96 protein-coding genes (2 of these 96 cut by a window edge) are annotated in these 115343 nt (G+C 47.3%); 48 read left to right on the plus strand and 48 right to left on the minus strand.

Going from position 1 to position 115343, the window contains the following annotated elements:
* Both tsf and rpsB read right to left on the minus strand, forming a co-directional pair.
* Positions 1-446, minus strand: the 5' portion of a protein-coding gene (tsf, locus tag Q1B11_RS03330; RefSeq protein WP_299727465.1) for a translation elongation factor Ts. 415 nt of this gene lie to the left of the window's left edge; the window shows 446 of its 861 coding nt (coding positions 1-446); its start codon is at positions 444-446; its stop codon lies off the left edge, out of view.
* A 214-nt stretch (positions 447-660) separates the two neighbouring features.
* The gene (gene rpsB, locus Q1B11_RS03335; protein WP_299727468.1) at positions 661-1479 is read right to left on the minus strand and encodes a 30S ribosomal protein S2; all 819 of its coding nucleotides are present in this window, start codon (positions 1477-1479) and stop codon (positions 661-663) included.
* Between the two features lie 445 nt (positions 1480-1924).
* Between rpsB and Q1B11_RS03340 the strand changes: the two genes are divergently transcribed.
* The 4 genes from Q1B11_RS03340 (at position 1925) to Q1B11_RS03355 (ending at position 7138) form a co-directional block, all read left to right on the plus strand.
* Complete coding sequence (locus Q1B11_RS03340) at positions 1925-3415, plus strand: carboxypeptidase M32 (protein WP_299727471.1); 1491 nt, start codon at positions 1925-1927, stop codon at positions 3413-3415.
* A 73-nt stretch (positions 3416-3488) separates the two neighbouring features.
* Positions 3489-4571: an AI-2E family transporter gene (locus Q1B11_RS03345; RefSeq protein WP_299727474.1), complete on the plus strand. Its 1083-nt coding sequence runs from the start codon at positions 3489-3491 to the stop codon at positions 4569-4571.
* A gap of 163 nt (positions 4572-4734) precedes the next feature.
* Positions 4735-5361, plus strand: a complete 627-nt coding sequence (locus Q1B11_RS03350) for an NUDIX hydrolase (protein ID WP_299727477.1) — start codon at positions 4735-4737, stop codon at positions 5359-5361.
* A gap of 268 nt (positions 5362-5629) precedes the next feature.
* The gene (locus Q1B11_RS03355) at positions 5630-7138 is read left to right on the plus strand and encodes a hypothetical protein (protein ID WP_299727480.1); all 1509 of its coding nucleotides are present in this window, start codon (positions 5630-5632) and stop codon (positions 7136-7138) included.
* Positions 7139-7172: 34 nt separating this feature from the next.
* On the opposite strand, the gene tldD is transcribed toward Q1B11_RS03355, so the two are convergent.
* Positions 7173-8612: a metalloprotease TldD gene (gene tldD / locus Q1B11_RS03360; protein WP_299727483.1), complete on the minus strand. Its 1440-nt coding sequence runs from the start codon at positions 8610-8612 to the stop codon at positions 7173-7175.
* Between the two features lie 786 nt (positions 8613-9398).
* On the opposite strand from tldD, the gene Q1B11_RS20420 reads away from it, so the two are divergent.
* The 4 genes from Q1B11_RS20420 (at position 9399) to Q1B11_RS03380 (ending at position 16154) form a co-directional block, all read left to right on the plus strand.
* Complete coding sequence (locus tag Q1B11_RS20420) at positions 9399-11042, plus strand: RING-HC finger protein (protein WP_366139432.1); 1644 nt, start codon at positions 9399-9401, stop codon at positions 11040-11042.
* 198 nt (positions 11043-11240) lie between these two features.
* A complete protein-coding gene (locus tag Q1B11_RS03370) occupies positions 11241-12383 on the plus strand; it encodes an efflux RND transporter periplasmic adaptor subunit (RefSeq protein WP_299727486.1) in 1143 nt (380 codons plus the stop codon).
* A 3-nt stretch (positions 12384-12386) separates the two neighbouring features.
* Entirely contained in the window at positions 12387-15437 is a 3051-nt protein-coding gene (locus Q1B11_RS03375; protein WP_299727489.1) for an efflux RND transporter permease subunit, read from the plus strand.
* A gap of 132 nt (positions 15438-15569) precedes the next feature.
* Positions 15570-16154, plus strand: a complete 585-nt coding sequence (locus tag Q1B11_RS03380; RefSeq protein WP_299727492.1) for a YceI family protein — start codon at positions 15570-15572, stop codon at positions 16152-16154.
* Between the two features lie 18 nt (positions 16155-16172).
* On the opposite strand, the gene Q1B11_RS03385 is transcribed toward Q1B11_RS03380, so the two are convergent.
* From Q1B11_RS03385 to Q1B11_RS03410, 6 genes are all read right to left on the minus strand, one after another.
* The gene (locus Q1B11_RS03385) at positions 16173-20150 is read right to left on the minus strand and encodes a YhdP family protein (RefSeq protein ID WP_299727495.1); all 3978 of its coding nucleotides are present in this window, start codon (positions 20148-20150) and stop codon (positions 16173-16175) included.
* Between the two features lie 91 nt (positions 20151-20241).
* The gene (rng, locus tag Q1B11_RS03390; protein ID WP_299727498.1) at positions 20242-21717 is read right to left on the minus strand and encodes a ribonuclease G; all 1476 of its coding nucleotides are present in this window, start codon (positions 21715-21717) and stop codon (positions 20242-20244) included.
* 216 nt (positions 21718-21933) lie between these two features.
* On the minus strand, positions 21934-22554 hold the full coding sequence (locus tag Q1B11_RS03395; protein ID WP_299727501.1) for a Maf family protein: 621 nt from the start codon (positions 22552-22554) through the stop codon (positions 21934-21936).
* Positions 22555-22754: 200 nt separating this feature from the next.
* Positions 22755-23240, minus strand: a complete 486-nt coding sequence (gene mreD / locus Q1B11_RS03400) for a rod shape-determining protein MreD (protein ID WP_299727504.1) — start codon at positions 23238-23240, stop codon at positions 22755-22757.
* Positions 23237-24136, minus strand: coding sequence for a rod shape-determining protein MreC (gene mreC, locus Q1B11_RS03405; protein ID WP_366139433.1), 900 nt, complete (start codon positions 24134-24136; stop codon positions 23237-23239). The genes mreD and mreC overlap by 4 nt, the downstream gene beginning before the upstream one ends.
* Positions 24137-24551: 415 nt before the next feature.
* Positions 24552-25589 (minus strand): rod shape-determining protein, encoded by a 1038-nt coding sequence (locus tag Q1B11_RS03410; protein ID WP_299727507.1) that lies wholly within the window; start codon positions 25587-25589, stop codon positions 24552-24554.
* 444 nt (positions 25590-26033) lie between these two features.
* Between Q1B11_RS03410 and gatC the strand changes: the two genes are divergently transcribed.
* From gatC to Q1B11_RS03435, 5 genes are all read left to right on the plus strand, one after another.
* Positions 26034-26321 carry an Asp-tRNA(Asn)/Glu-tRNA(Gln) amidotransferase subunit GatC gene (gatC, locus tag Q1B11_RS03415; RefSeq protein ID WP_067519876.1) on the plus strand — a complete coding sequence of 96 codons (288 nt, stop codon included), beginning with the start codon at positions 26034-26036 and terminating at the stop codon, positions 26319-26321.
* 50 nt (positions 26322-26371) lie between these two features.
* A complete protein-coding gene (gatA, locus tag Q1B11_RS03420) occupies positions 26372-27823 on the plus strand; it encodes an Asp-tRNA(Asn)/Glu-tRNA(Gln) amidotransferase subunit GatA (protein WP_299727516.1) in 1452 nt (483 codons plus the stop codon).
* 11 nt (positions 27824-27834) lie between these two features.
* Positions 27835-29283, plus strand: a complete 1449-nt coding sequence (gatB, locus tag Q1B11_RS03425; protein ID WP_299727519.1) for an Asp-tRNA(Asn)/Glu-tRNA(Gln) amidotransferase subunit GatB — start codon at positions 27835-27837, stop codon at positions 29281-29283.
* Between the two features lie 258 nt (positions 29284-29541).
* Positions 29542-32199: a parallel beta-helix domain-containing protein gene (locus tag Q1B11_RS03430; protein ID WP_299727522.1), complete on the plus strand. Its 2658-nt coding sequence runs from the start codon at positions 29542-29544 to the stop codon at positions 32197-32199.
* A 351-nt stretch (positions 32200-32550) separates the two neighbouring features.
* Entirely contained in the window at positions 32551-33078 is a 528-nt protein-coding gene (locus Q1B11_RS03435; RefSeq protein WP_299727525.1) for an acyloxyacyl hydrolase, read from the plus strand.
* A 245-nt stretch (positions 33079-33323) separates the two neighbouring features.
* Here Q1B11_RS03435 and nhaD read toward each other — a convergent pair whose 3' ends face one another.
* A complete protein-coding gene (gene nhaD, locus Q1B11_RS03440) occupies positions 33324-34709 on the minus strand; it encodes a sodium:proton antiporter NhaD (protein ID WP_299727528.1) in 1386 nt (461 codons plus the stop codon).
* A gap of 312 nt (positions 34710-35021) precedes the next feature.
* On the opposite strand from nhaD, the gene Q1B11_RS03445 reads away from it, so the two are divergent.
* On the plus strand, positions 35022-35519 hold the full coding sequence (locus tag Q1B11_RS03445) for a YbaK/EbsC family protein (protein WP_299727531.1): 498 nt from the start codon (positions 35022-35024) through the stop codon (positions 35517-35519).
* A 16-nt stretch (positions 35520-35535) separates the two neighbouring features.
* Here the strand turns inward: Q1B11_RS03445 and Q1B11_RS03450 are convergent, their stop codons facing one another.
* The gene (locus Q1B11_RS03450) at positions 35536-36513 is read right to left on the minus strand and encodes a pentapeptide repeat-containing protein (protein ID WP_299727534.1); all 978 of its coding nucleotides are present in this window, start codon (positions 36511-36513) and stop codon (positions 35536-35538) included.
* 133 nt (positions 36514-36646) lie between these two features.
* On the opposite strand from Q1B11_RS03450, the gene Q1B11_RS03455 reads away from it, so the two are divergent.
* The 4 genes from Q1B11_RS03455 to Q1B11_RS03470 all read left to right on the plus strand — a co-directional run bounded on the left by Q1B11_RS03455 (position 36647) and on the right by Q1B11_RS03470 (position 39442).
* Positions 36647-37072 carry a DUF1499 domain-containing protein gene (locus tag Q1B11_RS03455; protein ID WP_299727537.1) on the plus strand — a complete coding sequence of 142 codons (426 nt, stop codon included), beginning with the start codon at positions 36647-36649 and terminating at the stop codon, positions 37070-37072.
* A 129-nt stretch (positions 37073-37201) separates the two neighbouring features.
* The gene (locus Q1B11_RS03460) at positions 37202-37564 is read left to right on the plus strand and encodes an ArsC family reductase (RefSeq protein ID WP_299727540.1); all 363 of its coding nucleotides are present in this window, start codon (positions 37202-37204) and stop codon (positions 37562-37564) included.
* A 172-nt stretch (positions 37565-37736) separates the two neighbouring features.
* A complete protein-coding gene (dapD, locus tag Q1B11_RS03465; RefSeq protein WP_299727543.1) occupies positions 37737-38774 on the plus strand; it encodes a 2,3,4,5-tetrahydropyridine-2,6-dicarboxylate N-succinyltransferase in 1038 nt (345 codons plus the stop codon).
* Positions 38775-38863: 89 nt separating this feature from the next.
* On the plus strand, positions 38864-39442 hold the full coding sequence (locus tag Q1B11_RS03470; protein WP_299727546.1) for a lysophospholipid acyltransferase family protein: 579 nt from the start codon (positions 38864-38866) through the stop codon (positions 39440-39442).
* A 392-nt stretch (positions 39443-39834) separates the two neighbouring features.
* On the opposite strand, the gene Q1B11_RS03475 is transcribed toward Q1B11_RS03470, so the two are convergent.
* Complete coding sequence (locus tag Q1B11_RS03475; protein ID WP_299727550.1) at positions 39835-40437, minus strand: LysE family translocator; 603 nt, start codon at positions 40435-40437, stop codon at positions 39835-39837.
* Between the two features lie 61 nt (positions 40438-40498).
* On the opposite strand from Q1B11_RS03475, the gene Q1B11_RS03480 reads away from it, so the two are divergent.
* Genes Q1B11_RS03480 through Q1B11_RS03490 form a run of 3 tightly spaced genes read left to right on the plus strand, consistent with a single transcriptional unit; the run spans position 40499 to position 42409 of the window.
* Positions 40499-40987 carry an aminotransferase class I/II-fold pyridoxal phosphate-dependent enzyme gene (locus tag Q1B11_RS03480; RefSeq protein ID WP_299727553.1) on the plus strand — a complete coding sequence of 163 codons (489 nt, stop codon included), beginning with the start codon at positions 40499-40501 and terminating at the stop codon, positions 40985-40987.
* Between the two features lie 20 nt (positions 40988-41007).
* On the plus strand, positions 41008-41787 hold the full coding sequence (locus Q1B11_RS03485; RefSeq protein ID WP_299727556.1) for a hypothetical protein: 780 nt from the start codon (positions 41008-41010) through the stop codon (positions 41785-41787).
* Positions 41788-41827: 40 nt separating this feature from the next.
* Positions 41828-42409, plus strand: coding sequence for a DJ-1/PfpI family protein (locus Q1B11_RS03490; RefSeq protein WP_299727559.1), 582 nt, complete (start codon positions 41828-41830; stop codon positions 42407-42409).
* Between the two features lie 11 nt (positions 42410-42420).
* On the opposite strand, the gene Q1B11_RS03495 is transcribed toward Q1B11_RS03490, so the two are convergent.
* On the minus strand, positions 42421-43797 hold the full coding sequence (locus tag Q1B11_RS03495; protein WP_299727562.1) for a class II fumarate hydratase: 1377 nt from the start codon (positions 43795-43797) through the stop codon (positions 42421-42423).
* Positions 43798-43917: 120 nt separating this feature from the next.
* Between Q1B11_RS03495 and Q1B11_RS03500 the strand changes: the two genes are divergently transcribed.
* Positions 43918-45114 (plus strand): hypothetical protein, encoded by a 1197-nt coding sequence (locus tag Q1B11_RS03500; RefSeq protein ID WP_299727565.1) that lies wholly within the window; start codon positions 43918-43920, stop codon positions 45112-45114.
* On the plus strand, positions 45035-46708 hold the full coding sequence (locus tag Q1B11_RS03505) for an ankyrin repeat domain-containing protein (protein WP_299727568.1): 1674 nt from the start codon (positions 45035-45037) through the stop codon (positions 46706-46708). Before Q1B11_RS03500 ends, Q1B11_RS03505 begins: the two co-directional genes overlap by 80 nt.
* 744 nt (positions 46709-47452) lie before the next feature.
* Here Q1B11_RS03505 and Q1B11_RS03510 read toward each other — a convergent pair.
* Both Q1B11_RS03510 and Q1B11_RS03515 read right to left on the minus strand, forming a co-directional pair.
* On the minus strand, positions 47453-48751 hold the full coding sequence (locus tag Q1B11_RS03510) for an FAD-binding oxidoreductase (RefSeq protein ID WP_299727571.1): 1299 nt from the start codon (positions 48749-48751) through the stop codon (positions 47453-47455).
* Positions 48752-48757: 6 nt separating this feature from the next.
* Positions 48758-50254, minus strand: coding sequence for an aldehyde dehydrogenase (locus tag Q1B11_RS03515; RefSeq protein WP_299727574.1), 1497 nt, complete (start codon positions 50252-50254; stop codon positions 48758-48760).
* Between the two features lie 179 nt (positions 50255-50433).
* Here Q1B11_RS03515 and Q1B11_RS03520 point away from each other — a divergent pair, with 179 nt between their 5' ends.
* From Q1B11_RS03520 to Q1B11_RS03570, 11 genes are all read left to right on the plus strand, one after another.
* The gene (locus tag Q1B11_RS03520) at positions 50434-51756 is read left to right on the plus strand and encodes an aspartate aminotransferase family protein (protein WP_299727577.1); all 1323 of its coding nucleotides are present in this window, start codon (positions 50434-50436) and stop codon (positions 51754-51756) included.
* Positions 51757-52061: 305 nt separating this feature from the next.
* The gene (locus Q1B11_RS03525) at positions 52062-52844 is read left to right on the plus strand and encodes a gamma-glutamyl-gamma-aminobutyrate hydrolase family protein (RefSeq protein WP_299727581.1); all 783 of its coding nucleotides are present in this window, start codon (positions 52062-52064) and stop codon (positions 52842-52844) included.
* A 25-nt stretch (positions 52845-52869) separates the two neighbouring features.
* Positions 52870-54216, plus strand: coding sequence for a glutamine synthetase family protein (locus Q1B11_RS03530; RefSeq protein WP_299727584.1), 1347 nt, complete (start codon positions 52870-52872; stop codon positions 54214-54216).
* Between the two features lie 98 nt (positions 54217-54314).
* The gene (locus Q1B11_RS03535; RefSeq protein ID WP_299728086.1) at positions 54315-55691 is read left to right on the plus strand and encodes an aspartate aminotransferase family protein; all 1377 of its coding nucleotides are present in this window, start codon (positions 54315-54317) and stop codon (positions 55689-55691) included.
* A gap of 109 nt (positions 55692-55800) precedes the next feature.
* Positions 55801-56907: an extracellular solute-binding protein gene (locus Q1B11_RS03540; protein ID WP_299727587.1), complete on the plus strand. Its 1107-nt coding sequence runs from the start codon at positions 55801-55803 to the stop codon at positions 56905-56907.
* A gap of 159 nt (positions 56908-57066) precedes the next feature.
* The gene (gene potA, locus Q1B11_RS03545; RefSeq protein ID WP_299727590.1) at positions 57067-58179 is read left to right on the plus strand and encodes a polyamine ABC transporter ATP-binding protein; all 1113 of its coding nucleotides are present in this window, start codon (positions 57067-57069) and stop codon (positions 58177-58179) included.
* 12 nt (positions 58180-58191) lie between these two features.
* Entirely contained in the window at positions 58192-59106 is a 915-nt protein-coding gene (locus tag Q1B11_RS03550) for an ABC transporter permease subunit (protein WP_299727593.1), read from the plus strand.
* Complete coding sequence (locus Q1B11_RS03555) at positions 59103-60074, plus strand: ABC transporter permease subunit (protein WP_299727596.1); 972 nt, start codon at positions 59103-59105, stop codon at positions 60072-60074. Before Q1B11_RS03550 ends, Q1B11_RS03555 begins: the two co-directional genes overlap by 4 nt.
* A gap of 62 nt (positions 60075-60136) precedes the next feature.
* Entirely contained in the window at positions 60137-60688 is a 552-nt protein-coding gene (locus Q1B11_RS03560) for a cupin domain-containing protein (RefSeq protein WP_299727599.1), read from the plus strand.
* Between the two features lie 353 nt (positions 60689-61041).
* Complete coding sequence (locus tag Q1B11_RS03565; protein WP_299727602.1) at positions 61042-62184, plus strand: hypothetical protein; 1143 nt, start codon at positions 61042-61044, stop codon at positions 62182-62184.
* A 396-nt stretch (positions 62185-62580) separates the two neighbouring features.
* On the plus strand, positions 62581-65040 hold the full coding sequence (locus Q1B11_RS03570; RefSeq protein ID WP_299727605.1) for a heavy metal translocating P-type ATPase: 2460 nt from the start codon (positions 62581-62583) through the stop codon (positions 65038-65040).
* 179 nt (positions 65041-65219) lie between these two features.
* Here the strand turns inward: Q1B11_RS03570 and Q1B11_RS03575 are convergent, their stop codons facing one another.
* Positions 65220-66725, minus strand: a complete 1506-nt coding sequence (locus Q1B11_RS03575) for an ATP-binding protein (RefSeq protein ID WP_299727608.1) — start codon at positions 66723-66725, stop codon at positions 65220-65222.
* A gap of 3 nt (positions 66726-66728) precedes the next feature.
* Positions 66729-67490: a response regulator transcription factor gene (locus Q1B11_RS03580; protein ID WP_299727611.1), complete on the minus strand. Its 762-nt coding sequence runs from the start codon at positions 67488-67490 to the stop codon at positions 66729-66731.
* A gap of 211 nt (positions 67491-67701) precedes the next feature.
* Between Q1B11_RS03580 and mglB the strand changes: the two genes are divergently transcribed.
* The 3 genes from mglB (at position 67702) to mglC (ending at position 71565) form a co-directional block, all read left to right on the plus strand.
* Positions 67702-68676, plus strand: a complete 975-nt coding sequence (mglB, locus tag Q1B11_RS03585; protein WP_299727614.1) for a galactose/glucose ABC transporter substrate-binding protein MglB — start codon at positions 67702-67704, stop codon at positions 68674-68676.
* Between the two features lie 298 nt (positions 68677-68974).
* A complete protein-coding gene (gene mglA, locus Q1B11_RS03590; protein WP_299727617.1) occupies positions 68975-70486 on the plus strand; it encodes a galactose/methyl galactoside ABC transporter ATP-binding protein MglA in 1512 nt (503 codons plus the stop codon).
* Positions 70487-70536: 50 nt separating this feature from the next.
* Positions 70537-71565: a galactose/methyl galactoside ABC transporter permease MglC gene (gene mglC / locus Q1B11_RS03595; protein WP_299727620.1), complete on the plus strand. Its 1029-nt coding sequence runs from the start codon at positions 70537-70539 to the stop codon at positions 71563-71565.
* Between the two features lie 52 nt (positions 71566-71617).
* On the opposite strand, the gene Q1B11_RS03600 is transcribed toward mglC, so the two are convergent.
* Positions 71618-72775 carry a hypothetical protein gene (locus Q1B11_RS03600; RefSeq protein ID WP_299727623.1) on the minus strand — a complete coding sequence of 386 codons (1158 nt, stop codon included), beginning with the start codon at positions 72773-72775 and terminating at the stop codon, positions 71618-71620.
* 185 nt (positions 72776-72960) lie between these two features.
* Here Q1B11_RS03600 and cueR point away from each other — a divergent pair, with 185 nt between their 5' ends.
* Positions 72961-73347 carry a Cu(I)-responsive transcriptional regulator gene (cueR, locus tag Q1B11_RS03605; RefSeq protein ID WP_299727626.1) on the plus strand — a complete coding sequence of 129 codons (387 nt, stop codon included), beginning with the start codon at positions 72961-72963 and terminating at the stop codon, positions 73345-73347.
* A gap of 4 nt (positions 73348-73351) precedes the next feature.
* Here the strand turns inward: cueR and Q1B11_RS03610 are convergent, their stop codons facing one another.
* From Q1B11_RS03610 to Q1B11_RS03650, 9 genes are all read right to left on the minus strand, one after another.
* Positions 73352-74143 carry a sporulation protein gene (locus Q1B11_RS03610; protein WP_299727629.1) on the minus strand — a complete coding sequence of 264 codons (792 nt, stop codon included), beginning with the start codon at positions 74141-74143 and terminating at the stop codon, positions 73352-73354.
* A gap of 40 nt (positions 74144-74183) precedes the next feature.
* Entirely contained in the window at positions 74184-74777 is a 594-nt protein-coding gene (locus Q1B11_RS03615; protein ID WP_299727632.1) for a beta-phosphoglucomutase family hydrolase, read from the minus strand.
* A gap of 118 nt (positions 74778-74895) precedes the next feature.
* Positions 74896-75765: a class I SAM-dependent methyltransferase gene (locus tag Q1B11_RS03620; RefSeq protein ID WP_299727635.1), complete on the minus strand. Its 870-nt coding sequence runs from the start codon at positions 75763-75765 to the stop codon at positions 74896-74898.
* A gap of 243 nt (positions 75766-76008) precedes the next feature.
* Positions 76009-76455: a DUF411 domain-containing protein gene (locus Q1B11_RS03625; protein ID WP_299727638.1), complete on the minus strand. Its 447-nt coding sequence runs from the start codon at positions 76453-76455 to the stop codon at positions 76009-76011.
* A gap of 51 nt (positions 76456-76506) precedes the next feature.
* Positions 76507-77907, minus strand: coding sequence for an MFS transporter (locus Q1B11_RS03630; RefSeq protein ID WP_299727641.1), 1401 nt, complete (start codon positions 77905-77907; stop codon positions 76507-76509).
* A 204-nt stretch (positions 77908-78111) separates the two neighbouring features.
* Positions 78112-79527, minus strand: a complete 1416-nt coding sequence (locus tag Q1B11_RS03635; RefSeq protein WP_299727645.1) for an MFS transporter — start codon at positions 79525-79527, stop codon at positions 78112-78114.
* 44 nt (positions 79528-79571) lie between these two features.
* A complete protein-coding gene (locus tag Q1B11_RS03640; RefSeq protein ID WP_299727648.1) occupies positions 79572-80966 on the minus strand; it encodes a GH1 family beta-glucosidase in 1395 nt (464 codons plus the stop codon).
* 130 nt (positions 80967-81096) lie between these two features.
* On the minus strand, positions 81097-81735 hold the full coding sequence (locus Q1B11_RS03645) for a TetR/AcrR family transcriptional regulator (RefSeq protein ID WP_299727651.1): 639 nt from the start codon (positions 81733-81735) through the stop codon (positions 81097-81099).
* Positions 81736-81751: 16 nt separating this feature from the next.
* Positions 81752-84241, minus strand: a complete 2490-nt coding sequence (locus Q1B11_RS03650; RefSeq protein ID WP_299727654.1) for a glycoside hydrolase family 2 TIM barrel-domain containing protein — start codon at positions 84239-84241, stop codon at positions 81752-81754.
* Between the two features lie 245 nt (positions 84242-84486).
* On the opposite strand from Q1B11_RS03650, the gene Q1B11_RS03655 reads away from it, so the two are divergent.
* The gene (locus tag Q1B11_RS03655; RefSeq protein ID WP_299727657.1) at positions 84487-85548 is read left to right on the plus strand and encodes an AraC family transcriptional regulator; all 1062 of its coding nucleotides are present in this window, start codon (positions 84487-84489) and stop codon (positions 85546-85548) included.
* 163 nt (positions 85549-85711) lie between these two features.
* Here Q1B11_RS03655 and Q1B11_RS03660 read toward each other — a convergent pair whose 3' ends face one another.
* From Q1B11_RS03660 to Q1B11_RS03675, 4 genes are all read right to left on the minus strand, one after another.
* Positions 85712-86851 (minus strand): acyl-CoA dehydrogenase, encoded by a 1140-nt coding sequence (locus Q1B11_RS03660; protein WP_299727660.1) that lies wholly within the window; start codon positions 86849-86851, stop codon positions 85712-85714.
* Between the two features lies 1 nt (position 86852).
* Entirely contained in the window at positions 86853-88016 is a 1164-nt protein-coding gene (locus Q1B11_RS03665; protein WP_299727663.1) for an acyl-CoA dehydrogenase family protein, read from the minus strand.
* A gap of 111 nt (positions 88017-88127) precedes the next feature.
* Positions 88128-89036 (minus strand): SDR family NAD(P)-dependent oxidoreductase, encoded by a 909-nt coding sequence (locus Q1B11_RS03670; protein ID WP_299727667.1) that lies wholly within the window; start codon positions 89034-89036, stop codon positions 88128-88130.
* Between the two features lie 127 nt (positions 89037-89163).
* Positions 89164-90339, minus strand: a complete 1176-nt coding sequence (locus Q1B11_RS03675) for a steroid 3-ketoacyl-CoA thiolase (protein WP_299727670.1) — start codon at positions 90337-90339, stop codon at positions 89164-89166.
* A gap of 177 nt (positions 90340-90516) precedes the next feature.
* On the opposite strand from Q1B11_RS03675, the gene Q1B11_RS03680 reads away from it, so the two are divergent.
* Entirely contained in the window at positions 90517-90981 is a 465-nt protein-coding gene (locus tag Q1B11_RS03680) for a MaoC family dehydratase (RefSeq protein WP_299727673.1), read from the plus strand.
* Positions 90982-91052: 71 nt separating this feature from the next.
* Here the strand turns inward: Q1B11_RS03680 and Q1B11_RS03685 are convergent, their stop codons facing one another.
* The gene (locus Q1B11_RS03685) at positions 91053-91829 is read right to left on the minus strand and encodes a ferredoxin--NADP reductase (RefSeq protein WP_299727676.1); all 777 of its coding nucleotides are present in this window, start codon (positions 91827-91829) and stop codon (positions 91053-91055) included.
* Positions 91830-92048: 219 nt separating this feature from the next.
* Between Q1B11_RS03685 and Q1B11_RS03690 the strand changes: the two genes are divergently transcribed.
* Positions 92049-94151, plus strand: coding sequence for a hypothetical protein (locus Q1B11_RS03690; protein WP_299727679.1), 2103 nt, complete (start codon positions 92049-92051; stop codon positions 94149-94151).
* Here Q1B11_RS03690 and Q1B11_RS03695 read toward each other — a convergent pair.
* From Q1B11_RS03695 to thrS, 5 genes are all read right to left on the minus strand, one after another.
* The gene (locus Q1B11_RS03695) at positions 94133-94819 is read right to left on the minus strand and encodes a hypothetical protein (RefSeq protein ID WP_299727682.1); all 687 of its coding nucleotides are present in this window, start codon (positions 94817-94819) and stop codon (positions 94133-94135) included. The genes Q1B11_RS03690 and Q1B11_RS03695 overlap by 19 nt on opposite strands.
* A 204-nt stretch (positions 94820-95023) precedes the next feature.
* Positions 95024-95380, minus strand: coding sequence for a 50S ribosomal protein L20 (rplT, locus tag Q1B11_RS03700; protein WP_067520002.1), 357 nt, complete (start codon positions 95378-95380; stop codon positions 95024-95026).
* Positions 95381-95421: 41 nt separating this feature from the next.
* Positions 95422-95613, minus strand: coding sequence for a 50S ribosomal protein L35 (rpmI, locus tag Q1B11_RS03705; RefSeq protein WP_067520004.1), 192 nt, complete (start codon positions 95611-95613; stop codon positions 95422-95424).
* A gap of 151 nt (positions 95614-95764) precedes the next feature.
* Positions 95765-96355, minus strand: a complete 591-nt coding sequence (gene infC, locus Q1B11_RS03710; RefSeq protein ID WP_095210488.1) for a translation initiation factor IF-3 — start codon at positions 96353-96355, stop codon at positions 95765-95767.
* A gap of 57 nt (positions 96356-96412) precedes the next feature.
* Complete coding sequence (thrS, locus tag Q1B11_RS03715) at positions 96413-98335, minus strand: threonine--tRNA ligase (RefSeq protein WP_299727705.1); 1923 nt, start codon at positions 98333-98335, stop codon at positions 96413-96415.
* Positions 98336-98811: 476 nt separating this feature from the next.
* On the opposite strand from thrS, the gene Q1B11_RS03720 reads away from it, so the two are divergent.
* The gene (locus Q1B11_RS03720) at positions 98812-100161 is read left to right on the plus strand and encodes a hypothetical protein (RefSeq protein WP_299727708.1); all 1350 of its coding nucleotides are present in this window, start codon (positions 98812-98814) and stop codon (positions 100159-100161) included.
* An 81-nt stretch (positions 100162-100242) separates the two neighbouring features.
* Here the strand turns inward: Q1B11_RS03720 and Q1B11_RS03725 are convergent, their stop codons facing one another.
* A complete protein-coding gene (locus Q1B11_RS03725; protein ID WP_299727711.1) occupies positions 100243-101601 on the minus strand; it encodes a glutamine synthetase family protein in 1359 nt (452 codons plus the stop codon).
* Between the two features lie 306 nt (positions 101602-101907).
* Here Q1B11_RS03725 and ald point away from each other — a divergent pair, with 306 nt between their 5' ends.
* Positions 101908-103029, plus strand: coding sequence for an alanine dehydrogenase (gene ald, locus Q1B11_RS03730; RefSeq protein WP_299727714.1), 1122 nt, complete (start codon positions 101908-101910; stop codon positions 103027-103029).
* A 76-nt stretch (positions 103030-103105) separates the two neighbouring features.
* On the opposite strand, the gene Q1B11_RS03735 is transcribed toward ald, so the two are convergent.
* Complete coding sequence (locus Q1B11_RS03735) at positions 103106-103246, minus strand: hypothetical protein (protein WP_299727717.1); 141 nt, start codon at positions 103244-103246, stop codon at positions 103106-103108.
* Between the two features lie 273 nt (positions 103247-103519).
* Between Q1B11_RS03735 and Q1B11_RS03740 the strand changes: the two genes are divergently transcribed.
* Positions 103520-104092: an OmpA family protein gene (locus Q1B11_RS03740; RefSeq protein ID WP_299727720.1), complete on the plus strand. Its 573-nt coding sequence runs from the start codon at positions 103520-103522 to the stop codon at positions 104090-104092.
* A 59-nt stretch (positions 104093-104151) separates the two neighbouring features.
* Here Q1B11_RS03740 and Q1B11_RS03745 read toward each other — a convergent pair whose 3' ends face one another.
* On the minus strand, positions 104152-104640 hold the full coding sequence (locus Q1B11_RS03745) for a CBS domain-containing protein (RefSeq protein ID WP_299727723.1): 489 nt from the start codon (positions 104638-104640) through the stop codon (positions 104152-104154).
* 317 nt (positions 104641-104957) lie between these two features.
* Here Q1B11_RS03745 and Q1B11_RS03750 point away from each other — a divergent pair, with 317 nt between their 5' ends.
* On the plus strand, positions 104958-105533 hold the full coding sequence (locus Q1B11_RS03750) for an NAD(P)H-dependent oxidoreductase (RefSeq protein ID WP_299727726.1): 576 nt from the start codon (positions 104958-104960) through the stop codon (positions 105531-105533).
* Positions 105534-105557: 24 nt separating this feature from the next.
* Here the strand turns inward: Q1B11_RS03750 and apbC are convergent, their stop codons facing one another.
* A complete protein-coding gene (gene apbC, locus Q1B11_RS03755; protein ID WP_299727768.1) occupies positions 105558-106649 on the minus strand; it encodes an iron-sulfur cluster carrier protein ApbC in 1092 nt (363 codons plus the stop codon).
* Positions 106650-106884: 235 nt separating this feature from the next.
* Positions 106885-107202, minus strand: a complete 318-nt coding sequence (locus Q1B11_RS03760) for a hypothetical protein (RefSeq protein ID WP_299727771.1) — start codon at positions 107200-107202, stop codon at positions 106885-106887.
* Between the two features lie 218 nt (positions 107203-107420).
* Here Q1B11_RS03760 and Q1B11_RS03765 point away from each other — a divergent pair, with 218 nt between their 5' ends.
* Positions 107421-108191 carry a YadA-like family protein gene (locus Q1B11_RS03765; RefSeq protein ID WP_299727774.1) on the plus strand — a complete coding sequence of 257 codons (771 nt, stop codon included), beginning with the start codon at positions 107421-107423 and terminating at the stop codon, positions 108189-108191.
* A 21-nt stretch (positions 108192-108212) separates the two neighbouring features.
* On the opposite strand, the gene Q1B11_RS03770 is transcribed toward Q1B11_RS03765, so the two are convergent.
* Together Q1B11_RS03770 and Q1B11_RS03775 are read right to left on the minus strand one after the other, a co-directional pair.
* Positions 108213-108980, minus strand: coding sequence for a replication protein P (locus Q1B11_RS03770; protein WP_299727777.1), 768 nt, complete (start codon positions 108978-108980; stop codon positions 108213-108215).
* A complete protein-coding gene (locus Q1B11_RS03775) occupies positions 108889-109323 on the minus strand; it encodes a DnaT-like ssDNA-binding domain-containing protein (protein WP_299727780.1) in 435 nt (144 codons plus the stop codon). The genes Q1B11_RS03770 and Q1B11_RS03775 overlap by 92 nt, the downstream gene beginning before the upstream one ends.
* 551 nt (positions 109324-109874) lie before the next feature.
* Here Q1B11_RS03775 and metG point away from each other — a divergent pair.
* On the plus strand, positions 109875-111938 hold the full coding sequence (metG, locus tag Q1B11_RS03780) for a methionine--tRNA ligase (RefSeq protein WP_299727783.1): 2064 nt from the start codon (positions 109875-109877) through the stop codon (positions 111936-111938).
* Between the two features lie 73 nt (positions 111939-112011).
* Here the strand turns inward: metG and rsuA are convergent, their stop codons facing one another.
* The gene (gene rsuA, locus Q1B11_RS03785; RefSeq protein WP_299727786.1) at positions 112012-112713 is read right to left on the minus strand and encodes a 16S rRNA pseudouridine(516) synthase RsuA; all 702 of its coding nucleotides are present in this window, start codon (positions 112711-112713) and stop codon (positions 112012-112014) included.
* Positions 112714-112850: 137 nt separating this feature from the next.
* Between rsuA and Q1B11_RS03790 the strand changes: the two genes are divergently transcribed.
* The gene (locus Q1B11_RS03790; RefSeq protein ID WP_299727789.1) at positions 112851-114197 is read left to right on the plus strand and encodes a hypothetical protein; all 1347 of its coding nucleotides are present in this window, start codon (positions 112851-112853) and stop codon (positions 114195-114197) included.
* A gap of 9 nt (positions 114198-114206) precedes the next feature.
* Here Q1B11_RS03790 and Q1B11_RS03795 read toward each other — a convergent pair whose 3' ends face one another.
* The 3 genes from Q1B11_RS03795 to Q1B11_RS03805 form a co-directional block, all read right to left on the minus strand.
* The gene (locus tag Q1B11_RS03795; RefSeq protein ID WP_299727792.1) at positions 114207-114890 is read right to left on the minus strand and encodes a TIGR04211 family SH3 domain-containing protein; all 684 of its coding nucleotides are present in this window, start codon (positions 114888-114890) and stop codon (positions 114207-114209) included.
* A gap of 78 nt (positions 114891-114968) precedes the next feature.
* Positions 114969-115268, minus strand: a complete 300-nt coding sequence (locus Q1B11_RS03800; protein ID WP_299727795.1) for a YciI family protein — start codon at positions 115266-115268, stop codon at positions 114969-114971.
* Positions 115269-115343 carry the 3' portion of a septation protein A gene (locus tag Q1B11_RS03805; protein ID WP_299727798.1) on the minus strand. Its footprint extends 501 nt past the window's final position, so only the last 75 of its 576 coding nucleotides appear in the window; its start codon lies beyond the right edge, outside the window — the gene reads right to left on this strand; its stop codon occupies positions 115269-115271.

The raw sequence follows: 115343 nt of genomic DNA on the forward strand, positions 1-115343 counted from the left end.
TAAGAACCAATCACGCCACCTTCAACCAGAGCGATACGACGAACGCCGATGTTCTCACCGATTTTCTGAACCAATGCCTGACGAGCCGTTTCCAACTCACCTTCCATCAGAGCAGCAACGTCAGTTTCTTTACGATCGAACGCAGCATCAACAACAGACTGAACATAGTTCAGGAAGTTGTCGTCACGGGCAACGAAGTCCGTTTCGCTGTTCACTTCAACCAGAACACCGTAGCTGCCGTCTTCTGCAACTTTAACCGCAACAATACCTTCAGCCGCGATACGACCTGCTTTTTTAGCAGCCTTCGCCTGACCGGATTTACGCATGTCTTCGATAGCAACTTCGATGTCACCATTGGCTTCAACCAGTGCTTTTTTGCACTCCATCATGCCCAGACCAGTGCGCTCGCGCAGTTCTTTTACCATTGCCGCACTAACTGCTGCCATGATTGATTCCTCTCAAATTGAAATTTTATTTTCCGCCTCCCTGTTAATCACTGGAAGCGAACCAGAAAAGTTATTTTCACATCGGAAAAAAGGGGGCAAAGCCCCCTTTTACTCCAAACTGTTTCTGTATTTTTATCGACAATGCACTCAGGTTACTCCTGACACTTTATCGATCTGCAATCCAGAAACCGTCTGGAGCAGGATCTCAAGAACCTCAGGCTTCTTCAGAACCTTCAGCAGCCGGTGCTTCAGATGCTTCTGCCTTAGGAGCAGCTTCTTCAGCTTTTGGTGCTTCAGCTACCTTTGGCTGTTCGGCAACTTCAACGAATTCACTTTCAGTGCCGGTGTTCGCACGAGCACGGCCTTCCAGGATCACGTCAGCAGCCGCTCTCAGGTACAGCTGAATAGCACGGATCGCATCATCGTTACCTGGGATGATGTAATCAACGCCTTCTGGGCTGGAGTTGGTGTCAACGATACCGATGACAGGGATGCCCAGCTTGTTAGCTTCCTGAATAGCGATGCGCTCGTGCTCAACGTCGATAACGAACAGCGCGTCAGGCAGGCTGCCCATGTCCTTGATACCGCCCAGACCACGATCCAACTTTTCCAGATCGCGGGTGCGCATCAGAGCTTCTTTCTTGGTCAGCTTTTCAAAAGTGCCGTCGCCACTCTGGATTTCCAGGTCACGCAGACGCTTGATGGACTGACGAATAGTCTTGTAGTTGGTCAGCATGCCGCCGAGCCAGCGGTGATCAACGTAAGGCATACCACAACGGGACGCTTCTTCACGGATGATCTTGCCAGCTGCACGCTTGGTGCCAACAAACATTACCTTGTTCTTGCCTTCAGCCAGCTTGCCAATGAACTGCAGGGCGCCGTTGAAAGCAGGCAGGGTGTGCTCAAGGTTGATGATATGAATTTTGTTACGTGCGCCGAAGATGAACTTGTTCATCTTTGGGTTCCAGTAACGGGTCTGGTGACCGAAATGCACGCCGGCCTTGAGCATGTCACGCATAGTGACTTGAGTCATGGGAATCTCCTGATTCAGGGTTATGCCTCCATACACCCCATGTGTTCGACCCGTCTCTGACTAAAGATAGGGCACCCGGAACCATGTGTCGGCGTACGTGAGATCTATGTAACATTCATTAATTTAGAGCATAAATCGCCCAGATAATTGAGCTTATTTATCCCCCGCCGCTCTTCCTCCGGTTAACCGGTAAGAAAAACAAGCGACGCTTTATACCATATCCAGAAAATATCTGAAACTTTTTCATCCAACTCTATCGTACATAAGCGACATAATTTCACGATAATCCATAGAAGATACAAACACGACAAACCATTGGGTAAGATAGCGCCTAAAAGAAATAGCATTAAGCTCGCAGGTCGGTAATTCTGCAGGAATTGCCGACCTACAAATGCAAACCTGTTTCAATAAAAAAGCCAGCATTTCAAACATCAGGAGCGTCACCTTGTCCAAGGCATACAACAACCTCGTAGAACGTTTCCAGAAGATTTACCGCTTACAACACCTAGGCTCCATCGCCGGTTGGGATCAGGCAGCCAATATGCCACCTGGAGGCAACAACGCCCGTAGCGCTGCACTGGCGGAGCTGAATACGCTGCTTCATCAGTTACAAACGGATCAGGCCATGGGGCAATGGCTCCAGGAGGCAGACAAAGACGTCACGGATAAAGACACCCGACGCTCACTGGCAGAAATGACCCTGGAGTACCAAAAAGCCAATATCATTCCGGATGATCTGGTGCGGGCTCAAACCCTGACCTCCAACCAATGCGAGCATGCCTGGCGCACCCAGCGCGCCGATAATGATTGGACCGGCTTTGCCAAAAATCTTCAGGAAGTCGTCAACCTCTCCCGCCAGGAAGCCACCATCAGAGCAGAGCACACCGGCACCTCAGCTTATAACGCGCTACTTGAACTCTACGAACCAGGGGTTAACACCCAAGCGCTGGACACGTTATTTGGCGACCTGAAAACCTGGCTGCCCGGTTACATCCAGCAAGCAAAGGACAAACAGGCCAGCCGTAAGACAATTCAGCCCACAGGCACATTCTCACAAGAAAACCAAAAAGCCCTCGGTCTGGATGTGATGAAATTGCTGGGCTTTGATTTTGATCACGGACGCCTTGACGTCAGCACTCATCCATTTTGCGGTGGGGTTAACGAAGATGTGCGCATGACCACCCGTTACAGCGAAGATAACTTTGTCGAAGCATTAATGGGCACCATCCACGAAACCGGTCATGCCCGTTACAACCAGAATCTGCCAAAAGATAATCCGGAGTTGCCCATTTCTTTTTACCGTTCCATGGGCATTCACGAAGGGCAAAGCCTGTTCTTCGAAATGCAGTTAGGCCGAAGTTCTGAGTTTCTTTCCTTAATACAGCCATTGATCGTCAAACATCTCTGCAACGGCAAAGAAGCACCATTCGCCTCTCTTGATAACCTTGAAAAGATTTACACCGAAGTTCGCCCGGGCTTTATTCGCGTGGATGCCGATGAAATCACCTACCCCGCACACATCATTCTGCGCTACGAAATTGAGCGGGATCTCATCGAAGGCAATATAGAAGTGAATGACATTCCCGATCTCTGGCAGCAGAAAATGAAAGATTATCTCGGGCTGGATGTCGCTGGTGATCACAAAAATGGCTGCATGCAGGATATTCACTGGCCAATGGGCGCCTTTGGTTACTTCCCAAGCTACACATTAGGCGCTATGACCGCTGCCCAATTATTTGCCGCCCAGAAAAAAGCCATGCCGGATATTAATGATCAGATCCGCCAGGGTAACCTGACACCAATTTTTGATTGGTTGAAGGAGAATATCTGGTCTCAAGGCAGACGCTACTCAACAAACGACCTGATGACGCGAGCAACCGGTGAGCCTTTAAACGCCAATTACTTTCAAGAGCACCTAAAACAACGCTATCTGTAGTATTGTCAGTAGCCAGCCCGGCATATCTGTGGTGAAATCGCCTCCATTGCTAGCAGTCCCAGAGGTTCACCCGATGCCGGGCATCAAATCAACACAGGTTCGACAGGTGCTTCAGGGGCTGGCCGCCCTGATCATTATCATGACAGGCATCAAACTGGGCAGCACTCTGGTCATTCCACTGCTGCTCTCTGCCCTGCTGACGCTGCTGGCCAACCCCATTGTTAATTTTCTACATCGCTTTAAAGTGCCACGGGTCATTGGCATCATTTCCACACTCATCGCTTTTGTTATTTTTGCCCTGTATTTCCTGGGCAATATCGCCAGCACCGTACGGGATTTCTCCGCCGCCCTGCCTGGCTACCGTGAGCAGCTGACAGAACAATTTCTGGCTGCCCAGGCCTATCTTTCAGAACGAAATATTCCACTGGATCTCAGCGCCATTACCGATTCCTTCGACCCCTCCGCACTGATCGGACCGCTAACCAATATGATTGGCACCGTGGGCAGCACCATGAGCTTTGCTCTGCTAATTATTATTGCCACTATTTTTATGTTACTCGAAGCGCCCCTGCTGCCCGGCAAACTGCGACACGCGCTGTCATCACCGGACCATGAACTGCAAAGCATGCGACGCTTCCTGCACTCATTTAACCGATACGTTGCATTAAAAACCCTAATCAGCATGATCACCGGTCTTCTGGTTGGCTCGATGCTTTGGGTAAAAGGCGTGAATTTCTATGTTCTCTGGGGACTGGTTGCTTTTCTCTTTAATTTCATCCCCAGTGTTGGCTCAATTGTGGCCGCAATCCCGGGCGTTCTTCTGGCGCTGCTGCAGTTTGGCCCCGGTGATGCCATGCTGATTATGGCGGGCTATCTGGCCATCAACGTAACCATCGGCAACGTGATTGAACCCAATGTGATGGGGCACGGCCTTGGATTGTCGCCTCTGGTGGTTTTTTTATCCCTGATTTTCTGGGGCTGGTTACTAGGACCGGTAGGAATGATTCTTGCCGTGCCTTTGACCATGTTTGTAAAAATCATGATGGAATCCTCCGCACGCTGGCGAAATGTCGCTATCCTGTTAGGACCAGACGACAGCATCAGTAAAACAACCACTGAAGCCTCTAACGTTGTCCGTTGTCCGTTGTCCGAATAAAAGTGGAGCCACCCATGCTTTTCCGGATCACGGACTGCGGATAACGGATAACGGATAACGGATAACAGTCTCAACGATACTTCAAGGCCTCAGTATATCTGGATCTTATTTCGGGACAGACCCATAATCATTTTTCATAAACAAGAATACGGTGGAGTGTTATATGGCATCGAATAACCCCTGGACTGACTGGGCTGAACAAATCCGCGCCATCGCCCAGAACGGACTCACCTTCTCCAGGGACGACTTCGATATCGAACGCTACCACCAGCTACAAAGCATTGCCCACGAAATGACCGCTTTACTCACCGACGCACCTTTAGACAAAGTCAATCACTACTTCCTACCCGAAAAAGGATACTGCACGCCAAAAGTGGACCTCCGCGGTGGCGTGTTTCTGGAAGACAAGATCTTGCTGGTGCGAGAGCGTTCCGATGGTTGCTGGACACTCCCTGGCGGCTGGGCCGATGTCTGTGAACCACCTTCAACGGGCGTCGAAAGAGAAGTACTCGAAGAATCTGGTTACACTGCCAGAGCCATCAAATTGGTAGCATTAAGAGATACACAGCGTCACCCATACCACCCTCGCAGCCCCCATCATATTTATAAAATGATATTTCTCTGCGAATTAACCGGTGGATCGCCTAAAGAAAATATCGAGATCTCAGAAATCGGTTTTTTTGATGTGAATGATCTGCCCGAACTTTCTGAAGGCAGAACCCTTCCTCGAGATATCAAACTGTTACTTGAGCACAAAAACGCACTTGAGCTACCTACCGCGTTTGATTAATTCAACGTCTAACCTTTACTCAATATTGGTTACCCCTGCTGACAAGGATGTTATACCAATGGCGTTTTTTAATTGTGGAACGAGCAAGCTATTTTGGGCGACTGGGCAAGGCGAAGAGACGAGTCATAGCCTTTACGCCCTGTGGGTGGTAGCTATGGCGAGGAACTTCAACGCAGATCCAGTCGGTCAAAATAGCTGCGCAGCCCATAATTTAAAAACAGAATTGGTATTATTACTTCTCAACAGACCCTAAGCAGTTTCCAGAAAAATGAATTCAAATCAGCCCATACAGCTAGCCGCTTTTCAAGCCGCGGCAATGGAGTACAATCGCACCCAGGATCGGAATGAATCCATCATCCTGCACATTCCGCAATTGTTAAAAGCACTCTGGAAAGGATTTACCAAACAATATTCCGTCAGCATTATTGAAGCCAGAACATTTATTAATGACCCTCGCCATAAAAACTCATGGACTAAAGACTTTCTGAAACGCGCTCTAACCGATCGAAAAATCAGTTTACAGCCCCTTTCAAATAGAAATATTTTATCCGATTACCACGAAAAACCCGGAAACAACAACAGGCACGATAAACGCTCTACAGGGCTACCATTCACTGTCTTTAATGCAACGACAGATACTGGAAAACCCTTTACCGCACAAATTCTTAATGGATTACCCGGGTATGCATTAAGAAAGCTTGGATTCACGGATAATCAGCTGGCGCAGATGAAAAAGGTGACCAAAAACCAGCCCCTTTCTTTTCTTGCTGCTCGTCAATTATTTCCAATCACCCATGAGGATTATAAAAAACAGAACAACACCGATGCTTATATCCTTGGCCAATCCATGAGCAAAGTAAAAATGGCTTTAGTAAAGCTCCCCGGACAGACAGAACCCATACTGTGCGCCGCAAAAAAAGCACAACCAGGTAATGCGTTTGCGGACGAGGCGGCCGTTAAACGAGAAATAGCTCTGCAAAACCAATCTGGTTGCGCACCAAAAGCCCATGGTTATACCAGCACTGTCAATGCAGCAGGAAAAAAACAGTTCATTATTTTCATGGATATCGCCAGAGGCACTGGAGCAGGAAAGCTAGGGCATGAGAATGCCGCTAAAAAGTTGCTACTGGCCAACGACGTGTTAACTACTTTATGCCGTGTGCATCATAAAGGTGTTTACCTTCTCGACATCAAAAAAGATAATCTCATTTTCAGTGAAGATGACAAAACTCAGCCCATCGATTTTGGACATGCTTCCGCAAATCCATTAAATACAATGTTCCATTACAACAACCCCTATCTAGCCACTAATTTCGCACCTGAGTGCGCTACCAGCCAGCAAAACCTCTGGGAAACAAAACGAACTCATATCCATTCGCCAAAAGCTGACATGTTTGCCGTTGGTTCTTTCCTCACCAGTTTTCTGGGCGACAGACAATTATTTGCAAACGGCTATTGGGTACCTATGCCACCGGATGCCCCCAAAGATAATCTGCAAAAGGCCAGGAAAATCATTGGCCCAAAATACGAAGTAGTACCGATACGCAGCGGCAATGATTTACAAACACTGATCGATAACGATCTGAAGAAAATCACTCTGCACCCAGAAGTGAGAACCTTGATAGCAAAAATGCTAAAGGTTGATCCGTCTCAGCGAATTGATGCTGAAGATGCAGCAAGAGAGCTGAATCAAATTATTCAAAAAGACCAAACGCCACAATGGACAACAAGAGCCTCACTACCAACCCACCATAACCGCTTGCACAAAATGCCATAATCAGCCAAAAAGCTGATTATGGCGATAATGAAAATCAGGCCGTTCCACCTACGGTAATTTCATCAATCTTCAGGGTTGGCTGGCCAACCCCAACAGGCACAGACTGGCCATCCTTACCGCAAACGCCAACACCAGGATCAAGCTCCAGATCATTTCCAACCATGGAGACTTTATTCATCACATCAGGGCCATTACCTATTAACGTTGCGCCTTTCACCGGCACTGTCTTTTTGCCATTTTCAATCAACCAGGCTTCACTGGTCGAAAACACAAATTTGCCCGAGGTAATATCCACCTGACCACCACCCATGTTTTCCACATAAATGCCTTTTTCGACAGAGCTGATAATCTCTTCCGGACCATACTGCCCTGGTAGCATATACGTGTTGGTCATTCTCGGCATAGGCAGATGGGAATACGACTCTCGACGCCCATTACCCGTGGACTCAACGCCCATCAGTCGGGCATTCAGCTTATCTTGCATGTAACCTTTGAGAATACCGTTCTCAATCAGCACGGTATTTTCTGTCGGCACCCCTTCATCGTCCATATTCAACGAGCCACGGCGACCACCTAACGTACCATCATCCACAATCGTACAATGGGGAGATGCTACCCGCTCACCGATACGACCGGCGTAAGACGAAGAACCTTTACGGTTAAAATCACCTTCTAATCCGTGCCCTACTGCTTCATGGAGCAATACACCGGACCAGCCAGCGCTCAGCACCACCGGCATGGTGCCCGCCGGTGCGGCGACAGCCTCAAGATTGATCATGGCCTGACGCACGGCTTTTCTGGCAAACTCTAGACCAGCGTCGTTCAATAAAAATTGCAGATAATCACCACGACCACCACCGCCAGCCGAACCTCGTTCAATTCGCCCGTCTTTCTCTGCAATAACACTGACGTTTAAGCGTACCAATGGCCGAATGTCCGCCGCTAACGTGCCATCAGAAGCCGCCACCATCACCACCTCATGCACACCCGCCATGCTCACCGTAACCTGCTTTACGCACGGATCCGCCTTACGGGCTGCCTGATCAAGCTTCTTTAACAGGTCCACTTTATCCGCACTGGTTAAAGAATCCAGCGGGTTTGAAGCACCATATAATGCCAGTGGCTGGCTGCGCTGCCAGGCTTGAACCTGCTTTTGCTGACCAATACGGGCAATACTTCGGGCCGCACCCGCCGCCTGCTCCAGCGCAGGTAGAATAATTTCATTGGAATAGGCAAAACCGGTTTTCTCACCACTCATGGCGCGAACCCCAACGCCGCTGTCGACGTTAAAGCTACCTTCTTTGACGATGCCGTCTTCCAGCACCCAGCTTTCATGGCGCATGGATTGGAAATAGAGATCAGCCGCATCCACATTGTGGCCAAGTATGCTGTCCAGAATCCTGCTGAGCTCCTGATCGCCAATATTGGCAGGGGTCAGCAGTTGATCACGGGCGGTGGTAATAATATCGGACATAATGAACGGCTCACTCCGGGCTGTTTTTTTATTGCAGTATTTATTCGCAAATCCGAATCGCTGTGCACCATTCTATATCAACATACTGTTTGCGGGAATGATCAGTCACAACTCAAGCCAGATAGTTGGAAAAGGAAAACGGGGTTACAAATTCTAAGCTGGTACGTGCATTCCTTCTGGCATTGGAACTATGAGGGATATCTTATTGTCTGATTACTTCGAGATATATGAATTACACTAATAGCATTCAGGAGGTGCCTTGTAATGATGCCCAACCGACCTAGTGATCCACATCCAAATATATATCATTGTGACCCTAATTTTTATAATGCTAATGCTAGCAAGCCAGGTCACGGAAGTGACAAAGTGCAGCCCCCTCCTCCTTTTTTAGGGTCATCAACTTCTGACATTGACCCGCAAAAGCCAAAGCTGGGTGATCGAAGCGCAATGATCTTTACCCCCCACAATACACAGAGCCGCACCGAGAAAGTGGAGGCACGCACCATTGGCCCACAACACTTAAGTTTACCAGGTCAATCTAGCGGTCTGAGAAATAGCACAACACCCGGCAGTTCAGATTCTAAAAAGGTTTTTTGTGTTTCTACGTATCTTTTCGAAAGCGGCGCAAATTCAAGCCACGGCAAAGAACCAGACTCCCCACCCAAAACCGATAAAAGCACAACGACAGCCCCGTCAGCCAGTGAAGAGCATTCAACCCCAATCCAATGCCACCTGTGCTATCAAAACAATGGAGAAAACAGTCACTTTTTGCCAGAAAAACCCCCGATGTACAGATATGGTTCCACAGATAGCAATCTATATGTATGCAACAGTTGCTATGAAAATGATATCGAACCGGACGGACGCATCCTTACCGAACCCAGAGATCCACCCGGGCAAAGATCCTTCTATATCTTACCGGGAAATACCCGTACGGAATGCTATCGGTTAAGCACCTTTTTTCACTTCCCCGCCAACACACCGGTCAACCCCAGAGATCTGGCGAAGGCTGGCTTTTTATATACCGGCTATAAAGACCGGGTAAAATGCTTTGAATGCTCACTCTGCATAGATAGCTGGCTGGAGGGCGATTGGGTGCAGGGCAATGATGCAACTACGAAACGATGGCATAGGGAGACGTGCAGTATGATGCTTGGCGAAAACACAGAGAATGTGCCATTTGCTAATAGTCTATTCATGAGCGCCGACAGATCACGCCCCCAAACTGCCAGACCCTGGACTCAGCAACCAACTAGCAGACCTTTGCCTTTGCCTCCAACTCCAATTGCCAACCCCGGGTTCACGGCACCAGCAACCGCAAGCTCTACGTCTCAACGACAACCACAACCAAACGAAACACGCAATTTACCCATCCCTGACTCAGAACGCCCCACAGCCCCACCTCGCCACAACATTATCCAAAGTCCGCAACGCCCTAACGAAGAGCAACGGCGAAATCTGGCGACTCTCTTCCCGTGCCTATACCCCGCAAATGCTCATATGAGAGGTGAAGGCAGACGCCTCGAAACATTTGATCGGCGATGGACCGGTCGCGTGGCCGCAACTACCCAGCAAATTGCCGAGGCTGGTTTTTTCTATATCGGTGACAGAGATCGGGTCAAATGCTGGTACTGCAATGGCGGTTTGCAGAACTGGGAGCCACAAGACGAACCTTGGAAAGAGCATGCCAAATGGTTCCCTACCTGTGACTTCTTGCTGAGTCAGATGGGCACCGACTTCGTCCATAATATAGTAGCCCAATTCCCGCACTTACCAAGACAACGGATAAATAATCCACACGCTGGTATTTTAAATAATCGAAGAAGGACACCATCGCCTACAATCATTGATCCTGCAGAGGAAATGCAGAAAATAGAGGGCGCCAAAACGAAACTTAAGGTGACGCTGAGCGGCTCGAGATTCAAAAATGTGTTTCCGAATAATACGGCAAAAGATACGGCAATCGAATGCATGTACGACAGGTGCAGTGACACTGAAAGTTTCCTTAGGGTAGCTGACATATCCGAAAGCGAACTGTTTGTTAAAATATTTAACTTTGAAGGCGGTGATGCAGTTTGTTCCGTCTATGGCAATGATCAAAAATGCAACACGCATTCGAACGAAGCTAACCCCGAATTGCCAGAAGAGGCACCGTTAACAACCGGTGAACCAGTGCCTGGCTCCTCTGCCCCCCGTGAGAATTCATCACCTTCACAGATGTGCCCAGAGGTGACAGGCTCCGCTATGCAGTCAAGAATCCGAGAACTAGAGGATGAGAGAAAGTGTAAAATATGTCTGGACAAACCTGCTGATATTGTATTTACACCCTGCGGCCATCTATGTGCTTGCGAGAGCTGCACTGGAGCTTTAAGGAAATGCCCTATTTGCAGAATGAAAATAGAGAAAGCCATCAAAACCTACGTTTCATAACAAGCCAGCCAACCACTGATTAATCGGCTCAAAAACCCAGAAACGCGGATACACCGGTATCCGCTTTCGCTTTTCCCACTTATCTGCTGCTGATCACTCGTACTCACTGTCGTAAGTACACTTGCGAGTTTACTTTAAACCACCACAAATCAAAAATAGCCGCAAAATATCGACTTAAATCTCTTTGGAGTGTCAGCGTTGACCACACTGCCCCAGTTCAAACCCGGACGGTTTGCTATCCCTCTCGTATTATCATTATCAGCATTGCTGATCACTGGCTGCCAGCAAGAAGCCAGTGATGTGGTTGCTGCACCGGTAGTTCAGCCCGCTCTGACAGAAGTCATCACTCCGGGGGCCAATGATGACCTTACCTTCAGCGGTGTCATTCGCGCATCCGAGCGTGCGGAAATCTCGTTTCGCATTAACGGCCTGCTCACCAATATTCTGGTGGAAGAAGGTGATCACGTTAAGCAGGGCCAGACTTTGGCCGTTCTGGATTCACGCGATGCTCAGACCAACCTGAAGTCCGCAGAACTGGAATTGCAAAACACACAAGACGATTATCGTCGTGCAAAAGCCATCTTTGAAAAGAGTCGCGCTATTTCGAAAAGTGATCTTGATGCGATCACCACTCGCTACAATCTGTCCTCCAATCATGTGGATGAAGCAAAGCGTCAGTTGGAGTACACCACACTGAAAGCGCCGTTTACCGGTGTGATTGGCCGCAAACTGGTGGACAACCATACGCAAATTCAGGCTAATGCCCCGGTACTGATTCTTCACGATCTCAACGATCTTGAAGTGGTGATCAATATTCCAGATCAAGTGATGTTATCTGGCCTTAATCAGCGCTCAGCGCTTGCCGAAATTTCTGGTATTCCAGAACAGACATTCAGTTTGTCAGTACGCACTTACGCCACCGAAGCAGACCCAATTTCTCAAACCTATCCGATCGTGCTGGGGTTTGATGACCTGAAAGGTTTCCGTGTTCTTCCCGGCATGGCGGTAAAAGTCACTCCAACCATCACTGACAATACCACTGTTACAGGCTCTGCTATCTCCGTGCCACTCACTGCGATTGTGCCAGATAACCAAGGCAAGCAATTTGTCTGGATCGTTGGCAGCGACAACAAAGTAGTGAAGCGATATATCGAACTGGGCAACCTGAGTAAGAACCGCGTCTTCGTTAACAAGAATCTGTCGTCTGGTGAGCGCGTGGTGATCGCCGGTGTTTCCAGCCTGAGAGATGGCATGGAAGTGCGTCCGTACTCTGAACAGAGCTATGAACAGAGCTCTGATGAAAAAACCGAATCAGCTTCTCAGAAAAAAGCAGGAGCCTGATCCATGGATATCGCACGCTATACCATAGCCAAGCGAACCAGCATTTGGGTGATCATCGCCCTGACGCTGATCGGCGGCTACATCAGTTATTTAAAACTTGGGCGCTTTGAAGACCCGGAGTTTGTTATTCGCCAAGCGGTGATCAACACGCCCTACTCCGGAGCGACTGCTCAAGAAGTGGCTGACGAAGTCACCGATGTCATTGAAGGTGCTGCACAAACCCTTCAAGAGTTGAAAGAGGTGAAATCCGTGTCCAAACAGGGCATGTCGGAAGTCACCGTTGAAATTAAGCTGGAGTTTGCCAGCAGCTCCGCAGATCTTCAGCAGGTCTGGGACAAACTGCGCCGCAAGATTGGTGATGTTCAACGACAACTGCCGTCCGGTGCCGGGGCTTCCATCGTTAATGATGATTTTTCCGATGTGTACGCTCTGTTCTTTGCCGTCACCGGCGAAGGTTTTACCGATAAGCAGTTGCAGGATTATGTCGATACCCTGCGCCGTGAAGTGGTTCTCGTACCCGGCGTTGCGAAAACAACGACACTGGCAGAACAGCAAGAAGCGATTTTTGTTGAGATTTCCAGTGAGCGTATGGCCCGCTTTGGACTGTCCGTAGAAAAAGTGCTGCAGGCCATTCAAAAGCAGAATCTGGTCACCATTGCAGGCACTGTGGAAACCGACTCCATGCGGATTCCGGTCATTCCTTCATCCGCTATTGATTCATTTGATGATCTGAAAAACCTGCAAGTCGTTGTAGGTAACGACAACACCGTTCTGAAACTGGGTGATATTGCGGATGTCACACGAGGCTATCAGGATCCCGCCTCGATGCTGATGCGCTATAACGGCGAGCGTGCGGTTGGCTTTGGTATCTCCAATATCACTGGCGGCAACGTTGTGGATATGGGCGATGCGGTGAAAGCTCGACTGGCAGAATTAGAAGGACAACGCCCACTGGGTATGGAGCTGAACGTCATCTCCATGCAGTCCGATTCTGTTCGTGATTCCGTTGCCAATTTTATCGATAACTTGATTGCTGCGGTTGCCATTGTGTTTGTGGTGCTGCTGCTGTTTATGGGGCTGCGCTCGGGCATTATTATCGGTTTTGTATTGCTGCTAACGGTTGCTGGTACCCTTTGCATCATGCTGATCGAAGATATCGCCATGCAGCGTATCTCTCTCGGCGCTCTGATTATTGCCCTGGGCATGCTGGTAGATAATGCCATTGTGGTGACGGACGGTATTCTGGTTCGTCTGCAACAGAATCCGAACGAAGACCGCATGGCGCTCGCTTCCGAAATTGTTAAATCCACACAATGGCCACTGTTGGGCGGCACCGTGGTGGGCATCTGTGCATTCAGCGCCATTGGCCTGTCACCGTCGGATATGGGTGAGTATGCCGGCTCATTGTTCTGGGTCATTCTCTACTCCATGCTCCTGAGCTGGGTGTTTGCCGTCACCGTTACCCCCATGCTCTGCCATGATTTCCTGAAGGTAAAGACGACAACAGCAGGACAGCAACCCGGTCCTATGGTGTCCGCCTACAAAGCGCTGTTAATCTGGGTTCTGAACCATAAACTGATCAGCTCCGGTTTACTGTTGGCTACCATGGCTATCACGTTATGGGGTGTGCAATTTGTACCACCGGGATTCATGCCGGAGTCTCAACGGCCACAATTTGTTGTTGATGTCTATTTGCCACAGGGCAGCGATATCAAACGTACTGAGGCCATTGTTGCCAGCATAGAACAAGATGTGAAAGTCAAAGCAGGCATCAGCAATATCACCAGCTTTATAGGCGGCGGTGGTCTTCGTTTTATGCTCACCTATGCACCGGAAGCTCGTAACCCAAGTTATGGTCAACTGCTGGTTGATATTGATGACTACACCAAAATAGCGCCTCTGCTTGGCGAACTTCAGGCCGAACTGGATGCCAAATACACCGACGCGTCCATTAAAGTGTGGAAGTTTATGCTCGGCCGTGGTGGCGGTAAAAAGATTGAGGCTGGCTTCAAAGGTCCGGACAGCAATGTTCTGCGCCAACTGGCAGAGCAAGCTAAAGCCATTATGCTAAACGACAGCAACCTGATTGCTGTTCAGGATGACTGGCGACAGCAGATGCCGGTATTGCGTCCGGCGTATCTCGAAGACGAAGCCCAGCGATACGGCCTCACCACGCGAGAAATCAATCAGGCTATCTCGCAAACCCTTTCTGGCCGTAACGTGGGTGTTTACCGGGAAGGCGACGATCTGATTCCGATTGTGATCCGTGCACCAGAAGGTGAACGCAACCATCGTCGTGCCATCGAAAACACCGAAGTCTTCAGCCCAACGACTCAACAGTACATACCGGTCAGTCAGCTGATTGATACTGTTGATGTCGTTTATCAGGACGCTATTCTTCGTCGCATCAATCGTATGCCAACCATTCTGGTTCAAGCCGACCCGGCACCGGGCATTGCCACTGGTGATGCATTCAATAATGTACGCCGTAAAATTGAAGCCATTGAACTGCCTGCGGGCTATGAGCTGATCTGGTATGGAGAATACAAAGCCTCCAAAGACGCTAACGAAGGTCTGGCCATTTCGGCACCCTATGGTTTTGCAGCCATGATCCTTGCGGTGATCTTTATGTTCAACGCCATCCGTCAACCACTGGTTATCTGGCTAACCGCGCCATTGGCTCTGGTGGGTGTGACTGCCGGTTTGATCCTATTTCAGACGCCGTTCGAATTTATGGCCATTCTCGGTTTTCTGAGTTTGATTGGTATGATGGTGAAAAACGCCATTGTGCTGGTTGATCAGGCTGATGCTGAAATTAATGCAGGCAAAGCCGCGTATTTTGCGATTATTGATGCCGCCATCAGCCGTGCAAGACCAGTACTGCTGGGTGCTTTAACCACCATTATGGGCGTGGCACCATTGCTGATAGATCCATTCTTTAAGAGCATGGCAGTGACTATCATGTTTGGTTTGTTGTTTGCGACCATTCTGACGCTTGTGGTTATTCCATTGTTTTACGCCATTTCCTTCCACGTAAAAGCTGAAACTGTCTAAAAAATGGTTAAGGGAAGGTCTTCTGACTTTCCCTTAACCAGCATCGTCTATATTTCAACCATTGAAAAGCGACTGCCTAAAACGATAGGATGCCTTCGACGTTTACAAAAATACGATAATAATGGAAGTAATATGAAGTTTCGGCCCTTGCTTTACCTGCTCCCCCTTTTGTTTATCACCAGCGCCCATGCACAATGGCAATTGGAGAAGGAACAGTCGGAGTTTTATTTCACATTTATCAAAGCATCCTCAGTCGGCACCGTCGGGCGGTTTGAATCTTTTGATGCCCAGGTATCCAAAGAAGACGGCAAAGCAAGCCTGACCATTGACCTTGCCAGCTTGAATACGGATATTGAAAAACGGGATAACCGCCTGAGAGATGTTTTCTTTAACGTTACCGAGAACCCAACTGCAAATGTGGAGATTCACCTTGGCCAAAACATTTTCCAACGCCTCAGTGTTGGTCATTCAGAAAATGAAAGGGTGTCGGCAAAGGTAACCTTGAATGGCAAAACCAGACGTTTAAGAGAAAACGTCAGCGTTACCATGCTTGATCAAAACACGATATTGGTTACTAACACCAAACCAGTGCTGTTGAATGTGGAAGACTTTGGTCTTTTATCCGGCATTAAGGCCTTGATCGATCTTGCAGGCGTAAAAAGCATATCAACGTCTGTCCCCATCACCTTCAAATTACTGTTTAAGAAAAATCAGTAAAACACGGTATTCAGTAGGCTATTTGAGAGCCTGCTCCGTCTCCTGATTCTTTCTTGGTTTGTTGGTAAACAAACCATCCAGTGTCATATTCGGATCATCGAACGCGCCTTTGATCCGATACCTGATGCTGGCCAGCTGATCCACCTGCTTGCCCACCAGCTTATCAGCAAGATAAATGATGCCAGCTACCTGTGGTGCTGTGCCCATTAATACGCTGAGAATCGGAAGGTTCGACGACACCGGCAATGTTACAACCAGGCTGAGATCAAGCGTCTCTTGACGTGTATTAACCGTACCATCCAGCTTAAAGTTGGATGATGGACCTTCTAGCTCCATGGGTGAATTAAAGGTAATGACACCTCGATTAAACTTAAGATTGGCCTTTAATTTATCGAAACTGACACCTGACGAATACAGATCAGAGAAATCCAACTTCAAACGCCGAGCCAGGGTTTCTGTATTAAAGATGCCAAACAATTTCAACGCTTCTGAGGACGCATCCAGTTTCTTTAAACGCCCTTTTTTAAACACCACATCAATATCACCCTTAAGCGAAGCCACTCCAATGCCCGCGGGTGAACCTTCCCAGTTAAGGTTGCTGGTAATGCGACTTTCTTTCGCTTCAAGCCAGCCGGAAAAGCCCAGTGCTTTTTGCAGTTCCTGAATTTCCGAGCCTTTCAACGATGCCTGAACCCATGTTCGTTGCTCACCATTGGTTTCAATCCAGTCTGCCAGACCACTGAGTGTTAAACCCGATAACGTGCCCTGAAGATCATTCACTTTCAGGCCATCCTGAGCATGGCGCAGTTTGAAAGCCGCTTTGGCCGGTGCTCGATCACCAATCTGAAAATGTTGAATATTGACATCCACATTGGGCAGGGTTGCTGGATTTACATCAGCCAGTGGGTCAATCAATTCACGCTCATCGTCGTCTGTTTTTTCAGTCGCATTACTATCCGCTTCAGCCAGGTAGAAATGGTCCACATTCAGACGCCATGGTGTGGAATTCTGATTGGGAATCCAGACAAAACCTTTAGCCATTTGACTATCAAAACCAATCTGCATACCCACATGATGTTGATACGGTACCGATTGTTGTAATGAAACGGCAACATCGAAGAATTGGTTATCTCCGTACGTAAGGGAGCCAATGCGTACATTATCCACTTCTACCCGGGAGGCCAGTTGTTGCTCTCCGGGCTTGCCAGGCTGCCCGGAAAATTCCTCCTTCCAGGGAAGCAGATCAAGCTGTGGCAACAAACCGGTAATAACAAACCGGCCATCATCCGGCAGATCCTGTTTTAGCGTCCCTAATTGATCATTACCCAGAGTAATCAGCGCCGATTCCGGAATAAAACCTTTCCCAATCCCCATGGCAAGTTGTCCCATATTTTCCAGAGACACGTTCAAACTATCTCGTTCAGTACCCTGAGTCAGTGACAGGTTAAACCATGAAGCGACATCGGCAGGCTTACCAACCGGTGGGGGCAATTCAATTTCGATACCTTTGAGATTACTATCAATCGTCAGTGCAATGCCTTCACCATCATAATGAATATCCAGCCTACCGTGATAGTCTGCAGCACCTTCTAATAGACTCAACCAATCTTGATCCAGCCAGGTTTGCAGGCTGGTAACAGATATTCGGCTAGACCAATCTATGGTCGTCAACAGAGGCGTTTGCTCATCCCCTGTGGAGTTGATAGCGGACTTCTTGATAGTGGACTTGATGATTGCCTTGACTGGCTCATCAAACAGATTGCCTGACAACTGTTGTGAAAAGAAACCTGTCGTCGAGTTAAAGGATACGTCTCCCTGAATATCACTGATATGAATGCCCTGCTCAGGCAGGCCAAATTCAAAATCCGTGACCTGTGACTGGATATCAACAATCGAACTATCCAGGTTATTCAGAGGTAATGACAAACCTAGCTCAGCTTCCAAAGCGCCATTCAAGTGCCACTGTTCAGCAGCGCCCTGCATTAATTCATTGATGGGCGTTTTGGTCAGAAAGTGCTTCAGGGTATTACCATCGCCCTTAACCAAACCATTAATATCCAGCACCAACCCTTCGTTCAGGGGCAGCAGAGCGTGAATGTTTTTCAATTGACCGCCGGCAGATTCCGCTTGGTTGGCAATCACCTCCACTTGATCATCATTCACAAACACATCACCCTTAAGGCCAGTAATCACAGGCCATTCAGGTGCGTATTGAAGATCAGCATCCAGCAGATCGAAATACAAACCCCATCGATTGTCTAGAGGACCATCGACGCCCACTAACGCGCCGTTATAGATAAAGCCACCGGAGGCGATATCGCCTTTTTTAATGGCGGTATCGAGCCAATGTACCAAACCTGCGTCCATAGGAATCAGCGCCGGTAGATATTTACCGGTATGCCGCGCATCACCATTGGTCATGCCCACGGTTAGCGCCATATCAAGAGAGTCGCCGGCCTCAGCAGTTAACGGAATATCAAGACGAAGCTGGCCTTTCAAATCGCCTTCCGGACCGGTTAATGAAAGGTCGTTGGATTTCAGAACGTACACATCATCCACAACATCCCAATAGATTCGCCCATCCGCCGTCGTATAGTGCCAGGTTTCACGAAAGAGCTTAGGAAAGCCCAGCTGAAAATCTTCACTGCCCAAATCCAGGTAGCCTTTCAGCAAACTCATTCTCAACTGGCCGCTGACATTCCCACCGGAAGGTGCTCCCTGCCAGGCATCAACGGAAACATTGTTGAGTGTTGCGCTTAAATCAAAATCAAAGGGCTGTCGGGAGGGAAAGATACGGAGCGCCAAATCCTGCAAATCACCTTTAGGGTTTAAGGTGTCAATCAAGTTTGTCACTCCTGCTGGCATCGGAGCAACATCCACCACCAAACGTTTCAGCAGATCAAGGTTCAGATTTTCTGTGGCAACTGTGATCGTATAATCATTCAGACGACCACCCGTGAGATACCAATTATTGGTCCATTGATAATGATCGCCATTACTGAGGAAATTTTCTAAATGAACGTTGTTCAGCCAGATTTGCCAATGAGTGCTTAAGTAGGAGGACTGATGCCCCTGCATAAATAACTCGGTACTGGCCACCAGACGACTTTCGCTATTAAACCGATCCTGATAGACCAGCGAAGGCATCGATAATCCACCCCGCACCTGCCAGGCACCGCCATCAAAGCGCCATTGCAAATCAGCTGCCACCAAAGCACTGCGCAAGCCGTCCTCACAGCCGGACCAGAGTACGCAGAGTTGCTCAACATCCAGATCGGCGGCATTTATTTTGCCTTGCCAGCGGTAGAAGCCCGCTTCATCAGAAGCAACCGAAAGAAGCCCACTACCGTTTATCTCCAGAGCACCCTCTTCTACCTCAACTTTGGCCTGCAGATCTTTTTGCTCATCATCCGTGAGCACCCTCAGATAGCGACCAACAATACTTTGCTGCTCACCATCCGGGCTTTGCAGGTTCAGACGAACATTTTCAATATCCACCATGTGCTGCAAAGAAAGCCACCGCAGCAGCTTGCCATTGTTCGGCGTCGTCTTTTCGGTTCTCAAAGAAGATCCAGCGATGCTTTCAACACCGGACATAGACCAGCGGGCACCATCGCCTTTCACAAGATCAAGATAAGCCCCCTGAATCTCAAGGGCATTAAATACCAGAGAGCGATTCCACAAGGTTTCTCTGAGGTTTAGCTCCATATCAAAACGGTCGACTCGAAAACCCGCAAATTCGGCCTTTTCACCTTGCAGCTCCAAGCCACGAAACGAAAGCAACGGTTCTCCGCCATTCCATTGAGCAACAACAGATTCCAACTGAAGCTCTGCATTCAGATGTTCTTTAACCAATCGGGAAAGTTCTGGTTGAAGGTTTGGCAAACTACTGAATAAAAGCCTGCCAAGGGCGACAAAAATCACCAGCAGGGTGAGCCCGGTAAACAGGAGCCTCCAGCTCCACTTCATCAGCCACATCACAATCTTATTTAACAAAGTGGCCCTGCCCTGAGTTAAAACGAAAACTGCCTGAGAAACAGGCAGTAGAAAAGAAACGAGTAGGTGATTTTACCGCTAGAAACCCGGTTTATACCAGCACAACATCAAATTGCTCTTGCGTATAAATTGATTCCACCTGGAAACGAATGGGCTTCTTGATAAACTCCCCCAGGTCAGCCACGTTATTGGATTCTTCTTCCAACAAGCGATCAATGACAGTCTCAGAAGCCAGTACCATATAACCCTCACCGTCATAGGCGCGCTCAGCCCGGAGAATTTCCCGAAAAATTTCGTAACAGACGGTTTCTGCCGACTTTAATGTGCCACGTCCCTGGCAAGTAGGACAAGATTCGCAAAGCACATTCTCCAGGGATTCCCGGGTTCGTTTGCGAGTCATCTCCACCAGCCCCAGCTCACTGACACCGGTAAAGTTGGTTTTGGCGTGATCCTGCTCCATGGCTTTTTCAAAAGCCCGCTGCACCTGTCGCTGATGCTCCGTGTCTTCCATATCGATAAAATCGATAATAATAATACCGCCCAGATTACGCAGACGTAGCTGACGGGCAATCGCCACGGCCGCTTCAAGGTTGGTTTTATAAATGGTTTCTTCGAGATTTCTATGGCCAACAAAGGCGCCGGTATTCACATCAATGGTGGTCATGGCCTCGGTTTGATCCAAAATCAAATAACCACCGGATTTTAACTGGACTTTTCGACTTAACGCTTTGTTAATTTCATCTTCAACACCAAAGAGGTCGAAGATCGGTCGCTCACCGGAATAGTATTCCACCCGACCATCAATTTCCGGTACCAGTTTTTTTACAAACTTTGATACTTTTTCAAATGTCTCTTTTGAATCTACCCGAATCCGTTCGATATCCGGGTTCACCAGGTCACGCATGGTTCGCAAATGCAGAGGCAGGTCTTCATACACATTGGCCGGCGCTTTGCTTTGCTTAATATTTTCTTCAACCGATTCCCAGAGCCTGCGCAAAAACAGAATGTCCGCACCAATTTCATCGGCACCAATCCCTTCAGCGGCCGTTCTCAGAATAAAACCACCCGCGCAGGTTTCGCCTTCTGGTGTTTTCAGGCACGACTCCACCAACTCCCGAAGCCGCTCCCGCTCTTCAACATCTTCAATTCGTAAAGAGATGCCCACATGATTATTCTTGGGCATATGCACCAGATACCGGGCAGGAATAGAGATATGCGTGGTCAGCCTGGCACCTTTAGTGCCTAACGGATCTTTTGTGACCTGTACGACCAGAGACTGACCTTCATGAACCAGTTCATAAATCGGTCGCTCCTGAACGTCGTCGTTGTGCTTTTCCTGTCGTGGCGAGATTTCACTGGCGTGAATAAATGCCGCCCTTTCAAGACCAATATCAACAAAAGCCGCCTGCATGCCTGGCAGCACACGAACAACCTTGCCTTTGTATATGTTCCCCACAATCCCCCGACTGCGGGATCGTTCCACATAGATTTCCTGAAGTACCCCGTTCTCAACCAGAGCCACCCGAGATTCCATGGGGGTGATATTCATAAGAATTTCTTCACTCATCCCAGTCCCTCTATCCTTTTAATGCATTGACCAATATTTCCTTTCGTTCACATCGCGACAAGGACGCATTGGTCAATACACCGCCAGATGGCTGCATACCATTTCTGCTTTTAAATCATGGGCTGCGCAGCTATTTTAAGCTGCAACAGTATTAGATCATAACAGCATTTCCCTACCTGTTTTTTGTTCTTCAACAATTTATTATCAAACAATTACTTAACGATTACACCAAACGGGTACATCAAACTCTGATAACAGCCTTGCCGTTTCCATCAACGGAAGGCCAACCACCGCTGAAAAACTCCCTGCAATACTGGCCACCAACACGGCACCATAACCCTGAATAGCGTAAGCACCTGCTTTATCAAAAGGCTCGCCAGAGGCAATATAGTCATTAATCAGTTGATCGGTCAGGTCATTAAAGACAACTTCCGTAGTCACCACCTTAGAAACTGTCCTTTCTCCATCAGACAAGGCGATCGAGGTCATTACCTGATGCTTCTGACCCGACAACAGCTGCAACATTCGTCGAGCGTCGTTTTCATCCTCTGGTTTACCCAGAATCTGTCCGTCAAATACCACGGTTGTATCGGATGCCAGCAACGGGCGCTTTTCATTTTTCGACTGCAATAACTGCTGCCATCCCGCTATGGCTTTTTCTCTGGCCATACGCAACACATAATCGGAAGGGGCTTCTCCTTCGATCGGTGTCTCGTTAATGGAGCAAACTATCTTTTGAAAAGAAACACCGATTTGTTGGAGCAATTCAGCACGGCGGGGGGATTGGGAGGCCAGATAAATCATCACAAACCTATGGGTGTAAGTAGTTAGCCACATGAAATCATATTTTCTGACCGAATGGACAGCCACTCTCGGCAACTTGCTCCTGCGCTGCTCTACCTCCTGCATCCATGCAGTCGTACTGCGTTACAACTCCGGTCACATAGCTACGGCTATGCTCCCTAAGTTGTGCCTTGCATAGCAACTATCCACTCGGCCAAAATTATTCGATTCCAAATGGCTAACTACTTATAGAATTAAACAACCCGGAAATAACGTCTTAAAAAACGCAAACCGGACATCATCCATGGCCAGATCAACGCACTGGAAATTGAAGGCAATAAGTACCAGACCGATGGAATCGTACCGCCCAGAGCACTGCGCAACCATACTAACAATATCTGATAGAAAGCGATCAGGAGGAACACCATAAATGATTGCTGCCACATGGGAAACAGTCTAAGCCGTCGATGCATACTGAGCACCACAAATGCCAGAACCAATAACCCAAGAGAGCTGAGACCGAACATGCTGCCCTGAAAAACATCCAGCAACAGCCCGGTAATGAAAGCAAAGAACAAACCAAAGCGATCGGGCAATGCCAACACCCAGTAAATCACCACAATGGGCACCCAGGCCGGGCGTATTAGAGACAACCACTCAGGTAACGGCATAATACTGAAGATGGCCGCCGCTAACAGCGTCATCCACACCACCCAGTGGGCATTTGGCTGCTGTATCATGGTTCGTCTTCCTTACTGCCCGCGCCATCTGCCTCTGGCTCGATTTTCAGATCCGGATTCAAATCCGCCATTTCTTTTATTTCCCGGAACACCAGAAGCACCACCCGGCTACGATTCACTTCCGCCAGTGGCTGCACCTTAATAGACGCAAACGCCTCCCCCGGCGTGTGTTCCACTTCCGTCACCACGCCCACTGGATAACCTTCTGGAAAGATGCCCCCCAAACCAGAGCTGGTCATCAGATCACCTACAACAAAGTCTTCTGTCACCGGAATATGAAGCAACTCCATCCGATCCGTTCTGCCAGAGCCTGCAGCCACCGTCCGATACTTTGTACGATTATTCTGAACAGGGACTTTTGCCGCCTGATCCGTCAGCATCAATACCCGGCTGCTCAATGGGCTGACCTCGATCACCTGCCCCATAACACCGTGAGCATCGAGAATCGCCTGGCCTGGATACACCTGATCCATCTCGCCTTTATTGATAACCACACGATGCCGGAAAGGGTCCGGATCCACACCCACCACTTCAGCCACCAGAACCTGCTCATCCACCAGCTCCGATGAGTTCAGTAATTCACGCAGCCGGATATTCTGTGCCGTCAACGAGGCCAGTTTCTGGACTTTTTGTTCGAGGATAAGGTTTCTGGCTTTAAGGCGGGCGTTTTCCTGGAGCAAATCACTGCGAGACATGACTAATTCGGAGGCCGTACCCCAAACTCGCCCGGGTAGGTCAGCAAGAAACAAAACAGGCGTAGCAGCAACCGATAACCATTGCCGAACCTGTTGTAAAGCCCGATAGCTGTGATCAAAAAACAACAGCGCCAGCGATAAAATAATAAGAAAAACAAATCGGGTAACCAGCGACTGGCCTTGACTGAAAATCGATTTAATGACCTGCTCCTTACCAGGCTAGGAGGCTGACCGAGAATAGCGCCCGTAGCGAGGATGGTAGAAAATTGCGGATAAAAATTCTGTTTTGTGAAGTGAATAGTGGTGCTATTTGCTGAACAAAACAGAACTTTTAGACCAATTTACTACCACCGCAGTAGGGCAACCTATTATTGGTCAGCCTCCTGGGAGCCTTTCTGACTTAGCCGACCGTAGCGAGAAAAAATCCGGTTTGCGTCAGTTTTTATGCTGATTTGAGGCGAATAGCCCAGCTATTCAACGAGAAGCAGCATAGAAAATGACCAAATTCGGTTTTTTTCGCAGTAGGTCAGTGGTAAGTCCGAAAGGCTCCTTGCTGACACAAAAACAGCAATACCCCAATAAGAAGCATTGCTGTTTTTAACCATTGGCGCCTGCATCAATCAGTGGATAAAAGATCCATGCGATGCCTGTCCATCATTTCGATCGCCTTACCACCACCGCGAGCCACGCAAGTCAGCGGATCGTCTGCAACCAGAACAGGTAAGCCGGTTTCTTCACTGATCAATTTATCAAGATCACGGAGCAGCGCACCACCTCCAGTCAATACCAGACCGCGCTCAGCAATATCTGACGCCAGTTCCGGTGGAGACTGTTCAAGTGCACTTTTCACTGCCTGAACAATCGCAGTCAGGGATTCCTGAAGCGCTTCCATAATTTCAGTACTGTTCAAGGTAAAGCTTCTGGGAATACCTTCTGCCAGATTACGACCACGAACATCAATTTCCAGAACTTCATCACTTGGGTAGGCAATGGCGATTTCCTGTTTGATACGTTCAGCCGTGGCATCACCAATCAAGCTGCCATAATTGCGGCGCACATAAGTGACGATGGCATCGTCAAACTTATCACCGCCAATGCGAACGGATTCAGAATAAACGACACCACTCAAAGAAATAATGGCAATTTCAGTAGTACCGCCACCGATATCCACGACCATGGAGCCACTGGCTTCTTCAACCGGCAAGCCCGCACCAATCGCTGCAGCCATAGGTTCTTCGATCAGATATACTTCCCGCGCACCAGCGCCCAGCACAGATTCACGAATCGCTCGCTTCTCAACCTTGGTGGATTTACACGGTACACACACCAATACCCGAGGGCTTGGCTGAATAAAACTGTTTTCATGCACTTTATTGATAAAGTGCTGAAGCATACGTTCACAGACATCAAAGTCGGCAATCACGCCATCTTTCATAGGACGTATAGCGGTGATATTCCCAGGTGTTCTACCCAGCATCCGCTTTGCATCTGTGCCAACAGCGACGACACTTTTCTGGGTTCCCAGATTGCGAATAGCAACAACGGAGGGTTCGTTTAACACTATGCCCTTTTCACGGACATAGACCAGAGTATTGGCAGTTCCAAGGTCGATCGAAAGATCGCTGGAAAACAAGCCACGTAACCTTTTCAGCATGTTATGGATTACCTTGATGCAAGGCGTGGTGAATATAATTTATGAAACTCTAACAATGCTGCCAGCATTGGGCAAGCAGCAATTTATCAATGTGAGAGCATGTACCCACAACTTTGCCATTTATTTGCCACGTAGTTTGAACGCACATCACAATAACGGCTGCCTATTTCTGGTATTCACTTGCGCAACCGTCCCTTTTGTCAATGGATTCAAAATATCTGTCGAAGAGACATCAACAAAATCAGTCCTATTGTATAGCGACTGATACCATTTGTAGTAATTAATTCGTTGCTATTGCGTTCTAAGTAGTAGCCCGCAAAACAACATCAGGTATTTGCTTTTGCTATTGATGACTATAAAGCCCGTTCCCCCTTGAGAAATCCTTGCACAGCCCATACATTAACCATAATTTTTCAGGTTATTTATTCAGGAGATAGCCCACCAATGGCCATTGATGCCTCTGAAGTCCAAAAAGTTGCCCACTTGGCAAGACTTTCTATCAGCGATGATGCCGTGGATGCAACGACGACAACCATCAGCAGCATTCTGGAACTGGTTGACCAAATGCAAGCCGTGGATACCCAGAATGTCGAACCACTGGCCAACCCTCTGGATGCAACTCAACGACTGAGAGCAGATGTCGTCTCCGAAGACAATCAGCGGGAAAAACTCCAAAGCTGCGCACCGGCTGTTGAAGATGGACTGTTTCTGGTCCCACGGGTTATTGAATAATCCGGTCACCATCCACAGCTCCTGACAACGTATTCAAGCGACCGATTCCCATGTATCAAAAAACCATTGCAGAACAGAGCCAGGCCCTGGCTTCTGGTGAAATATCCAGTGTTGAACTCACCCAGAGCTACCTTGATCGCATTAAACAGCTGGACGGTGATATCAATAGTTTTATCACCGTCACAGAAGAGCTGGCACTGAGCCAGGCCAAAGCTGCCGACGAACGTCGTGCATCGGGCAATGCCGATGCCATGACCGGTATTCCAGTCGCCCACAAGGATTTGTTTTGCACCGATGGTGTGAAAACCTCCTGCGGCTCCAAAATGCTGGACAATTTTATTGCACCTTACGAGTCCACCGTCACCAGCAAATTCAAAGACGCGGGTGCCGTCATGCTGGGCAAAACCAATATGGATGAGTTCGCCATGGGCTCTTCCAACGAAAACAGTCATTACGGCCCGGTAAAAAACCCGTGGGATAAAGCCGCCATTCCCGGTGGATCTTCCGGAGGCTCTGCCGCTGCGGTGGCCGCTCGTCTGGCAGCCGGTGCAACGGGTACGGATACTGGCGGCTCTATTCGCCAGCCTGCTTCTCACTGTGGCATCACAGGCATTAAACCAACCTATGGTCGTGTATCCCGTTACGGCATGATTGCTTATGCCTCCAGCCTTGACCAGGCAGGCCCAATGACCCGCACTGCCGAAGATGCTGCCATCATGCTTAACACCATGGCGGGTTTTGACGAAAGAGACTCTACCTGTCTGAATCGTGAAGTACCTGACTACACCGCTACTTTGAATGATTCTCTGGAAGGCCTGACCATCGGTCTGCCAACCGAGTATTTTGCTTCAGGCCTGGACAGTGACGTTGAACAGCAAATTCGTAACGCCATTGCCGAATACGAAAAGCTTGGCGCCAAAGTAAAAGAAGTCAGCCTGCCCAATGCCAAACTGTGCATTCCTGCTTATTACGTGATTGCACCGGCGGAAGCCTCTTCCAACCTGTCCCGTTTTGATGGCGTGAGATTTGGCTACCGCTGTGAAGATCCAAAAGACTTAATGGATCTTTATATCCGCAGCCGCAGCGAAGGCTTCGGAGAAGAAGTCAAACGTCGTATTATTGTCGGCACTTATGCACTGTCTGCTGGTTTCTATGATGCCTACTATCGTAAAGCCCAACAGATTCGTCGCCTGATTCGTGATGACTTCTTAAATGCTTTCAAAGAGTGCGATGTCATTATGGGACCAAACGCACCAACATCTGCTTTCGATATTGGTTCCCTGAATAATGACCCGGTCGCAATGTACCTGTCGGATATCTACACACTGTCGGTTAACCTGGCAGGATTACCAGGCATGTCCATTCCAGCGGGCATGGCCAACAACCGCCCTGTGGGTCTGCAGGTGATCGGACAACATTTCGACGAAGCCCGACTGCTCAATATTGGTCATCGTTTCCAGCAGGCGACTGACTGGCACACACTCACTCCAGCACTGGTATAGGACGCACAGATATGCAATGGGAAACCGTTATCGGGCTGGAAATTCACGTCCAGCTGGCCACAAAAACCAAAATTTTTTCCGGTGCCTCCACCGCTTTTGGCGCTGAACCCAACACTCAGGCCTGTGCTGTGGACTTAGGCCTTCCGGGTATTCTTCCAGTAGTGAACGAAGAAGCCATCAATATGGCCATTAAATTTGGTTTGGGCATTGATGCTGAAATCAACAAAGTGAACGTATTCGAACGTAAAAACTATTTCTATCCGGATCTACCAAAAGGCTACCAGACCACTCAGCTGGAAAAACCAATTGTCGGTGCCGGCCATGTAGACATCACTCTGGCGGATGGTTCAACTAAAAGTATTCGCATCCACCATGCACACCTTGAAGAAGATGCAGGTAAAAGCTTGCACGAAGACTTTCATGGCATGAGTGGCATTGACCTGAACCGTGCTGGCACACCACTGATTGAAATTGTGACTGAGCCGGATATTCGCAGTTCAGAAGAAGCGGTCGCATTTGCCAAAAAGCTGCATTCTATCGTAACAACTCTGGGCATCTGTGATGGCGAAATGTCTCAGGGCTCCATGCGCTTCGATGTAAACGTCTCCGTTCGTCCAAAAGGTCAGGAAGAACTGGGTACCCGCACCGAAACCAAAAACCTGAACTCCTTCAAATTTATGGAGGCCGCTATCCATAAAGAAGTAGAGCGTCAGATCGACGTACTGGAAGATGGCGGTAAAATCACCCAGGAAACCCGCCTTTATAACGGTGACACCGGTGAAGCACGCTCCATGCGCAGTAAAGAGGAAGCCAACGATTACCGTTATTTCCCCTGCCCGGATCTTCTGCCAGTAGTGATTGACGACAGTCGTCTTGAGAAATTAAAAGCCGATATGCCGGAAATGCCGGACGCGAAAAAAGCACGCTTTATCGCTAACTTCGGTCTGAACGACTACGACGCTGAAATACTGTCCGGCGATCAAGCCACTGCCCACTACTTTGAAGCCTCCGTAGCGGTGAGTCAGGATGCCAAGCTCTCTGCCAACTGGGTAATGGGCGAACTGTCCAGATCCCTGAACCAGAGCAGCATCGGTATTTCTGCAAGCCCGGTAACCGCAGAAATGCTTGGTGGCCTGATCCAGCGCATCAAAGACAACACCATCTCTGGCAAAATCGCCAAAGAAGTCTTTGAAGCGCTCTGGAATGGTGAAGGCACATCAGCGGATGACGTCATCGAGAAAAAAGGTTTAAAACAAGTCACCGACACCGGTGCCATTGAAACCATGATCGATGAAGTGCTGGCAGCCAATGCCCAACAAGTTGACAATTATCGAGCCGCACCAGAAGACAAACGCGGCAAGATGATTGGCTTCTTCGTGGGCAAATGCATGCAAGCCTCCAAAGGAAAAGCAAACCCAGGCATGGTCAATCAGATTCTGAAACAGAAACTGGACGGCTAATGCAGTGTATTTACCCGCCAGATTATTTCTGGCGGGTAAATACGACAGTTATCAATTATTATCTCTAATTCACAAAACCAACAAGCACCATCAATTCACAACAAACATCAAACAATAAAATCTGAGTAACATTTCTATATCGCCAACCATTTAAAAAGATGATAGCGTAATCCTTATGGATAAACAGTACGTTTGTACTATGTTATAAACACTGTCCATTCAACAACTCCAAAACAAATAATAAAAATGGAGAAAAATATGAGGATTAAGCAGTCCTGGCTTTTACCAGCCCTGCTGGCTTCAGTGCTAGCACTAAATCTGGCTGGATGTCGGAGCGATGGCGATGATGACCCAGCAATTGTCGAAAATTCAAATACTACGAACCCGGCTCCCACGCCAGAACCAGAACCCACTCCACCAGACTTTCCTGACAATGCAATTTTTGTAACTACAGATGGAAATCTCGGCGAAAACATATCTGCAGCATTTATTAATGCCAACTCCGGCGACACTATTGTGTTACCAGAAGGCCGCTTTGCAATAGACAGAACTCTGTTATTTGATGGCAGTACCGCCAATGCCAAAAACGTCACCATTGCTGGTTACGGTATGGATAGAACGATACTGGACTTTGAAAACTCCGATGCCGGCGATGGTATCTATGTCCAGAACACCAACAACATTATCATCCAAGACCTTGGCGTTTACGAGGCCAGAAACAACGGCATAAAACTCAAAGATTCAAATGGCATCATCCTTCGTCGTGTTTCCACTGTCTGGGAGGGTGAATTGAACGAGGATAATGGAGCTTATGGACTCTATCCGGTGGAATGCCAGAATGTTCTGATAGAAGATTCCTACGTCCGGGGCTCTGCCGATGCGGGTATCTATGTCGGTCAGTCGGATTACATTGTCGTACGTCGCAATATCGCAAAAGAAAATGTAGCCGGTATTGAGATTGAAAACTCAAAGTATGCGGATGTCTATGACAACGAAGCCTCGGGCAACACCGGCGGGATTCTGGTTTTTGACCTCCCTATCGGTAACCAGCTCTATGGCAACAGTGTTCGTGTTTTTAATAATCGAGTGATTGGTAATAACACTGAAAACTTTGCAACCGATGGCAGCTTTGAAGGCGGTGTTCACATTGTTCCACCAGGTACAGGAGTTATTATTCTTTCCACGGGTGGCGTTGAGGTTTTCAATAACATCATTGAAGATCACAAAACCATGGCTGTGGCCGTTTCCAGTTATTTGATTGCCGAAGGCCCGGACCTGGTCGCTTTTGTGGCTAAACACGGTAGCACCATTGCTGATGGCTGGCGTTTTATTCCAAGAAATATATACATCCATAACAATGAAATTTCCAACACCGGTTACGATCCAGAGGGAGAATTGATTGCTGACATTATCGGTGCCTATATGGAGCTGATTGGTGTACCCAGCTTCCCTGCCATTCTTTATGATGGCATGGGAGAATTTTTTGCAAATCTCGACTATACCAGTGCTTACGGTGAGCCTCCTTTCGCAGAAGATGGAAGTGATAATATCTGCGCCAGTAATAACGGCGATATCACTTTGGGACAAATATTCCTTGGTGACCAAACAGGTTCAGATCCCGCATTTGCCTATGAATTGACTCAAGAAAACCTAATGAACTGCACCCAACCATCTCTACCGGTGCACTTCGTCACCTACGGCGATGATATCTTCGGTTGCGCTATTGATGATGAAGGTTTTCCAGCCTGTGAAAATCGAAACATCATCGGCGGCGTAGGCACTATCGGCACCGGTGATGGTGGCCTGGATGGCGATGGCAACCTTGCCTTCTGTGACCTTGACACCGCTGGAGTCAACTGGACCGCACTGGAGGGTGCTAACTGCCCTGCCCTTTCAGATTACAACCTGTTCTCTGACAATGCTGATCCAAGAGGTAACTCCACAGACAACAGCGGTGTTCCATATGATCTGAACACATCACTGTTTACCGATTACACAAACAAGTACCGCTATGTATTTATCCCGGATGGTGAAGTTATTGACTATCACGATCAGGAGTCATTTAACTTTCCAGTAGGCACTGTTCTCGTGAAAACGTTTGCCATGCCCGATAACACCAGCAATCCAATAAGTGACAATGAAGAACTACTGGAAACACGACTGCTGATCCGCCGCTCCTTTGGCTGGTCTGCCCTACCCTATATTTGGAACGATGCAAAAGACGACGCTGCCCTTGCAAAAACCGGCGACAAGATCAATCAGTCTGTAGTGCATAAGGGAGAAGTACTTGATTTCGACTATAAAGTTCCGAGTGTGAACGAGTGTAAGCAGTGTCACCAGTTCAGCGAAAACAACGTCACCCGGTTTGAGCCTATTGGTCCAAAAGCCCGCAACCTGAATAAAGACTTCATGTACAGCGGTGATATTTCTGAGAACCAGCTTACGATGTGGAGCAGCCTTGGAATTCTGGCCAACGTTCCTGATGATCTACTATCCATCCAAACCGTTCCAGCCTTTGATTTACTCGGCAACGGCGACCTGAGTGGCGAAACGGATCAAAACATCACGAATCTCGCCAAAGGTTATCTGGATATTAACTGCGCTCACTGTCATCGCAATGAAGGCAACGCATCAAATACCGGTTTAAGACTGGAATACTGGCGTCCATACGAAGGTAATGAAACCGCCCACGGCACCTGCAAGACGCCCGTTGCCTATGGTACCGATGCCGTATCATCATTCGATGTCGTCCCCGGCGATGCAGAAAACTCCATTATGCATTATCGCATGGCCAGCACCGAACCCGGCGATAGAATGCCAGAGATTGGCAGAAGCCTTGCCCATGGTGAAGGCGTCGAGTTGATCGCAGAATGGATTAACCGCCTCCCCCCAGCTAACTGTTCTAATCCGACCTGACAATCATTTTCTAGGAGCCTGTCGGACTTAGCCGACGGTAGCGAGAAAAAGTCCGGTTTGAGTCAGTTTTTATGCTCATTTGAGGCGAATAGCGAGCTATTCAACAAAAAGGAGCATAAAAAATGGCCAAATCCGGCTTTTTCGCAGTAGGTCAGTGGTAAGTCCGACAGGCTCCTAGAGCCCGTTATCGGGCTCTGTTTTCATTTAGCACAACTCACTAAAGAACCACACAACACCCACGATACCAACTAAGCACTCCTAACACAGGGCTTGGAAATGAACCGTGGGTATCTTCTTGTTGCACTTATTTTAATATCCAACATTTCGCAAGCCGACTGGCAACCCGATAGAGTGAGCATTGGCTACGGCGACTTTTTCAGCCCATTTGCCAACCGCACTGCCGATATCCAACAATATCGATTTGGCCTGATTTGGGAAGTTAGCAACGAACTCTGGTCATCAGAAAACACCCAATTACAAAGCTATGTTGAGCTGGCCCTTGGAAAGTGGAAGAGCTCATTAAGCCCCACTTTCAACAACCAGAGAATCGGTGCCGATAGCGTCAACCAGATAAGCGTAAGCCCGGTCTTTCGCCTGATCAGTCAACAGCCAGTATGGGGAAGCTCTTATCCATTTCTGGATATGGGCGTCGGCCTAAGCTATCAAAACGAAGAGGATATTGAACAAAGACATCTGACCGGCATAAACATGGGGGGAAACTGGCAGTTTGAAATTCGCGCTATGATTGGCATGGCTTTGGGTGAAAATAGAGATTTTGAAATCAGTTATGGTTGGATGCATTACTCAAATGCGTATATCCACGATGCCAATGAGGGCATGGATTTTCAAACCCTGCAATTGACCTATCGGTTCCAATAAGTACCCGGCCATATGGAATCGAATATTTCTGGCTTGTTGATCAGGTTCTCTGCAAGGCGCAACGGCGGGAGCATAGCGAGCTATGTGACCAGAGTTGCAACGCAGTCAGAGGGTCTGATCAATGAGTCAGAAAATATGATTTCATATGGTTGGGTACTTAAGCACTCCAATTACTCGCTCTTATTTGTACGCATAAGCCAGCTCAAACAAGAGCTGGCTTATCTTATTTACAACGAACTCAATCTTTATCCATTAATCAAAAAATGTACCCAAACACTGGCTGCATAACCCAGGCCAATAGCCCAGCTCCAACGCAAGTGAGAAACAAAGGTATAAAGCCCTTTTGATGTTCCCATCAACGCAACACCAGCAGCAGAACCTACAGACAGTAAGCTACCACCCACACCTGCAGTCAACGTAATCAACAACCACTGGAACGTATCCATTTCTGGATTCATACCCAGAATGGCAAACATCACAGGAATGTTATCCACCACCGCAGAAATCACACCGGCAATAATATTGGTCCAGGTTGCACCAAGGCCTGCATACATGGATTCCGAAGCCACATCCAGATAACCGATATAGCGCAGCCCGCCCACAGAGAAAATAACACCGAAGAAGAACAACAGGGTATCCCACTCGGCATGGGCAACTTCTTTGAACACATCCATTTTGGTTTCTTCCGGCCCATGTGGACGAGCCGTTAAACGACGACCACTGGTCAACCCCTGAATATGCATAAAGTAGGTGTAAAACATCAACAAGGCCAAACCGGTCATCATGCCCATAAACGGCGGTAGCCCAAGAACTTTTTCAAAGCTGACGGCCAGAAAAATCGTCACCAGGAATAAAAAGCAGATCATCAGGCCGCCACGACGAATTTGGCTTTGAACCTGTACCCCCATCGGGCGCCCTTTAGGAATAAAGAGACTCATGATCGCCGCTGGAATCACGTAATTAACCACGGCAGGGATAAAGAGCGTGAAGAATTTAAAGAACTCCACTTTGCCCGCCTGCCAAACCATCAGAGTAGTGATATCGCCAAAAGGACTGAACGCGCCCCCTGCATTGGCAGCCACCACCACGTTGATCATGCCAAGAGTGATAAACCGTGGATTGCCTTCCCCTACGGCCATAATAACAGCGCCCATTAATAGCGCCGTGGTCAAGTTATCCGCAATTGGCGAGATAAAGAAGGCCAAAATACCGGTAATCCAGAAAAGCCCAAAGTAATTAAAACCTTTGGTGATCAACCAGCATCGAAGCGTGGCAAAAATTTGCCGGTCTTCCATGGCGTTGATATACGTCATGGCCACCAGCAAGAAGAGGAACATCGCCGCATATTCTTCCAGATCGTGCATTACCGCACTTTTCAGCTCTTCATGACTGACACCTTTTGCCGAGGCCATAAAGGCGATCAAAGCCCATATCAAGCCCGCGGCCATAATCACCGGTTTGGACTTTCTGAGATGCAACTGCTCTTCTGCCATAACCAGACAGTAGGCAACCACAAAGATTACGATGCAAGCCCAGGCCAAAGGGCTGGATGTCATACCCAGAACCTGATCAGCAGCGGTGGCAGAAGAAGGCAGCAATGCTAAAGCAGCCAGAGAGAGGAGTCTTTTCATTATTGTATTCATCTTTAGTCACTGGCAAACGGCGTCCTTTGCCACCAGCGTGTGCATTGAAAGCTCTAATTAAAAGTCTAATTAAAAGTTCTGTAAAATTCGCGCGCAAGGATACAGGCACGGAAGAGGAAGTGCAAAAAGCAGTCTGGATTAAAAGCGGGCATTTTAAGAACACAATCGATTAAAAAATCGGCACATTGTCAAACGGTCGCCCAATTTCCTGTATACACTCTATACAAACCATTGTTCAGTTTAGCTCGTTCAATGTTTGTGCTCAGCGACAGCTGTCTTGTTATTTCCAGGTGATGCTTGATGTCTATTGCTCCAAGGCTTAAATCATTTCTGAACCGGAACGACATCGATTACGAAGTAGTTTCCCACCCCTACTCCGATGGCGCACTCAATACAGCCAATGTCGCCTGTGTACCCGCCAAGAATATGACGAAAGCCGTGGTTCTCAAAGATGAGCAAGGTTATGTCATGACCATTCTTCCTTCCGTTAACAAATTAATGCTGCGCTGGGTGAACTCCAAACTGAATCGTCACCTTCATCTGGTTAGTGAGCATGGATTGGAAGAGCTGTTCCCAGATTGTGAAAGTGGTGCGATACCGGCCATAGGGACGGCATACGGCATTAAAACCTGCTGGGATGACGAGCTCAACGCAGTGCAGGATTTGTACTTTCAGGGCGGGAATCATCGAGAGTTGGTGCATCTTCAACGGGAGCAATTCAAGCAGTTACTGCAAGGTGAGCCTCACGCGGCTATCAGTTGTCCACCGGAAGAAATGGAAGCGTACTCAAAAGAGTAACTAAGATTAACGACTTCTATCGTATGATTTTTTTTACAAACAATACGACAAACAGAGCCAGTGAAAAGCTGCCAGAGAACGCCTCAAAGGCAGCAACGACGCGAGATAGCCCCAATGGCGTTAAATCCCCATACCCGAGGGTGGTAAAGGTGACGATACTGAAATAAAGACAATCCAGCCAATAGATCAGATTTTCCCCCAGTGTCTGGTTTTGATCAAAACGAACCACTGCACCATTATCCAGAACCCCTGTGCACAGATAAGCGAATGAACACAACAGAATCAATGCCAGTGAACAGCCGATCACTTTCTGAGGCGATTCGCCATAGCCGCTAACGACATCCACCAACCATGAGAAGCACCGCTTCAATGAATATTTTGGCATCTGTCGTCTTTCATACACTTTTTCCCGGTAGTAAAAATCCCCAGCTACCGAAATCATGCCAAGGCGCTCACATTGTCTGCGAATATTTCGGGCGGACTCTTCCGCTTCTTCATAAATAGACACGGCTTTTTCAGGGCAGGCCACCGCTTGCGCTTCCTGATACAACTGGTCGCCCCAGTTAATATGATCCAGTGAACAGTCCCGAAGTTTAACGCCCAGAAGATTACAGCCTTCCAAATTGGCACGATGCAAATTCGCATGGGACAAGTCAGCTTTAAACAGACGGGAGCCGGAAAGATCCAACCGAAACAAATGGGCATTATGAAGCGACGCACGACTCAAGTCAGAATGAATCAATCGATAGGCCGTCGATCCATCATGGTTCACAAGATTCACGCCTTCAAGGTTAGCCTTAATCAGCAAAAAACCTTCCATAGGGCGGCCGGTGCGAGCACGTTTCTCTAATCTGACTTTCACGTCGGCCGTCGACTTATCCGCTTCCGGATCATGCCAGAAACAAAAACGACGACCGGGTTCTACCTCGTCACAGCATCGCCCTGTCTTACCAGAAAATACACATTGTTCATCGATTCCGAGCGATAGTTCCACGATCGAGCCTGAGTCTGCTGATTTTCTCCTGAATATATCGTCCACCCTTATCCAGACTGTACCTGCCGGTAAGGGGTGCAGACCTTGGCATAGTCAATTAGAATGCTTGTCTAAACAGATTGGAATAAGCACCATGAGTACAAAAATAAGACATCTTGTTCTGACCAGCCTGCTACTGACACCGTTGCTAAGTCAGGCATACACTGACGGCCTCCCCTGCCCAGAAAGCCCTAACTGCGTTAGTAGCCTGGTTGAGGGGCAACAATTTATTGCCCCCTTTATGTTCAAAGAAAGCGATAAAGCTAAAATCCACAACATGCTGGTTAATGCTCTGAAAAAGTCCTCCAACATCCACATAAGCGGCAGTAATGGCCACATTATCCACGCCGTGCATACCAGCCAACTGTTGAAGTTTGAAGACGATATTATTTTACTGATCAACGAGGATGGACGGGTTGATGTTAAATCGGCTTCCCGGGTTGGGTACTACGATTTCGGCGCCAACCGCCGTCAGATAGAGAGCCTGAGACAGCACCTGAAAGCAGAGCTGGTAGAATAACGAGGGCTTTCCCCCTCTTACGCAAACAACACTTTGTTTGTGTATAATTACCGCCCTGAATTCGCCACCTGCATCTCCTGCTATAACGGGCTGCGGAGCCATCAGTAGTAGAGACAGGCAAGCGATCCCATGGTAATCGGAGACAATGTGCTAAAAATCTACGGCATCTCTAATTGCGACACTATTAAAAAAGCCCGACGATGGCTGGATAGTAATGGACTAGAGTATGAGTTCCATGACTATCGAAAAGATGGCCTGGATCTGGTTTCTCTAGCGAACTGGGCTGAAGAGCTCGGCTGGGAACAGCTACTGAACCGCCGCGGCACCACATGGCGCAAACTGCCTGAAGAAATAAAAGCATCGATCAACAAAGAGCGCGCTCTTGAGCTAATGCTGGAACAGCCAGCGATGATCAAACGCCCTTTGCTGGATACCGGTGCAACCAAAATTCTCGGCTTCAGTGAGAAGCAATACCGTCACCTGTTATCATGAGAGGTTGTCGAAAAAGGTCATTAAAAGCAGATGCCGTAGGTCGGTAATCCGAAGGGTTGCCGACAATCAGCCTCTACAGCGCGGCGAGATGTCGGCAATTCTTATAGAATTACCGACCTAAGGGTTTCGCGATACCCTCTTGAGTTACATCGAATAAACTAAGGAATGATAAATGAGTCATCAGTATTTCAGCCTGGCCATTGGTGTTGGTAGCAAAAACCAGAAAGGCCAGTGGCTCGAAGTGTTCTACCCAAACCCAGTGCTAAACCCGGACTCTGCCCTGCTGGAAAAAATCTCCAGCCTCGTAGGCTATACCGGTGGCAACCAATCCATTGAGCTGGACAGCAAAACCCTCCACGCCCTGGAAGATCTGTTTGTTGATAACAAAGAAACGACACTGGCCACCATTACCCGGAGTCTGGAAGAAAGTGCGCAGCCCAGAGTGATCACCATTCTGGAAACTGACGATGCACCGACCAGCACTCCGGAAGCGTATCTAAAGCTGCACCTGCTTTCCCACCGTCTGGTAAAACCCCACGGTGTAAACCTTCAGGGCATTTTCCCATTGCTCCCGAATGTTGCCTGGACCAACGAAGGCGCTGTCGATCTGGAAGAACTGCCTGCCCGACAACTTCAGGCTCGTGCTGAAGGTCGTTTACTGAGCGTCAACTCCGTGGATAAATTCCCGAAAATGACCGACTACGTGGTACCTGCCGGTGTACGCATAGCCCATACGGCTCGTGTTCGCCTGGGAGCCTATGTTGGTGAAGGCACCACCATCATGCATGAAGGTTTTATCAACTTTAATGCAGGCACCGAAGGCACCAGCATGATCGAAGGTCGTGTTTCTGCCGGCGTCATGGTCGGCAAAGGCTCTGATCTGGGTGGCGGCTGCAGCACCATGGGCACCCTGTCTGGTGGCAACAACATTGTTATCTCTGTTGGCGAGAACTGCCTGATTGGCGCGAATGCTGGTCTGGGAATCCCACTGGGTGACCGTTGCATTATTGAAGCAGGTCTTTATCTCACCGCCGCCAGCAAAGTTCAGATTCTGGATGACAAAAAAACCGTGGTAGAAGTGATTAAAGCCGGTGATCTGGCCGGAAAATCCGACCTGTTATTCCGTCGCAATTCGTTGACCGGTGCGATTGAATGCCTGACCAATAAATCTGCTATTGAGTTGAATGACGAGCTGCATTCTCACAACTAAACAATTAAGTACTTACCACCAAAAGTGGTAGCCAGCCCGAAAAGCTCCGTGCATAATCGCGGAGTTTTTTATATCTGGTTACAATAATAATGCGTCGTACTATCTTTGATACCCCTGTCATTAACCACTGCTTCCGACTACTGTCGCAGATTGGCCTCAAGCTCTTCGGCTGGAAACTGGAAGGTCAACGCCCTGATGCCAGAAAGTATGTCATTATTGCTGCTCCCCACACCAGTAACTGGGATTTCATTTTCATTATTGCGTTTGCCTTTACCTTTCGCATCAAAGTGTTCTGGATGGGGAAAAACACCTTATTCAAAGGCCCTTTTGGCAGCGTCATGAGATGGCTTGGAGGCATTCCAGTAGACCGCAATAAAGCCAATGGGCTTGTGCAACAAGTGGTGGATACATTCAACAGCTGCACAGAGCTGGCCGTTGCCATCCCCCCAGAAGGCACCCGAAGTAAAGTACGACAGTGGAAAAGTGGTTTTTACCATGTAGCCCACAGCGCGGGTGTACCCATTGCCCTGAGTTTTCTGGACTTCAAGAAAAAAGTGGGCGGCTTTGGCCCTATGTTTTCACCAACCGGTGATTACGAAGCTGACCTGATCAAGATTCAGGATTTTTATAAAGACATGACGGGTAAGCATCCTCGTAAATTTGCCTGATCTTCACTGTCCATGGATGGACCGTCCCCCCTTCCCATCGCCTCCTGTGAATTGACAACTAACGCTAACCTTTCGGTCTCGAGAAAACCAAATGTGTTTGCGGGATACACGTCAGTAAATAATATTCAAAATAGCAATTAATAAAATAAATAATAGCGCCAATTAGTTAGTTTCCATTATGAACTTATGAACATCAGATCGGTCGAAGACGACGCTAAACAATCATTAAACTAACTTGGAGGTTTACGTTGAATTTCATTATGAATTGGGGGTTTGGTTTCTTTGTAAGTGATTACGGCAGTATGTCTTCATCTTTGCTGAAGTCGATGCTTGCTTTTTTTTAAACTTTATCAGCTGCCGAGAAGAAAGCTCTCGTCAGCTTTTTTATGCGGTTACGTCCAGATGAACAACAAACAGGATGCCGTGGCAAAACCCATCACTCCATTAAATACCCGCCACTGACCAGGGCTGCGGATCGCCTTACCAATCAATGTGCCAAAACCAGTCCATAAGGAGATGCAGGGGAATCCGACAACCCAAAAAACCAGCGCGATCATCAACGCCGATAACCAATATTGATCGCCGCCCAAAGTGAAACTTCCAATGGCCGTAATCGCCATCGCCCAGGCCTTTGGGTTCACAAACTGGAATGTGGCTGCTTGTATCAGCGTCATCGGGCGGGCGGCACGGGCATCATGTTGCTCAGGTGCTGGTGCAGAGCCAATTTTCCAAGCCAGAAACAGAAGATAGGCGCTGGAGATCCACTTCAATACCTCCTGTACGATGGGAAACTTCTGAAACACCGCACCCAATCCTGCTGACATCAGTAGAATCAGCACAACCACACCAAGACCAATACCCACAATATGGGGTAAAGAACGCCAATAGCCAAAATTAGCCCCTGATGCTGTCAACATCATATTGTTTGGTCCTGGAGTTCCCGTCATAGCCACGGCGAAGATGGCAACAGACAGGATAAATTGATATTCCAACATGCAGTCTCCCAACAATCTTTCTATACCTAACGATACCTAATCGACACTTAAAATTATATCGATGCAATTTTTAGCACCCGGGCTAAGGTTTGGTTACGTTCATGCACCGGAAGCGCTTTATAAACAACTTATGTCGACTATTCAAAATCAATGCTGGATGGTGAGCCCGTTACTAACAGGCCTTGCCTGCCAATTGATAGAACAAGGCTCCGCTGACCAAACGCTTCATTATATTCGTCAGGATATTCGTCAACGTCGGCAACTGGTTTGCAGCCTTCTGGCCGATACGGGCATTCAAACCGCAGAAGATTACTTTCATGCCTGGCTGCCGGTCCCCGAAGCCTGGAGTTTAAGTGACTTTCTTGCCGCTCTGAAAACAGAAGGGATCGCGGTAAAATCCGCTGAGTTATTTGTCCCCCCGGGCTACGCCATTCCTCCCGCAGTGCGTTTATCCTTCAGTGCACCGGATAATCTTGATACCCTGACCAGCGGATTGAAAACCATAAAATCATTGTTAGCCACTCAGCCCGTGGCCGAATTCTCGTTATAAAAAGGCGGCTCGGAATATCCATGTTTAAAAAAATTAGAGTATTCATCCTGCTGACTATTCTGGCGATGGTTGGGCTAAACAGCTGGCTGACCCAGGTACGAAGTACCGACTGGAATTCACCGTTAACGGTTGCCATTCACCCGATTAATGGCGACCACAGTCGTAAAACAGAAGAATACCTGAATCATGTGAAATCCTGGCACTTTAAAAAGGTCGAACAATTCATCAGTCAGGAAGCCCTACGATATGGAATCAATATCGGAACCGATATCAGCCCCATCACTTTTCAGGTAGGGCAACCGCTTCATGAGTTGCCTCCTGCTCTGCCTGCTGATCGCACTCTATTTTCCACCATGCTCTGGTCCATGAAATTGCGGTACTGGCACCGACAAATGAAAAGCGAGAACAGTCTCGCCGGAGCCGATATACACCTCTATGTCATTTATCATGATCCCGAACAACTACCGGTTCTTGAGCATTCAGTGGGTTTGCAAAAAGGCATGGTGGGTATTGTGAATGCTTACGGCGATCGTCGTTATACCAGCAGCAACAATGTGGTTATCGTTCACGAATTACTACATACACTGGGAGCAACGGATAAATACGATCTGGCTACGGGCACACCTATCTTTCCAGAAGGGTATGCGGCACCGGAACAGACACCTCGCTATCCACAGAAAATGGCCGAGCTGATGGCGGGTCATATTCCTATCTCTCCAAGTGAAAGTAAAATGCCGAGAAGCCTTTCTCAAACACGGATAGGCCCTTTAACCGCCAATGAAATCAATTGGTCTGAGTAATGGGACCGTTGGAACATCCACTACCGAGTAAAAAAAAACAATGAACATCGGTATCTATATCTACAAACAGGCTGAAGTACTCGACTTCTCTGGCCCCTTTGAAGTGTTCTCGACAGCAACACGTCTTTCGTCGTCAGATACACAGCTATCCCCGATTCTGATCAGTGAAGATGGTGAACCGGTAACCGCCCGGGGCGGTTATACCGTTGTTCCAAACTTCGGTTTTCATAACCACCCGTCACTGGATGTGCTGATCGTTGTTGGTGGTGTGCATGTTGCTGAAATGGATAAACCCGTGGTTCTTAACTGGATAAAAGCTCAAGCAGAGAATGCATCGTTAACCGCATCTGTTTGTACTGGTGCCTTTATTCTGGCAGCCGCAGGGGCGTTAACCCATCAAAAAGTCACCACCCATTGGGAAGATATCCCAGACCTTCGCAATCAGTTTCCTCAACTAACAGTAGAAGAGTCAGTACGCTGGGTCGATGAAGGCGCCATCATCACTTCAGCAGGTATTTCTGCGGGTATTGATATGAGCCTGCACATCGTCAGCCGTCTTCACAGCCGTGAACTGGCAGAAAAAACGGCAAGACAAATGGATTACGATTGGCAACAGCGATAAGCGGTAACGGTTTACAACCCACCTTCCGTGAGCTTACGAGGATCCAGCAGTTTCTCCAGCTCATCACGGGATAAATCTGTGTTCTCTTCAGCCACATCAACCACTGGCCGCCCTTCTTTATAAGCTTGCTTGGCAATGTCTGCCGCCTTTGCATAACCAATAATAGGGTTCAGAGCCGTGACCAGAATCGGGTTTCTCGACAGCGTCTGCTTAAGGTTGCTTTCATTGACCGTGAAGGTAGCGATGGCCTTATCAGCCAGAAGACGACTGACGTTTGCTAGCAAGGTGATGCTTTCCAATAGATTTCTAGCTATGACGGGCAACATGACATTCAGCTCAAAGTTACCTGACTGACCCGCCACAGAAACCGTGACATCATTCCCCATCACCTGCGCTGCCACCATCGCCGTGGCTTCCGGAATGACTGGATTCACTTTGCCCGGCATAATGGAAGAACCTGGCTGCAACGCCTCCAGCTCAATTTCTCCAAGCCCGGCCAACGGTCCGGAGTTCATCCAGCGCAAGTCATTCGCCATTTTCATTAATGAGACCGCTGTCGTTTTCAAAGCGCCGGATACGGAAACAGCGATATCCTGAGTACTGATAAGGGCAAACAGATTCTCAGCAGGCGTAAACTGCAATCCAGTCACGCCATTTAGCGCATCGCTGAAGGCTTTGGAAAAATCAGGATGGGCATTGATGCCCGTTCCAACCGCAGTGCCGCCTTGGGCAAGGGTCAACAAATCCGGCTGAAGCCGTGTAATTGTGCGAATATTCTGGTCAATCTGAGCGCTCCAGGCCAGCAGACTTTGATCCATTCTGACCGGCATGGCATCCATCAAATGCGTGCGCCCGGTTTTCACATAATCTTTTACCAAATCCGCTTTATGTTTGATCGTGGCGGATAAATGCTCCAGCGCTGGCAGCAATTTGTGCTGCACCTCAATGGCCGCACTGATATGAATGGTGCTGGGAATCATGTCGTTACTGCTTTGCCCAAAATTCACATGATCGTTGGCATTGACGGTTTCATCAGAATGACGGCTGGCTAATGTCGCCAGCACTTCATTCGCGTTCATATTTGAACTGGTGCCCGATCCCGTTTGAAACACATCTACCGGAAAGTGCTGCATGAGATTAGGCTCACCTAACAATTCATCCACCGCCGAGACAATGCTGCTCCCCAGACTAGAAGACAGCGTTCCCAGTTTGATATTCGCCATGGCTGCCGCTTTTTTTGCCAGCAACAAGGATCGAATAAAGGCTTCTGGCATTCCCTGATGGCTGATAGGGAAGTTATTCACCGCCCGCTGGGTCTGCGCGCCATACAGTGCCTCAGCAGATACTTCCAACTTCCCCATACTGTCTTTCTCAGTTCTTGTATTCATAACAATGTGCACCACCTTTGTGATTTTATGTGAATATTTGAGATAAAAAATCTTAGACATGGAACTTCTATACTACTTCAGTGTCATATCTGGTGTACGAATAAAAGCCAGAACGAACTCATGCTGATCCACACTACAGAAACCAACACAAGGCTTTTCCAACCCCTGAAGCCTATTTCTGCCTCAAGTGATTCAAAGGCTCAAACGGCTGTACATCAACCAGAATATAATGAGTTACCAAAGGTTGGTCATTATCAGGAGCTGGAAGCGCATTCTTCTTTTCCAGGCATTAAATCCCAGTTCCTCAGTGATATTCAGGAACTCAAGCAACTGTCACATGGCTTTGTTGATCAACAATACGATAAAGCAATAGACACTTTTCATGACAAGCTAAAGTCGCCTCCTGATCATCTAAAGGACAGCCTGTTCCCTCTGTACCGTGAAACACGTTTCCAGATTCATCAACTGGTCATTCAACTCAATAATCAACAAAACGATCCAAACGTTGATCTCGACAAAAAAGCATATATCGCGTCTGTACTCCATGATTGCCTGAACGACATTGACCTTTGCCCTGCGGGTGTTCATAGCCGTTTTGCTCACAGTTTTCTTAATCTTGAAGCATCTCAGGGCGGGCTGATTGGCACACTCGTCAGGGTAAGGAGCGAGTTGTTTCATCAATTTATTCAGTCATTCCTGGTTGATCAGCAACGGGAAAGGCTTTGTGATATTCCACAAGGTATGGAAATCCACTGGTTTAACAGTTTTCATAATCTTTTCTGTGAGCCTCTGGGGCTTTCTACCATCGTTGATCCATTCGCACCGACCACCCTGAGTGACGACCTTACCCAGCGATTTCTTTCTGCTGCACCCTTGTCAGTCAATACATGTACCATCCTTCGAAAAATCTCGGCTGAGTGGTCTGATCAGCTAAGGGCAAGCCTTCAGAAAATGGGGGTATTGAAATGGGAAGCCGGTGCTATTGAACCCGCCGAACTGACTCCAGACATAAACGCCGCTCTTGAGAGCACACTCTTTAAACCGGTTAACCATTTACTGAAAACAACTGTAGAACAGTCACTTGATCTCTGGAGCATGATCGAAGAAACAGCCGACGGCACCTATCGTCTTGGCCGGTACCGGGAAAAATTGCTAGCCTGGGTCACCAGCCATTTCTGTGGGTCATCAGCACAGGTATTCAGCACTATTCCCGGAGGTGTCGATTCGGCATCGCATATTGGAACCATTAACAACGTTTTCTTCTGGGTATTTAATCAACCCCCAACGTTTACCTGCCGGTCAACCATGCGCTTTTGAAACGGACAATCACACTACCCTGACGTTATCTCATATAACGTCAATTGACTTCTCTACCTGGCCTGAGACGACTAGTTATGCTCTGCTCACTCAGGCGATGGAGCAAACCGGTAATGCAGAGGAAATCGCTTCGTTTTTCCTGCAACAGGCCACCATCCAACAGCTCGTTAAAACACAACCGTTGGTGGTTAAGACACTTTCCAACCAACTCTGCGACAAGCTGGCCTACAACGATAAAGGCGATGATAAAGGCTTCAAAGAGAGAATGTGTCAATGTATCTGTGCTCAATTGACTGGCCCTCACGCAACAACCGTTTCTCCAGACACTCTGCGCTGGCTAATCGACACACCATTACTTGAGCCGGTCTTGTTAAAACTTCAACAACAAGGAATCGATATTTCGCCAATCACACAAAGCCTGACCAGCTGGCAAATAGCCGACTTTTCAGATCAGGATATAAAACAGTTGCTGACACCAGAGGAGTGCCAACGGCTATTCAAACAGGCATTTAAACTGAGGCAAGCTGAAACCATGTCCCGTCTTCTGTTAACAGGGCATTGTGATCAATTGACCAACCTTTTGAGCGATTCAGGGGCAAGCTCCCTGCACTGCTTTGCTCACTGCGGTATTTTATCTGGATTGATATACCTGTTGAAATTGAAGAACACGGAGGTTAACAAAAAAGACAACGATGGCTGGACGCCCCTGGACTGCGCCGCCAGATACGACCATAAAGAGTGCCTCAAGGCATTACTGAACGAACCCGGCATTCTGATCAATGAGAAAACCAACGATGGCTGGACGCCCCTGAACTTCGCCGCCAGAAACGGCCATACAGAGTGCCTCAAGGCGTTACTGAACGCCCCCGACATTCTGGTCAATGAGAAAAACAACGATGGCTGGACGCCCCTGAACTGCGCCGCCAGATACGGCCATACAGAGTGCCTCAAGGCGTTGCTGAAGGCCCCCGGCATTCTGATCAATGAGAAAAACAACGATGGCTGGACGCCCCTGAACTGCGCCGCCAGATACGGCCATACAGAGTGCCTCAAGGCGTTGCTAAACGCCCCCAGCAGGGTGCTCAGCCTGAACAATGTAACTCCTTGGATAGTCACGTTACTCAAGGGATCAAGCATTTTATGTGCTTTAAATAGGCACATCTCACCAGTAGAACCAATAGTATTTATGCTACCTTTTCAATCAAGACTTCGCGCACATAATTCATACATCAATCAGGCGGAGCATCCCTCCGGCATTCTGGTCAATGAGAAAAACAACGATGGCTGGACGCCCCTGAACTGCGCCGCCAGAAACGGCCATACAAAGTGCCTCGAGGCGTTACTGAACGCCCACGACATTAATGTCAATGAGAAAAACAAAGATGGCTGGACACCCCTGAACTGCGCCGCCAGAAACGGCTATACAAAGTGCCTCGAGGCGTTACTGAAAGCCCCCGACATTAAGGTCAATGAGAAAAACAACGATGGCTGGACGCCCCTAAACTACGCCGCCAGATACGGCCATACAGAGTGCCAAGAGGCTTTACTGAAGGCCCCCGGCATTCTGGTCAATGGGAAAAACAACGATGGCTGAACGCCCCTGAGCTCCGCGACCTTAAATGACGATCCAGACTGTGTCAAAATACTGCTGAGCCATGGTAAAGGACAAATTACATCACGAGACGCATCTCTATTTCTGGCTATAACGTCTGGAAACAAGATGTGCGCTTACTATCTAATTCAGCATGAGACTGCTTACTCAAGTGATCTTTACATGGCGCCATTGACCACACTTTTAAAAAGGATACATAGTGCTTGGCTGGAAAGTACCTTTCACCTTGGTATCAAAGGCTTCAAGAAGCCATATATCTGTCAAAGTTTCAATATGCTCTTTCCTTATATGTAGAGCTCCCAAGGGTTAGAAAATTTTCAAAATGAGCAGTCTTCCATTTTCTCCAAAACTTCGTTGTTAAGTTGTCACTCTTAGGAACTGTCCTGAAATAAGATCCACATTTACTGAGACCCGAAGCATCGTAGAGACCGTTGCCAGTTATCCGTTGTCCGCAAAAGCGCGAGTGGCTGAAGCCTTTTCGGAATACGGACAACGAAAGGGCGCCGGAACCAGTCTGAAACAGAATGGGAAACCAGTCCGGAGTTGTAGCGCAGGTAAAAAGGTAGAGAGTATGCCGACTAATATTTGTACATCCAATTCAAAATGGCCAAGACCCGAACAGAAAAAATGGCTTTTTCGTTCGGGCACTATTTATGGTTGAATGATCGGCAAATTATCGAGGGCATTTCAACCACTGCGTCTGCAGGATCATCTATAAATCATTTTTTAAACTGCTTCCTTCAGTTGATGCCATAGCATTCCCAGAGCCAGCATGGGTGAGCGGAAATAACGACCTCCCGGGAATGTCATATGTCGTATAGATGCATAATGATCAAATCGCTCGGCCTGTCCGGCTATTGCTTCCGCCACAACCTTGCCTGCCATATGAGTAGCGTTCACTCCATGCCCAGCATAGGCCTGTGCATAATAGATGGTTGAATCCAGCCGCCCAATCTGAGGCATCCGGTTGGCGCCGATACCAATCATTCCACCCCATTGGTAATCAATGTTTGTAGACGCCAGTTGAGGAAACACCTTTAGCATCTTCGGGCTTAGAGATGCTTGAATATCCTTTGGATCACGGCCGGAATAATTACACATACCGCCAAACAACAGTCGTTTATCTGCAGATAGCCGGAAATAATCCAACGCAATACTGACATCACAGACTGCAGTATCGTTGGGTATCAAACTGCGCCAGACGTCTTCCTCCAAAGGCTCCGTTGCAATAATGTAACTGCCCGCAGGAAGCACCTTACCGCCAATCTTTGGCTCAAGCCCCCCCATATAGGCATTACCAGCCAACACCAGAAACTGGCAAGTTACCGAGCCTTTTGCTGTTTCCACCCGAGGTTGCAACCCTTTATGAATGTTGACGACAGGTGACTGTTCAAAAAACTGCACGCCATGGCTCTCTGCGGCTTTCGCTTCACCCAGGCAGAGGTTCAGAGGGTGCAAATGACCACTACCCCAGTCCACCATGCCGCCCATGTAGCGATCAGTACCGACGAAATCCTGGATTTCATTGCCCGACAACAACTGAAGCTCATGAGCGTAGTTGCGATGAATCAGTGATTCATAATCCTCACGAATACCATCCATCTGTTTTTCCTTGATGGCGGCATCCACATAGCCCATTTTCAGATCGCATTGAATGTCGTATTTCTTAATGCGTTGCCGCACCAGCTCAACGGCTTCAAACCCCATCTGATAAATTGCTTCGACACCTTCTTCACCAATCTGGTTACGAAACTGCTCCGGCTCTTCACCAATACCACGAATTAACTGACCGCCATTACGCCCTGTTGCACCCCAGCCAATTTTTCTGGCTTCAAGAACAGCAACGTTGTAACCACGCTCCGCCAGTTCCAGGGCAGTAGATACTCCGGAAAAGCCACCACCAACCACACAAACATCTACCTTCAGGTGACCTTCCAGAGATGGGTAATCCGTCGTGTAATTTAGCGATGCCGCGTAATACGAATCAGCATGTTGCTCCGTGTGTACCGGTGCTTTCAGTTTCATAATTGATTAATCCAGCGCAATCCAGGTAGATTTTAATTCGGTGTATTTTTCAAACGCGTATAATGACTTATCCCTGCCATTACCAGACTGCTTGAACCCACCAAAGGGCATGGTCATATCGCCGCCATGGTAGTTATTGATAAACACAGAACCAGCCCGAAGTCGTCTGGATACATGGTGTGCACGGCTCAAATTATCCGTCCAAAGCGCGGCGGCCAATCCATAGACCGTGTCGTTTGCAATCTGAACCGCTTCGTCTTCATCCTTGAAGGTAATCACTGATAATACCGGCCCGAAGATCTCTTTCTGGGCGATGGTCATTTTGTTATTCACACCATCAAAAATGGTGGGCTCAATATAATAACCGCCGGTGTCTGCCATCACCCGCTCGCCACCCATAATGAGCTGTGCGCCTTCCTCTTTACCTGATTCGATAAAACCGAGCACATGGCGGGTCTGAATATCATCAACAATGGCACCAGAGGTGGTTTCAGGGTCTAAGGGATGACCTGGTTTCCAGGTTTCCATGTGCTTTTTCAGGAGTGTGATAAATTCGTCGTGTATGGATTCTTCAACCAACAATCGGGAACCTGCGGTGCATACCTCACCTTGATTATATCCAATGGCCATGGCCGCATAACTGGCGGCTTTATCAAGATCGGGGGCATCTGCAAAGATGATGTTTGGGCTCTTACCTCCGGCTTCCAGCCATACCCGTTTCATATTCGATTCACCGGCATAAACCATCAGCTGTTTGGCAACATGGGTTGATCCTGTGAATGCCAGACAATCCACCTCCGGATGCAATGCCAGCGCTTTACCGGCGGTGTGACCAAAGCCTGGCAACACTTGCAAAACCCCTTTCGGCAAACCGGCTTCTTCTGCCAGTTCAGCCACTCGAATAGCCGTCAGTGGTGACTTTTCCGAAGGTTTTAAGATGACACTGTTGCCGGTCGCCAGTGCAGGCCCCAGCTTCCAGGACGCCATACTTAACGGGAAGTTCCATGGCACAATTGCTGCCACCACACCGATGGCTTCTCGTGTTACCAGCGCAAGACTGCCCTGCCCTACCGGTGCAACTTCGTCGTACACTTTATCAATGGCTTCCGCGCACCAACGAATACAATTGGCGCTGCCCGGAATATCATCACTCAGAGATTCACTGATGGGTTTACCCATATCCAGCGTCTCTAACAGTGCCAATTCTTCACGATGCTCATCAATCTTGGCGGCAAACGCTTGAAGGATTTGTTTACGGTTTTTGGGTGCCATATCAGCCCAAACCCCGGATTCAAAAACAGAACGAGCGACAGAAACCGCGCAATTCACATCCGCTTCATCACAGCTGGCAATGGTGGCGATCTTTTTTCCATCGATTGGGGAAATACAATCCAAGGTATCGCCACTGGCTGCATCGGTATATTCACCATTGATCCATGCTTGCCCACGGATAGTTAGCTGTTCAGAAAATGCCTGCCAGTCAGCACGATTTCTTACCGTCATTTGGTCGCCTACTTTTTATGATTCTAATTCAGGTTAATTGCACATTAACCAAATGCAATGCTTGATTCAATACGAAATGTTTGAAATATTGTACACATCGTTTGATATACCATTCACCCTACAAGGTGAACACAACCGGTTAAAACCATATTATTAAAACAATAATAAAAGGTGACATCATGTCCAACCAGACGCCCATGGATGCTTTCTGGATGCCATTCACGGCCAATCGCCAGTTTAAAGAACAACCCCGACTGCTGACCAGCGCGGAAGGTATGTTTTATAAAGACGACAAAGGTCGTTCTATAGTGGATGGCTGTGCAGGTTTGTGGTGTGTGAATGCCGGGCATGGCAGAAAGGAAATTTCCGAAGCCGTTGCAGAACAAGTGGCCAAACTGGATTACGCGCCCCCCTTTCAAATGGGGCATCCTCTGGCATTTGAGTTTGCCGATCGACTGGCAAAACTGGCTCCGGGAAATCTGAACCATGTGTTCTTCACCAACTCCGGCTCTGAATCCGTTGAAACCGCCCTTAAAATTGCTCTTGGCTATCACCGCCTGAAAGGCGAAGCCACACGACAACGTCTGATTGGTCGGGAACGCGGTTATCACGGCGTTAACTTTGGTGGTATCTCTGTCGGTGGCATTGGCAATAACCGTAAGATGTTTGGCCAAGGTCTCAGTGGTGTTGATCACCTTCCCCACACATTAAACATAAACCTTAATGCCTTTACCAAAGGTCTGCCGGAACATGGTGTTGAGTTGGCAGACGCCCTTGAGCAGATCATTGCCCTGCACGATGCCAGCAATATTGCTGCGGTGATTGTTGAGCCAGTATCAGGATCCGGTGGCGTGATCATGCCACCTAAAGGTTACCTTCAACGAATACGGGAGATCACCAGAAAACACGGCATTCTGCTGATATTTGATGAAGTAATAACCGGCTTTGGTCGTGTAGGTAAAGCCTTTTCTTCTACCCGCTGGGGAGTAGAGCCCGATATCATGACCACGGCCAAAGGCCTGACCAATGGTGTTATCCCTATGGGGGCAGTGTTTGTCAGCGATGAGATTCACAATGCCTTTATGACCGGGCCGGATAATATGATTGAACTGTTCCACGGTTATACCTATTCTGGCCATCCTGTCGCCTGTGCGGCAGGGCTGGCGGCGCTGGATCTTTATGAAAATGAAGGCTTGTTTGAAAAAGCCATCGAGATGGAAAACCTGTTTGCTGAATCACTGTTAAGTCTAAAAGATCTCCCCAATGTGATCGATATTCGCAACACTGGCCTGGTCGCTGCGATCGAACTTGCACCCGAAGCGGGTAAGCCGGGTCAACGTGGTGAAAAGGCATTTAAGCATTGCTATGAGAACGGTGTGCTGGTTCGCTGGACGGCAGATATTCTTGCCCTTTCACCACCACTGATTATAGAGCCCACCCACATTGACCAGATCGTGACTGAACTAAGAAATGGCATACTCTTTGCTGATCAACCAGCATGATCCAGGAAAGAATACAGCTTAATGTGTTAACACATTCAATACATAAAGCGGCTGTATTTCTGACCAAAAAGAGTTCAATAAATAAAACACTTATGCCAAAGTGTAAAAAATATTACCAGAGATGCTTTCTAATTTTCGTAGCGAGCATGGTGATATAAACGGCAGAACAAGGCGGAGTGACGAGTAATAGCACGGCTACTTGTGCCCTCGGGTATTGCGAGGAACTCCAACGCTGGACTGGGGTTTAGATCACCAGCGCAGTAGGAAATTAGATAGCATCTCTGGTAAAAGAATAAAGGTTGATTATGACCACAAACACACGCCCGCTCATCGGCGTCACCGCCGATACAACAATGGATGGCCTGCACAGGGTTCATCAGGCTGGCGAGAAATACATTACTTCTGTCGTTCATGGTGCCAATGGCATTCCCGTTATTATTCCTTCCCTGCCGGAGCCGCTGGACAGTCATCAGATTCTCTCTCAACTGGATGGCATCCTGATCACTGGAGGCTATTCCAATATCCAACCTCCGCGCTATGGTGGTGCACCTGCAGGGCCTGATGCCCACGAAGATGCACAGCGAGATCAATCAACATTGCAGTTTATTCCCGATGCCATCGACATGGGTATCCCAATACTAGGCATCTGTCGTGGATTACAGGAATTGAATGTTGCTTACGGTGGCACTCTGCATCAAAAGCTCCACGAAACCGGCAGGTATCAGGAGCACCGTGAAGATAAAAGCACTCCGCTCGATACGCAGTATGGGCCAGCCCATCCGGTACATATTCAAGCAGGTGGGTTACTGGCAGCCATTGCAGGAACGAAAGAACAAATAGTGAACAGCGTGCATATGCAGGGCATTGATCAATTGGGTGCTGGATTAAACGTTGAGGCCGTTGCACCGGATGGGCTTATCGAAGCCATTTCTGTTTCAGGCAGCAAAAACTTTGCTCTCGCGGTGCAATGGCATCCGGAATATCGGGTTACCGAAAACCTGTTTTCCATGACCATTTATCAGGCCTTTGCAGAAGCCTGCCGTACACGGCATTACGAAAGACACAACGCCTATCTACACGAACTATAACGCTCACTAAAAAAAAGAAAAAACCATGAAAAAACTGGCCAGCTGGTTAAAAGAGCAAAAAATCACTGAAGTAGAAGCGGTTATTTCTGACTTCACCGGAATCGCCCGGGGCAAAATCATGCCCAGCAATAAATTTCTTGCGGAAAAAGGTATACGACTACCGGAGAGCATTCTGATACAAGGTGTGACCGGAGATTACGTTGATGATGAAATCTACGATGATCTGATGGACCCTGCAGAAGTCGATATGATTCTCAAGCCCGATGAATCCGCCGTTCACAAAATCCCCTGGGCGCTAGAGCCCACCGCGCTCGTGATACATGATTGCTATGACAAACAGGGCAACCTGATTAATACCGCCCCAAGGGCTGTGCTGAAAAATGTACTGGCACTTTACCAAGCAAAAGGCTGGACACCTGTCGTTGCACCGGAACTGGAATTCTACCTTACCCAACGATCTGCTAACCCGGATCACCCACTGCAACCACCGGTCGGACGTTCAGGTCGCCCGGAATCCGGCCGTCAGTCTTACAGCATTGATGCAGCCAACGAGTACGATCCGTTATTTGAAGATGTCTACGATTGGTGTGAAGAACAGGGCCTGGATATTGATACCCTGATTCATGAAGAAGGGGCGGCGCAGATGGAAATCAACTTCCGTCACGGTGACGCGCTCTCTCTGGCAGATCAGGTCTTTTTATTTAAACGAACCGTTCGGGAAGCCGCTTTAAAACATGGCATTAATGCCACCTTTATGGCGAAGCCCGTCAGCCATGAACCCGGCAGTTCCATGCATTTGCATCAAAGCATTCTCGATAAAGAGGGAAACAACATTTTCAGTAATGAAGACGGCAGCCCAAGCAAGCTGATCGATCATTATATTGGCGGGCTACAAAAATACGTTTCCGAATCCATGGCGCTCTTTGCTCCCAACGTAAACTCCTACCGTCGTTTTTTGAGTAACGCCTCGGCACCGGTCAACCTTGCCTGGGGCATCGATAACCGCACCGTTAGCCTGCGAGTTCCTGAATCCACAGCTGACAGCCGCAGGGTAGAAAACCGTCTGGCTGGCGCCGATGCCAACCCCTACCTGTCTTTTGCCGCCTCTTTGCTCTGTGGCTATCTTGGCATGATCAATGAAATCGAACCCACGGAGCCGGAAACCGGAAATGCCGCTGAAGATTCAAACGACAAAAGACTGCCATTGAATCTGGAAGAAGCGTTAGAACTGATGGAGAACAGTGAGATTTTGAAAGAGACACTGGGTGAGCATTTTGTTCGATGCTATGTGGAAGTAAAAAGAGCTGAATACCAGAATTTCAAAGAAATCATCAGTTCCTGGGAACGTCAATACCTGCAAATGACCGTATAAAAGCTACAAATACAATAAGAAATTAAGGGCATAAAAAAATGAGCTACGCCATTTCAGAACCTAAAGCCATAAAAGATACGATCACTGAACCTACGGTTATGATTGAAAAAACCAAACAATCAACAGAAGAGAAGCAGCTGAAAGATCAACACCATCACCTACACCCTTTCTCAGATCCTGCCGGATTGAAAAAAGACGGTGTTCGGGTCATTGAATCTGCCGAAGGTGTCTACCTCCGGGATAGTGATGGTAATCGTATTCTTGACGGTATGGCTGGTCTGTGGTGCGTCAATCTCGGTTATGGGCGCCCTGAATTGGTTGAAGCCGCCTGCCACCAGATGAAAGAACTGCCCTACTACAACACGTTTTTTAAAACCACGCACAATCCGGCGATCAAACTGGCAGAAAAACTCTCTGAAATTACACCAAAACACATGAACCACGTTTTCTTCACCGGCTCTGGTTCAGAATGTAATGACACTGTTTTGCGTATGGCGCGCCACTACTGGGCCAGTAAAGGCCAACCGGAAAAACAGATCTTTATCAGTCGCGAAAATGCCTACCACGGCTCTACCGTTGCCGGTGCCAGCCTCGGCGGTATGAAACCCATGCACAAACAGGGCGGTCTACCGATTCCTGGTATTGTTCATATTCAGCAACCTTACTGGTATGGAGAAGGTGGTGACCTTTGCCCGGAAGCCTTCGGCCTGAAAGCGGCACAAGCACTGGAAGAAAAAATTCTGGAACTGGGTGAAGACAACGTTGCCGCATTTATTGCCGAGCCAATACAAGGCGCCGGTGGTGTGATTGTCCCCCCGGAAACCTACTGGCCAGAAATCAAACGTATCCTGAGTAAATACGACATTCTTCTGGTCGTCGATGAAGTCATTTGTGGCTTTGGCCGAACCGGTGAATGGTTTGGCAGTGATTACTACAGCTTGCAGCCAGATATGATGCCCATGGCCAAAGGGATGTCCTCTGGCTATTTGCCCATTGGTGGCGTGATGGTCAGTGATCGCGTTGTCGACGTACTCGAGGCCGGTGGTGATTTCAACCATGGTTTTACCTATTCCGGCCATCCAACCGCAGCCGCTGTAGCCCTTGAGAATATTCGAATTCTCCAAGAAGAAAAGGTGGTCGAGAACGCCAGAACAACGGTTGGCCCTTATCTGCAAAAACGTTGGGCAGAATTGGCAAATCACCCTCTGGTGGGTGAAACCCGGGGCGTTGGCATGGTTGCCGCTTTGGAAATCACCAATAACAAAGAGGCCAGAACCCGCTTTGATGACAATGGTACCGCCGGAACGGTGTGTCGAGATTTCTGTTTCAAGAATGGTTTGGTGATGCGCGCTGTAGGCGACACCATGATTATTTCTCCACCTCTGGTCATCAGCCATGCAGAAATTGATGAGCTAGTGACCAAAGCCCGCAAATGCCTTGATCTAACGATGGAGTATTTCAACGCAGCAGAGTAAGCCGTTCAAAACTTAATCAATGCAGTAGAAAAGGCGTCACTGTGTTGATATTGTCCCTGAGCGTTTAACCACTAACACCACTTACAACAACAAGAAAAAAGGACCTCCTATGATCCGACATTTGGGTAAGTCTCTTATTGCTGCCAGCATTGGCTGCACCATGGCGCTGTCGCCTGCGACCATGGCCAGTGAAAAGACGCTGAACATCTATAACTGGTCTGACTATATAGCCGAAGACACCATTGCCAATTTTGAAGCCGAGACCGGTATCGATGTTCGTTATGATGTCTTTGACAGTAACGAAGTACTGGAAGCCAAACTGCTTTCTGGTAAAAGTGGCTACGACATTGTTGTTCCGTCGTCTGATTTTATGGCTAAACAAATCAAGGCCGGTGTTTTCAAAGAGCTGGACAAAAGCAAACTGCCTCAGTGGAGCAATCTGGATACTGAGCTGATGGCTCTGCTGGAAACCTACGACGAAGGGAACAAACACGCGTTCCCTTATTTGTGGGGCACCACAGGCATCGGTTACAACCCGGATCTTGTCAATAAATACCTCGGCGAAGACGCTCCGACCAGCAGCTGGGATCTGGTGTTTGATGTCAACAATATCAGCAAGCTAAGCCAGTGCGGTGTCGCCTTTCTGAATGCGCCGTCGGAAATAATGCCCGCAGCACTGCGCTATATGGGACTGGATCCAAACTCAGTGAATAAGGCTGATTATAAGAAAGCTGAAGAATTACTGATGAAGGTTCGTCCACACATCACTTACTTCCACTCATCACGTTACATCTCTGACCTTGCCAACGGGGATATCTGTGTGGCTGTCGGTTGGTCCGGTGATGTGCTGCAGGCCAGTGATCGTGCCTATGAAGCCGAAAATGGTGTCACCGTTGAGTACACCATTCCTGATGAAGGTGCGGGTATGTGGTTTGATATGCTGGCCATTCCCAAAGATGCGGACAACGTTGACGAAGCTTACGCCTTCCTTAACTACCTTTTGCAGCCTGAAGTGATTGCAGACATCAGTAACTACGTCGCCTATGCCAGCCCTAATAAAGAGTCAGTGCCTCTGGTTGACGAAGAGATTCGCGAAAACCCCGGTATATACCCGACGGAAGCCGCTAAAAAGAATCTTTATGTTTTCTCGGTACTACCACCAAAAATTGATCGTGTAATTAACCGATCCTTTACCAAAGTGACCACCGGGCAATAAAAAATACAGAACTGGTGGCTAACCAAATTCACCAGTTCTGTAAGCTAGATGTTCATTGTATATCACCCGGGAGGTGATGGAGCCATAGGCTGACAAGCCATTGCTCAATAGCTGAAAGTACTTTTCAAAACCTAATAAGAAGAACAAAGGTGTAACGCAATGTTCAACCCTGGCAGTTCAAAAGACCAACCCATTCTTCAAATCCAGAGTGTCTCAAAACAGTTTGATGATTCACTGGCGGTGGATCATGTCTCTCTGGATATTCCCAAAGGAGAAATCTTTGCACTGTTAGGCGCATCCGGTTCCGGAAAGTCCACATTACTGCGAATGCTGGCGGGTTTTGAAAAACCAACCTCTGGACGAATTATTCTCAACGGGCAGGACATTACCCATTTACCGCCCTACGAACGCCCGATCAACATGATGTTCCAGTCATACGCCCTGTTCCCACACATGACCGTAGAACAAAACATCGCCTACGGCCTGAAGCAAGACAAACTGCCCAAAGAAACCATAGGACAGAAAGTGCATGAAATGTTGCAACTGGTAGACATGAGTCAATTTGCCAGACGCAAGCCCCATCAACTGTCCGGCGGTCAACGACAACGTGTTGCCCTGGCTCGCAGCCTTGCCAAACAACCCAAACTCCTATTACTCGATGAACCCATGGGCGCTCTGGACAAAAAACTCCGCACACGCATGCAGCTGGAATTGGTGGATATTATTGAAAAAGTAGGCGTTACCTGTCTGATGGTGACCCACGATCAGGAAGAAGCCATGACCATGGCGCATCGCATTGCCATTATGGACGCTGGCTGGATTGTTCAGGTGGGCAGCCCCACCGATATCTATGAAACACCCAACAGCAGAATGGCGGCGGAATTTATCGGCTCTATCAATATGTTTGAAGGTCGAATCACTCAGGATGAGGCAGACCATGTGGTTATTGAATCACACCTGCTGAATGCGCCTGTCCGCATTGGTCACGGCATTGCAACAGCATTGGAAAACCCGGATATCTGGGTGGCTGTGCGACCGGAAAAAACCCGTGTTACCCGGGAAAAACCAGCCACTGACAATAACTGGTCCTCAGGGACAATAGACGACATTGCCTACCTTGGAACCCACTCGGTGTATTATGTCAAACTGGATTCCGGAAAAATTATTCAGGCCAATATGGCCAATATTGAACGGCATGGTGATCGCCCTACCTGGAATGATCCGGTTTACGTGAGCTGGGAAGAATCCAGCCCAGTCGTACTCAACAGTTGAGGGAGGGTGGTAATGAATACAATAAAACGACTTCTGCCCGGCAGAAAGGCTTTAATCGCCACACCCTATCTCTGGCTGCTGCTCTTTTTCCTGGTGCCTTTTGCCATTGTATTAAAGATCAGTTTTGCCGAAATGATCATCGCCATTCCACCCTACACCAGCTTGGTGGAGTTCGCCGATGAAACCCTCAATATCAGTTTAAACCTTGGGAACTACATCTTTTTGATAGAAGATGATATGTACCTGAATGCCTACCTTAGCTCCGTTCAGATCGCCTTTAACGCCACTGTATTTTGCCTCTTGCTGGGATATCCCATGGCTTACGCGATGGCTCGAGCACCTCAGCATATGCAGACGACATTGCTACTGTTAGTCCTGCTGCCTTCGTGGACCTCATTCCTGATTCGAATCTATGCGTGGATGGGCATTCTTAAAAACAACGGCTTAATTAATAACGCGCTGATGTTTCTGGGAATCATTGATGATCCGCTACTGATCATGAATACAAACATCGCCGTTTATATCGGCATTGTTTATGCCTATCTACCTTTTATGGTACTGCCTCTGTATGCCAACCTGGTGAAACACGATCACTCGTTACTGGAAGCTTCGGCGGACCTGGGATCACGTCCGTGGAAAACCTTTTTGACCGTTACATTGCCTTTGTCCAAATCCGGTGTGATTGCCGGTTCTATGCTGGTATTTATTCCTGCGGTCGGCGAATTTGTGATTCCCGAGTTACTGGGAGGGCCGGACACGCTGATGATTGGTCGGGTTCTCTGGCAGGAATTCTTCAACAACCGGGATTGGCCCGTAGCCTCTGCACTGGCTATGGTGATGTTGATGCTTCTGATTATTCCCATGGCGCTGTTTCACCACTACCAATCCAAAGAGCTTACTGTTGATGAAGTGGGGGAACGGTCATGAGAAGCCACAGGAATAAACGATTCACTTTTTCCAACAGTCTGTTGATTATCGGGTTATTATTTCTCTACCTGCCCATGATCATCATGATTATTTATTCCTTTAACGAGTCCAGACTAGTCACGGTATGGGCTGGCTTTTCAACCAAGTGGTACGGAGAGCTTTTTGCCGACACCCAGCTATTACAAGCCATTGGCATGAGCCTTGAAATTGCCTTCTGGAGCTCTTGCATGGCGGTTGTACTCGGTACGATGGCCGCCTTTGTGATGACCCGTTATCGCCGCTTTCGAGGAAAAACGGCTTTCTCCAGTATGATCACGGCACCACTGGTGATGCCCGACGTCATCACAGGCCTTTCTCTGTTGTTGCTGTTTGTTGCCATGGCAAACACCATTGGCTGGCCAGCAGAACGTGGCATGCTCACCATCTGGATTGCCCATGTTACGTTCTGTGCTGCTTATGCGACAGTCGTCATTTCATCACGACTTCGGGAAGTGGATCGTTCTATCGAAGAAGCGGCGATGGATCTTGGCGCAACGCCGTTTAAAACCTTTTTCCAGATCACTCTGCCCGGCATTGCACCGGCACTGGCTGCCGGCTGGCTGCTTTCGTTTACTTTATCTCTGGATGATTTGGTGATTGCCAGCTTTGTCTCCGGCCCTGGTGCCACCACTCTACCCATGGTGGTATTCTCATCAGTACGCCTTGGAATTTCCCCCAAAATCAATGCTCTGGCAACATTGATTATTCTGGCCGTTTCCTTAGCCGCTTTTATCACCTGGTGGTTTATGCGAAGGCAGGAAACAAGACGTTTACAGATGATAAACATAAAAGACTATGAAGCCGATCAAATGCAACTGAGTTATGAACCATCGGCAGACCAAACTAATACACGACGAGTCACTTCAACTATAAACGTGACTCCCCCTAAAAATTGTCATTCTTCAGATAAGCATAAAACGGCTATATAGAATTATTGCCGTTTATTCACTATAAATGACCAAGAGCAAACGATGCTCATGGAGGATTAGAATTGGATGTAGGAACACGGTTAAAATCCGTCAGAGTTATGCACAACCTTTCCCAGCGGGAGCTGGCTAAACGTGCGGGTGTGACCAACAGCACAATTTCGATGATCGAAAAAAACAGTGTCAGCCCATCGGTTAGTTCTCTGAAAAAAGTACTCAGCGGAATTCCCATGTCGCTGGTGACGTTTTTCTCATTGGAAATGGATGGCCAGGGTTCCGAGCCCGTGGTTTTTCGTAGTGGAGATTCATCCCCTATGAATATGGACAATATCCTGATTCATGTAATTGGCCAGAATAAGCCGAACAGAGCCATGTCTTTTATGGATGAGCTATATCCACCAGAGTCCGATACAGGCGTTGAAATGCTATGCCATGAAGGCGAAGAGGCCGGTATTGTCATCGAAGGGTTATTGGAGCTCACTGTCGGTAACGATGTCTATGAGCTTACTACGGGAGACAGCTATTATTTTGATAGCAACAAGCCTCATCGGTTTAGAAATCCATCAACGGAAAATAGTTGCCGATTAATTAGCTGCACCTCTCCCGGTAATTTTTAATAATGATATAGACTGCCCTTACCAAGCATGCATTAAAACCAAGGGCGGTTTAATTTAAGCTTTTCATAAAAACTACCAACACTTGTTTCTTTATAAATGCAATTTAATATTAAAAATCATTGATTTGCCAAATCAAAAATTCAACCTACTCTATTAACAGAAATATTCTTCTAACCAGCACTCATAAAACAACAACCTCAGAATCTTTCTCACATACCTTGGGTAAAAATAAACAAGATCAACGTTAACTCCAGCAAAATTATTTCAACTAAATAAAAATCAATTAAAAATTCGATAGGTAAAATCAAGCCAAAACTCAAACCAAACAGCTTAATAAATATTAAGGTTTCTTTATGGATACGCCTGCAGCAGGCAAAACGCCCACCCATACTCCCACACCAAAACCAGATATTTTGCAACTGGAACAAGGCACCTTCGGTGCAATGGGGGCTCGAACAACGTCTTTAAACAACGTTGAGAACAACATGAAGCCGGGCTCTGCTAGCCAAGAAACAGAGCAAAACGGGGGTATAATAAACAGTACTCTTTGCAGCCGAAAGGTAGAGTGTACTTTAGCAGTCATTTACCTGACACTTGCGGCAGCGCAAGCTTGTAATGCGGTTTTTGCCCCGAAATACCATGGCGACCATGAGCATGAGCATGAGCATGAACATATGGAACAGGGTTGGTTTGATGGAACAATTGCCAGCATTCTTAGAAGAACCGGTCACGGTATTGAAAGTCTAGGCTCGGCAGCAGCGGGCATTGCAACAATTGGCGGCTTATTGTTTGGTACCCCCGGGCAAACCAGTAAATTCAAGCTTTGTGCAAATATATCGATGGGTATTGGCTCCCTGGGAACACTTCTGGCGGCAATAGGAGATGCTGGTAGCCAAGACTATGATCATGCAACATTGCATTTCATTCAGTTTGCAACAACTTTACTCAGTTCTCTACCCAGTGTATTCATCAGAAAAGCCGCTCCCAATAGCGGTGAGCCATCAGATACAACGACCAGAAATCAAATCATAAAGAGGGCTCTTGTCATAGCGGGTAGTGCAGGTGAGGCAGCAGCAACCTTTAAACTGGCTCATTCAATGGGCTCACCATTCTATATCATGGAAGGCACTGCCAATATTGCATTTGCTGTAGTCAACTGCAGGCTGCTTGCAGATGTTATAAATCAATATAAAAGAAATGCAACCCAAAACGATGAAAGTGCCATACAATCACTGGATTTCACTCCAAACTCTGCTGATAAATCTCTAGTGGTCATCGTATGCCCCTCTATACAACCAGTGCGCGATTCCCAGCAAAGCACCACAAGTAATGTAATTTCTTTAATAACTCCTGATGATACTCTGAAAGAGGAACAATGCTCATTCATCAGCAATAGCAATTCCAGTTTAGAGGCACCCGTTCCTTCTGAAAAGGCACCGGGATGGTTCCATGGCTGGAGCGCTTGGTTACCTAGTGGTTGTCTGACGATCATGTAATCCATAGCCAGGCTTGGGATGGAGATCGGGCTGCCAAATTTATCATCCGTTACAAACCAAAGCGCTGTTCATTGATGACCTAAGAAGGGTGAGCAGATCTCAAAGGCAGTGATACCGAGGAGAAAGCCCAGTTTTTTATAAAATTAGTCCTTTACCTTCCTGTAAGGGGAAGCGTTATGCTTTAAACAATATTAAGTACCCAACCATATGAAATCATATTTTCTGACTCATTGATCAGGCCCTCTGACTGCGTTGCAACTCTGGTTACATAGCTCACTATGCTCCCGCCGTTGCGCCTTGCAGAGAACCTGATCAACAAGCCAGAAATATTCGATTCCATATGGCCGGGTACTTAAGTAACCCGCCTGATAGAATAGCTTCAGGAGAGCATAACCCATGAACATCCAACAAACTGAATTGCAGCTGCAGGGGCTACGCTGTGCTGGCTGCGTCGCCAAGGTAGAAAAGGCTCTGCTCGACATTCATGGTGTCAGTGAAGCTAGCGTCAATCTTGCAGATAGAACCGCTATCATTACCGGCACCGCTTCTTCTAAAGAGTTGATTCAGGCCATAGAGGTCATTGGATTTGGTGCCAGTCTATCTGCAACTCAATCCGATAGTACCACTTTCTCGGTTCCCGGCATGAACTGCGCTTCCTGTGTCGGTAAAATTGAAAAAGCTCTGGAAACCGTTGATGGTATCTCTGCATCCATAAACCTTGCCGATAAAACCGTGACGGCAGAAACTGATGATGGAAGTTCTATTCAAGCATACACTCAGCAGCTTCTCGACCAGTTGGAACAGGCGGGGTATCCCGGGAAAGTCCTCATTTTGGGCGAAGCTGTCTATGAACAGCAAGAAGCCGATGATAAACGACGCTATCAATACCTGTTAAAACACACCTGGATTGCCCTTGGATTGGGTGTGCCTTTGATGGTCTGGGGCATGATCACCGGAGAAATGAGTGTTAACAACACTCAGCAGCAACTGGCCTGGGGCGTGGTTGGAATAATGACTGGATGGATTCTTGTGGTTTCCGGCGGTCACTTCTTTACCGGTATGTGGCAATCCCTTAAGCACCGCAGCGCGAATATGGACACTCTGGTAGCAACAGGAACAGGGGCAGCGTGGCTATATTCAATGATGGTCGTATTGTTCCCTCAATGGCTGCCAGAATCCGCCCGCCACGTTTACTTTGAAGCCTCAGCCATGATTATTGGTTTGATCAATCTGGGGCATGCCCTTGAACTCCGTGCCCGGGGGAAAACCAGTGAAGCCGTTAAACGATTGCTTGGGCTTCAGGCAAAAACCGCCCGGGTTGTTCGTCATGGACAAGATCTGGACATTCCTGTCAGTGACGTTCAAAAAGGCGACATCGTGCGAGTTCGCCCCGGCGAAAAAATCCCTGTGGATGGCTGTGTAACAGAAGGTGAAAGTTATCTGGACGAGTCCATCCTCACCGGTGAACCAATACCTGTAGCAAAGTCCGTGGGTGACACGATCAGCGCCGGTACCATCAACAAGAACGGCTCTTTGCTCTTCACTGCAGAGAAGGTGGGCAGTGAAACCGCGCTGGCACAAATCATCGCTATGGTGAAAAAAGCACAAAGCGCCAAAATGCCCATTGCCCGATTGGCTGACAAAATCTCAAGTATCTTTGTGCCAGCAGTAATTCTGATCGCACTGTTGGCAGCAAGTATCTGGTTCTTCTTTGGCCCTGAACCCAGAATTGCTCATATGCTGGTGGTGACGACCACCGTCTTGATTATTGCCTGCCCCTGCGCCCTTGGTTTGGCTACGCCTATGTCGGTCATGGTGGGTGTTGGTAAAGCAGCGGAACTGGGGATATTGATTCGTAAAGGCGATGCACTGCAACAGGCCAGCAAATTAACGACACTGGTTTTAGATAAAACAGGCACCATTACAGAAGGTCGCCCTACCGTTACCCAAATCATTACTCATGAGTCGTTTACCGAAGCACGACTACTGACGCTTGCAGCCAGTCTGGAACAGGCATCAGAACACCCTCTGGCAGAAGCCATTGTAGAGTCCGGAAAACAACTGGGCAGTGACCTGAGCGCTGTAAAAGACTTTCAGGCCATTCCCGGGCATGGTGTTTCCGGCCAGGTAGATACCCATAATCTTTTACTGGGTAATGCCAAACTCATGGCTGATAACCACATTGATACCTCAGCGTTTGAATCCCAAAGTGTCAATTTGGCAGAACAGGGTCAAACCCCGATGTACTTTGCTGTGAATCAACAACTGGCAGGTATTATTTCAGTATCTGACCCTATTCGTTCCGATTCAAAAACGGCCATACAACGACTTAAACAGCTTGGTATCAAGGTAGTCATGTTGACCGGCGACAATCAACTCACCGCACAAGCCATAGCAAAACAGGCTGGCATTGATGAGTTTTTTGCAGAAGTGCTCCCCGGTGATAAAGCAGATCATGTACAACAACTGCAGCAGCAAAAACACAAGGTCGGAATGGCCGGTGACGGCATCAATGATGCCCCAGCCCTGGCTCAAGCGGATGTCGGGTTTGCAGTGGGTTCGGGCACTGATGTTGCCATTGAGTCGGCAGACATTACGTTAATGGGCTCTTCGCTGCATGGCGTTGCGGATGCCATCGAGCTTTCAAGAGCCACATTGCGCAATATCAAGCAGAACCTGTTTGGAGCATTTATTTATAATTCTCTAGGTATTCCTGTGGCTGCTGGCATTTTGTTTCCGTTCACAGGGATGTTACTGAATCCGGTGATTGCCGGTGGGGCGATGGCGTTGTCTTCTGTCACGGTTGTATCCAATGCTAACCGGCTGAGACTTTTCAAACCATCCGATAAACGTTGATGTACATATAAGTACCCGGCCATATGGAATCGAATATTTCTGGCTTGTTGATCAGGCTCTCTGCAAGGCGCAAGGGCGGGAGCATAGCGAGCTATGTGACCAGAGTTGCAACGCAGTCAGAAGGTCTGATCAATGAATCAGAAAATATGATTTCATATGGTTGGGTACTTAAAGACCGGCTAAACCGGCAACGTAACAACCACCTCCAACCCGCCTTTTTCGTGATTGCGGAGTTGGAGGTTACCACCATGAATACTCACCAGATGTCGTGCCGTTACCAACCCAAGACCATGCCCTTCCGGGTTGCGCTTATAACCAAACTCCAAACGCTGATAAGGCTTAAAGGTGGAAATATCCACCCCGGCGGGCAGGCCAGGCCCACTATCCCTGATGGTAATAATAATCTGGTCGTCTTCACGCTTTATATAAACATTGACCGGAGAGCCATAAACGATTCCGTTGCCTATTAGATTTTCCAGACACCGCTTTAAAGCCAGAGGTTTGCCCGTTACTTCGTAAATCCCATGATTATTTTCGCCGTTTGGATGAAAGGGCGTATGCAGCCAGGCTCGTTGGCCGACCGACTGAGCAGCAAGGGTAATCTCATTCAACAACCGATCTAAATCCACCACTTCCGCATTTTCATGAATATCCGTATCACTGACCACCTGAAGCGCAGATTTCACCATGATCTCTAACTGTTCCAGATCTTTGATAAATGGATCACGAACATTGTCATCATCCATTAGCTCAGCACGCAGCCGGAGTCGGGTAATCGGCGTTTTTAAATCATGAGAAATGCCCGAGAACAGTTGCTTTCGATCATTCATATAATGTCGGATATTTTTCTGCATATGGTTAAAGGCACGTGCCGTACGTTCATATTCAAGACAGCCTTGCTCCGAAACGGTGACCGGCTCCAACCCTTCACCAAAAGCCTTGGCCGCACTGGAAAGCGCTTCAAAAGGCCGAACCATAAAGTAAATAGCCATGGTCGCAAAAGCCAATAATGTTAACATCCAGGCCATATAAGATGTTTGCAACGGAGCAGGAGAAAGCTCTTCAGCCAATATGGATGAATCCGGCATCAATGTCGCCAAATAGAGCCACTCTCCGGTTTCAAGCTTCAGCTGAATCACCAGTACTGGTAAATCCAGCGGATCAACCATCAAGCTTTCTTTACCCCAGTTGTCGGGTAAATCTTTCAGGTATGTCTGATTGTTAATCACTTTTAATGTTTCTGGTCGGGAGAATGCCACTTTCGGTTGACCAAAAATATGTTTATCACTACCTAATACAGCTTTGAAAACATTCACCACCGTCTGTTGAGCCTGAGAGTTTTGATAGGGTGAAAGCTCAATAAAATCGGAATTCAACGTAATAAAATATCGGGCACCGCCCATGTATCGCAGTTGATTAATGGTGACCTTGCGAATTTCTGCAGGCTGCGTCACAAAATAATCAATGGTTGCCAGCATCCGCAACGCCACATTGGTGGAGACTTTTGCCAGAGCCTGCTGACGGTCACTCTCCATTTCTTTTTCCCAAAGATAATTCACCAACAGCTGCGAGGTGAAAATCAAGGCAAACATAACCACCAAAAACCGACCCGCCAGAGTACTGGGAGAATAGATATTGATCTTGCTGATTAAAGCATGCCAACTGTTTTTGATCTTGCCAGTCATAAATTATTGATACGCCGTCACCGGCTCATGGGTGTGCTCAGTAAAGTGGACATCTGTCGCCAAAATGTAGCCGGAACCACGAACCGTTTTGATAATCTCTGGTGACTTTGCATCTTCCCCTAAACAATGCCTCAATCTGCTGATATGTACATCAATAAAACGATCCAATGGGTCAGAATTTCTTTTTCGTGTTTCTGCCGCAATATATTCCCGACTCAGTACTTTGCCTGCGTTGTTAATAAACAACATCAGCAAGTTATAGTCAGCGCCTGAAAACGACAATGGTTTTCCATCGGCACTGTATAAAGCCCGGGTAACCGTATCGAGACAGAGACCATGAAACCAGCAGTATCTTAAAGAGGGCTTAACCATTGGTTCAACAGGTTCACTACGACGAAAAATCGCTTTGATGCGGGCTAATAGTTCCCTTGGGTTAAAAGGCTTGGCAAGGTAATCATCAGCGCCAATTTCAAGACCAATAATCCGATCCATTTCATCCGACACTGCCGTCAACATAATCACCGGAACTTTGGAAAAAGTACGCAGGGTACGACACACTTCGAAGCCATCCATACCGGGCATCATAATATCCAGAACCACCATGGAACGGAGCGCTTCATCTGGTGACAGGCTTTGAAACCGATCGAGAAAGAACTCTCCATCGTCACAAGCCTCAACACAGAAGCCATGCTTTGACAGGTACTCAGCAATCAACTGACGAATACCATCATCGTCATCCACAACAAAAATCCGATGTGCTCCCATGCTCCCTCCTGTACTTTCTTTATCCTGATTATTTCAGTCAATAGAAAGTGGATAAATGACGTCTGGCAATAATCAGACGCTTTATCATAATTATTTTAAGGTTTTGTTACACTTCGTTGATCTCTCTTACCCTAACATCCATTTTCATTTGATAGCATTAGTTGACGCAAAAATACCAAATATAAAATTCACATAAAAGAGAGCAACAAAGATGAAAAAAACTACCATGTTTGCTGCCATAATGGCAGCTATGACCTTTGGCGGTACTGCGAACGCCAGCACAACTCTGGGTGTTACTGTCTACAAATACGACGATAACTTCATGGCTACCGTCAGAAGAGCCATCGAAGCGGAAGCTGGTAAAGTAGAAGACGTTCGTCTTCTTATGAACGATTCGCAGAACGACCAATCCAAGCAGAACGATCAGGTGGACGTGATGCTGGCCAAAGGTGTTGATGCTCTGGCCATCAACCTGGTTGACCCTGCCGCCGCGCCGGTCATTATCCAGAAAGCAAAACTGGATAACGTGCCCATCGTTTTCTACAACAAAGAACCAAGCGCGGACGCACTGGCCAGTTACGAGCACGCTTACTATGTGGGCACAGACTCCAAAGAGTCCGGCATTATTCAGGGTGAGCTGATCAGTGAGCACTGGATTCAAAACCCTGCATGGGACTTGAACGGCGATGGCAAAATCCAGTATGTACTGCTCAAAGGTGAGCCAGGCCATCCAGACGCTGAAGCCAGAACGTCCTACGTTATCTCCACTATGAACGACAAGGGATATGAGACAGAAGCTCTGCACCTGGATACCGCCATGTGGGATACCGCCATGGCTAAAGACAAGGTTGACGCCTGGATCTCTGGCCCTAACGCTGAAAAAATCGAAGTAGTCATCGCCAACAACGATGCCATGGCCATGGGCGCCATCGAATCTCTGAAGGCTGCTGATAAGTCTTCCATTCCGGTTTTCGGTGTAGACGCGCTGACCGAAGCACTGGCTCTGATCAAAAATGGCCAGATGCAAGGTACCGTTCTAAACGATGCCAACAACCAGGCTAAAGCGGCCTTCGAACTGGCGAATAACCTGGCCAACGGCAAGGCTGCCGGCGAAGGTACCAACTGGAATATTGAAAACAAAGTTGTTCGTGTTCCTTACGTTGGTGTTGATAGTAGCGACCTGTAAATCGCTATGATAAATCAGGGTTAAACCTATAGATTTAACCCTGATTTATACCAATGGCGCTTTTAAATTATGGAGCGAGCACGTTATTTTGGGCGACTGGGCAAGGCGAAGAGACGAGTCATAGCTGAAGCTATGGCGAGGAACTTCAACGCAGATCCAGTCGCTCAAAATAGCTGCGCAGACCATAATTTAAAAGCAGAATTGGTATTATACAACACCTCTCTTTCTCGTTTTAAGAGCAGTTGGTGGAAACTATAAATTCCGCCGGGTGTTCTGTGTCTCTAAAAGTCAGAAAGCTATGGAAACCAGCACCCAGAATGATTGGCTTCTGGAAATGAACGACGTCAGTAAGTCGTTTCCCGGAGTAAAAGCCCTGGACAGGGTTAATTTAAAAGTCCGACCTCATTCCGTCCATGCCTTAATGGGAGAAAACGGTGCGGGGAAATCGACCTTATTAAAATGCCTGTTTGGTATTTATGAAAAAGACGAAGGCAGTATTTATTTTCAAGGTCAGCCTGTTGAATTTGAATCTTCAAAAGAAGCATTGGATCACGGTGTCTCCATGGTTCATCAGGAGTTAAACCAGGTATTGCAATCCAGTGTGATGGATAACGTCTGGTTAGGTCGGTATCCAAAGAAAAATGGCTTTATTGATCACAAAGCCATGTACGATGAAACCAAACAGATATTTGAAGAACTTGATATTGATGTAGACCCAAAAGATAAAGTCGCGGATCTCTCCGTTTCCAAACGACAGATGGTAGAAATTGCCAAGGCATTTTCCTACAACGCCAAAATCGTCATTATGGACGAACCGACATCGTCGCTGTCGGAAAAAGAAGTCCGCCACTTATTCACCATTATTAGAAAACTAAAAGACCGTGGCTGTGGCATTGTTTATATCTCTCACAAAATGGATGAGATCTTTGCCGTCTGCGACGATATCACGATCCTCCGGGATGGCCAGTGGGTAACCACACGACCCCTGGAAGGGCTGGATATGGATCAGATCATCAGCTTGATGGTCGGCCGTGAGCTGACACAGCGCTTCCCGCCACGAGATAACGAGCCAAAAGAAGTGATCCTTGAAGTCAGCAACCTGACAGCCAAGAATCAACCTTCCATTCAGGATGTCAGTTTTGATCTCAGGAAAGGAGAAGTTCTGGGTATTGCCGGCCTTGTGGGTGCTCGAAGAACCGATGTCGTTGAAACTATTTTTGGCATCCGCGATAAAAGCAGTGGTTCCATCACGCTCCATGGCAAAAAGCTGTCCAACAAAGATGCCTATGAAGCGATTCACAACGGCTTCTCACTGGTCACTGAAGAGCGTCGTGCAACTGGCATCTATTCAACACTGGATATCACCTTTAACTCACTGATCGCCAACATTGAAAAATACAAAGGCAAATCCGGACTGCTCAGCAGTAAATCCATGGGGGATGACACTCAGTGGGTGATCGACTCCATGAAAGTGAAAACCCCGGGGCATAAAACCCGAATCGGCTCACTGTCTGGTGGTAATCAACAGAAAGTGGTTATTGGTCGATGGCTGCTGACTCAACCAGAAATCCTGATGCTTGATGAGCCCACTCGAGGAATCGATGTTGGCGCCAAGTTTGAGATTTACCAACTGATACTGGATCTCGCTAAAAAAGATAAAGGCATCATTATGATCTCCTCAGAAATGCCAGAGCTGCTCGGTGTCACCGACCGAATCATGGTGATGAGTAATGGTCGTGTTGCCGGCATTGTTAATACCAAAGACACCACCCAGCACGAAATTCTTGAGCTGGCTGCGAAGTATTTGTAACCAATTTTGATTTTTAATTTTAGTTTAAATAAAAAGGGGGGAGGACTGCCATGAGCAACGCCAGCAGTCTTACAGCGGGAAAACAATTTAATGTCCTGCGTTTGATTAAAGAAGGTGGCATTTATGCTGTACTTCTGATTCTTCTTGCTGTGATTATTATTCAGGAACCGTCGTTTGTTAGCCTGAGAAACATCAGCAACATACTTACTCAGTCGTCTGTACGAATCATTATTGCACTGGGTGTTGCCAGTTTGATTGTCACGCAGGGTACTGACTTATCGGCTGGTCGTCAGGTGGGTTTGGCAGCGGTTATTTCTGCAACCCTGTTACAAGCGCTGGAAAACGTCAATAAAGTATTCCCTGAAATAGGCCCAATGCCGATTCCGGCGGTGATTCTTATTGTCTGCGCCATCGGTGCCATTATTGGTATGGTAAACGGCATTGTGGTGGCCTACCTGAAGGTAACGCCATTTATTGCCACCATGGGCTCCATGATTATCGTGTATGGACTTAACTCCCTCTATTACGATTATGTAGGCGCGTCACCTGTCGCTGGTTTTGCCCCTCAGTTCTCAGAGTTTACCCAGGGGTTTATAAGGCTTGGTGATTTCAGGCTGTCGTATATTACTTTTTATGCAGCCATTGCCACGGTATTCAGCTGGATTCTCTGGAACAAAACCGTCTTTGGTAAAAACATTTTTGCCATCGGTGGTAACCCGGAAGCGGCGAAGGTCTCCGGCGTTAACGTACCGCTGACCCTGTTGAAAGTGTATGCTCTATCCGGCATCTTCTATGCCTTTGCAGGTCTTCTGGAAGCTGGTCGTATAGGCTCAGCCACCAACAACCTCGGCTTCCTCTACGAGTTGGATGCCATTGCCGCCTGTGTGGTGGGCGGAGTGTCCTTCGCCGGTGGTGTGGGTAGTATTATGGGTGTGGTCACCGGTGTGCTGATTTTTACCATCATTAACTATGGTATGACCTACATCGGTATCAACCCGTATTGGCAGTTCATTATCAAAGGCGGAATTATTATCTTCGCTGTGGCATTGGACTCAATGAAGTACGCTGACAAAAAATAAAAACACATGTCCCATCAGGTTGTGACCAATCAACCAGATGGGACTTAGCGTTTCAACAGCCTAAATTTAGACTCCCTCTCCTCTTTCTTTCCCTCTCCTCTTTCTTTCCCTCAGCTACCATTCTTTTAAAAAGATCATCACCTGTAAAGCCAACAAACCATCCATTAAAAAAATAGCCATCAAAAAATCCTTTTAATTTTAACACCATATTTTCATCTATAACCACATCCATATTTTCATCTATAACCACATCCATATTTTCATCTATAACTACATCCATATTTTCCAAACTATTTTCACCAGAAACATAAACCTCGGAATTATTATTCTTATATTTTTCAACGATACTCCTTAGCGATGCAACCTTAAACAGGTTTTTAGCATCATATAAACAATAGAGAAGTTCCATACCAGATTTCGAATAGCCTTTAATTTCGAAAAACTCCCTAGTGTTCAAAGAGGCATCACAATTCAGCCTTTCTTCTAACACCTTATCAATCAACCCTCTTATCAAACTCTGCAACTTATCAGGAAGATCAGTGAAAACATCACAATCTTTATGCACAAGGTTTAAAAACATCCCAAGCTGATAAAAACAAAATGCTACCTTTTTACCATTAAAAATACTATTTTTAAGATACTTAATAGAGTCATCATACTCTTCAGCACTTAAAGAATACTCTCCATCTATCAAAGTTAAATTTTCACAACATTTTTCATATGAAAAAGTAAATGCTTTTAATATAGCCAGTATAACCCCTCCTCTTTCACTCTCTACAATCATTTTATAAAACAATGCTATATCCTGAGGAAAAAATCTTTTCTCTCGATCATTATTTATCTGATTCAATAATACACCAAAGAAAACATCAATATACTTTGGCACTCTTAGTTTACGCTCTACTTTACTCACAGGCTTACTATTTAGTTTCGCAACTGCGCTATTACACCCACTGTTTTCATTGCTCTCATCGCCCTTTAACTCAGCACTGACTTTTCTCACCTTGTATTTAATGGCTGATTCACAACCATTTTCTAAGCTCGCTTGATTAACAACATCACACTTAGGCATTTTTTGATCCACATCTGCAACCATTACCAGATGAGAGGCATGCCTTTTACCACTAATAACAGGGGGCTGAGTATTTTTAGCCGACCTTTCCATCAAGCCAAAAATATTAGGCAAAAAACTATTGTTATCACTAATCATACTTACGACCCCAAGTTATTTATGCAAATAGTTAGGACAAAATGCTATAAGAAAGGTTCCATAAATAAGATATTTCTTTGCATCGAATCATTCCTGATGTATTGATTGGTCATCAGAAAATAAGGTTTCATGTCACCAGTTACATGTTTTAATCTGGGGCTGATGATGAGAATTAGGCAACAATCATGAACATATCCGAAGCAGCCGAACTCACCGGCTTAACGCCAAAGACCATCCGCTATTACGAAAGCCGGCAATTAGTTTCACCCGCAGCCCGGTTGCCGAATGGCTACCGCGATTATCAAAACAACCATATACGAGAGCTTTCTTTTGTCCACCATGCCAGAGAATTGGGTTTTACTCTTGAAGAATCAGGTAGCTTATTAGGTCTGTACAGAAATAATAAGCGACGGAGCGCGGACGTAAAAATGCTGGCTCAGCAGAAAATCCAAGATGTGGAAGTGAAGATCAAACAATTACAAACGATCAGGAAAAGCCTTAAAGCGTTGACTGAATGTTGCCAGGGAGATGACCAGCCAGACTGTCCGATTCTGGACAAACTGGCTGGTTAAAAAATCAGGTGGTCTGATCCAGAAAAGCGATGACTTGCTGACCCAGATCTGCAGGTGAGGCGTCAGCAGAAATCTCAAGATGCCTCTTCAGCTCCCCCCTACCGAGTAAGCTGGATAACATGCCTGATAAGCCCCGTTGCTGACGGTCCACTTCAAACCACAGTTTCAGTCGTTTCTCGTCCCGCCAGGCAACCACCTCAAGCTCTCGCCAGCGGCCGAGGAATTTTCCAGATACCGGCACAAATTCAAATTCCTGCACAAACGGTAGCTCGAAGCCTTTTGCCGCTTCGCATTCTGCCTGACGGAGTTGTAAACCAGATCCCATAAGCGCTTCGAACAAGCTACGCAACAATGGATCAGGCCTGACCACCAGTAGATCCGTATCCGAAGGGTCAATAGCGAACTGGATATCCAGGCCCGTTTCCAGCCACACCTTACCTTCCCCCAGGGTAATAGGTGTATTCCAAGGCAACGTAAAACTGTCTTTAAAAACCCGCTCCTCGCCCGCCGCAATAATAAACGACTCTGGTAGTGACCACTCACTGAGGGAGTAAACTTGTTTTACTTTCTCCTTAACCGATTCGTCACCATTACCTTTATTCCTTTCAATCTCTTCAAAATACTGACAGCAAATATCGAGATAAATATTATCAATTTGCTGCTCGATACTTCCGCCCTTCACATAGATATTGAAATCGACCCGTTCTCCAGGAACTAATTCCGGTTGCTTTAGAACAGCGTCAACTTTAGCAGCACCAATAGAAAGAGATGCCATGGCTTTTTTCAGTAGTGACATATACGGCTTTTGCACACTATTTTTGGTTTATAAAAATGGTTTATTGAGGCCACTGCAACTGGCCATTAACCACCAGCACACAATCCATTCCAGCTGAGGTAGCTGCCTGTCGTCCAAGCTCGGTATCCTCAAATACCAGGCAACGCTTTGGCTCAATGCCCATCTGCTCTGCAGCTTTCAGAAACGTTTCCGGATGCGGTTTGCCATTGTTGACATCCGTCACGGTGACCAACGTATCGAGACGATCCAGCACACCCACTTCATTCAATAACGCTAAAGCATCTCCACGCAGAGCGCCGGTTCCGACCGCCAGTTTTTTCTTACCTTCTGCAGCCAGTAATACCTGATACGTTTCCTCGATCAACACGGGTCCCTGAAAGATATCTTCCAGCGACTGTCGCTTGGTTTCAGCCACCTTATTCGTATCCAGAGCCAAGTTATAACGATCACTGATCATTTCAGCGGTTCTCTCCGTGGAAACACCGCCAAGAGAATGGTGCCATTGGCGATCATAGGGAAAACCATGGATTTCTGATGTTTTCTTCCAGGCATCGAGATGGGAAGGCATTGAGTCAATCAAAGTGCCATCCATATCAAAAATGATGGCATCATAGCGCTGAAGTTTGCTGAGCATATTCACTCTCATGGCGTCTACAGGAATACCGTGTTTTATACATCCTCGGGAAAGTCGTCAACCTACTTCAGGATATATTTCATATACTGAGCAACCAGATTAACTGACAGGAAAGGTGTTATTTTGAGCAACTGAATTTCAAAGACACACGACAGAACTTTGGTATTAGATACCTGGCGATTTTCTCATCAACGATCCGACAGACATTTTGTATAGCCTCAAGGAATCTGACAGCCAACGAGTCTGACGGCAACACCAACCGGATGGGGGCCAATATAGATTGACCGATAATAGGCTCTAAAAACCCTTCTGTTGTCACTTTGGCCTGTTCAAAAGGATCTTTAAAGCGGTGAACGTCCGCTCTGGTAAAGTTATGCACATCAATGCAATCATGCTCCCAACGCAATCGAGTGGTCGATTTTCGCTTCAGGAACATATAGACCTTATTCAAAAGTACTAAAGGCATCTTCAACAAATTTATTGCCAACGCACCAAACCAGGTAGGCTCGCCAATGATCACTACCTGGCCTCCTGGCTTTAGCACCCTATGAACTTCTATTAGAAACTGATCTGGGTGAGGAAGGTGATGAAGAAATGCACAGCCAACAATGAGCTCAACACTATTATCATCAAAAGGCAGTCGTATCATATCGGAAACACACGTTTCTATGTCAGCTCCAACGTTCCGGGCATTCTCGAGGGCAACATCAAGACTCACTTTACTGATATCAACGGCGATGACCTTATCATACCAGCCTGTAGTCGCCAGATTCACTGCCAGATTCCCCGTTCCAGCACCGACATCTACCACTTTACCTTCCTTCTTCAGTGGATTGACAGCGACCCGCTCTAACTCAGAAATCAGCTTCTTTCTGGTCGATGGGGTAAAACTCACCCCCATTCTTTCATCGTATGTCTGAGCTTCTACCTCATCATGGAATCGCCGGTTAGTATTCAAGATCCGATCAGTATCTACATTCAATTTCACAACACACTCCATTGCGTTTATAGCGGAAATGATTGCTTTCAGTATCGGACGTTATCCTTTTATTTTTACCTTATCGGAATTCATAAATATCTTGTAAGTACCCAACCCTATGACCGGATACCTAGTGCAGGGAAGCGTTAATACCCATACCGTTCACACTGAGCAGAGTCGAAGTGTGATGCTTCGATCCTTCGACTCCGCTCAGGATGAACGGGGATGTATGTCTTATAACGCTTGGCTGCACTAGTGCGACATGAATAATTTAATACTGCCGTCTTCTTGGTACGCAAAGGTAGTGTATGGATCTTTACGATCTCCATACTCCATACCGGGAGACCCCATGGGCATGCCCGGTACCGTCAGACCTCGAAAATCGGGTTTCTCTGTTAGCATTTTCAAAACATCCGAAGCGGGTACATGACCCTCCACAGCATAATCACCAACAAATGAGGTATGACAGGAGCCTGCACCATAGGGAATATTGGCCATCTGTTTATACTTGCCCATATCCTGTGCATTGTGGACTTTCACTGTAAAACCATTCTCTTCCATATGCTTGACCCAATCAGAACAGCAACCACAGGTGGGTGATTTGTAAGTGGTCACAATCGGTAGAGCCTGCTGCGCAGATACGAAGGGAGTCATTGCCAGCGTCATTGAAGCCAGAGATAGAGCAAGTCTATTTTTCATATTTAAGACCACCAAAAATTCTTTAATCCATTACTCTCAAAAACAGTGCATTCAACTTACCGCTTCATTGAGATATTTATTCACTCTTTCTTCGTTGTACAGAAACAGGACGCCACAGGCAATAAAAGAAAAGCTGCAACCAATCCAGGCCGTTAAGGAAACACCCAGCTCTGTGGGCTGCCCATGATTGCTGCCAATAATTAACAGCGAAGGGAAAATCAAACTGGTAACAGAACCCGCCAGTTTCACATTCAAGCTTTGCAGCCCAAAAAAGGTGGCTTCTTTATGCTCACCCGTACGACGGGTGTCGGAAAGTGTAATATCAGTCATCATGGCTGCTGGAATAATGCTCGTTACTGCAATAGGAATTGCACCCAACAACACGATCAAGCCCGCCAGTACCAATGGATAAGTCACTGAGGGCGCAAAAGGAATCATGGAAAACACTGCCCCTTCCAGCATCAAGGCAACGACATAGATATGCTTCTTAGGATAAAAACGGGTTAAACGAACCACCAGTGGATACAGGGCAAAACTGGCAAAGAACATCGCCACCATAAACGGTGTTGCCCACTGTTCCTCCAAACCAAGCAGCATGGTTACATAATAAACGGCACCGGTTTCCAGAAAGTAGGTGGCCATCAACGTCAAACAATTCACGATGACAAAGACCCTGAAGTCTTTGTTCTTTAATGCTTCTCCCATAGATTCCAACGCGCCCTTGCTGGCAGAGCGCCCATGACAATCCCGACGTTCATCAATCACCACCAGCGGTACAAACATGCAGATCGTGCCCAACAATGCAAAGCAAACCACAATCAGCTGAAGCGCCTCAATAGAGGTCATTCCATGACCTTCCAGAATCCCTTTAAAAAACCACAGGGTCTGACCGACACAGAAAGCGACGCCCCAGGCAGCAGCACTCATCATCGCCAGAAATACCCGATCATCTGCCGTCTTTCCTAACTCAGGAATCAATGCACCGTAGGGCACCACATACAGCGTCATGAACAGATAAAAAAGCAGAACACTGCCTGCCACCCAAATAATGTTCAAGGAGGATGCGACATCGTCCGGTGGAAAAAAGGTTGCCACTGACGTCAATGCAAAAGGCACAAAACCAATCATCATAAATAAGCGACGTCGGCCAAATCGGCTTTGTGAGCGATCACTCAGGTTAGCAATATAAGGACTGGAAAACGCATCAAGTACACGACTGATTGCGGTGATGATACCCAGTGCAGTCAGCCCAAATAGAATGGGAATACGCGGAAGCAACTCCGGAATTTCTGTCTGGCCTTCGACCACCGGCGGAAAATAAAAGTAACTCAAAACAATCCCCATCGAGAATGCCGTGAGTGTCGAGCCAAAATGACCAAAGGAAAAAAGCACCAATCGCCACTTGGGTATACGAGGTAGCGGCGCTCTAACACCGCTTTCTATTACTGCCATATGTTCTAGTTATTATACTGAGTAGTGTACAAATGGAATCGAAAAATTCTGGCTCTATACCCAAAGTATTTCAAGTCCCTATGCGGCGGCAAGTAACCGAAGTCTTTAGGACCTCGGTTCCCGTGAGCCTACAATGAGTAGGTGATCGGGATGAGCGGACGCAGCCAAAAAAGTAGCTGCTTGAACGGGTATATGAATACCTTATCAGGCTATTGATTGTGTCATCTCTTTTGCCGATACGGGCTCTTCCACCAGATCATCAAGATGTTGATTAACACGATCTTCGTCGTAAAACTTCAAAGCAATGGCAGCGATAAAGCAGAAGCCTGCGCCAACAAATGCTGTAATGGAAACCCCCAGAGTGCTTGGTGCGCCACTACTGCTGCCAATAATCAACAAAGATGGGAAAACCAGACTGGTAACAGACGTTGCCACTTTAATATTAAAATTCATGGCACCAAAGAAGACACCTTCCTTATAACTGCCAGTTCGATTGCCATCGGAGCGAGCAATATCCGCCATAATTGCTGTGGGGAGAATGCTATTGATGGCCGTTGGAATCGCCAATAACAGAATCAGCACCCAACCAGTCAAAGCAGCATCGGGTAGAACGGCACACAATGGCAGCAACGCAAATAATAAACCATGCAGCGCTACCGCAAAAATCTGCATATTACGTTTAGAGATTTTTCGGGTCAGTTTGACCACAAATGGGTAGCAGGCAAAACTGCAACCAAACATGACGATCATGATTAATGATGCTGTGGCTTCATCCAGCCCCATTAACATCGTCACGTAATAGATGGCGCCAGTTTCCAAAAAGAACGTCGCCATAAAAGTAACTACGTTGGCAATGGTAAATACTCTGAAATCCGGATTTTTAAATGCGGATCTCATCGCCCCGAACACAGGTTCAGAGCAGGTATTTCCTTCACAGTACTTGCTCTCATCAATCGCCAGAATCGGCACCAGCATAGCCAGTGCACCCAGAAATGCGAACAGACCAGCACAGATTCTGATGGCCGTCATAGCATCCATCCCTGATGCTTCAAGCACATCTTTGATCACCCAGATCAATTGCCCTGTTGCAAAAGCCAATGCCCAGGCTACCGAGTTGGCTGTTGCAATAAAAACACGATCAGCAGAGGTTTTTCCCAGCTCCGGAATCAGCGCCGTATAAGGCATGACGTACATGGTCATAAACAGATAAGCGAGAATACCAAACACCACAACCCATATTGCATTGGTGATGGTTGGCACCGTATCTGGTGGTGTAAAAATTAACACCGAGCAAATTGCAAAAGGCACGAGAGAGAACGCCATAAAAATACGACGACGGCCAAATTTATGCACCGACCGGTCACTCATATTGGCAATGATTGGATCGGTAACGGCATCAAACAAACGGGAAAGGGCAATAATAAGGCCGAGTAACGTCAGCCCCATAAATACCGGTGCTCTGGTAATTAATTCGGGTATCGGTTCAACACCATCGATCACTGGGGGAAAGTAGAAGTAATTGATCACTGACATAAAACAGAATGCTGTCAGCATCCACCCAAAATTACCAAAGGAGTACAACACCAACCGCCATCGTGGCACTCTCATTGTATTTTCCATCACTTATCCCCCATCCCGCTGTTATTTTTATTGTTAGGAAATGGCTAGCTTTCTGAGCACAAACTCGCATTATTCTGCTTTGATTGCAAAGTACCACGTCGTGCAATTTGCTGTTGTAGCCAATAACCGGAATCTTTGATGGTGCGCCGGCCACTGTCAAAATCCACATGGACCAGACCAAAACGGGTGCTATAGCCCTTGGCCCATTCAAAGTTATCAAGCAATGACCAGGCAAAATAGCCACGGACATCAACGCCATTTTCTTTCGCTTTCAGCACTTCCTGAATATGAGTTTTCAGATACTGTACGCGAGGATCGTCATTCACCTGACCGCCACGCTCTTGATCAAAGTAAGCAGCACCGTTTTCAGTGATGTACACTGTCGGATTGCCGTACTCTTCCTTCATCATCGTCAATAGTTGGCTGAACCCTTCCGGATAAATCTCCCAATCCATTGCCGTGTATTGATATGGGTCTGGCTCTGGTTTTCTGGGAACAAAGGAACCTCTCAATCCAGGTACCAGACGATTGCCTTTTACAAATTCTCGGCTGTAATAGTTAAGACCTGTGAAATCTGTGGGTGTTTGAATAATATCAAAATCCCCTTCTTTTACGGGCGGACGAAACCAGCGAAACCGTTTCCACATTACCTCGGGATACTGACCTTTAAAGACCGGATCAAAAGCAATGCCATTCATAAAAGCATTGGCTGTTTTTTCTGCATCCCGATCAATCGGCCGCGTACCTCTGGTGTGCATGGGTGTATAACTCAGAGTCAAACCGGCCTGCGCCTCACAGTCTTCACTGCGTATGGCCTGCATCGCCAAACCATGACCCAGAAGAATATGATGCATGGTGCGCCAGAAGACCCATGGATTCCGTTTACCGGGAGCATGGTGGCCAAACAGATGGCCAAACGTCGCGTGCTCCCAGGGTTCATTGACGGTAATCCAGTTTTTAATGCGATCACCAAAATGATTAACGACAGTCCTTGTGTAATCAGCAAAGTGATAACAGGTGTCACGACCGGCAAAACCGCCGGTTTCCTTATACAGCGCTTCTGGCGTATCCCAGTGAAAGAGTGTGGTAAACGGTGTAATACCCGCTTCCAGTAAAGAGTCCACAAGGCGATCGTAAAAGGCCAGCCCTTTCGGATTAACTTTTCCTTTGCCTTCCGGAAATATTCGTGACCAGGAGATGGAAAATCGATAAGCGTCAATGGAAAGCTGCTTCATAATATCCACATCTTCCTGATAACGATGGTAATGGTCACAGGCAATATCGCCAGTGTGACCATGATCAATCTTGCCCGCTGTATGACAAAATGTATCCCAAATGCTTGGGCCACGGCCATCTTCAGCGACGGCACCTTCAATTTGATAGGCAGCGGTCGCGGTGCCTATCAGAAAATCATCAGGAATGTTGAGATGATCAGACATATGCATGCAACGACGTATTTTATAGTTATGTTGTCTTCATCATCTGACCATCATCGTATAATGTCAACACAAACCTGAACAACATTCATCTTTTATTTATATTCTGGTAAACAGTCCCGATGAGCATCTATCAGGTCGTCACAGAAAGCGTCTGCCCCATATTTCTCAACAACATTTTAAACGACGATAGCAGCTTTCTGCTCTCAGCCTCTTCCGTCATTAAACAAAGTCGGATGGTGTTTCCTGCCAGATGCGTCATCAGCAATGCATAGCTTTCCAGCTCTGCCAGCTTGCTCTCATCCACAAAAGGGGACAGGGCTTCCATAATGATGCCCGCAGAATCGCGACTCACCTGGAGCTCACTGTTATTCATGACTTTGTCAGAGGCCAGACCATACCAAATATCAGTAATCACCGGTTCTGATTTATACCACTCGTAATATTCATCCAACATTTGCTCAAGAGCATCAAAACCCTGATCCAGATTTTCAATACCCGACAGCGACACCCTAAGCAACTCATTGGTGGTATCGATATATCGCTTATCCAGCGCCTGAAGAATGGCCCGTTTGTTGGGAAAGTACTGGTAAATCGAGCTTGGTGTGACCCCTGCCCGATCCGCCAGTTCGTGGATTTTCAAACCACCTGCCCCTTTTTCGCTGACGATATCGCGGGTGGCATTTAATATCGCATCCACCCGGGTTCTGCTTCGCTTCTGACTTGGATTTCGACGAGCTTGTTTTTTAACAGGAGCAGCAGCTTCACTCATAAGTTCACGTTCTCGATTATTCTGCCAGAGCTTCCAGCTGAGGCTTCACTGTTTGTGGTGATACATGTGATGAAAAATGTGGTGATAAATCTACACGTCCTGTGACTATGAGTCGATGCTCAACTTCACCAAAACGCTCATTACTGATTTTCACCAACCCTTCGCCACTTAAACCGGTAGTTTTCACCCAAAACGCCACTCCACCGCCAACCAGAGCAATATGCCCCGGCCCAATGACTTCAATAGGCCCCTTGGTTGAAATCGACAGCACATCATTGGCATAGGGCATAACATTGTCACCTTCATCGACACATCGAACCACAAAGCGGGTGACGTCGTAAGTTGCCTCTTCCTGCAAGGCTGTATCGTCTACCTGAACATCAAGTCGCTGCTCAAAGGACTGCAAACAACTCTGCTCACAGACCTTCTGATTATTCTGGTAACCCTCTATTCGAAAAGTAGTTGCCGAGTCACCCCAGCCGCCAACGTATTTACTGTAAAGTGCCACGCCATCACTGAGCTGCATTCGGTTCTTTTTCAATAGATACAGCATTTTCAGTTTGCTCATCAAAGACAAGCTTTCAATACCAACCCTGCCAACTTCAATGAGAATTTCTTTTATCAGTCGACTGTCTTTTTTGCTGAAAGTCTCATTTTCTTCTATCAGATTGCCAATCAGGTTATCAATAATAATGGGCGGATTGGGTACATGGGGATATTGCTGTCTGGCCGGATAAAACGTCTCGATGAATTGGTCATTCTTATAGAGTTTTATGTATTCACAGTTCGTGAACACATGCACATCACTTAATTCACTGCCGGGATAGTCTCCCATCCGCATATTGCTCAACACCTGCAAATAGGGGGTTTCATTTTGCTGAGCCCCATAAGTTGCCGCGGCATACTTTGGAATACGGAACATATCCATCACACCGTGGTAACAGATGCGATCGCCACTGCCAAAATCTTTATGGGTGTTGTAATCAAACATGCACCAGCCAATGGCACCGCTGATACCCTCATCGGCATACATGGCATCCAAAACCCTCAGGTGTCTCAGTGCGTGCTCTAACCGATGCTCTTGCGAATCAAAGGATTTGGTTGGGAACATATGCCCATTGTGTTCCGTCACCAAATAAGGGGCTTTATGGCCGACGACCGATTCGGGCTTGTCCAGCCCTCGCGTTTGTCCATTATGGACAAAGTCATTGTAGGTGTAGACATCTTCAATAAGATGGCTGTCTTTACGACAACGAACACCGCCCGTTGGTCGTGTATCGTCCAACGTTTTGGCGATACGCTGGGTCATCTCATAGAGTTCATCACAATCTTCGGATTCATTAATTCGGACACCCCAGATAAAAATGCTGGGCCGATTCCAATCCCGGCGAATCATCTCTTTCACATGCTGTCGTGTAATATCCCACCACTCACCTTTGTCACCAATGTGCTGCCAACCCGGAATTTCATTAAACACCAGCAAACCCAGCTCATCGCAACGATCCAGAAAATGTTGACTTTGGGGATAATGAGAAAGTCGCACCGTATTCAACCCCAGCTCATGCTTCAGAATCTCAGCATCTTTATACTGGGCACGCTTTGGCATGGCATAGCCCACATACGGAAAGGACTGGTGTCGGTTTAAACCGCGAATTTTCAGCAGCTGGCCATTCAGATAAAAACCATTCACCCGGAATTCCACTTCACGAAAACCAAAGCGATACTGGCTCTTATCCAACAATAATCCGTTGTCGTACAACTGGATAACCAGGTCATACAAGTGTGGATTCTCGGTGTCCCAGAGCTCGACATTTTCTATCTTTTGTTGTATTTCAACCTGCTGAGTTAGCTCGCCATTCAGCAAAATAACACTTTGAAACTGATCCACAAGAAGATCGTTTTTCAGTAGGGAGCACTGAGCCGTGATCGCTGAATTTAATCCAGTTTTATTCTCAAGATAGAGATCCAAATCCAACAATTTTTCAGTATTGAGTACATTCCGGGTTCGAACATGGCAGTTCTCGACCATCACCGGGCCGGTAAACTCCATCCAGACTTCCCGGTAAATCCCCCCGTAGGTCAGATAATCCACTACATAACCAAAGGGTGGGATCTCCTTGCGCTCGCGGGAGTCCACATAAACCACCAGCTGGTTATCCTTGCCATATTTTAAATAGCGGGAAACATCGACGTTGAACGGCGTATAACCACCTTTGTGTTCCGTCACAAAATAGCCATTAAGGAAAAGGCGAGCATAGGTCATCACCCCTTCAAAATGCAGAATTGCGGGCTGACCTTTTAGGTTAGATTCGACGTGAAGTGTCTTACGGTAACAACTTTCAAACTGATAGCTTTTTTCATCGAAGTTGTTGTATGGCAGCTCTTTATTGGTGTGGGGAATCTGCACAAGCTCAAAGGTGCTGTCGTCATAAGCCGGCGATATAAATTCTTCTTTAAAATCGGGGCAAAACTTCCAGTCAAAATTAAGGTGCTGGATAACTCTCATTTCTCACCTGCCATGGTACTTACTTTATTAAATTTTTATCTCATTAATACTCGGGGAAATGTGTCATGATATCAATACAAACATGAATAATATTCAGATTAATAACACTTAGACCTTTCGCAACTGAACTTAGCAACCAATAGATTCACGTAAATTCTCTCTCTACTGCTGGTTCAAAACACCGTTTCCCGCTAACATCGCCAACAGTAGCAAGGATATGAAAATAACAACCGGCAGTACAAACCATGACCGAATACTTAATGCCTGCAAAGTATGCCCGTTTGATTCTCAGGGTTGCCCAGGAGCAGGGTTACGATGTTCATGAGTTGATTGAAGATGCAGGGCTGTCGTTTAATCCGCTGGAGTTAGCGCCAGATGAAAGTTTTGAAATACCCACATTGACGTTCAGCAAACTGTTTCGCCGCATCTCCGATATCTTACAAGATGAAGCTTTTGGCCTCAGCACTGATTTTAAAGTACCTCCTGGCACTTTCCGAATTCTCTGTTACACCATTATTCACTGCAACACGTTGCGAAAAGCCATGGATCGAGCCACTGAGTTTGCATCTATGATTTACGGTTTCCATGGTCTTAACATCAAACCTATGCCTCCTTATAAGCAACAAAAAGGCAGTGATGATGCCACACTGGTTTATTCTACTGCTGCGAACCTATTCAATTCGGATATCAACCTGGAAAAACAGCTGCAAATTGTTAACAGCCTCTCCATGTGGCACCGATTCTGCTGTTGGCTGATTGGCAGCCAGATTATCATTAAGCAGGTGAACCTGATGGGACCACCTCAAAACGACTTTATTGGCCATCGATATTTCGACTGTCCGGTGCTCTTCGAACAGCAAGAGAACTCGCTGATCGTTAGCGCCTCAATACTGGATGCGCCATTGGTGCATAATGAAGATTCTCTTGAGGCCTTTCTAAAAACGGTCCCCTATCAACTTCTGGTCATTGACGAAGAGCAGAACTGTGAAACTGTCATCTCTCGTATTCGCTCAGTGTTGGGCAATAACTTTACTCGTAGCTTGCCTACCTTTGATGAAATGGCAGAGCTATTGAATATTTCTTCTCGAACATTGCGTCGTCGACTGGAAAATGAAGGCACTACTTATCAGAAAGTGAAAGATGAATGTCGCCGTGATGCGGCCATTGACTATTTGAACCGATCCAGTCTGACAATCAACTCTGTAGCCGCGTTGATGGGGTACGATGAGCCGAGTGCCTTTCATCGCTCTTTTAAGAAATGGATGGGGATGACGCCGGGGGAGTTTCGAAGAAAGCAATTTACCTGAACCACAGCTCTTTAAATCCATTAACAAGCTCCGATACGGGAGCTGTATGTTATATACATATTGTTCGCAGACAAGGTATCGGCGAACAAGATTGGATTCATTCCCAAGTGGTCAAACTATAGGGAAAACAGAGGACGCCCTGTTAACCCCTTCCCTTTGGAATTTAGAACTTCTCTAACGTTGCATACCGACCATAATGAAAATGGGCATCACCAAGCAGCAGTTGAGCAACCCGGGCTCGCTTCAGAAAGAAACCAATTTCAAACTCGTCGGTTACCCCAATACCACCATGCAACTGCACCGCTTCATTGGTGACCAACTCAGCCGTTTCAGAGATTTTCGCTTTAGCTGCACTGACCAAAGCAGGTGCTTTATCTTTTCCAGACTCCAATGCATGGAGGGCATCCATCAACAAGGATTTACACAGCTGAATCTCTGTATACATATGAGCGGCCCGGTGCTGAAGCCCTTGAAAGGTACCAATCAACACACCAAACTGTTTGCGTTCTTTCAGGTATTCGATGGTTCGCTCAAAAGCTTCCTGAATACTGCCAAACAGTTCTGCCGACAAACAGATGCGAGCCACATCTAACGCTTTATCTAATGGTTCAAAGCCCTCATCAACTTGCCCGATCAGTGCACTATCGGACACCTGAACATTATTCAGTTCGATACGAGCGTAATTCCGGCTATCGGTCAGATGAGTACGGGTAATCTGTAACCCAACAGCTTGTGCATCCACCAGAAATAAACTGATACCCTTTTGATCACTGGATTGCCCAGAGGTTCTGGTTACAACAATCAGCTGATCGGCCACATGACCATCCATTACCAGCGTCTTACGACCATTAATAACAAAACCATTGTCGTTTTTTTCAGCTTGGGTTGTGATGGTTGTCGGGTTGTGGCGTACGCCTTCTTCCAGAGCCAGGCTCACCAGAAGTTCACCCGCTGCAATGGATGACAGTAGCTCTTGCTTCTGGGTTTCATTCCCGGCATTGAGAATCACCGAACCCGATAGCGCCACCGTAGACAGCACCGGAGATGCCACCAGCGTACGGCCAAATTCCTCCATCGACGCTGCCAGCCCTTTAACACCAAAGTCAAAACCACCGTAAGCTTCCGGGAAAATGATTCCTCCCCAACCCAATTCAATCATCTGCGACCAGATGTCTCGTGAGAAGCCGGTTTTATCCTTTGAATCCCGCAGCTCCCTCAGGCTTTCCACCGGACTATTGGCCTGAACGAAATCTCTGGCGGTGTCTTTCAGGGAGCGTTGCTCTTCATTAAATGCTAAAGACATGTTATTTCCCTCCCTTATCCACTGCCGTATTTTCTGGCAAACCCAATACACGCTTGGCAATAATGTTCAGTTGAATCTCCGAGGTGCCACCGGCAATACTATGGGTTTTAGACGACAGCCAATCTCTGGTTAACTGAAGCTCCTCATCGGAAAAGCCATCATCAGAAAATGCATCACCGCTCCAGCCCAAAGCCTGTTCACCAGCTATTTTCAGAATCAACTCATATTTCCGCTTTTCTTCTTCCGTTCCCACGTATTTCAAAATAGTGGCCACATTCATATCGCCGACACCCTCGGCAAATTCGTCCGCCATACGCTGTTGGGTTTTATCCAACGCCCGCTTGGCGATTTCGTGACGGGCAATGTCCTGACGAAAGATGGGATACGCCAGTTTGCCGTCCACCAGACCAATATGTTCAATAGCCGAGGAACGAGGGGTTACTGCCGCACGAACAGCAGAGGATTCCATATCGGACATCATATTCCGTTCAAACTGCAAAACCCGTTTGGCAACGGTCCAGCCCTGGTTTTCAACGCCCAGCACATTCTTCTTCGGTACACGAACATTGTCGAAGAAGGTCTGGCAGAAATGGGTTTCACCGGTAATCAGTTCGATAGGTTTGGCATCGACGCCTTCGCTGGCCATATCAAACAGCAGGAAAGTAATGCCATTATGTTTGGGCGCATCAAAATCGGTTCTTACCAGACAGTAGACCCAATCGGATTCATCAGCTCCGGAGGTCCACATTTTCGAACCGTTAATAATGTAATCATCGCCGTCGGAATCTGCACGACACTGTAACCCTGCCAGATCAGAACCTGCACCCGGCTCTGAATAGCCCTGGCACCAGCGAATTTCTCCCCGGGCAATTTTAGGTAGATGCTCTCTCTTCTGCTCTTCTGTCCCAAACTCAAGAATCGCCGGCCCAGCCATCCAGATACCCAGATTCACCTGAGGTGCCCGGCAACTCAGCCTTGCCATCTCTTCTTTGAAAATACGCGTTTGCTGACGGTCAAAGCCAGCACCGCCGTATTCCTTCGGCCAGTCCGGAACGCAATAACCTTTTTCGACACAACGATCAAACCACAACTTTGCATCAGTGGAGGCAAAGCGAACGTTTCGACCACCCCACACCTGCTCTTCCTGAGTCACCGGCGTTCGCATGGACTAAGGACAGTTGTCGTTCAGCCAGGAGCGAACTTCTTCACGAAATGTTGTTAAATCAGACGTTAAATCAGACATAGTATTGTCAGACATAGCTGTCACCTGCCCTGTTTATTCCGTTGGAATGACAGAAAAACCATCACGTACCGGTACTTTATTGGCAAAGTACTCACCCAACGAACTGTGCATAGATTCTGGAGTCCAAACTTCAGGGCTTTCAAAGCGGGCCGCTTCTTTCGGGCTGTCGATCACTGTCACCTGCTTGCCCCAAACCACAAACACCTGACCAGAGACATTACCCGCATCAGGCGATGCCAGATAAGCGACCAGCGGGCTAACGTTTTCCGGTGCAAAGGTATCGAAGCCAGTTTCAGGTTTTACAAACATATGGGCCGTGGCTGCCTGATTGGTCATATCGGTGCGGGCCCGTGGGCAGATGACGTTTGCTGTCACACCGTAGTTATACATCACCTGGGCTGCGCCCATGGTCATGGCCACAATGCCCGCTTTCGCTGACGCGTAATTGGGTTGTCCCACTGAACCGAACAGGAACGCTTCTGACGATGTGCTAACCAGTCGACCATAAACCGGAGCGCCGTCTGCTTTACACTTTTCACGCCAGTATTTGGTGGCGTGGCGCATATTCACAAAGTGACCTTTCAAGTGAACTCGTACGACAGAGTCAAATTCATCTTCGGTCATATTAAAAATCAAACGGTCGCGACAGAAGCCGGCGTTGTTAACCATAATGTTGACATCGCCCCATGTATCCAGGGTCTTTTTGAACAACGCTTCAGAGTCGTTCCAGTCGGCGCAATCACCGAAAAAGGCAACGGCTTCACCGCCAAAACCTTTGATTTCATCAACAACAGACACCGCCGCGGCTTCTGCTTCAGCATTGCCGCCCAGATCATTGATAACAACACGGGCACCTTCTTTTGCCAGGTTCAGTGCTTCTGCACGACCCAAACCACGGCCTGCGCCGGTAACAATGGCAACCTTTCCATCCAATGAGCTCATGTTTATTTCCTATTTTATTGTTCTTGTATGCATTCCCACGCGGAGCATGGGAACGAGATCTTTGGGCTTTTGCGGCAACCTCGAAGCATGGGAACGAGTCTAAGCCGTCGGTATAAAACAAGTGTCGTTAAATTCGCTCAATGATAGTGCCGGTACCCACAGAGGCACCGCAGCACATGGTAATCAATGCGGTGTTTTTATCAGTGCGCTCCAACTCGTGAAGAGCAGAAGTAATTAATCGGGCACCTGTACTACCAACTGGGTGACCAAGAGCAATAGCACCACCATTGACGTTTACTTTATCCATATCTGGCTGATAAACCCGTGCCCAGGAAAGAACGACTGCGGCAAAAGCTTCATTCACTTCAAACAGATCAATATCGCTCAGGCTCATGCCACTCTTTTTTAGCAGGGCTTTGGTGGCATCCACCGGCCCATCCAGTAAATAGTAAGGGTCAGAGCCAACCACCACATCCGTAATAATGCGGGCTCTTGGCTTCAATCCACGAGCCAGTGCTTCTTCTTTACTCATCCAGAGCACAGCAGCAGAACCATCGGAAATCTGGGAGGAGTTACCCGGGGTATGGACACCACCCTCAGATACCGTCTTTAGCTGGCTAAGCGCTTCCATGGTGGTTGCACGAAGCCCCTGATCTCTGGAGACCTGTTTAGTTTCACCGTTTGGCTTACCATCTTCACCAAACGCTGGCGCATCAACAGAAATGACTTCCCGATCAAAATAGCCTGCTTCCCATGCGGCAGCTGCCCGTTGCTGTGAACGCAGTGCAAACTCATCCACATCCTGTCGGGTAATACCACGGTTTTTAGCAATGCGTTCGGCGCTCATAAACTGATCCGGCGTGCTGTCCCAGGGCCAATTTTCCGGCATGAAAAATCCGGGGCCGTTATAGACGTTCATGCCCAGACCTACACGACTCATGGCTTCTACACCGCTGGCAATGCCCATTGAAATGGAACCGCCACGAATAAGGGAAGAGATGAGATGGTTTGCCTGCTGGGCGGAGCCACATTGCGCATCAAGGGTTGTTGCACCACCAGCCCATGTTTTACCCATGGACAGCCAGGCATGACGAGCAATGTTGCCAGCCTGCTCACCGGCCTGGGTGACACAGCCCGCCATGATTTGTTCAACATCGTCGTATTCAAGGCCGGCTTTTTCAACAACCGCTTTCATGGATAACGCCAGTAACTCAGCGGCATGAAAACCGTGGAGGTCACCAACAACGTGCTTTCCCCGAGCGATCGGGGTTCGCAGTGCTTCAACAATTACGGCCTCAGCCATATCGGACTCCTTCTTATTATTTTTTTAGTAACGTATGACACAGCACGTTAGAGCATCTGAAACAGAAGATAAATGACAGAATCCGTCCACTTTGCAGTGACAAATTCTCCCGCTACCGGGATAACTTTTTTTTCGCTAGGATTCAGCAACGTTGGTTTATAAAGAGAAGAAAAAGCCATGAATCAGTATCACTACAAAGACATTGAAGCCCTGCAAGCAGAAGTCACTGAAACTTTTGGGGATTGGAGTGAGCCGTTAACCATCTCACAGGAACTGATAAACCAGTTTGCAGAGTTATCAGGCGACACATACTGGCTACACACAGATCCAGAAAAATGCTCGCAACACAGTCCTTTTAAAACGACCATTGCCCATGGTTTTCTAACACTGGTATTACTGCCCAAAATGCCCACACCTCTGCCTTGTGAAGTAACCGGCTTTAACAACATGCTGAATGTTGGCTCCGATAAACTACGATTCACCGGTATTGTGCCCTCCGGCAGTCAGGTTCATTGTCGCTCACGGGTAAAGTCCATTAAAGGGAGTTCAAAAGGAACCACCATTACGCTAGAGCAGAATATCCACATCGTTGGAGAGGCACGTCCTGCCCTGGTTTATGAAATGTTGTTTATGTATATGTGAACCATCTTTAAAAAATGCTTGGGAATAAGAGGCTGGGCAGACTTTGCCAGCCTCTGAAGAACAAAAACACTTTACTTTTCTACAAACGCCCGCTCAATCACATAATCCGCTACATCGCCCGTGTGAGTGGAGGCTTTGAAGCCAAGATTGTCCAGAATGACCGACAAATCATTAAGCATGTGCTGGCTGCCGCAGATCATGGCTTTATCAGTTTTTGGGTTGAGCGGCGGAAGATCCAGGTCATTACAGAGCTGACCAGAGTTAATAAGATCAGTGATACGCCCCGTATTTTTGAACAATTCCCGGGTAACGGTTGGGTAATAGATTAATTTTTCCCGAATCTCGTCACCCAGGTACTCGTGGTTTGGCAACTCGCCCTCGATAAAGTCCTGATAAGCCAGCTCGCTCACATAGCGGACACCGTGCACCAGAATCACTTTTTCAAACCGCTCATAGGTTTCCGGGTCTCGGATAATGCTCAGAAAGGGCGCCAAACCCGTTCCGGTAGAAAATAGAAACAGGTTCTGAGCGGGCGTTAAATCACCTACCACTAGAGTACCAACAGGCTTTCGGCTGACCAGGATGTTATCTCCGGGTTGTAAATGCTGAAGCCGGGAGGTCAACGCTCCGTCGGACACTTTAATACTTAAAAACTCGAGATGCTCTTCGTAGTTGGCACTGGCGATGCTGTAAGCTCTCATCAAGGGCTTACCATCCACCTTCAGACCAATCATCACAAAGTGACCATTATGAAAGCGCAGGGAGGGATCACGGGAGGTCGTAAAGCTGAAAAGGGTATCATTCCAGTGTTTTACTGTAAGCACCGTTTCTTCGTTAAATGCGGACATATTTTGCTTCTTATCGGTTTATGGCGTCTCCGTATTGGAGCACTCATCCGTGGTAGACAAGGGCATAACATACCATAAGGATGCAGTACTTTAGTAAATCAGTCGGAAATATGCTTAAAACCAGAGTGCATACTGGCCTTGAACTGAAGCCAGCTTATTAAATCCATCAAAATCAAACAGTGATCTGTTATAGAAACCTTGAACTTAAATACAAAGTCAATGTCCATATTTTTACCACTCACTTTTCAAAAACTGCAAATCCAATCTTATAGAAAGTATGTTATGGGGAATACAATAAAAGCCAATGGCTCGGCTCAAGCCGACGTCAACACCTCTATTGTGGCTAAACGTCGTGGTGGAGCACCTCACGGCAAGTTTAATAGTCACGATATAAAGAGCACAGACACACCTAAAGATGAGCTTAAGTTAGATATTAAAGTGGGGAATAGCACATTTGCATTTACATCTTATGATTCATCAATAGCATCAAGAACCTGTAAACCACTGACAGCTGAATCACTCAATAACTTCCCTACAGCCGGCTCTCTACGAACAGCATTAAATGGCTTAATGAACCGGGATAAAGTGTATAAATCTCTTTTTACTCATGGGCTCGATTTCCTCTCATACGGTATTCAAGCAACTTCTGATAACGCATGGCGCGATCTGTTAAGCGAAGAGCTTGAAGGAATTGAAAAAGAAGAGTGGTGGAACAAAAACACCAAAAAAATCGCGACCTATATGCAAGGCCTGATATTTAACTGCCTTATCCATTCAGAAAAATATTACAAACAGAGTGACCAGAAAAGCCTGGCTGCTATAGCCGATTTAAAAAATCAACTCAGCGATATTCTAAAAAAATACTTCTTTACCTTTGGCGAAGAGGCTTTAAAGGATATATTCACTAAAGAATACCCTCGAAAAACCAAGTACAACTACCATTTGGGTAGTGCATCTATGCCCTCAAATGACTATTCTTATCTAAAACAAACGCTTTTGGATTTTAGTAACAATAGAAGCAGCCACTTCCCCCTCTTGAATCAACTGGCCAACCCAAAAGTAAGCTACGATGAATTGGCAGAGCTATTTACGTTGACAGAAGACGAAAGACAAAAGCTTGCCGAAATTTCACGGGGAAAAGAACAAGACAGAATCAAGAATCAGAAAGCTGACTTATGCAGAAATTGTTGTTTACCTGACAGTTTTCAACTTATCTCCGGGTTGACCGGCTTCAAAAACTTTAACCTAACCTGCTACGCTGGCTCAACCTTATTAATGATCATTCACACCTACTCTGATCAGATTCCAGATAACCAAGAACCACCTGATGTCGTCAGTGACGATATTTCCGATATTCAAAATGAGTCAAGAATACATACCGAAAAGAATGTATGGGTCGAGAGGCTAAAAAAACAATTTCATAAGGTTGTAAAAATGTTCACACAGGATAATAACGTTGATAGTGAACAAAAAGAGTATAGGGATTTCCTTCAACTGTGCATAGAGGGCTCTGAAAAGCACTATTGTCATCTTATTGATCTTTTCAATGATAAAACCGGTGCAAGAACCGTTTTCAAGCCAGAAGACCTTCAGCAACAAGATTGTGCAGAGTTGCTAAACAATTTACCACTAACACTGCTTGATGAAACAAAACAAGTAAACTTTTCATTTTTTCCAATATTTGAAAAAAAGTATAGCTTGAATGGCTGCACCCAGGTTATTCAGGACGAAGAGATCAATAACCCACTCTCTATTCTTCGCATCCCCATTCCAGACTCTGCTAACAATGAAGAGTTATCCTTTCAAAAGTTAGTTGATCTGTACACAAACTTTACTTCATCCGGCGGCACCAACTATAAAAACATTGATGGTCAGCGCTGGCTATTAACCCATGATCGATTTAAAAATCTAATTCTTAATGATACTGCGCCAAAGGTAATATTTCTCGAGCCTGTGTTGAATGATAACCTTGACCAAAGAGGCGCTTTCAGAGAAAAGATATCCAAGGATACCTCAGCCTTCATCGAAATGCCTTTTACAAGCTTTGAAACCCAAATAGAAACACGCTATCTATATGAGAAGGTAGGAATATCTTTCTTTGCTGAAGGGAGTTCTGACGGCACCTTTATCAGGCACTATAGAACCGCTTTAAAACTCAGAGAAGATCACCCAGCCCTCAAGCCGGGGCAAAACCCTTGGGTGCTCTATGATGACAGTCGCGTTTATTCCATACCCACTGATGAAGAACAAAACATACCAGGCATGGTACCTTCAATGGTTGCTTACAGACGAGTTCACCACAATCAGTCAGGCTCGTCATAAACCCCGTACCGCTTTGCCAAAGCCTTAAACCATCCTGCTCTTTCTTTAGATTCAGAGATGGCCTGCTTTAACGCTTCATATTCAGTCCAAATTGGCTCCGTCAGTAACGCCTCTACTTCGTCAATTTCCTCATTAAAGTAATCATCAAGGCCTTCATCACTGAGGGTACTGGCATAATAAACATCCATTGGCAATTTGACTGCCGACTTCACCAGGCCCAACACTGAAAATGCAGTTACTGCAAACAACACCATTGGAGCTGAGGTAACAGCTCCCAAAAATGCACCGGTCATGCCTCCAATCACTAAACCCAGATCAGTGGCGTTGGAGTCTTGCCCCATCATCATTTTCGCCAGCTTAACCGCCCCCCCAATTGCGCCACCAACAATGGCTCCCAGAAATGCAGGTACTGACATCGCCAATATGCCAGTGACGGTCGCGCCCAGCACGGCAAAATTTAAAATACGCTTTTTAATCGCATTTAGAGGATACACACATCGTTCATACAGAGAAGTGGTATTAACTGTCAGCTGTTCCTTTGGGCAAAAGAAGTTTTTAATATCACCTTTCCCCACCATTCGTCCAGAGCGAGCCCCTTGAGCACCGTTATCTACAACGGAAAAGCCACTAAAAAAGGAAAGTGGGTTGAAGCCAATGCTGAATGACATTATTTCCCCATCAGGCACTAACGTATTAAGTAAGAAAGGATACTAAAACAACGGGGAGAAGATATCTCTAACATAGCAGTCAGTGATACTGACCAAACCCCTTGATAGCAAAGAGAGGAAAGCCGAACCGTCTTAATAGATGGACATAAAAAAAGGGAATGCTAAAAATAGCATCCCCTTCTTCAGAAAGTAGCAAAGATCGAATTAGGCCAGAGCCGCTTTCGCCTTTTCTACCAGCTGACCAAAAACAGCCTTATCGTGTACAGCCAGATCAGCCAGTACCTTACGGTCGATTTCGATAGCCGCTTTCTTCATACCAGCAATGAAACGGCTGTAAGACAGACCATTCATACGGGCACCGGCGTTGATACGGGCAATCCACAGAGCGCGGAACTGACGCTTACGCTGACGACGGTCGCGGTAAGCATACTGACCAGCTTTAGTAACTGCCTGCTTGGCTACGCGGAATACGCGTGAACGCGCACCGTAATAACCTTTAGCCTGCTTAAGAACTTTTTTGTGACGACGGCGTGCAATGACGCCACGTTTTACACGTGCCATGAGTTAATCTCCGAAAAAATGAGCAAAAAGCGAATTGGATCTTAGTCGCGCAGCATACGCTTAACGAGACCCTGGTCAGCCGGGGATACCAGAGAGGTACCGCGCAGTTGACGCTTACGCTTGGTGGTCATCTTGGTCAGGATGTGACTCTTGAAGGCACCTTTACGCTTGTAGCCGGTAGCGGTTTTCTTAAAACGCTTGGCGGCTCCAGATTTGGTTTTCATCTTTGGCATGAAAAACACTCCGCATTCGCGATCACCAGTGTGCGAAACCAGTGTCGGAAGGTTAAAAATAAGCCCAACTGTAGCTCATCGCCCAGCAGGCGAAGCAAGACAAAAATAACCGGCTCAAGAGCCTGAGCTCATTAAGCCGGTCATTGTCGAATTACTTCTTCTTTTTGGGGGCAATAACCATGATCAATTGACGACCTTCCATTTTTGGAAACTGTTCAACGGTTCCGAGTTCTTCCAGGTCTTTTTCAACCCGTTTCATCAGATCCATGCCCAGTTCCTGGTGAGCCATCTCACGACCACGATAGCGAAGGGAGACCTTCGCCTTGTTGCCCTCAGTCAGGAAACGTACCAGGTTGCGCAGTTTTACCTGGTAATCTCCTTCTTCAGTACCCGGGCGAAATTTAACTTCTTTCACCTGGATGACAGTCTGCTTCTTCTTGGCCGCAGCCTTCTGTTTTTTCGACTCGTACGTGTGCTTACCAAAATCCAGGATTTTGCAGACCGGCGGTTCGCTGGTCGCATTAATTTCAACCAGATCCAGCCCCGCTTCCTGAGCCATGGCCAGAGCATCAACTGTGTCTACAACTCCGACCTGTTCCCCGTCTGCCGCGATAAGCCGGACTTCTTTTGCACGGATATTTTCATTAATCGGAGCCTTTACCGGGCGGCGATCACGGAAGCTGTTGCGTCTGATGGTTGTATCTCCTGTGTAAGCAACATAGTACGCCCCGATGGTCGTCATCGATTTTACTCATCAACCATCGGGACAATTTTTCAAGCAGGCTAGCAAGCCGAATGTTCAGGCTGTACGACCACGCTTGAGAACGTCAGAGTTAAGACGCTCTTTAAACTCGTCAATGGACATAATGCCCAAATCTTCACCGGTACGGGTACGAACCGCAACGGTATTGTTTTCCATTTCCTTATCACCGATCACCAGCAGATAAGGCACCTTCATTAAGGTGTGTTCGCGGATTTTAAAGCCGATCTTCTCGTTTCTCAAGTCCGCTTTTACCCTAATACCCTTTTCAGACAACATTTTTTCCATATTTATGGCGTAATCTGCTTGTCTGTCGGTGATATTGAGGATCACAGCCTGAGTCGGAGCCAGCCAAACCGGCATAGCGCCTTCGTAGTGTTCGATCAGAATGCCGATGAAGCGCTCGAAGGAACCCAGAGTAGCGCGATGCAACATAACCGGAGTTTTGCGCTCACCGCTTTCATCCACATATTCCGCACCGAGTCGACCTGGCATGGAGAAATCCACTTGAATAGTACCACACTGCCATACCCGACCGATGCAGTCTTTCAGGGAAAATTCGATTTTAGGTCCGTAGAATGCACCTTCACCGGGCAGTTCTTCCCATGGAAGCTCTGCAGCATTAAGGGCATCTGCCAGTGCCTTTTCGGCTTTATCCCATACTTCATCAGAACCTACGCGCTTTTCCGGGCGAGTAGAGAGCTTGTACAGCATATTTTCACGGTCGAAACCAAAATCATCGTACACGCTGTGCAGGAAGTCGATAAATTCAGATACTTCCTGCTGAATCTGATTTTCAGTACAGAAAATGTGGGCATCATCCTGCACAAAGCCACGGACACGCATCAGACCGTGCAGAGAACCGGAAGGTTCGTTACGGTGACAGGAACCAAATTCCGCCAGTCGCAGAGGCAAATCACGGTAGCTTTTTAAGCCCTGATTAAAGACCTGAACGTGACACGGACAGTTCATGGGCTTGATGGCCATGTCTTTGTTTTCGGAACTGGTGGTAAACATGCCATCGGCGTATTTATCCCAGTGACCGGATTTTTCCCACAGGCTGCGATCCACCAGCTGAGGGGTTTTGATCTCTTCGTAACCGGCCAGGCGCTGCTTAGTGCGCATGTACTGTTCCAGCTCTTGATAAATCGCCCAGCCATTTGGGTGCCAAAACACCATGCCCGGCGCTTCTTCCTGCATATGAAACAGATCGAGCTTTTTGGCCAGCTTACGGTGATCACGCTTTTCTGCTTCTTCCAGACGATGCAAGTAAGCCTTCAGGGCTTTTTTATCTTCCCAGGCAGTACCGTAAACGCGAGTCAACATTTCATTATTGGAATCGCCACGCCAGTAAGCACCAGCAACACGCATCAGTTTGAAGGCTTTCAATTTGCCGGTGGACGGCACATGAGGGCCACGACACAAATCCATCCACTCACCCTGACGGTAAACGGAAATTTCTTCATTGCCCGGCAGATCGTTGATGATCTGAACTTTGTATTCTTCGCCCATGGCTTTGAAAGCACTGGTCGCTTCGTCGCGCGTCATCACTGCACGTTCAATGGCGAGATCCTGCTTGGCGATCTCTTCCATGCGTTTTTCGATTTTGGCCAGGTCATCCATATTGAAAGGACGCTCGTAGGCAAAATCGTAATAAAAGCCGTTTTCGATGACTGGCCCAATGGTTACCTGAGCCCCCGGGAACAAATCCTGAGTTGCCATGGCCAGCAAGTGCGCGGTGGAGTGGCGAATCACATCCACCCCTTCTTCATCACGGGTGGTGATGATGGCTAATTCTGAGTCTTCGCTGATTTTTTCGCTGGCGTCCACCAGCTGGCCATTCACTCGACCAGCAAGGGTCGCTTTGGCCAAACCCGGACCGATGTCCTGGGCTACTTCCATTACAGATACTGCGTCAGCAAACTCGCGTTTACTGCCATCGGGAAGTGTAATAACGGGCATGAAAGATTCCTTAGATTGTTTCACTTTTCAGTGGCAACCCGTACCGGGGGCTGCTTGTTCTTTAACCACTAACCCATACGCAGGGCTAAGGCTGTTGCCAGTGGCAATCCATACAAAGGATTGCATGAATTTTCTCAACGTCTATTCAGGAAGAATGATAAACAAGGGGGAGAAAATCACAGATTAACCAAGATATCATCCTCGTTATAACGCCTCAGTGTCAAGCTTGAAGCAACACGATCATAGGCTTCATGGCTACCGGCAAACATCATGACAAAGCACAAATCACAGCGCGCCATTTGTAAGCCGTCAGTTCTTTCACTACTTTCATTAAGTGCTTAGGAAGAGAGCGTGCCATAACCATCCTTTCAGACCGAAGCCACAATTGTGTGAAGCCCATTTACAACAGAGTTGTCTCGTCATTGCACTTTGCAATACCCCTCCTATTTATAGTTTCTTCTTTAATGAGGATCGCTATGCTGCTGCACCTGCTCAAAACACATTCTCTTGCTTTTCGCCTTGTCGCGAAACCACTCTTCCTATTGACGACAATATTGATCACCAACTCAGGTCATGGGTTCTATAAACACAATGGGACGCCAAACCTTGAGTACATATCTGGCGATTACGCTGAAGAAATTGGTTCAGATATTCCAGAGCCTGCAAAAGAAGTGCTGGCGCTTCGCTTAACAGAACTGGAAGGCAAGCTGACAGAAAGCATCAAAGCGATCAACAACCCAGAGCTCACTGCATTTTACGATTCGGTGTTCAGTGCCCAGAGCCAATATTCACTGACATCACCGGAAGAGCTGATCGACTTGATCAAACAACCCAGTAAAGACAGCGCGCCTTTATCAGTAAAAGACAGCGCTCAAATATACCTGCAATTGATGTTTTTCCTGTCCGCCTATACACACCCAGAGGCAGAGGACTATATTTCATCGGACAAGCTGTCCATTCTGCCCATCACGAACCTGCCATTAGACCTACCCAATGGCCAGTTAGTCAGCCTGTTCATCGATGAAAACCTGTTGACTGGAAAAGCCATCGCGCCGCAGGTCGTATCGCCAAGATCGGCCACCTACCTGTACCAGTCTCCCATTGACGTTTATCTTGCCAAGCTTCCTGACAACACGGTGCTCAAGTTATCTGAAAACAGTTATGAGGCCAGCGTCAAATTGTTATTCCTTCTGTATACGGACTTCATGAATGATATGAAGACGCAACTTTCCAAAAAAACAGATGGGCAACAAACCGCTCACCCTGCCGCAAAACTTAACCCTATGTTTCGTCAATTCAAGGCTTTTCTACAAGACCTTGAACCCTACCTGCCTACTAACCTGATTGATCAATCAAGCTCAACTGCCAGAGCGCTTTCAGAAGTACTCAATACAAAAACTCTGCTAATTTATGATGGGCTTAACGATGAAACGGCCAATGAAAAAATAGTGAAAGATTACAATGCGATTCTGTCATTTCTGCATTCAATGGCTAATAAGCTCGATGTACCGGCCAAAGCATTATCACACCTGAGAATCACCTCCTCTGACGTGAAAAACTGTGCAACCTGTGTTCAGGTCGGTATTGAAGAGTCCGGTGGTGCAGACGCTTCCGCGGAGATCAATGGGGAGCTCAGTGAGCACATGCAGAAAGTACAGGCAATATTCAAGGGCATGCTCGATAAAGAGCGAACCGTCCATATCAACGTCATCAACTCTCTTCTTGCCCACATGAAAAACAACATGATTAACCGTATTAACGAAGAGTTTGAAATCTGCCTGAAACAGATCGCTGAAGAGTACGAGCTGGCTGCAGCTGCTCTCTAAAGCGGCACTGCAACATTGCGCCCGGAACACTCGGGCGCAATTCAGTAACCCCGATATTCACAGAGATACCAGACGCCTTTATTAAGCCGTTTTCAACAACAACGATGTTTCAAGAGCGGTTATATGGCTTTCAAACTGCTGCAGTTCTGCCCTTTTACAGACAGTGTAAAGGTCAATATATGACTGAGGAATGTAATGTTTAAGCAACTGACTCCTGGCCAAACAAGACAAAGCATCCGCAGGCCTGTGAGGTAACAATGGCATATCATTATCAGCCTCTGGTAATGCTTCTGCCGGTGGCACCAATTCATTCTCGATACCATACAGCATACCGGCTAACACTGACGCCAGCGTCAAATAGGGATTGGCATCCGCTCCCGCTACCCGATGCTCAATTCGACGATCTTCACGACCACTGACCGGAATCCGTAAAGAAACCGTTCGGTTGTTATGTCCCCAGCAAGCCTGAAGCGGAACGTACATATCCGGCACCAGCCGCCGGTAAGAATTCACATTAGGGCATAACAAAGCCACGGTTTCTGGCATTAACTCAATGGAACCAGCAATGGCCTGTCGTAACAGAACGCTGTCCTCTCCATCGCTATTGGCAAACACATTCTCACCAACATCATCCTGAAGACTGACGTGTATGTGCAACCCATTACCCGGGTGCTCTTCGTAGGGTTTCGCCATAAACGTGGCTTCATAGTTGTATCGAGCAGCCACTTCGCGGATGAGACGTTTAAGCATAATGGCATGATCGCAGGCCGCCAGAGGGTCATCCCCATGCTTCAAATTAATTTCAAATTGCCCCGGTGCCGCTTCGGCAACTGCGGAGTCCGCTGGTACGCCCTGTGATTTAGCCAGCTGATTCACATCATTAAGAAAGCCGGCAAAGTCGCTCAGGCCATCAACAGAATACACTTGCCCCATGGTTTCACGAACACCACTAACACAGCCTATTGGTGGTTGCAGGGTACCTTCTTTATTGCGTTCAGGATCCACCAGATAAAATTCCAGTTCCAACGCAACCACTGGATTCAAGCCCAACCCGTTAAATCGCTCAACAATGGGTTTTAAAACATTTCTGGGTTCATAGGGAAAATCGCTGCCGTCTTCATTCACCATGGTTAAAAACACCTGGGCGATTTTCTCAGGATCCGTTGCGGAGGGTGCCAGTGTGCCCAATAAAGGAAGGCAAAGGTTGTCAGGCTCCCCAATGGTCATGCCCAACCCTGCTTCTTCTATCGTCACACCGGTGATATCCAGAGAAAACACAGAGCAGGGCAGATAACAGCCTTGTTCAATTTTTTGAAATGAGGATGCGGGCAGCCGCTTGCCTCGGACAAAGCCATTGATATCAGGCAGCAGTGTGTCTATGTATTCTGTCTGAGGATACCGTTCAAGATAATCAGCCAGCTCTTCGGTAAACTTAGGCATACAACAATCCTTTCATGTTCTGGAATCCCAGCCTCCAAGGCCTTTCCAATTATTATTATTCGTATACTTTCAGATCTCATACTGCCCAAAGAACCCGAAGCGTTCAATATTTTAAACACGCTTCCAGAAAAAATGACGCTGAAACGGTCACTTTATCGATAACACCAGCTAAAAGCTAAAAAGACCGCTCAAGCAATATTTACCAGTGAATTAAACTAATATTTATGTATTTTCAAGACATAAATCTATGAGATTTCATGTTAAATATTGATAAACCCCCATGCAAATAAGATCACGGAGTTGAATATGCGGATTGGCGTACCTAAGGAAATAAAAAATCACGAATACCGTGTAGGCCTCACTCCAGCAGCGGTTGCTGAGCTAGTGAATAATGGACACCAAGTGTGTGTTGAAGATCAGGCCGGTGTCGGTGTTGGATTCTTCAACGAAGATTACGAAGCTGCAGGCGCAACCATCCTTGGGACTGCCGATGCCATCTTTGAAGCCGCAGAGCTTATTGTCAAAGTGAAAGAGCCTCAGGCCGTGGAACGTGCCCGGTTAAAGCCTCATCATACCCTCTTCACCTATCTACACCTTGCCCCAGATGTTCCACAAACCAATGACCTGATCAACTCTGGTGCCACCTGCATTGCTTACGAAACCGTAACCGATGCCCACGGCCGCCTGCCTTTACTGGCACCAATGTCTGAAGTAGCCGGTCGTATGTCGATTCAAGCCGGCGCTCGCTGTCTTGAAAAATCCATGGAAGGCCGCGGTATGTTACTGGGTGGCGTTCCTGGCGTAGAACCTGCCAAAGTGGTGATTATTGGCGCTGGTGTCGTCGGTCAAAATGCCACTGCCATGGCTGTTGGCATGGGCGCCAACGTGGTTGTGCTGGATCGTTCGGTGGACGCCCTGCGTAAACTGGACGCCCAGTATGGCAACCGTGTTCGCACGGTATACTCCACAGCGCTTTCCATCGAGCAACATGTCCTGTCTGCTGATCTGGTCATCGGTGGTGTTCTGCTGCCAGGTGCTGCTGCTCCGAAGCTGATTACCAAAGCACTGGTAGAAAAAATGAAGCCGGGCTCTGTGATTGTGGATGTTGCCATCGATCAGGGTGGTTGCGCTGAAACGGCCAAAGCCACCACTCATGCTGAACCAACCTACATTGTTGATGATGTGGTTCACTACTGTGTTGCCAACATGCCGGGCGCTGTTGCCAGAACCTCTACACTGGCACTGAACAACGCTACCCTACCTTATGTTCTGCAAATTGCTAATAAAGGTGCTCGCAAGGCACTGGAAGACAATCCTCACTTGCTGGAAGGCCTGAATGTCTGCAAAGGCATCGTCACCTGCGAATCCGTTGCTGAAGCTCAAAACCTGGCGTATAAGCCTGCTTCAGAAATGGTAAAAGAGATTTAATCTCTGTCTTGATGGCCTTCAATGAAGGCCATCAGATCTATTTACCCCTGTTTTATTCCCTACTGTATTTCCTGCTTTAAAGTAACCACCAGCCTAATATCTGAACGGTTATCAACACTGAAACCCCCTGTAATAATGTCGCTGCCGTCATCGTATCCATCCCCGAAAACTCCGCGATCACCCAGAAGAAACTGTCGTTCATGTGGGCACCGGTCATTGATCCACCGCCACACCCTAGACTCTCTTTTTCAGCGTCCCGGTTTTATGTTGACGTTATCTCGGCACTATTTCACCACTCTGGGCCTATTCCCTACTGTCAATTAGCTAAGAAGCCCAATAACCCTGTCAAAAAATAGACTTTCTTCAGCCGTGATCTTGTTTTTAATAATCCCCAACGACGTTTCAAAAATCTCGTATCTATACTCAGTAGAAATTCCCGGCAATGGGGATCTATAAAAAAAACCAATCGAACCATGGATGGAGATGTACCATGATAAGGCAACTGAAGTTAACCGCACTGTTTACTGCGGCGTTCATTCTTACCGGCTGTGGCGTCATGAAAACCAGCAGCCAAATGGTCGCTGAAGACTACCCCCATAAGAAAAGCTGGTCCCAATGTGCCGTTGAAGGCGGCATGACCCTTGGTGTACCTGCCGCCCTGCACAGCCTGGGAGCCGGTGGTGCCGCCGCGGTTGCTGGCGCCATGGTTGCAGGCATCCACTGCGCTATTGCTGACCAAACACCAACGGCTATCCACTTCGGCTTTGGCTCCACTCATCTGGACGTAAATGATCGGATGATACTGGACGCTGTTGCTGCCCGCCTGGGTAAGAATAAGCGCGTCGAGCTGATCGGACATACCTGCAATATCGGACCCGATCAGGTGAACCAGGTGCTTTCTGAAAATCGTGCCAGCGCCGTTAAAAATTACCTGATGACCCGAGGCATTGCCGCCAGCCGCATCGAAACCAAAGGTGTTGGTTATCGCAAGCCTGCTTTCAGCAACAAAAAGGAAAAGACCCGCATGAAAAACCGTCGGGTTGAAATGATTATCCATCGTTAATCGTTGATGGGTTTGACACAGAAAAAGGTACCAGAAATGGTACCTTTTTTTATGATTGGTTAGAGCGTCATCACTTTCAACAGATCCAAAGCACTGATCAAACCTTTCAGGTTGCCATTTTCAGTGACCATTACCCGATGAATACGGCCTTTCACCATAGCTTCAGCCACATTATACAGCGGGGTATCGCCAGAAACCTCAAACACCATCGGCGTCATGATATCGTTCACCAGCGCTGACTGATCCACCAGATCATGAAAAGAACGCTGATCTTCTGGAGACAGTCCTTTATCTGTCATAGCGTTATAGAAATCGTCATCTCGAAGGGTCATATCCACTAACCCACTGCCAGCCTCACGAACAATGTCGGAAAATGACACAACACCTACCAGCTGACCCGCATTATTGACCACCGGCGCGCCGGAAATGCCTTTATCTGTGAGAAACCGGGCCAGTCGATCCACAGACCAGTCAGAGGGCACTGTGAGTACTTTCTGGCACATAATCTGGGCGGCGGTCATGGTATTTAAAGGGTTATCATTAGTCATGCTCCTGGCTCCCTGAGTCATTTTGTTTCGCTCAGTATGACCATTGCGGACAACCACTATTTTGACTTAAGTCAACAATCCTCACGAACCCCCATCAATCACTGAGCAGTTCATTGTTGAGCTTTTAATCTGGAAAGATATTCTTTTGTTTGCCTGGAACCTACACCAATATCATTTTTAATGGAGTGCACTAATTATCTTGTGCAATCGGACCAGGATCATCCATTGCTATAGTCTGACCTAAGTGATAGAAAGCTCCACAGCATAGACAACGACTCAACAGGCAAGTTTCATGACTGCCTCTGGAACCCATAACAATGAAAACGCTGGTGCTTCTTGCCCACCCCGTGACCGATAGTTTCAACCACAGCATCTTCAACGTGGTCTGCGAACAGCTTGCACTGAAAGGCCATGAGATCAAAACACTGGACCTGTATCTGGAAGATTTCGAAGCCAGAATGAACGCCAGTGAACGTGAAAATTATATGAAGAAAGATAACACCGAAACGGTAGACAAATACGTGAAGCAGCTGCAATGGGCGGAGGCGTTAATTATGGTTTACCCAACCTGGTGGATGGGACCGCCGGCCATTTTGAAGGGGTGGTTTGATCGGGTCTGGTTACCGTCAGTAGTGGCCGAATTTGGCCCGGAAGGCGTCACACCTAAACTCACCAATCTCAAAAAGATTCAGATTATTACGACCCAGGGAGCGTCGAAATGGCGAATGACACTGATCGGAAACCCTCCACGGAAAATGATGACACTCAGTTTAAAAGCGGTCACGAAATGCAAGAATATTGACTGGCTCGCGCTCTACCGAATGGACAAAATTTCCAAACCAGAGCTGAGCCAGTTTCTCGACAAAGTTCGTGAGACAATTAAACGGTTTTAGCCGTTAAGTTTTAATCGTCAGCTTTTAGTCATCAACAATTGATAACTCAGGCACCGCTGGCGCCTGCTGATTGCGAAGCCAGAGTTTCGCTGCCGCATGCCGAGCCATATCCCGATAGATCATGGCAATCTGGGATTCTGGCTCAGAGACCACCGTTGGCGCGCCTTCATCTGCCTGTTCACGAATCATCATAGACAAAGGCAAAGAGCCGAGCAGATCCACACCGTACTGATCAGCTATACGACTTCCGCCGCCTTCGCCAAACAGGTGCTCCGTATGTCCGCAGCTGGAACAGATATGCACTGCCATGTTTTCCACAACACCCAGTACTGGCACTTCTACTTTGCGGAACATTTCGACGCCTTTTTTAGCATCAATCAGCGCCAGATCCTGAGGTGTCGTCACCACTACACTGCCGGATACCGGAATCTTCTGAGCCAGTGTTAACTGGATATCACCCGTACCTGGCGGCAAATCAATGACCAGATAATCCAGATCGTTCCAAACAGTCTGGGTTAATAGTTGGATCAAGGCACCACTCACCATTGGCCCTCGCCACACCACCGGCGTATCTTCTGTTACCAGAAACGCCATGGACATCACCTGAATACCGTGCGCCTCAATGGGAATAAAGAACTTCTCATTCTTCACTTCCGGGCGAGTACCATCAGCAATACCAAACATCTGCCCCATACTTGGGCCATAAATATCCGCATCCAGAATACCCACTCTTGCGCCTTCAGCAGAAAGCGCCAGTGCCAGATTCGCCGCCGTGGTGGATTTACCAACGCCGCCTTTACCAGAGGCCACAGCAATGATGTTTTTCACCCCCGCCATGGTTTCCAGCTCACCCTGAACCGGAGCAGCATCAACCTGCCATTTGACAGACACATCCACCGATTGCACACCCTCAACGTCTTCTATCTTGCTGGACAACATGTGAGCAACGCCCTCACACAAGCCAGTAGCCGGATAACCCAGGGTGAACGCGACCTGAACCTTGCCGTCATCCAACACAAGAGAACTCAGGCAACCGGCATCCAGCAAATTATTTTTCAGGTAGGGATCCTGATAACTGCGAATCGCCGCTTCAATATCAGCACGATCAGGGTTCATGACAACACTCCAGATAATGGAAAAATCTGTTCAACTCAATATAGGCGGACAGTGCAAATTTCAAGGCGCTACTGGTGGACTTGGGCTTATGAACAGGTAATAAATGAAAAAACCTACAAAAGCGCAAAGTAAAGCGAGTAAACAGCTGCAAGAGATCGGGACATTGCGCTTATCGTTTGGAGCAGAATACCAGGAGGCTGACCGAGAATAGCGCCCATTTGAGATTCCAATCACCTTACACTATTGAGCGGTGATGTCGCAGTGAAGATACATAAAAAAGAGCTCTTACACCTGCAATAACAAGCATCACCCAGTATGCCGCTGTCATCCCAAACCAACTGGCGGATAGCCCCGCAGCAAGATAGGTAAATAGCCACCATAAATGAGTCAATGAAAAGTGTGCAGAAAAATACTGTCCCACATCACCCTCACTAGCAACATCATTGATAATTAGACCAGACGTTGTTTGAATGCATGACACCCCAATCCCCAGAATAAAACACATCAACCCAAAGCCCCCCAACCGTGTTCCAGAACCGATATTATCTAACATAAAATAGTTAACAAATTATTAACCAGACAACCAAAAAGGTAGACACAACAAACTTATACTTATTCCAATCAAAGAGATTAATATATCCCCTGATATTTATGCCTCTCAGAAAAAATAAAATATACCGCACAACCTACTGATCAAAACATTCAGTTTAGATATCGGTAACTCCCCAACCCACTCAAAAGACCTGAGTAGTAGCGAAGAGCAGTATTACAATGAGAGAATCAAGAAAATTTTTCATAACAATGATCATCACCTGTTTGGGAATTATTTCTAAGCAAGCATTTGCTGCAGACTTTCGCAGCACTCATGAAACTAATACGTTGTCTCAAAAAACAATTAACCATTTAGAAAGTAGGGTTGGAGAGAACCAAAAAGGTGTTCAGTTCTTGATTCAGCATTCTGAAACCAATCAAAAGCTTACCAAAATCAACGCAGAAACTATTTTAAAAGTTCAGGAGGGTGCTACAAGAAACGAGCAAAAGATTGCGCAAAATAAAGACATTCTGAAAAGTTTGAAAAAAATAACCCATAATACCGATCAGCGCCTGACAGATGTACAGAAGACACTCTACAGTGAAGGTGTCATTCGGGCAAAACAAGCTGCCGCTTTGCATAAAAAACAAATTAGCGGCATGGTGAACATTTCCCAAAATAGTCAGGATATTGAGAAAAACCGACTCTCATTACAAAGCTTAGAAGCCCTGAATGAGCGTCGACTCTCAGACATGCATAACAAAGTCGAAAAAAACAATAAAATCGCACTTTCAGGAATTGCCCAGTCCATGGCGCAAGCAGCGTTACCACAAGCAAGTGGGGGAAATAACATGATTGGTATGGGCGCAGGCAATTATGGTGGCCAATCCGCCGTTGCCATCGGTATGTCCAGTAATTTTGGCGACCAGCACCAATACACGGTCAATGCAAGAGCCAGCTTCTCAAGTACTAAACACGGTGCAGCCGTTGGTATTGGTATGGCATTCTAATGTGAATGCCTGAACTATTGATCACTCAAACACTTTCAGTAGACGATCGCGGGCTGACTGACCGTTGCCCGGATCAATTCCTTGAGACGCCATCACCCTGCGCTGTGTTTTTTGAGCAGCATCTTCCATTTGACGGGTGACTTCTTGACTACGCCCGTCTTCTATTCCCTTCATGATGGACGCTTCCAGGTCTTCACCTTCAAGCACCCGGTTACAAAGAATTTCGTAGTTACGCTCAAACACTGGAAAAGCCACTCGCTGTTCTTCACTGCGCAGCATCATCCAGCCCGTTTCCCGAGCGGCCAGATAGACGGCGATGTGTGACCAGTTATGTTCACGGGTTTGCTGAGGCGAATAACAAGCTTCGTAGTATGCCTGTAGCGGTTCTTTCAAACCCACCTCATCATAACGGAGCTTACACAGCTCGCGGATATCGCTCAAATCGGGGAAAAACTTTGATGTATCCAGCGCTTTTCTGGCCGCCAGTAAAATACGACGGGGGCTGAATTCCTGAAGGGAATTTTTCCAGACCCGTTTGGCACGAATGACATCTTCGTGAGTCTGGAAGGCTCTTTTGAACTTGAGAGGGTACGCATCTTCCAACAATGTGAACATGGCATTAATGGCGTCCACATGGTCGGCACCAGAACGCCCTTGCTGACTGCCGCCAGTGAACTGCTGCTGAGCAGGTGTGGGGTCAGTCGTTGTCTTCGAACTGGAAGCCGTCGTCCCAACTGCGGTCTGTAAGCTTTTCTGCAGTTGATTGGCGAGATCTTTGCCCTGTTTCACTTTGGCTCCGTTTCCACTGGTAGATAACGTGGGATTTAAACTTGTTTTGCCAGGCTTTGCGTGCCTCGCCGGTTTCGTGCCAGTACAGTTTAAAGTCGATCAGCTGTGTGGCAATAAAATCCAGAGGAATGCCCTGATGGGCTTGCAAAAATTCCAGAATTTCCCGGGCAGGCTCAAAATCTTCTGGCAGCGGCTGCACCCGAGCCCCTTCCCTTTGCACGGGCTTAGGCTCTTCTTGCCCAAAAATAGGGTGCTCATCATGCACTTCAGATTGCTTATTCAGCATCCAGGTCGGCATGCCTGCATTCAGTTTTCTCTGATTTCTTCGATTTTCGTCAGTCATTTAATCAACAATACCTGCACTGCCGGTTGTGGTCTAGCACTCTCTTTCACCGTTTTTTTAAAAACAGTTCTCATTATACGGCAGTAGTTTGCGGGCAAACTGTGCCGCAGGCAATGCGTAAAAAACGTGAGCTTGGTATGGCGAGACCGATTTTATACCCATTCTATCAGGCATCGGCACCAGAGCTTAATGATCATTTCTTATGAGATGGATTATTCTCAGTCTAAGTAGTTGACCAAATGAAATCATATTTTCTGAGCAAGTGGCCAGCCACTCTCGGCAACAAGCTCCTGCGTTGCACTACCTCCTGCATCCATGCAGTCGTGCTGCGTTACAACTCTGGTCACATAGCTACCACCCACAGGGCGTAAAGGCTATGCTCCCGGCGTTGTGCCTTGCATAGTAACTATCCACTCACCCAGAAATATTCGATTCCATTTGCACAACTACTTAAAGATAGGCATCCGCAGAGTTTACCATGGGTTTTCCGGCTCACTCTTTGTATAATGATCCATTACTTTTCTTTTAGCCGCCAGTAACAGAATTCACGAATGAGCCAACGTAACATACTTGTCACCAGTGCCCTGCCCTACGCCAATGGCCCTTTGCACATGGGGCACCTGGTAGAATACATCCAGACCGACATTTGGGTTCGGTTCCAGAAACTGTCTGGCAATAAGTGCACCTATGTGTGCGCGGACGACGCCCACGGCACCGCCATCAGCCTGCACGCCGAAAAGCAGGGCATTACCCCGGAAGAATCCGTGGCGCGCATCAACGTGGAGCGAGTAAAAGACTTCGGCGAATTTCATGTGGAATTTGATAACTACCACTCCACCCACTCCGAAGAAAACCGCCAGCTCTCCGAATCCATCTACCTCGCACTGAAAGAAAAAGGGCATATTGCCAGCCGTAACATCGTGCAGGCTTACGACCCGGAAAAAAACATGTTCCTGGCCGATCGCTACATCAAAGGCGAATGCCCAAAGTGTGGTGCAAAAGATCAGTACGGTGATAACTGTGAAGCCTGTGGTGCCACCTATTCTCCGGCGGAATTGAAAAACGCTCGTTCAGCCATTTCCGGTGCGACACCTATCGAGAAAGAAAGTGAACACTTCTTCTTCAAACTTTCTGACTTCGATGGTTTCCTGAAAGAGTGGACCCGCTCCGGCACTATCTCTGATGAGATTGCCAACAAACTGGCCGAGTGGCTGGACACCGGTTTGCAGGATTGGGATATTTCCCGTGACGCGCCTTATTTCGGTTTTGAAATTCCTGGTGAGCCGGGCAAGTATTTCTATGTGTGGCTGGATGCGCCAATCGGCTACATGGCAGCCTTTGAAAATCTGTGCGCCCGTCGTGACGACCTGGATTTTGATGATTACTGGAAAAAAGACAGCCAGTGTGAAGTTCATCATTTTATTGGCAAGGACATTGTAAACTTCCACTGTCTGTTCTGGCCAGCCATGCTGCACGGCGCCAACTACCGCACGCCAACCCGCGTCAACGTTCACGGTTACCTGACCGTCAATGGCGAAAAGATGTCCAAATCCCGCGGCACCTTTATCACCGCCCGCACTTATCTGGAACATCTGGATCCGGAATACCTGCGTTATTACTACGCGGCAAAACTGTCCAGCCGTATTGATGACCTTGATCTGAACACCGACGATTTCATTCAGCGAGTGAACTCGGATCTGGTGGGCAAGGTGGTCAATATTGCCAGCCGTAACGCCGGTTTTATTAAGAAGCGTTTCGACAGCAAGCTGTCTGCCACGGATATTGCGCCAGCACTGACTGCAGAATTCCAGTCAGCGGCTAGCCGTATTTCTGATTGCTACGAAGGTCGTGATTTTGGCAAAGCCATGCGCGAGATCATGGCGCTGGCGGACAAAGCCAATGCCTGGATTGACGAAGTGAAGCCTTGGGTAGTCGCCAAAGAAGAAGGTAACTCTCCTGAAAAGAGGCAAGAACTGCACGACATCTGCAGCACAGGTATCAATCTGTTTCGCCTACTGATGATCTACCTGAAGCCTGTTCTGCCCGCCATGGCAGAAAAAGCAGAAGCCTTCCTGAATGTTGAACCATTAACCTGGCAGGACAGTCAGCACATTCTGACCGATCACGGAGTGAATAACTTCACACCGCTGATGACTCGGGTAGAATCCGATAAAGTGGCCGCCATGATCGAAGCCAGCAAGGAGGTTCTCGCCAAAATGAGCGAAGCACCAAAAGAAAAAGAAGCTGCCTCTTCCTCTCAGTGGCTGGAGAAAGAGCCCGTTGCCGATGAAATCACCTTTGATGATTTTGCCAAAGTGGATCTGCGCATTGCCAAAATCGTCAACGCTGAACACGTAGAAGGCGCTGGCAAACTATTGCGTCTGACGCTGGATATCGGTGAAGACAAACCACGGAATGTGTTTGCCGGTATCAAGTCCGCTTACGCACCAGAAGCGCTGGTTGGCAAACATACGGTAATGGTCGCCAATCTGGCACCCCGTAAAATGAAATTTGGTATCAGCGAAGGCATGGTTCTGGCTGCCGGACCTGGCGGTAAAGAGCTATGGATTCTTGAGCCCCACGAAGGCGCTCAACCTGGCATGCGCGTGATGTGATCTTTTTTCGCGCACTATTTTATCGCGCAACTTATCACGCAAAAAAAGCCCCGCAGTGTCGGGGCTTTTTTATTTAAACGGATTCAACTTCTTCCTGAGTCAGATAGCGCCATTCACCGGCGGCTAATTGCGCATCCAGTTCAATTTCACCGATCTGCTCACGATGCAACCCGACCACTTTATTACCCGCCGCCGCAAACATCCGTTTTACCTGATGGTACTTTCCTTCTGTGATGGTCAACAGCACTTCATTGGCAGAAATCATTTCCAGCACGGCAGGCTTTGTGGGTACTTTCTCCGCTTTTAATGCCACGCCTTTGGCAAACCATTCCACCATCTCGGTCATCTTATCTTCAAGAATAGGGTCTGCCAGCCAGACACGGTAACGTTTTCCACAGGCTTTTACCGGCGAGGTCATCCGGTGGGACCACTGACCATCATCAGTAATCAGCACCAAACCTGTTGTGTCCGCATCCAAACGACCGGCAATGTGCAGTGAGTACGCCTTAGGAATATCCAGCAAAGAGAGAACGGATGGATAAACTTCATCCACATTGGAGCAAAGGGTATCCATTGGTTTGTTCAGCATAATATAACGAATACCACGGACACTGACCGGTTCATCCAATAAGCGTACATCACAACCATCCGGCACTTTAAACGCCGGATTCTTAATCACAACGCCATCACAGGTGACTTCACTGCGATGCAGACATTTTTTGGCATCAGCGCGGGAGAGTTCGGTACTTTCGCAGAGGTATTTATCGAGACGCATGGCTTAAACCGGAGAAATCGGGGCATCATAATCCTCTGAGGAATTAATGTCACTCTCACAGACTCAAGATCATTCTGAACTTAGCCCGCTTATGGAAGTCTTTATAAATCTACCATATCAAAAACAACATGATATCTATGTATTTCCCAACATGCTGCGGAACATCTACTACTCAATACAGAAGAGTAGAACCACAAGACGAAAATGTCTCAAAAAAAAGAGCTGCACAACCTCAAACCCCAATCATTCATCGTAAAACAATCCACGCAGCCTCCAAAAATCACCTCTTGAATGATGAGATATTAACCTCAAACTATGATTGCACTATCGGTTTATTACTGAATGACGATCTCGATGAGATTATCGCAAACAACAATCGATATGCGTTCACCCTCCTGTTAAGTGCAATGAGTAATAGCGACAATATCACTTTTGAGACCGTGCTATCTAAAAGGCCGGATTTGCTAACCATAGAAGATGACAAAGGTAATCTATTATTAAATATTGCGGACAGGCCAGATTTAACAATATTTCTTCAGATAATAATTAATCAATTAATTCCTGAACTGAATAGAGAACAAATATTACGCAACGGTACTCCATTAATAAGATATCCACTCTCTACCTCTGACGAAAAAAAAAACCATTACGAAGCACTATTATCAAAATGCATTCTTGAAAACCCTAAAAATATTTATTTGATCCGGAAAATTTCTAAAATCCTTGCTATGAAAGTAAAAGCCACGAGTAATGATGAATGGCAAACATACGTCGATTATCATCAAGCTGCGCAGGAGCAACTCAACTTTCCCACCAGCAAGTTATTCGATATCACATCCAAAGAAACGTTCTCGACACAACTCCTGAAAGTTTCAAGTTCACAGGAAAATCATATTATTGATTTGCTAAGCGCGATCTACCGCATACCTTCAATACTGCTAGAGAAGAAGAATCCTTTTGATACCGACCGCATCTACCAAATTTACAGCAATTTTAACTATATAGGCAGAAATCACACCGTACATGAACAGTGGCGGAAGCCAGAAAGCATCTCCTCAACACACCAATTTCAGCTTTTAGATGAAATTGGGTATTCAAAGATACCAAGCCAATTAATGAAAAATCTGAATCCATTAAAAAAACGTTCTGCCTACTATCGTGAGCGCCCTTACACAAATGACCAGCAATACTCTCTGGCTCAGAAAAACAGTCAACTTAAAATACCCTACGTTGCAGGTACATCAGGTATTTCCAACTGCTTTTATGCCGCTTACCTCCTATTAAAAATTCCTTTTGAGTCAGAAGAAGGACAGCGTTTAGTTCATATTGTGTCTGCAGCCCAAGTCGCCACAGGAAGCCAAACATTTCAGGAAGGGTTTGCTATTACCCATGCGTACTTTAACTGCGCTGGTAAAGTTTATAAGGATTTCAAAAATGGGAAGGGCGCTTTCACTCCCTTACCCCCATCATACGCCAGTAAATGAACCCCAAGATTATACCCAGGAACTCTGCTTTTTGTCGCGCTTCAACATCGGCAAAATCAAACCTAACAGTATGCCCAATAATACGGTGCCGCCACCAAACAGATACCAACGCAGACTGTCGTCTTTCATCAACTGCTGATTTTCCGCTTCCACTAACTGAACCTGATTTTTCAGATTCTCATTTTCTTCCACTAACTGTTGATTGCGGCGGTCGATGGCCAGAGGGTCGGCTGTAATTTCCTGCAGATGTTTCATCTCACCCTGTTGTTGCTCCAAACGGTTTTCGGTTTTGCCCAACTCACTGGACACTTCCTGCAACTGGTTATCACTTTCTGCCAACCGCTGTTCAAGGTTACGGTTTTTGTCTGTCAGTGTTTTATTTTGCTCCTGAAGCACAGGCACCTGACGAAACGCCGGTGGGTTATTCATCAAATACTGAGAGGGAATATACCCTTCCGTCTCGCCATTACGGACTTTGGTGTAACCATTACCGGAATCTTCTTCCAGCAATTCCAACGCCGTTCCGGTTCGAATACCCCGGTGAATAATCCGATACTCATTGCCCGGACCAACCCGCATGGGCACATAGGTAATATCCGTCACGTATCGCGTTTCTGCAGCCGCCTGCCCAAACCATAATACACTGTAGAAAACGGAGAGAGTAGAGAGAATAGCCAGCCATCGCTTTTGCATTGTCAAAGGAACCACTACTACTTGTTGAATCAGGTTGTTGACTCAGATAATTGTTGAATCAGATAGAATAAATCGGAATCAGGGTAACACTTTCTTGAAAGGTTTCACCGTCACCTGACGATAAACACCGGCATCAATATAAGGGTCAATATCCGCCCAGGCCTGAGCCGCTTCGAGACTGTCAAACTCCGCCACAATAAGGCTGCCCGTAAAGCCGGCTTCGCCCGGATCGTTACTGTCAACCGCCGGACAAGGACCCGCCAGAATCAAACGACCTTCGTCTTTCAATTGCTGCAGTCTATCCAGATGCGCTGCTCTTACCGTCATGCGCAGTGGCAAACTGTTCTCCACATCTTCACTGATGATGGCGTAAAGCATTTACTTCTCCTCAGGCTGAATATGCTTGGAAATAAGCAGGAATTGGCCAATAACGAACAGGAACGTCAGAATCAG

It is taken from the genome of uncultured Endozoicomonas sp. (assembly GCF_947495845.1).
Classification (GTDB): domain Bacteria; phylum Pseudomonadota; class Gammaproteobacteria; order Pseudomonadales; family Endozoicomonadaceae; genus Endozoicomonas.

Bases quoted from the DNA above. Each gene is read 5' to 3' on its own strand.
- rpsB (WP_299727468.1), bottom strand. From the start codon at position 1,479: ATGACTCAAGTCACTATGCGTGACATGCTCAAGGCCGGCGTGCATTTC.
- Q1B11_RS03345 (WP_299727474.1), top strand. From the start codon at position 3,489: ATGCCGGGCATCAAATCAACACAGGTTCGACAGGTGCTTCAGGGGCTG.
- Q1B11_RS03350 (WP_299727477.1), top strand. From the start codon at position 4,735: ATGGCATCGAATAACCCCTGGACTGACTGGGCTGAACAAATCCGCGCC.
- Q1B11_RS03355 (WP_299727480.1), top strand. From the start codon at position 5,630: ATGAATTCAAATCAGCCCATACAGCTAGCCGCTTTTCAAGCCGCGGCA.
- tldD (WP_299727483.1), bottom strand. From the start codon at position 8,612: ATGTCCGATATTATTACCACCGCCCGTGATCAACTGCTGACCCCTGCC.
- Q1B11_RS20420 (WP_366139432.1), top strand. From the start codon at position 9,399: ATGTACAGATATGGTTCCACAGATAGCAATCTATATGTATGCAACAGT.
- Q1B11_RS03375 (WP_299727489.1), top strand. From the start codon at position 12,387: ATGGATATCGCACGCTATACCATAGCCAAGCGAACCAGCATTTGGGTG.
- Q1B11_RS03380 (WP_299727492.1), top strand. From the start codon at position 15,570: ATGAAGTTTCGGCCCTTGCTTTACCTGCTCCCCCTTTTGTTTATCACC.
- rng (WP_299727498.1), bottom strand. From the start codon at position 21,717: ATGAGTGAAGAAATTCTTATGAATATCACCCCCATGGAATCTCGGGTG.
- Q1B11_RS03395 (WP_299727501.1), bottom strand. From the start codon at position 22,554: ATGTGGCTAACTACTTACACCCATAGGTTTGTGATGATTTATCTGGCC.
- mreD (WP_299727504.1), bottom strand. From the start codon at position 23,240: ATGATACAGCAGCCAAATGCCCACTGGGTGGTGTGGATGACGCTGTTA.
- Q1B11_RS03410 (WP_299727507.1), bottom strand. From the start codon at position 25,589: ATGCTGAAAAGGTTACGTGGCTTGTTTTCCAGCGATCTTTCGATCGAC.
- gatC (WP_067519876.1), top strand. From the start codon at position 26,034: ATGGCCATTGATGCCTCTGAAGTCCAAAAAGTTGCCCACTTGGCAAGA.
- gatA (WP_299727516.1), top strand. From the start codon at position 26,372: ATGTATCAAAAAACCATTGCAGAACAGAGCCAGGCCCTGGCTTCTGGT.
- gatB (WP_299727519.1), top strand. From the start codon at position 27,835: ATGCAATGGGAAACCGTTATCGGGCTGGAAATTCACGTCCAGCTGGCC.
- Q1B11_RS03430 (WP_299727522.1), top strand. From the start codon at position 29,542: ATGAGGATTAAGCAGTCCTGGCTTTTACCAGCCCTGCTGGCTTCAGTG.
- nhaD (WP_299727528.1), bottom strand. From the start codon at position 34,709: ATGAAAAGACTCCTCTCTCTGGCTGCTTTAGCATTGCTGCCTTCTTCT.
- Q1B11_RS03445 (WP_299727531.1), top strand. From the start codon at position 35,022: ATGTCTATTGCTCCAAGGCTTAAATCATTTCTGAACCGGAACGACATC.
- Q1B11_RS03455 (WP_299727537.1), top strand. From the start codon at position 36,647: ATGAGTACAAAAATAAGACATCTTGTTCTGACCAGCCTGCTACTGACA.
- Q1B11_RS03460 (WP_299727540.1), top strand. From the start codon at position 37,202: ATGGTAATCGGAGACAATGTGCTAAAAATCTACGGCATCTCTAATTGC.
- dapD (WP_299727543.1), top strand. From the start codon at position 37,737: ATGAGTCATCAGTATTTCAGCCTGGCCATTGGTGTTGGTAGCAAAAAC.
- Q1B11_RS03470 (WP_299727546.1), top strand. From the start codon at position 38,864: ATGCGTCGTACTATCTTTGATACCCCTGTCATTAACCACTGCTTCCGA.
- Q1B11_RS03475 (WP_299727550.1), bottom strand. From the start codon at position 40,437: ATGTTGGAATATCAATTTATCCTGTCTGTTGCCATCTTCGCCGTGGCT.
- Q1B11_RS03480 (WP_299727553.1), top strand. From the start codon at position 40,499: ATGCAATTTTTAGCACCCGGGCTAAGGTTTGGTTACGTTCATGCACCG.
- Q1B11_RS03485 (WP_299727556.1), top strand. From the start codon at position 41,008: ATGTTTAAAAAAATTAGAGTATTCATCCTGCTGACTATTCTGGCGATG.
- Q1B11_RS03490 (WP_299727559.1), top strand. From the start codon at position 41,828: ATGAACATCGGTATCTATATCTACAAACAGGCTGAAGTACTCGACTTC.
- Q1B11_RS03495 (WP_299727562.1), bottom strand. From the start codon at position 43,797: ATGAATACAAGAACTGAGAAAGACAGTATGGGGAAGTTGGAAGTATCT.
- Q1B11_RS03500 (WP_299727565.1), top strand. From the start codon at position 43,918: ATGCTGATCCACACTACAGAAACCAACACAAGGCTTTTCCAACCCCTG.
- Q1B11_RS03510 (WP_299727571.1), bottom strand. From the start codon at position 48,751: ATGAAACTGAAAGCACCGGTACACACGGAGCAACATGCTGATTCGTAT.
- Q1B11_RS03515 (WP_299727574.1), bottom strand. From the start codon at position 50,254: ATGACGGTAAGAAATCGTGCTGACTGGCAGGCATTTTCTGAACAGCTA.
- Q1B11_RS03520 (WP_299727577.1), top strand. From the start codon at position 50,434: ATGTCCAACCAGACGCCCATGGATGCTTTCTGGATGCCATTCACGGCC.
- Q1B11_RS03525 (WP_299727581.1), top strand. From the start codon at position 52,062: ATGACCACAAACACACGCCCGCTCATCGGCGTCACCGCCGATACAACA.
- Q1B11_RS03530 (WP_299727584.1), top strand. From the start codon at position 52,870: ATGAAAAAACTGGCCAGCTGGTTAAAAGAGCAAAAAATCACTGAAGTA.
- Q1B11_RS03535 (WP_299728086.1), top strand. From the start codon at position 54,315: ATGATTGAAAAAACCAAACAATCAACAGAAGAGAAGCAGCTGAAAGAT.
- Q1B11_RS03540 (WP_299727587.1), top strand. From the start codon at position 55,801: ATGATCCGACATTTGGGTAAGTCTCTTATTGCTGCCAGCATTGGCTGC.
- potA (WP_299727590.1), top strand. From the start codon at position 57,067: ATGTTCAACCCTGGCAGTTCAAAAGACCAACCCATTCTTCAAATCCAG.
- Q1B11_RS03550 (WP_299727593.1), top strand. From the start codon at position 58,192: ATGAATACAATAAAACGACTTCTGCCCGGCAGAAAGGCTTTAATCGCC.
- Q1B11_RS03555 (WP_299727596.1), top strand. From the start codon at position 59,103: ATGAGAAGCCACAGGAATAAACGATTCACTTTTTCCAACAGTCTGTTG.
- Q1B11_RS03565 (WP_299727602.1), top strand. From the start codon at position 61,042: ATGGATACGCCTGCAGCAGGCAAAACGCCCACCCATACTCCCACACCA.
- Q1B11_RS03570 (WP_299727605.1), top strand. From the start codon at position 62,581: ATGAACATCCAACAAACTGAATTGCAGCTGCAGGGGCTACGCTGTGCT.
- Q1B11_RS03575 (WP_299727608.1), bottom strand. From the start codon at position 66,725: ATGACTGGCAAGATCAAAAACAGTTGGCATGCTTTAATCAGCAAGATC.
- Q1B11_RS03580 (WP_299727611.1), bottom strand. From the start codon at position 67,490: ATGGGAGCACATCGGATTTTTGTTGTGGATGACGATGATGGTATTCGT.
- mglB (WP_299727614.1), top strand. From the start codon at position 67,702: ATGAAAAAAACTACCATGTTTGCTGCCATAATGGCAGCTATGACCTTT.
- mglA (WP_299727617.1), top strand. From the start codon at position 68,975: ATGGAAACCAGCACCCAGAATGATTGGCTTCTGGAAATGAACGACGTC.
- mglC (WP_299727620.1), top strand. From the start codon at position 70,537: ATGAGCAACGCCAGCAGTCTTACAGCGGGAAAACAATTTAATGTCCTG.
- Q1B11_RS03600 (WP_299727623.1), bottom strand. From the start codon at position 72,775: ATGATTAGTGATAACAATAGTTTTTTGCCTAATATTTTTGGCTTGATG.
- cueR (WP_299727626.1), top strand. From the start codon at position 72,961: ATGAACATATCCGAAGCAGCCGAACTCACCGGCTTAACGCCAAAGACC.
- Q1B11_RS03610 (WP_299727629.1), bottom strand. From the start codon at position 74,143: ATGTCACTACTGAAAAAAGCCATGGCATCTCTTTCTATTGGTGCTGCT.
- Q1B11_RS03615 (WP_299727632.1), bottom strand. From the start codon at position 74,777: ATGCTCAGCAAACTTCAGCGCTATGATGCCATCATTTTTGATATGGAT.
- Q1B11_RS03625 (WP_299727638.1), bottom strand. From the start codon at position 76,455: ATGAAAAATAGACTTGCTCTATCTCTGGCTTCAATGACGCTGGCAATG.
- Q1B11_RS03630 (WP_299727641.1), bottom strand. From the start codon at position 77,907: ATGGCAGTAATAGAAAGCGGTGTTAGAGCGCCGCTACCTCGTATACCC.
- Q1B11_RS03635 (WP_299727645.1), bottom strand. From the start codon at position 79,527: ATGGAAAATACAATGAGAGTGCCACGATGGCGGTTGGTGTTGTACTCC.
- Q1B11_RS03640 (WP_299727648.1), bottom strand. From the start codon at position 80,966: ATGTCTGATCATCTCAACATTCCTGATGATTTTCTGATAGGCACCGCG.
- Q1B11_RS03645 (WP_299727651.1), bottom strand. From the start codon at position 81,735: ATGAGTGAAGCTGCTGCTCCTGTTAAAAAACAAGCTCGTCGAAATCCA.
- Q1B11_RS03650 (WP_299727654.1), bottom strand. From the start codon at position 84,241: ATGAGAGTTATCCAGCACCTTAATTTTGACTGGAAGTTTTGCCCCGAT.
- Q1B11_RS03655 (WP_299727657.1), top strand. From the start codon at position 84,487: ATGACCGAATACTTAATGCCTGCAAAGTATGCCCGTTTGATTCTCAGG.
- Q1B11_RS03660 (WP_299727660.1), bottom strand. From the start codon at position 86,851: ATGTCTTTAGCATTTAATGAAGAGCAACGCTCCCTGAAAGACACCGCC.
- Q1B11_RS03665 (WP_299727663.1), bottom strand. From the start codon at position 88,016: ATGCGAACGCCGGTGACTCAGGAAGAGCAGGTGTGGGGTGGTCGAAAC.
- Q1B11_RS03670 (WP_299727667.1), bottom strand. From the start codon at position 89,036: ATGAGCTCATTGGATGGAAAGGTTGCCATTGTTACCGGCGCAGGCCGT.
- Q1B11_RS03675 (WP_299727670.1), bottom strand. From the start codon at position 90,339: ATGGCTGAGGCCGTAATTGTTGAAGCACTGCGAACCCCGATCGCTCGG.
- Q1B11_RS03680 (WP_299727673.1), top strand. From the start codon at position 90,517: ATGAATCAGTATCACTACAAAGACATTGAAGCCCTGCAAGCAGAAGTC.
- Q1B11_RS03685 (WP_299727676.1), bottom strand. From the start codon at position 91,829: ATGTCCGCATTTAACGAAGAAACGGTGCTTACAGTAAAACACTGGAAT.
- Q1B11_RS03690 (WP_299727679.1), top strand. From the start codon at position 92,049: ATGTCCATATTTTTACCACTCACTTTTCAAAAACTGCAAATCCAATCT.
- Q1B11_RS03695 (WP_299727682.1), bottom strand. From the start codon at position 94,819: ATGTCATTCAGCATTGGCTTCAACCCACTTTCCTTTTTTAGTGGCTTT.
- rplT (WP_067520002.1), bottom strand. From the start codon at position 95,380: ATGGCACGTGTAAAACGTGGCGTCATTGCACGCCGTCGTCACAAAAAA.
- rpmI (WP_067520004.1), bottom strand. From the start codon at position 95,613: ATGCCAAAGATGAAAACCAAATCTGGAGCCGCCAAGCGTTTTAAGAAA.
- infC (WP_095210488.1), bottom strand. From the start codon at position 96,355: ATGACGACCATCGGGGCGTACTATGTTGCTTACACAGGAGATACAACC.
- thrS (WP_299727705.1), bottom strand. From the start codon at position 98,335: ATGCCCGTTATTACACTTCCCGATGGCAGTAAACGCGAGTTTGCTGAC.
- Q1B11_RS03720 (WP_299727708.1), top strand. From the start codon at position 98,812: ATGCTGCTGCACCTGCTCAAAACACATTCTCTTGCTTTTCGCCTTGTC.
- Q1B11_RS03725 (WP_299727711.1), bottom strand. From the start codon at position 101,601: ATGCCTAAGTTTACCGAAGAGCTGGCTGATTATCTTGAACGGTATCCT.
- ald (WP_299727714.1), top strand. From the start codon at position 101,908: ATGCGGATTGGCGTACCTAAGGAAATAAAAAATCACGAATACCGTGTA.
- Q1B11_RS03735 (WP_299727717.1), bottom strand. From the start codon at position 103,246: ATGACCGGTGCCCACATGAACGACAGTTTCTTCTGGGTGATCGCGGAG.
- Q1B11_RS03740 (WP_299727720.1), top strand. From the start codon at position 103,520: ATGATAAGGCAACTGAAGTTAACCGCACTGTTTACTGCGGCGTTCATT.
- Q1B11_RS03745 (WP_299727723.1), bottom strand. From the start codon at position 104,640: ATGACTAATGATAACCCTTTAAATACCATGACCGCCGCCCAGATTATG.
- Q1B11_RS03750 (WP_299727726.1), top strand. From the start codon at position 104,958: ATGAAAACGCTGGTGCTTCTTGCCCACCCCGTGACCGATAGTTTCAAC.
- apbC (WP_299727768.1), bottom strand. From the start codon at position 106,649: ATGAACCCTGATCGTGCTGATATTGAAGCGGCGATTCGCAGTTATCAG.
- Q1B11_RS03760 (WP_299727771.1), bottom strand. From the start codon at position 107,202: ATGTTAGATAATATCGGTTCTGGAACACGGTTGGGGGGCTTTGGGTTG.
- Q1B11_RS03765 (WP_299727774.1), top strand. From the start codon at position 107,421: ATGAGAGAATCAAGAAAATTTTTCATAACAATGATCATCACCTGTTTG.
- Q1B11_RS03775 (WP_299727780.1), bottom strand. From the start codon at position 109,323: ATGACTGACGAAAATCGAAGAAATCAGAGAAAACTGAATGCAGGCATG.
- metG (WP_299727783.1), top strand. From the start codon at position 109,875: ATGAGCCAACGTAACATACTTGTCACCAGTGCCCTGCCCTACGCCAAT.
- rsuA (WP_299727786.1), bottom strand. From the start codon at position 112,713: ATGCGTCTCGATAAATACCTCTGCGAAAGTACCGAACTCTCCCGCGCT.
- Q1B11_RS03790 (WP_299727789.1), top strand. From the start codon at position 112,851: ATGTATTTCCCAACATGCTGCGGAACATCTACTACTCAATACAGAAGA.
- Q1B11_RS03795 (WP_299727792.1), bottom strand. From the start codon at position 114,890: ATGCAAAAGCGATGGCTGGCTATTCTCTCTACTCTCTCCGTTTTCTAC.
- Q1B11_RS03800 (WP_299727795.1), bottom strand. From the start codon at position 115,268: ATGCTTTACGCCATCATCAGTGAAGATGTGGAGAACAGTTTGCCACTG.